The 115,343-nt window shown below is 43.6% G+C and carries 99 protein-coding genes and 3 pseudogenes (1 of these 102 cut by a window edge); 56 read left to right on the forward strand and 46 right to left on the reverse strand.

Annotated elements, in window-relative coordinates:
* Together pfkB and fruB are read right to left on the reverse strand one after the other, a co-directional pair.
* Window positions 1-520: the 5' portion of a 1-phosphofructokinase gene (gene pfkB, locus JCM16456_RS19145; protein WP_068717508.1), read on the reverse strand. It extends 434 nt beyond the left edge of the window; only the first 520 of its 954 coding nucleotides appear in the window; it begins with the start codon at window positions 518-520; its stop codon lies off the left edge, out of view.
* Between the two features lie 12 nt (window positions 521-532).
* Window positions 533-1,660: a fused PTS fructose transporter subunit IIA/HPr protein gene (gene fruB / locus JCM16456_RS19150; protein ID WP_068717511.1), complete on the reverse strand. Its 1,128-nt coding sequence runs from the start codon at window positions 1,658-1,660 to the stop codon at window positions 533-535.
* Window positions 1,661-1,978: 318 nt separating this feature from the next.
* Here fruB and cra point away from each other — a divergent pair, with 318 nt between their 5' ends.
* The 5 genes from cra to JCM16456_RS19175 all read left to right on the forward strand — a co-directional run bounded on the left by cra (window position 1,979) and on the right by JCM16456_RS19175 (window position 9,959).
* On the forward strand, window positions 1,979-2,959 hold the full coding sequence (cra, locus tag JCM16456_RS19155) for a catabolite repressor/activator (protein WP_068717512.1): 981 nt from the start codon (window positions 1,979-1,981) through the stop codon (window positions 2,957-2,959).
* 149 nt (window positions 2,960-3,108) lie between these two features.
* Window positions 3,109-4,251, forward strand: coding sequence for an exonuclease SbcCD subunit D (locus tag JCM16456_RS19160; RefSeq protein WP_068717515.1), 1,143 nt, complete (start codon window positions 3,109-3,111; stop codon window positions 4,249-4,251).
* Between the two features lie 3 nt (window positions 4,252-4,254).
* Window positions 4,255-7,293 (forward strand): AAA family ATPase, encoded by a 3,039-nt coding sequence (locus tag JCM16456_RS19165; protein ID WP_068717517.1) that lies wholly within the window; start codon window positions 4,255-4,257, stop codon window positions 7,291-7,293.
* A 119-nt stretch (window positions 7,294-7,412) separates the two neighbouring features.
* Complete coding sequence (locus tag JCM16456_RS19170; protein ID WP_068717519.1) at window positions 7,413-9,497, forward strand: ATP-binding response regulator; 2,085 nt, start codon at window positions 7,413-7,415, stop codon at window positions 9,495-9,497.
* A gap of 78 nt (window positions 9,498-9,575) precedes the next feature.
* Window positions 9,576-9,959 carry a lysozyme inhibitor LprI family protein gene (locus JCM16456_RS19175; protein WP_068717521.1) on the forward strand — a complete coding sequence of 128 codons (384 nt, stop codon included), beginning with the start codon at window positions 9,576-9,578 and terminating at the stop codon, window positions 9,957-9,959.
* 205 nt (window positions 9,960-10,164) lie between these two features.
* Here JCM16456_RS19175 and clcA read toward each other — a convergent pair whose 3' ends face one another.
* A complete protein-coding gene (clcA, locus tag JCM16456_RS19180) occupies window positions 10,165-11,601 on the reverse strand; it encodes a H(+)/Cl(-) exchange transporter ClcA (RefSeq protein WP_068717524.1) in 1,437 nt (478 codons plus the stop codon).
* A gap of 408 nt (window positions 11,602-12,009) precedes the next feature.
* On the opposite strand from clcA, the gene JCM16456_RS19185 reads away from it, so the two are divergent.
* The gene (locus tag JCM16456_RS19185; protein ID WP_068717526.1) at window positions 12,010-13,035 is read left to right on the forward strand and encodes a CobW family GTP-binding protein; all 1,026 of its coding nucleotides are present in this window, start codon (window positions 12,010-12,012) and stop codon (window positions 13,033-13,035) included.
* Window positions 13,036-13,122: 87 nt separating this feature from the next.
* Here JCM16456_RS19185 and ylqF read toward each other — a convergent pair whose 3' ends face one another.
* On the reverse strand, window positions 13,123-14,067 hold the full coding sequence (gene ylqF / locus JCM16456_RS19190; RefSeq protein ID WP_068717528.1) for a ribosome biogenesis GTPase YlqF: 945 nt from the start codon (window positions 14,065-14,067) through the stop codon (window positions 13,123-13,125).
* A 416-nt stretch (window positions 14,068-14,483) separates the two neighbouring features.
* Between ylqF and JCM16456_RS19195 the strand changes: the two genes are divergently transcribed.
* From JCM16456_RS19195 to JCM16456_RS19220, 5 genes are all read left to right on the forward strand, one after another.
* Window positions 14,484-16,058 carry a DUF3696 domain-containing protein gene (locus JCM16456_RS19195; RefSeq protein WP_068717530.1) on the forward strand — a complete coding sequence of 525 codons (1,575 nt, stop codon included), beginning with the start codon at window positions 14,484-14,486 and terminating at the stop codon, window positions 16,056-16,058.
* Window positions 16,058-16,960 (forward strand): hypothetical protein, encoded by a 903-nt coding sequence (locus tag JCM16456_RS19200; RefSeq protein ID WP_068717532.1) that lies wholly within the window; start codon window positions 16,058-16,060, stop codon window positions 16,958-16,960. The genes JCM16456_RS19195 and JCM16456_RS19200 overlap by 1 nt, the downstream gene beginning before the upstream one ends.
* Before the next feature lie 127 nt (window positions 16,961-17,087).
* Window positions 17,088-18,239: a CRISPR-associated ring nuclease Csm6 gene (gene csm6, locus JCM16456_RS19205; RefSeq protein WP_068717534.1), complete on the forward strand. Its 1,152-nt coding sequence runs from the start codon at window positions 17,088-17,090 to the stop codon at window positions 18,237-18,239.
* A 186-nt stretch (window positions 18,240-18,425) separates the two neighbouring features.
* Window positions 18,426-19,960 (forward strand): IS3 family transposase gene (locus tag JCM16456_RS19215; protein WP_456243178.1). Its coding sequence is split into 2 segments (ribosomal slippage): window positions 18,426-18,894 and window positions 18,894-19,960, totalling 1,536 coding nucleotides; the frame shifts between segments, so codons are not numbered across the junction.
* 728 nt (window positions 19,961-20,688) lie between these two features.
* The gene (locus JCM16456_RS19220) at window positions 20,689-22,995 is read left to right on the forward strand and encodes an FdhF/YdeP family oxidoreductase (RefSeq protein WP_068717536.1); all 2,307 of its coding nucleotides are present in this window, start codon (window positions 20,689-20,691) and stop codon (window positions 22,993-22,995) included.
* Between the two features lie 324 nt (window positions 22,996-23,319).
* Here JCM16456_RS19220 and JCM16456_RS19225 read toward each other — a convergent pair whose 3' ends face one another.
* From JCM16456_RS19225 to JCM16456_RS19235, 3 genes are all read right to left on the reverse strand, one after another.
* A complete protein-coding gene (locus JCM16456_RS19225) occupies window positions 23,320-24,123 on the reverse strand; it encodes an EAL domain-containing protein (protein WP_068717538.1) in 804 nt (267 codons plus the stop codon).
* A gap of 130 nt (window positions 24,124-24,253) precedes the next feature.
* Window positions 24,254-25,042 carry a lipase family protein gene (locus JCM16456_RS19230; RefSeq protein ID WP_068717540.1) on the reverse strand — a complete coding sequence of 263 codons (789 nt, stop codon included), beginning with the start codon at window positions 25,040-25,042 and terminating at the stop codon, window positions 24,254-24,256.
* A gap of 92 nt (window positions 25,043-25,134) precedes the next feature.
* A complete protein-coding gene (locus JCM16456_RS19235; protein WP_068717542.1) occupies window positions 25,135-25,770 on the reverse strand; it encodes a hypothetical protein in 636 nt (211 codons plus the stop codon).
* Window positions 25,771-26,231: 461 nt separating this feature from the next.
* Here JCM16456_RS19235 and JCM16456_RS19240 point away from each other — a divergent pair, with 461 nt between their 5' ends.
* The 4 genes from JCM16456_RS19240 (at window position 26,232) to JCM16456_RS19255 (ending at window position 28,897) form a co-directional block, all read left to right on the forward strand.
* A complete protein-coding gene (locus JCM16456_RS19240) occupies window positions 26,232-26,771 on the forward strand; it encodes a cytochrome b (RefSeq protein WP_068717544.1) in 540 nt (179 codons plus the stop codon).
* Entirely contained in the window at window positions 26,768-27,337 is a 570-nt protein-coding gene (locus tag JCM16456_RS19245) for a YceI family protein (RefSeq protein ID WP_068717546.1), read from the forward strand. The genes JCM16456_RS19240 and JCM16456_RS19245 overlap by 4 nt, the downstream gene beginning before the upstream one ends.
* Window positions 27,338-27,526: 189 nt before the next feature.
* On the forward strand, window positions 27,527-28,183 hold the full coding sequence (locus JCM16456_RS19250; RefSeq protein WP_068717548.1) for a flavodoxin: 657 nt from the start codon (window positions 27,527-27,529) through the stop codon (window positions 28,181-28,183).
* A gap of 18 nt (window positions 28,184-28,201) precedes the next feature.
* Window positions 28,202-28,897: a DUF4405 domain-containing protein gene (locus JCM16456_RS19255; RefSeq protein ID WP_068717550.1), complete on the forward strand. Its 696-nt coding sequence runs from the start codon at window positions 28,202-28,204 to the stop codon at window positions 28,895-28,897.
* Between the two features lie 84 nt (window positions 28,898-28,981).
* Here JCM16456_RS19255 and JCM16456_RS23870 read toward each other — a convergent pair whose 3' ends face one another.
* On the reverse strand, window positions 28,982-29,149 hold the full coding sequence (locus JCM16456_RS23870; protein WP_156430422.1) for a hypothetical protein: 168 nt from the start codon (window positions 29,147-29,149) through the stop codon (window positions 28,982-28,984).
* A gap of 195 nt (window positions 29,150-29,344) precedes the next feature.
* On the opposite strand from JCM16456_RS23870, the gene JCM16456_RS19260 reads away from it, so the two are divergent.
* Together JCM16456_RS19260 and JCM16456_RS19265 are read left to right on the forward strand one after the other, a co-directional pair.
* Window positions 29,345-30,493 (forward strand): iron-containing alcohol dehydrogenase, encoded by a 1,149-nt coding sequence (locus tag JCM16456_RS19260; RefSeq protein WP_068717552.1) that lies wholly within the window; start codon window positions 29,345-29,347, stop codon window positions 30,491-30,493.
* Window positions 30,494-30,575: 82 nt separating this feature from the next.
* Complete coding sequence (locus JCM16456_RS19265; protein ID WP_068717555.1) at window positions 30,576-30,965, forward strand: nuclear transport factor 2 family protein; 390 nt, start codon at window positions 30,576-30,578, stop codon at window positions 30,963-30,965.
* Window positions 30,966-30,970: 5 nt separating this feature from the next.
* Here the strand turns inward: JCM16456_RS19265 and JCM16456_RS23420 are convergent.
* The 3 genes and pseudogenes from JCM16456_RS23420 to JCM16456_RS19275 form a co-directional block, all read right to left on the reverse strand.
* Window positions 30,971-31,147 (reverse strand): annotated as a pseudogene (locus tag JCM16456_RS23420) (helix-turn-helix domain-containing protein); the annotation flags it as partial.
* 239 nt (window positions 31,148-31,386) lie between these two features.
* A complete protein-coding gene (locus JCM16456_RS19270) occupies window positions 31,387-32,598 on the reverse strand; it encodes a multidrug effflux MFS transporter (RefSeq protein ID WP_068717557.1) in 1,212 nt (403 codons plus the stop codon).
* A 148-nt stretch (window positions 32,599-32,746) separates the two neighbouring features.
* Window positions 32,747-34,378: an ATP-dependent endonuclease gene (locus JCM16456_RS19275; protein WP_068717559.1), complete on the reverse strand. Its 1,632-nt coding sequence runs from the start codon at window positions 34,376-34,378 to the stop codon at window positions 32,747-32,749.
* Between the two features lie 241 nt (window positions 34,379-34,619).
* Here JCM16456_RS19275 and JCM16456_RS19280 point away from each other — a divergent pair, with 241 nt between their 5' ends.
* Complete coding sequence (locus JCM16456_RS19280) at window positions 34,620-36,356, forward strand: bifunctional metallophosphatase/5'-nucleotidase (RefSeq protein ID WP_068717561.1); 1,737 nt, start codon at window positions 34,620-34,622, stop codon at window positions 36,354-36,356.
* 706 nt (window positions 36,357-37,062) lie between these two features.
* The gene (locus tag JCM16456_RS19285) at window positions 37,063-37,254 is read left to right on the forward strand and encodes a hypothetical protein (protein ID WP_068717563.1); all 192 of its coding nucleotides are present in this window, start codon (window positions 37,063-37,065) and stop codon (window positions 37,252-37,254) included.
* Between the two features lie 106 nt (window positions 37,255-37,360).
* Here the strand turns inward: JCM16456_RS19285 and JCM16456_RS19290 are convergent, their stop codons facing one another.
* The 3 genes from JCM16456_RS19290 to JCM16456_RS19300 form a co-directional block, all read right to left on the reverse strand.
* Window positions 37,361-39,340, reverse strand: coding sequence for a M6 family metalloprotease domain-containing protein (locus JCM16456_RS19290; protein ID WP_068717566.1), 1,980 nt, complete (start codon window positions 39,338-39,340; stop codon window positions 37,361-37,363).
* A gap of 626 nt (window positions 39,341-39,966) precedes the next feature.
* Window positions 39,967-41,871 carry a methyl-accepting chemotaxis protein gene (locus JCM16456_RS19295; RefSeq protein ID WP_068717568.1) on the reverse strand — a complete coding sequence of 635 codons (1,905 nt, stop codon included), beginning with the start codon at window positions 41,869-41,871 and terminating at the stop codon, window positions 39,967-39,969.
* Between the two features lie 363 nt (window positions 41,872-42,234).
* On the reverse strand, window positions 42,235-42,801 hold the full coding sequence (locus JCM16456_RS19300; RefSeq protein WP_068717570.1) for a PhnA domain-containing protein: 567 nt from the start codon (window positions 42,799-42,801) through the stop codon (window positions 42,235-42,237).
* A 256-nt stretch (window positions 42,802-43,057) separates the two neighbouring features.
* Between JCM16456_RS19300 and JCM16456_RS19305 the strand changes: the two genes are divergently transcribed.
* The 3 genes from JCM16456_RS19305 (at window position 43,058) to JCM16456_RS19315 (ending at window position 45,527) form a co-directional block, all read left to right on the forward strand.
* Complete coding sequence (locus JCM16456_RS19305; RefSeq protein WP_068717572.1) at window positions 43,058-43,489, forward strand: hotdog fold thioesterase; 432 nt, start codon at window positions 43,058-43,060, stop codon at window positions 43,487-43,489.
* Between the two features lie 6 nt (window positions 43,490-43,495).
* Window positions 43,496-43,729: a DUF3389 family protein gene (locus JCM16456_RS19310; RefSeq protein ID WP_068717574.1), complete on the forward strand. Its 234-nt coding sequence runs from the start codon at window positions 43,496-43,498 to the stop codon at window positions 43,727-43,729.
* A 103-nt stretch (window positions 43,730-43,832) separates the two neighbouring features.
* Window positions 43,833-45,527: an SgrR family transcriptional regulator gene (locus tag JCM16456_RS19315; protein WP_068717576.1), complete on the forward strand. Its 1,695-nt coding sequence runs from the start codon at window positions 43,833-43,835 to the stop codon at window positions 45,525-45,527.
* Window positions 45,528-45,734: 207 nt separating this feature from the next.
* Here JCM16456_RS19315 and JCM16456_RS19320 read toward each other — a convergent pair whose 3' ends face one another.
* Window positions 45,735-47,852 carry a TonB-dependent hemoglobin/transferrin/lactoferrin family receptor gene (locus JCM16456_RS19320; protein WP_068717578.1) on the reverse strand — a complete coding sequence of 706 codons (2,118 nt, stop codon included), beginning with the start codon at window positions 47,850-47,852 and terminating at the stop codon, window positions 45,735-45,737.
* A 378-nt stretch (window positions 47,853-48,230) separates the two neighbouring features.
* On the opposite strand from JCM16456_RS19320, the gene JCM16456_RS19325 reads away from it, so the two are divergent.
* A complete protein-coding gene (locus JCM16456_RS19325; RefSeq protein WP_068717580.1) occupies window positions 48,231-49,118 on the forward strand; it encodes a LysR family transcriptional regulator in 888 nt (295 codons plus the stop codon).
* A 71-nt stretch (window positions 49,119-49,189) separates the two neighbouring features.
* Here the strand turns inward: JCM16456_RS19325 and JCM16456_RS19330 are convergent, their stop codons facing one another.
* Window positions 49,190-51,877: a bifunctional acetate--CoA ligase family protein/GNAT family N-acetyltransferase gene (locus JCM16456_RS19330; RefSeq protein ID WP_068717582.1), complete on the reverse strand. Its 2,688-nt coding sequence runs from the start codon at window positions 51,875-51,877 to the stop codon at window positions 49,190-49,192.
* 230 nt (window positions 51,878-52,107) lie between these two features.
* Between JCM16456_RS19330 and JCM16456_RS19335 the strand changes: the two genes are divergently transcribed.
* Both JCM16456_RS19335 and JCM16456_RS19340 read left to right on the forward strand, forming a co-directional pair.
* Window positions 52,108-52,656, forward strand: a complete 549-nt coding sequence (locus tag JCM16456_RS19335) for an SPOR domain-containing protein (protein ID WP_068717584.1) — start codon at window positions 52,108-52,110, stop codon at window positions 52,654-52,656.
* Window positions 52,657-52,815: 159 nt separating this feature from the next.
* The gene (locus JCM16456_RS19340; protein ID WP_068717586.1) at window positions 52,816-53,820 is read left to right on the forward strand and encodes a D-alanine--D-alanine ligase; all 1,005 of its coding nucleotides are present in this window, start codon (window positions 52,816-52,818) and stop codon (window positions 53,818-53,820) included.
* Here the strand turns inward: JCM16456_RS19340 and JCM16456_RS19345 are convergent.
* The gene (locus JCM16456_RS19345; protein ID WP_068717588.1) at window positions 53,804-54,763 is read right to left on the reverse strand and encodes a tyrosine-type recombinase/integrase; all 960 of its coding nucleotides are present in this window, start codon (window positions 54,761-54,763) and stop codon (window positions 53,804-53,806) included. The genes JCM16456_RS19340 and JCM16456_RS19345 overlap by 17 nt on opposite strands.
* 103 nt (window positions 54,764-54,866) lie before the next feature.
* Between JCM16456_RS19345 and JCM16456_RS19350 the strand changes: the two genes are divergently transcribed.
* From JCM16456_RS19350 to JCM16456_RS19370, 5 genes are all read left to right on the forward strand, one after another.
* Window positions 54,867-55,253 (forward strand): DUF3319 domain-containing protein, encoded by a 387-nt coding sequence (locus tag JCM16456_RS19350; protein WP_068717590.1) that lies wholly within the window; start codon window positions 54,867-54,869, stop codon window positions 55,251-55,253.
* Window positions 55,254-55,262: 9 nt separating this feature from the next.
* Complete coding sequence (gene yciH / locus JCM16456_RS19355) at window positions 55,263-55,574, forward strand: stress response translation initiation inhibitor YciH (protein ID WP_068717592.1); 312 nt, start codon at window positions 55,263-55,265, stop codon at window positions 55,572-55,574.
* 65 nt (window positions 55,575-55,639) lie between these two features.
* Complete coding sequence (locus JCM16456_RS19360) at window positions 55,640-55,909, forward strand: DUF134 domain-containing protein (protein ID WP_068717594.1); 270 nt, start codon at window positions 55,640-55,642, stop codon at window positions 55,907-55,909.
* Window positions 55,910-56,058: 149 nt separating this feature from the next.
* Window positions 56,059-56,577: a NifB/NifX family molybdenum-iron cluster-binding protein gene (locus JCM16456_RS19365; RefSeq protein ID WP_068717596.1), complete on the forward strand. Its 519-nt coding sequence runs from the start codon at window positions 56,059-56,061 to the stop codon at window positions 56,575-56,577.
* Window positions 56,570-56,995: a PaaI family thioesterase gene (locus tag JCM16456_RS19370; RefSeq protein WP_068717598.1), complete on the forward strand. Its 426-nt coding sequence runs from the start codon at window positions 56,570-56,572 to the stop codon at window positions 56,993-56,995. The genes JCM16456_RS19365 and JCM16456_RS19370 overlap by 8 nt, the downstream gene beginning before the upstream one ends.
* Before the next feature lie 173 nt (window positions 56,996-57,168).
* Here JCM16456_RS19370 and JCM16456_RS19375 read toward each other — a convergent pair whose 3' ends face one another.
* Window positions 57,169-57,537: a DUF3693 domain-containing protein gene (locus tag JCM16456_RS19375; RefSeq protein ID WP_068717600.1), complete on the reverse strand. Its 369-nt coding sequence runs from the start codon at window positions 57,535-57,537 to the stop codon at window positions 57,169-57,171.
* Between the two features lie 188 nt (window positions 57,538-57,725).
* Between JCM16456_RS19375 and JCM16456_RS19380 the strand changes: the two genes are divergently transcribed.
* The 9 genes from JCM16456_RS19380 (at window position 57,726) to JCM16456_RS19420 (ending at window position 66,625) form a co-directional block, all read left to right on the forward strand.
* Complete coding sequence (locus tag JCM16456_RS19380; protein WP_156430604.1) at window positions 57,726-58,043, forward strand: hypothetical protein; 318 nt, start codon at window positions 57,726-57,728, stop codon at window positions 58,041-58,043.
* A gap of 2 nt (window positions 58,044-58,045) precedes the next feature.
* Window positions 58,046-59,995 carry a replication endonuclease gene (locus JCM16456_RS19385; protein WP_231894453.1) on the forward strand — a complete coding sequence of 650 codons (1,950 nt, stop codon included), beginning with the start codon at window positions 58,046-58,048 and terminating at the stop codon, window positions 59,993-59,995.
* Between the two features lie 64 nt (window positions 59,996-60,059).
* Complete coding sequence (locus JCM16456_RS19390) at window positions 60,060-60,374, forward strand: chemotaxis protein (RefSeq protein WP_068717604.1); 315 nt, start codon at window positions 60,060-60,062, stop codon at window positions 60,372-60,374.
* A 272-nt stretch (window positions 60,375-60,646) separates the two neighbouring features.
* The gene (locus tag JCM16456_RS19395; protein WP_068717606.1) at window positions 60,647-60,868 is read left to right on the forward strand and encodes a major coat protein; all 222 of its coding nucleotides are present in this window, start codon (window positions 60,647-60,649) and stop codon (window positions 60,866-60,868) included.
* A 70-nt stretch (window positions 60,869-60,938) separates the two neighbouring features.
* Window positions 60,939-62,417 carry a hypothetical protein gene (locus JCM16456_RS19400; RefSeq protein ID WP_068717608.1) on the forward strand — a complete coding sequence of 493 codons (1,479 nt, stop codon included), beginning with the start codon at window positions 60,939-60,941 and terminating at the stop codon, window positions 62,415-62,417.
* On the forward strand, window positions 62,417-62,782 hold the full coding sequence (locus JCM16456_RS19405; RefSeq protein ID WP_068717610.1) for a DUF5455 family protein: 366 nt from the start codon (window positions 62,417-62,419) through the stop codon (window positions 62,780-62,782). The genes JCM16456_RS19400 and JCM16456_RS19405 overlap by 1 nt, the downstream gene beginning before the upstream one ends.
* A 1-nt stretch (window position 62,783) precedes the next feature.
* Entirely contained in the window at window positions 62,784-63,866 is a 1,083-nt protein-coding gene (locus JCM16456_RS19410; RefSeq protein WP_068717612.1) for a zonular occludens toxin domain-containing protein, read from the forward strand.
* Window positions 63,847-65,082, forward strand: coding sequence for a secretin N-terminal domain-containing protein (locus JCM16456_RS19415; protein WP_068717614.1), 1,236 nt, complete (start codon window positions 63,847-63,849; stop codon window positions 65,080-65,082). Before JCM16456_RS19410 ends, JCM16456_RS19415 begins: the two co-directional genes overlap by 20 nt.
* A gap of 589 nt (window positions 65,083-65,671) precedes the next feature.
* Window positions 65,672-66,625 (forward strand): hypothetical protein, encoded by a 954-nt coding sequence (locus JCM16456_RS19420; RefSeq protein ID WP_068717616.1) that lies wholly within the window; start codon window positions 65,672-65,674, stop codon window positions 66,623-66,625.
* Window positions 66,626-66,644: 19 nt separating this feature from the next.
* Here JCM16456_RS19420 and JCM16456_RS19425 read toward each other — a convergent pair whose 3' ends face one another.
* The gene (locus tag JCM16456_RS19425) at window positions 66,645-67,022 is read right to left on the reverse strand and encodes a phage protein (RefSeq protein ID WP_068717618.1); all 378 of its coding nucleotides are present in this window, start codon (window positions 67,020-67,022) and stop codon (window positions 66,645-66,647) included.
* A gap of 188 nt (window positions 67,023-67,210) precedes the next feature.
* On the reverse strand, window positions 67,211-68,893 hold the full coding sequence (locus tag JCM16456_RS19430; protein WP_068717620.1) for a response regulator: 1,683 nt from the start codon (window positions 68,891-68,893) through the stop codon (window positions 67,211-67,213).
* Window positions 68,894-69,800: 907 nt separating this feature from the next.
* Here JCM16456_RS19430 and JCM16456_RS19440 point away from each other — a divergent pair.
* The gene (locus JCM16456_RS19440) at window positions 69,801-70,211 is read left to right on the forward strand and encodes a cell envelope integrity protein TolA (RefSeq protein ID WP_082712385.1); all 411 of its coding nucleotides are present in this window, start codon (window positions 69,801-69,803) and stop codon (window positions 70,209-70,211) included.
* A gap of 1,304 nt (window positions 70,212-71,515) precedes the next feature.
* Here JCM16456_RS19440 and JCM16456_RS23425 read toward each other — a convergent pair.
* The 9 genes from JCM16456_RS23425 to JCM16456_RS19480 all read right to left on the reverse strand — a co-directional run bounded on the left by JCM16456_RS23425 (window position 71,516) and on the right by JCM16456_RS19480 (window position 80,186).
* Window positions 71,516-71,659, reverse strand: a complete 144-nt coding sequence (locus JCM16456_RS23425; RefSeq protein ID WP_082712386.1) for a YoaH family protein — start codon at window positions 71,657-71,659, stop codon at window positions 71,516-71,518.
* A gap of 44 nt (window positions 71,660-71,703) precedes the next feature.
* Window positions 71,704-72,882 carry a conjugal transfer protein TraF gene (locus JCM16456_RS19445; RefSeq protein ID WP_068717626.1) on the reverse strand — a complete coding sequence of 393 codons (1,179 nt, stop codon included), beginning with the start codon at window positions 72,880-72,882 and terminating at the stop codon, window positions 71,704-71,706.
* A gap of 59 nt (window positions 72,883-72,941) precedes the next feature.
* Entirely contained in the window at window positions 72,942-73,820 is an 879-nt protein-coding gene (locus JCM16456_RS19450; RefSeq protein ID WP_068717628.1) for a DUF2861 family protein, read from the reverse strand.
* Between the two features lie 3 nt (window positions 73,821-73,823).
* Complete coding sequence (gene vxrB, locus JCM16456_RS19455) at window positions 73,824-74,483, reverse strand: response regulator transcription factor VxrB (RefSeq protein ID WP_068717630.1); 660 nt, start codon at window positions 74,481-74,483, stop codon at window positions 73,824-73,826.
* Window positions 74,458-75,933 (reverse strand): sensor histidine kinase VxrA, encoded by a 1,476-nt coding sequence (gene vxrA / locus JCM16456_RS19460; protein WP_068717632.1) that lies wholly within the window; start codon window positions 75,931-75,933, stop codon window positions 74,458-74,460. Before vxrA ends, vxrB begins: the two co-directional genes overlap by 26 nt.
* Window positions 75,934-76,062: 129 nt before the next feature.
* Window positions 76,063-77,442: a Re/Si-specific NAD(P)(+) transhydrogenase subunit beta gene (pntB, locus tag JCM16456_RS19465; RefSeq protein WP_068717635.1), complete on the reverse strand. Its 1,380-nt coding sequence runs from the start codon at window positions 77,440-77,442 to the stop codon at window positions 76,063-76,065.
* 11 nt (window positions 77,443-77,453) lie between these two features.
* A complete protein-coding gene (locus JCM16456_RS19470) occupies window positions 77,454-79,007 on the reverse strand; it encodes a Re/Si-specific NAD(P)(+) transhydrogenase subunit alpha (RefSeq protein ID WP_068717636.1) in 1,554 nt (517 codons plus the stop codon).
* A gap of 518 nt (window positions 79,008-79,525) precedes the next feature.
* A complete protein-coding gene (locus JCM16456_RS19475) occupies window positions 79,526-79,804 on the reverse strand; it encodes an HlyU family transcriptional regulator (protein ID WP_068717638.1) in 279 nt (92 codons plus the stop codon).
* Window positions 79,805-79,817: 13 nt separating this feature from the next.
* Window positions 79,818-80,186, reverse strand: a complete 369-nt coding sequence (locus JCM16456_RS19480) for a late competence development ComFB family protein (RefSeq protein ID WP_068717640.1) — start codon at window positions 80,184-80,186, stop codon at window positions 79,818-79,820.
* A 272-nt stretch (window positions 80,187-80,458) separates the two neighbouring features.
* Here JCM16456_RS19480 and JCM16456_RS19485 point away from each other — a divergent pair, with 272 nt between their 5' ends.
* Window positions 80,459-81,655, forward strand: a complete 1,197-nt coding sequence (locus tag JCM16456_RS19485) for a GGDEF domain-containing protein (protein WP_162266557.1) — start codon at window positions 80,459-80,461, stop codon at window positions 81,653-81,655.
* A 1-nt stretch (window position 81,656) separates the two neighbouring features.
* Here the strand turns inward: JCM16456_RS19485 and JCM16456_RS19490 are convergent, their stop codons facing one another.
* Complete coding sequence (locus JCM16456_RS19490) at window positions 81,657-82,292, reverse strand: TetR/AcrR family transcriptional regulator (protein ID WP_068717643.1); 636 nt, start codon at window positions 82,290-82,292, stop codon at window positions 81,657-81,659.
* 479 nt (window positions 82,293-82,771) lie between these two features.
* On the opposite strand from JCM16456_RS19490, the gene xdhA reads away from it, so the two are divergent.
* The 7 genes from xdhA to JCM16456_RS19525 all read left to right on the forward strand — a co-directional run bounded on the left by xdhA (window position 82,772) and on the right by JCM16456_RS19525 (window position 90,159).
* Entirely contained in the window at window positions 82,772-84,184 is a 1,413-nt protein-coding gene (xdhA, locus tag JCM16456_RS19495) for a xanthine dehydrogenase small subunit (protein WP_068717645.1), read from the forward strand.
* The gene (gene xdhB, locus JCM16456_RS19500; protein ID WP_068717647.1) at window positions 84,177-86,549 is read left to right on the forward strand and encodes a xanthine dehydrogenase molybdopterin binding subunit; all 2,373 of its coding nucleotides are present in this window, start codon (window positions 84,177-84,179) and stop codon (window positions 86,547-86,549) included. The genes xdhA and xdhB overlap by 8 nt, the downstream gene beginning before the upstream one ends.
* Window positions 86,533-87,477 (forward strand): xanthine dehydrogenase accessory protein XdhC, encoded by a 945-nt coding sequence (gene xdhC / locus JCM16456_RS19505; protein ID WP_231894454.1) that lies wholly within the window; start codon window positions 86,533-86,535, stop codon window positions 87,475-87,477. Before xdhB ends, xdhC begins: the two co-directional genes overlap by 17 nt.
* Window positions 87,470-87,952 carry a 2-oxo-4-hydroxy-4-carboxy-5-ureidoimidazoline decarboxylase gene (locus JCM16456_RS19510; protein WP_068717649.1) on the forward strand — a complete coding sequence of 161 codons (483 nt, stop codon included), beginning with the start codon at window positions 87,470-87,472 and terminating at the stop codon, window positions 87,950-87,952. The genes xdhC and JCM16456_RS19510 overlap by 8 nt, the downstream gene beginning before the upstream one ends.
* Window positions 87,949-88,272, forward strand: coding sequence for a hydroxyisourate hydrolase (gene uraH / locus JCM16456_RS19515; RefSeq protein WP_068717651.1), 324 nt, complete (start codon window positions 87,949-87,951; stop codon window positions 88,270-88,272). Before JCM16456_RS19510 ends, uraH begins: the two co-directional genes overlap by 4 nt.
* 2 nt (window positions 88,273-88,274) lie before the next feature.
* On the forward strand, window positions 88,275-89,615 hold the full coding sequence (gene guaD, locus JCM16456_RS19520) for a guanine deaminase (protein ID WP_068717653.1): 1,341 nt from the start codon (window positions 88,275-88,277) through the stop codon (window positions 89,613-89,615).
* Window positions 89,616-89,841: 226 nt separating this feature from the next.
* Entirely contained in the window at window positions 89,842-90,159 is a 318-nt protein-coding gene (locus tag JCM16456_RS19525) for an EF-hand domain-containing protein (protein ID WP_231894455.1), read from the forward strand.
* A gap of 206 nt (window positions 90,160-90,365) precedes the next feature.
* Here the strand turns inward: JCM16456_RS19525 and JCM16456_RS19530 are convergent, their stop codons facing one another.
* The 11 genes from JCM16456_RS19530 to JCM16456_RS19580 form a co-directional block, all read right to left on the reverse strand.
* Window positions 90,366-91,601 carry an allantoate amidohydrolase gene (locus tag JCM16456_RS19530; RefSeq protein ID WP_068717655.1) on the reverse strand — a complete coding sequence of 412 codons (1,236 nt, stop codon included), beginning with the start codon at window positions 91,599-91,601 and terminating at the stop codon, window positions 90,366-90,368.
* 49 nt (window positions 91,602-91,650) lie between these two features.
* Window positions 91,651-92,883 (reverse strand): pyridoxal-phosphate-dependent aminotransferase family protein, encoded by a 1,233-nt coding sequence (locus JCM16456_RS19535; RefSeq protein WP_068717657.1) that lies wholly within the window; start codon window positions 92,881-92,883, stop codon window positions 91,651-91,653.
* Between the two features lie 2 nt (window positions 92,884-92,885).
* Window positions 92,886-94,454, reverse strand: a complete 1,569-nt coding sequence (locus tag JCM16456_RS19540) for a gamma-glutamyltransferase family protein (RefSeq protein ID WP_068717658.1) — start codon at window positions 94,452-94,454, stop codon at window positions 92,886-92,888.
* A complete protein-coding gene (locus JCM16456_RS19545) occupies window positions 94,444-95,661 on the reverse strand; it encodes an amidase family protein (protein ID WP_068717661.1) in 1,218 nt (405 codons plus the stop codon). The genes JCM16456_RS19540 and JCM16456_RS19545 overlap by 11 nt, the downstream gene beginning before the upstream one ends.
* A 121-nt stretch (window positions 95,662-95,782) precedes the next feature.
* Complete coding sequence (locus JCM16456_RS19550) at window positions 95,783-96,787, reverse strand: bile acid:sodium symporter family protein (protein WP_068717662.1); 1,005 nt, start codon at window positions 96,785-96,787, stop codon at window positions 95,783-95,785.
* Window positions 96,788-96,839: 52 nt separating this feature from the next.
* Window positions 96,840-97,655, reverse strand: a complete 816-nt coding sequence (locus tag JCM16456_RS19555; RefSeq protein ID WP_068717664.1) for a MurR/RpiR family transcriptional regulator — start codon at window positions 97,653-97,655, stop codon at window positions 96,840-96,842.
* A gap of 18 nt (window positions 97,656-97,673) precedes the next feature.
* Window positions 97,674-98,402, reverse strand: coding sequence for an amino acid ABC transporter ATP-binding protein (locus JCM16456_RS19560; RefSeq protein WP_068717666.1), 729 nt, complete (start codon window positions 98,400-98,402; stop codon window positions 97,674-97,676).
* Entirely contained in the window at window positions 98,389-99,039 is a 651-nt protein-coding gene (locus JCM16456_RS19565; RefSeq protein WP_068717668.1) for an amino acid ABC transporter permease, read from the reverse strand. Before JCM16456_RS19565 ends, JCM16456_RS19560 begins: the two co-directional genes overlap by 14 nt.
* 12 nt (window positions 99,040-99,051) lie before the next feature.
* The gene (locus JCM16456_RS19570; protein ID WP_068717670.1) at window positions 99,052-99,720 is read right to left on the reverse strand and encodes an amino acid ABC transporter permease; all 669 of its coding nucleotides are present in this window, start codon (window positions 99,718-99,720) and stop codon (window positions 99,052-99,054) included.
* 17 nt (window positions 99,721-99,737) lie between these two features.
* Window positions 99,738-100,529 (reverse strand): transporter substrate-binding domain-containing protein, encoded by a 792-nt coding sequence (locus JCM16456_RS19575; protein WP_068717672.1) that lies wholly within the window; start codon window positions 100,527-100,529, stop codon window positions 99,738-99,740.
* A 325-nt stretch (window positions 100,530-100,854) separates the two neighbouring features.
* Window positions 100,855-102,312 (reverse strand): NCS1 family nucleobase:cation symporter-1, encoded by a 1,458-nt coding sequence (locus JCM16456_RS19580; RefSeq protein ID WP_082712387.1) that lies wholly within the window; start codon window positions 102,310-102,312, stop codon window positions 100,855-100,857.
* Window positions 102,313-102,624: 312 nt separating this feature from the next.
* Here JCM16456_RS19580 and JCM16456_RS19585 point away from each other — a divergent pair, with 312 nt between their 5' ends.
* The 4 genes from JCM16456_RS19585 (at window position 102,625) to JCM16456_RS19600 (ending at window position 106,805) form a co-directional block, all read left to right on the forward strand.
* Window positions 102,625-103,296, forward strand: a complete 672-nt coding sequence (locus JCM16456_RS19585) for a GntR family transcriptional regulator (RefSeq protein WP_068717674.1) — start codon at window positions 102,625-102,627, stop codon at window positions 103,294-103,296.
* Window positions 103,297-103,335: 39 nt separating this feature from the next.
* Window positions 103,336-104,070 (forward strand): aspartate/glutamate racemase family protein, encoded by a 735-nt coding sequence (locus JCM16456_RS19590; RefSeq protein WP_068717676.1) that lies wholly within the window; start codon window positions 103,336-103,338, stop codon window positions 104,068-104,070.
* Between the two features lie 89 nt (window positions 104,071-104,159).
* Entirely contained in the window at window positions 104,160-105,089 is a 930-nt protein-coding gene (gene puuE / locus JCM16456_RS19595; RefSeq protein ID WP_068717678.1) for an allantoinase PuuE, read from the forward strand.
* Window positions 105,090-105,380: 291 nt separating this feature from the next.
* On the forward strand, window positions 105,381-106,805 hold the full coding sequence (locus JCM16456_RS19600; protein ID WP_068717680.1) for a nucleobase:cation symporter-2 family protein: 1,425 nt from the start codon (window positions 105,381-105,383) through the stop codon (window positions 106,803-106,805).
* A gap of 210 nt (window positions 106,806-107,015) precedes the next feature.
* Here JCM16456_RS19600 and JCM16456_RS19605 read toward each other — a convergent pair whose 3' ends face one another.
* A complete protein-coding gene (locus JCM16456_RS19605) occupies window positions 107,016-108,044 on the reverse strand; it encodes a S1 family peptidase (RefSeq protein ID WP_082712388.1) in 1,029 nt (342 codons plus the stop codon).
* Between the two features lie 103 nt (window positions 108,045-108,147).
* Entirely contained in the window at window positions 108,148-109,107 is a 960-nt protein-coding gene (gene choX / locus JCM16456_RS19610; protein WP_068717684.1) for a choline ABC transporter substrate-binding protein, read from the reverse strand.
* A gap of 585 nt (window positions 109,108-109,692) precedes the next feature.
* Between choX and tnpA the strand changes: the two genes are divergently transcribed.
* The 3 genes and pseudogenes from tnpA to tnpC form a co-directional block, all read left to right on the forward strand.
* On the forward strand, window positions 109,693-110,013 hold the full coding sequence (tnpA, locus tag JCM16456_RS19615) for an IS66 family insertion sequence element accessory protein TnpA (protein ID WP_068713891.1): 321 nt from the start codon (window positions 109,693-109,695) through the stop codon (window positions 110,011-110,013).
* The gene (tnpB, locus tag JCM16456_RS19620) at window positions 110,010-110,363 is read left to right on the forward strand and encodes an IS66 family insertion sequence element accessory protein TnpB (RefSeq protein WP_068713892.1); all 354 of its coding nucleotides are present in this window, start codon (window positions 110,010-110,012) and stop codon (window positions 110,361-110,363) included. Before tnpA ends, tnpB begins: the two co-directional genes overlap by 4 nt.
* 59 nt (window positions 110,364-110,422) lie before the next feature.
* Window positions 110,423-111,799: pseudogene (gene tnpC, locus JCM16456_RS19625) on the forward strand (IS66 family transposase); the annotation flags it as partial.
* Between the two features lie 257 nt (window positions 111,800-112,056).
* On the opposite strand, the gene JCM16456_RS19630 reads toward tnpC, so the two are convergent.
* Window positions 112,057-113,175, reverse strand: coding sequence for an IS110 family RNA-guided transposase (locus tag JCM16456_RS19630; RefSeq protein ID WP_068712904.1), 1,119 nt, complete (start codon window positions 113,173-113,175; stop codon window positions 112,057-112,059).
* A gap of 46 nt (window positions 113,176-113,221) precedes the next feature.
* On the opposite strand from JCM16456_RS19630, the pseudogene JCM16456_RS23430 reads away from it, so the two are divergent.
* Window positions 113,222-113,410: pseudogene (locus JCM16456_RS23430) on the forward strand (transposase domain-containing protein); the annotation flags it as partial.
* 301 nt (window positions 113,411-113,711) lie between these two features.
* Here JCM16456_RS23430 and JCM16456_RS19635 read toward each other — a convergent pair.
* Window positions 113,712-114,587: a PhzF family phenazine biosynthesis protein gene (locus JCM16456_RS19635; RefSeq protein ID WP_068717686.1), complete on the reverse strand. Its 876-nt coding sequence runs from the start codon at window positions 114,585-114,587 to the stop codon at window positions 113,712-113,714.
* A gap of 41 nt (window positions 114,588-114,628) precedes the next feature.
* Complete coding sequence (locus tag JCM16456_RS19640) at window positions 114,629-115,129, reverse strand: GNAT family N-acetyltransferase (protein ID WP_068717688.1); 501 nt, start codon at window positions 115,127-115,129, stop codon at window positions 114,629-114,631.
* Window positions 115,130-115,343: the final 214 nt, after the last annotated feature.

The following is a 115,343-nucleotide window of genomic DNA, read 5'->3' on the forward strand; positions in this document are numbered from 1 at the left end:
CAAGAGCCGCTCGGCTGCTATCAAACAATACTTTTTTTCCAAGAGAGTGTAGTTTCTCAATCCAAGCAGCACATAAGCTTGGAGAAACACCCACAGGAAGACTACCAGCTAGAACGAAGAACTCATGGTCTTGAGCAAGACGCAATAGGGTTTCTTCAAATGCTGCGATATCTTCTGGTGTCACTTGGATACCTGGGAAGTTAATGTCGCTAACTTCACCATTTTTTTCGACCAATTTAACGTTGATACGAGTAGAGCCCTGAATACGAACAAATTCGTCCTTAGCGCCCATCTCTTCAAACAGTTGGCAGAACATTTCTTGGTTATCGCGACCAAGGAAACCCGTTACCGTTACTTCGGCGCCAAGATCACTTAGCACCTTAGCTACGTTTACGCCTTTACCTGCGGCATGAAGGTTGCCTTCTTTAACTAGGCTAACTGAGCCTACGTTTAGCGTTTCAAGACTACCAGTTAGGTCAAGTGCCGGGTTTAATGTAATTGTGACGACTTTTTTCGTCATGGGTGGCACTCCTTAGTTTTCGCCTAGACCAGCGTCAATTGCTGCGCCAATCGCTGCCAACGCTTCGGCTGCGTCAGCACCTTCCGCGGTAAATTGCAGTTGGTGACCTTGTTTAACGCCTAGGGCAATAACTTTCATTAGGCTCTTCGCGTTTGCTGATTTGCCATCGCCATCAAGGTTAACCACTTTGATGCTAGACTCGAATTTCTTCGCTTCAGCCACCAAACAAGCACCAGGTCGAGCGTGTAGACCGTGTGGGTTTTTGATCTTAAAGATAGCGGTGTTACCAGAAGCAGCTTCACCCGCTGGCGCAACTTCTTCGCCGTTAAGTAGAGCAACGACGGTTGCGGCTGTATCTGCAGAAATTAGAGCATCTTGTTCTTGTTTAAACACGATGTTAGACAGATTAGCCAGTATGGTTTTGTGTGCTGCGTTACATGCTGCAACAGCAATCAGAGCTTTATAGTCTTGAGAGGCGTCTGCTGCTGATACAAAAGAGATACCAGTACGTGTTACGCCCTTATCGCTGCTGACTAACCACAAACCTTTACCAAGGTTGGTTGGTTCTTTAGAAACGACATCTGCAACGAACTCGTTCGATACACTGCCTTTATTCTTTAATAAGCCACCAGCAACAGCGCCAAGTTGAATCAGATCAGTGGCTGGGAATTTAACTTGAACCAAAGAGGCATCAAAGTCTGCTTCGAATTGTACGTCGCCATTTAAAATAGCAATGATGTCATTTTCCGCTTTTGCTTCTTTTAGGCTTGCTTCAACGCCATCAGCAGAAAGAACTTTAGTTAGCTGTTTTAAGATGCCCAAGTGTTCATCTGATTTCGCTGCAATACCGATTGCAACGTAAACAGTGTTACCGTCACCCCAATCAACCCCGTTAGGGAAGTGGTGTACTGCCACACCCGTTTCTTTTACTAAGTCGCGAGTGTCAGTGGTGCCGTGTGGGATCGCAATGCCGTTACCTAAGAAAGTTGAATTTTGACCTTCGCGGTTCAGCATTCCTTCTACGTAGCCTTGCTCAACCAGACCTTTAGCAGTTAGGTCCGCAGCGATAGCTCGGATTGCATCTAACTTGTTCGGCTGAGCCTGGCCAAGTTTGATGTCTTGAGTAGATAGTTGCAGCATGTTTGCCCCTTTTTCGGCCTAATGGCCAATTGTTGTTACCGTATTTCTATTGTTACGGTATTCGTTTTACACACTAATGAAAGTAGCTGAATCGTTTCAGCACAATCTCAAAAAAATTCAGCAAAACCGCTTTAAACAAAATTTAAAGCTCAATTCGCCATATAAGATTTAGCTTATAAAATTCGATTATGCGAACTGTGTGTGACTTTGCTGAACATTTTGAGCTGTCATACTGAATCGATTCAGCATATAATTCAACATCAACAAGGAATGTGTGTTTATTTCTATGATCAGTCGCACATAAAACGAGAACATGAGATGACGTTAGATGAAATCGCCAAGTTGGCAGGAGTATCCAAAACAACCGCAAGCTATGTGATCAATGGTAAAGCCCATAAGTATCGCATCAGTGAAAAGACGCAAAAGAAGGTCATGGAAGTGGTGGAAGAATTTAACTATCGTCCCGATCACGCCGCGTCAGCATTGCGTGCAGGGAATAGTCGCTCATTTGGTCTCATCATTCCTGATCTAGAAAACACCAGTTATGCACGTTTAGCGAAATTATTAGAACAAAACTCGCGTCAAGCGGGTTATCAAATATTGATCGCATGTTCAGACGATAATCCAGAGACAGAAAAATCAGTGGCAGATACCTTAATTGGGCGCCGTATTGATGCTCTATTTGTCGCGAGCACCATGCCCAATGCCAGTGAGTTTTATCTCCAGTTACAAAAATCCGGCACACCCGTTATCGCGATTGACCGTCCATTAGATGATGAATTTTTTGCCTGTGTGATCAGTGAAGATTTTAATGCCGCTTTTGAATTGACCGATTCAGTGCTCTTTCAAGAGATACGCAGTGTTGGCTTAATTGGCGCATTGCCAGATCTGAGTATTTCACAAGAACGCCAAATGGGCTTTGAGTCAGCAGTTAAGCAGAAGGGCATAACGCCTTTGCTGGGTTATGGCGAGCATTTTCATCGTGACGATGGACGACACGTTTTTCAGTCTTGGATTGATAAAGGTTGTGTACCTGATGCTGTAGTATCGACTTCTTATACTTTATTAGAAGGTATTCTCGATGTTCTACTCGAAAACCCGGATATTATGAAAAATATTCGGTTGGCGACTTTTGGTGATAATCGCCTATTGAATTTTTTACCACTCAAAATTAATTCATTACCGCAGCAATTTGAGCTCATTGCCGATAGTGCTTTAGAATTGGCACTTAATGCCTCGGCAAAGCGTTATCAAACCGGAATAGAATTGATCCCAAGAAAGCTAAAAGTCCGTATATAAATTAGGGTCTTATCAGTATTTACCCATTTTTTGTCCGTTGTTGAGACATTTTTTGTCACACATCATAGTTTTGAGTTTGTTTCGTCGCAACCTTGCAACAAAATGAGTAGTATTCGACGTGGCTAGAAAAAACAAATAACAGGACAATAATGAAGTTTCTCCATACTTCGGATTGGCACTTAGGGCGTCAGTTTCATAATGTGTCATTAATTGATGATCAAGACGTTGTCTTACAGCAAGTCGTGGATTATGTTCGTCAGCACTCAGTCGATGCCGTTGTGGTCGCTGGCGATATTTATGATCGCTCCGTTCCGCCAACTCAGGCTATTTTACTTCTCAATCGTGTGATTACTCAGTTATGTCAAGAACTGAGTACGCCTGTTATTATGATTCCCGGCAACCATGATGGTGCAGCTCGGTTAGGTTTTGGCGCTGAGCAGATGCGTGGCGCAGGTCTGCATATTATTAGCGATTTCTCTCAAATGCTTGAGCCTGTAGTGATTCATACGGACGATGCTGGAGAAGTGGCATTTTATGGCATGCCATATAGCGATCCTGAGCAGGTTCGCCATGAATTACATGCGTCAGTGAGCACCCATGACGAGGCTCACCAGCACTTGTGTGAATTAATTTCTCGCCAGTTTGATTCGTCACAACGTCACGTTTTGATTAGCCACTGTTTTGTCGATGGAGCGATGGAGTCTGAGTCTGAGCGTCCTTTGTCTATCGGTGGTTCTGATCGTGTTAATCATCAGCATTTTCTAGGATTTGATTACGTGGCGTTAGGCCACTTGCATCAACCACAGTTTAAAGGTGCTGAGTACATTCGATATTCAGGCTCACTGATGAAATACAGCTTCTCCGAACAGCATCAGAAGAAAGGGATGAATCTTGTGGAGATAGACCGAGATGGGTTTGTCGGCACGACGTTTATTCCATTAAAAGCCCCGCATGAAATGCGTATTATCGAAGGTGAGTTGCAAGCGATTATCGATAGCGCTAAAGATGATCCGCGTCCTGAAGACTATCTATTGGTCCGTTTGACCGATACGCATGCTATTTTGGACCCAATGGATAAATTGCGCAGTGTTTATCCAAATGTACTGCATTTAGAGAAGCCAGGCATGCTGATTGGTATCGATCAAGAGATGCGTAGCCAGCGCCTTAAGCGCAGTGAATTAGATATGTTCAAAGACTTTTTCCATGAAGCCCACCAAGTTCCTTTAACCGATGAGCAAGAGCAAGCCGTTATGGATGTCATACAGGCCCTCAAGCACGGGGAGGAACAGTAATTTATGCGACCAATTAAACTCACCATTCAAGCCTTTGGCCCCTTTGCTGGTCAAGAAGAAGTCTGTTTTGATGAATTTGGCGTGGCCCCGCTGTTTTTGATTAATGGTCCAACTGGGGCCGGAAAAAGCTCGATTCTGGACGCTATTTGTTATGCTCTTTATGGTGAAACGACAGGTAACGAGCGTTCTGGTGACCAGATGCGCTGTGATTATGCGGATTCACAATTAATCACCGAAGCGACATTTGAATTTGCGTTAGGGCAAAAACGTTACATTGTCACTCGTAGCCCTGACCAAGAAGTGCCTAAAAAACGGGGTGAGGGTTTTACCCGAAAAGCTCATGCCGTTACATTAGTTGAATTGAAATCTGATGATAGCGAAGTCTTGCTTGCCAATAAGCCATCTCCGGTTAAAAAGGCGATAGAAGAGTTGCTTGGCTTAGAGGCTAGCCAATTTCGCCAAGTTATGGTGTTACCGCAAGGGCGTTTTCGTGAGTTGCTATTAGCCAATTCCAAAGACCGAGAAGCGATTTTTGGGCAACTGTTTCAAACGCATATTTATACTCAAATTGAAAAATCGCTATTTGATAAAGCAGCGGGTATTCGCCGAGAAAAAGACCAGTTTGATCAACAGATTAAAGGTGCACTCAATGTTGCTTCATTAGAAAATGAAGCGCAGCTAAAGCAAGAATTGGAATTGACTGCGCCATTGGTTGCTGACCATGAAAAAGCTTATCAAACGCAACAGAAAGTTCGTGATGAACTCAAGCAGCAGTTGGTGCAAGGTCAACAACTGGTCGGAAAATTTAATCAACGTGAGTCACTCAACCAAGAATTTGCGGTTCTCAATGCTCAATCTGAGCAGGTTGCAGCACAAAAAGCGCATGTGAAAAGAGCGCTGCAAGCCAGAGAGCTGATGTCGTCTTATCAACAGTTTCAATCTGCTGCAGAGCAGTTAAAGTCCACTCAAGACAAGCTCGAAAAAGCCAGTCAAACTTTAAAATTGAGTGAATCGAGCCTTCAACAAGCTGATCAGGTAGCCAAGCTCGCCAGAAAAAATGCTGAGCAAATACCAGAAAAAAATAAAGCCTTGTTTGAAGTGCAGAGCCTAGAGAGAAACCTGCGTACCATTGCCGAGCATGAAGCTCAGCGCTTGGCTGCTGATCAGTCGGTCAATGCAGCGAAAGAGCAACGGGCAGTGCTAGAGTCGCGTATTGCTAAGGGTGAAATTCACGTTAAAGAAAAACGTGCTGAACTGGAATCCATGACGGCTCAAGTGGCACAAATTGACAGTAAACAGTGGCAAGTTAACTCCCTGCAGCAACAGATTGAATTACGAACCAAAGAACAAACATTGCATTCGCAACTACAAACTTTGTTACTAGAACAGAGTAAAGTACAAGCGAATGTGACTCAAGCCAAAACAGAAACTGAGCAAAGCCGTCGTCAGGCCAATCAATTGGAACTGCAATGGCATCGTAACCAAGCTGCGATACTTGCTGCGACGCTTGAGGACGATTCACCATGCCCGGTATGTGGTAGCCAGTCTCATCCATGTCCAGCAGAGCCCCAAGGTGACGTTGTCACTAAAGAGCAGGTTGATGAAGCAAGGCATGTACAGCAACAGCGTTATGATCGAGAGGTTGCTGCTACCGCAGCGCTACAAAAAATTGAACAGCAACTAACGCATGTAAATGACGAACTACAGCAAGTGATTAAGCAGCTTGAAGGTGTCGTCTCTCTCGACGAGTTGCGACAATCCAAACAAGCTTTAGAAGCTGAGTTAGAGAAGTTACGTACGCTAAATGTCGCGCACCACAATGATATGCTAATCAAAGCCGAGCAAAAGCTGTTAGCATTGCGCGAAGAGTACAATAAGCAGTTAAACGTAATTGAGCAGGCGCAACAGCAGCAAACACGTTTGCAGGCTGAATTGGACGCTTTAACGCAAAGTTTATCTCCAGACCTGAACACATTGGATAAGGTGCTTGCTTATAAAGTATCACTTGAGCAGGAGATTGCGCAGTTAACCTTGGCAGAACAACAAGCTCAGCAAGCATGGGTTAATGCACAAAGCCAATTAAGCGCGGCACGTTCTACGTTTGAATCGTTCACAGAACAACAGCAACAGTGGATGAATGAAGTTGCCAAAAAACAAGCGGTTTGGGACAAGGAACTAACAGAAAGTGTGTTTACAAGTGTTGAAGAATATCAACAGTCATTACTTGATAACCAAGAGCGTGAAAAGCTTGAAGCCTCTATCAACGAACATGAATCTCGTTTATCTAGATTGCAAGGTCAACTAGAAGCTTTAAATAAAGAACTGGCAGAACAAATTAAGCCTGAACTCGATGACATTGAGCATCAAGTTGCTCAATGTCAAAATGCGGTTAATCATGCTTTTGAGCAGTTTACACAGGCTAAGTCTAAGTTAGACAATCTGAATCAAGTAACACAAAAATTACAAAATCTGTACAGTAAAAATGCGCAATTAGAGGCACAGTATCAAGTGATTGGTACTTTGAGTGATATAGCTAATGGTCGAACAGGCGCTAAAGTGAGCTTACACCGATTTGTATTGGGTGTATTACTTGATGATGTGTTGATACAAGCATCGCAGCGTTTACAACGTATGAGTAAGGGCCGCTATGTCTTGCGCCGTAAACAAGAACGAGCCAAAGGTAATGCTGGTTCTGGTTTAGATCTCATGGTAGAAGATGGCTATACCGGCAAATGGCGTGATGTAGCAACTTTATCGGGCGGTGAGTCCTTTATGGCAGCACTTTCATTGGCGTTGGGAGTGTCGGATGTAGTGCAATCATACAGTGGTGGAGTACGGCTCGATACTCTGTTTATTGATGAAGGATTTGGTAGCCTAGACCCAGAATCTTTAGACTTGGCGATTCAAACACTGGTTGATTTGCAGCAAGGGGGTAGAACGATCGGTATCATCTCCCATGTAACAGAATTAAAAGAACAAATTTCATTACGGTTGGATATTACACCAACACGTAAAGGCAGTTCAGTAGCACTGCACAAATAGTGCAAAATAAAAAAATAACGGCTTTTAAAAATCAAAAACGACCTCCGAATACGGCGGCAATTATTTAGATATAGCTTAAGTAGATAACCATGAAAATTATGTCAGGTTGGTGAGATTACATGGACGTAATCAAAAAAGTGTATCAATACGCGGAGCCCAATTTAACGATTGTTGGGTGGCTAGGAGCCATCGGATATCCGCTCTATTTTGTGTTGTGGGAATACGCATTTCCGCAACCCCATGAATCGTTGCTATTACGCATAATAGCGTGCCTATTATTTGTGGGGATGGCGCTGCGCGAAAGGATGCCAAAGCATTGGCAGCCTCGGTTACCTTATGTCTATTTTGGTACTTGCCTAGTTTGTTTACCTTTCTTTTTTGGCTATTTATTGCTGATGAATGAATGGTCAACAGTATGGGCCATGTCTTTTATGGCGCAAATCTTCTTACATATCCTGCTGGTTTATGAACCAAAGGTAATGATATTTCAATCGATTACCGGTGTGGGCTTAGCCTATTTAGCGGTGTATGTCTTTGATGGTCAACCGGAACACTTGCAGGTGCAGTGGGTTTATTTACCGATCTTCGCTTTTACCTACGTTTTTGGCAATTTATTCAATTTTCGCAATCGTGTTACCCATGAAGCGAAGGTCTCCATCGCTCGCTCGTTTGGCGCGGGTATTGCCCATGAAATGCGCAATCCTTTCAGCGCGCTTAAATCTTCAATCGATGTACTGAAAACCATGGTGCCAGAAGCGCGTGGGGAAAACACAAAACCTTCCACAATATCGGGAAGCGAAGTGGTTTTGGTCAATGAGATTTTGGATAACGCCAGTGAGGTCATTCGTGCGGGTAATGAAACGATCGATCTGCTGTTAACATCGATTGATCAAAATCGCATTGCGGCGAAAACGTTTAAAAAATACGATGCGACAACAGTCGTTCAACGCAGTTTAGATTCGTTTGCGTATAAACGACCAGAGGATCGCGAAGCAGTCAGTTATCACGTCAGTCATGATTTTGAGTTCTTTGGTAGTGATACGCTGTTGCAATTCACCCTCTATAACCTGTTAAAAAACGCGTTTTACTATCAGAATAACGAACATTTCAACATTCACATTGAGTTAAAATGCCAAGGCGATTTGAATATCATTACCGTACGTGATAATGGCGTAGGGATCGAGTCGCATCTACTTGAAGAGGTATTTAAAGACTTTTATACCTTTGGTAAGAAACACGGTTATGGATTGGGTTTACCATTCTGCCGTAAAGTTATGAAATCGTTTGGCGGCAATATTTACTGCAGCTCAGTGTTCGGTGAATGGACTGAATTCACACTCTGTTTCCCTGCCTACGATTCAGAAAAAGTCGAGTTGATGAAAGAGGAGTTGTTGCGTTCAAAAAATGTACTTTACGTGGGACGACCAGGGTTGTTTACTCGAGTACTTGAGCAACAAGCGTTTTATAAGCATTTCCAGTTGCAGGTTGCCTCGCTGCAAGAACTCTTGCTGGATGTTAAAAATGAATTTGAAAGTGACCTCGTTATCATCGATTTGGAACAAGTCGGTATTGATTGGGATAAGTTAGAGCTGCTCAATTCTCGGTTAAACTTCGGCCAAAGTAAAATTGCGTATCTTTATGACAGTAATCACTACTATCCAATTGATATTTCGTCCAAAAATAATGTATTCCCATTAGAGTATCGTGTGCTGCAACTTGATACGGATAATATTATTGATCTCCTGCTGTTTGATTCTAAAGAAACTATCACGGCGCAAACTCTCGCTATTGCCAATGAGATGTACGACGAACATGAGGCTGAAGCGGAAGTTGATGTGGGTTCTAAACGCGTCTTAATTGTCGATGATAACCATTCTTTGCGCGCAATTACGGTGTTGTTATTGCGTAAAATGGGATTTGATGTGTTAGAAGCACGCGATGGTAAACACGCTTTAGAAGTGCTAGATAGAAACGATGTTGACCTTGTATTAATGGACATTGAAATGCCTGTTATGGATGGTTTAGAGGCAACGCAAGCGATTCGTCTGTCTAACAAACGCTATCGTCAAGTGCCGATAGTGGGGTACACCGGCGACAATAGTTTAAAAACCATTCATGATGTGCATGCCGCTGGCATGGATGATCATATGACGAAGCCCGCCGAGAAAGAGGTACTACTCAATACCATTTTACGTTGGGCTTAATTATCACTCATTGATGAAACTCTGGATTCTGTATTTGGAGAGGCCTTATATTCAATCTAAGTAGACAGGTTACTTAAGATGAAAAAAATTTATGCAGGGTTATTAGTTACATTCGCAAGTCATGCAATGGCTTTTGATATTGACCCTCGTTGTAATCTTCCTGAGCAATTATGTGAGCTGCAATTAAAATTTGAAGCCTCGGATCAAGAACTTAATGATGTGTATCAACATATCATGAGCCATATCGAGTCGGATTATTTCGCTGCGTCCATGGTTGATAAAAAAGAGATAAAAGATAGTCTCATAAAAAGCGAACGTGCATGGTTAGCGTTTTTAAAGCAGAATTGTAATGCGGTGAGAGTATTAAATAGTGGCGGTTCAGGGAAAAATGAGGCTGAAACGGAATGCTTAATCGATATGACAAATCAAAGAATCCATTTTTTAAAAGAGACTTACCGTTAATACCCAAGCAACCCAAAGATGCCGTTTTAGCCAGAATATACCCAAGTAACCTCAAGATGCGGTTTCAGCGAGAATGTATTCGCTCATAGGCAAGGCACCGATTTGAATACATAGTTATATTTAAACACATAGTATTCTACATAGAAAATAAATATCCATAAAAAAACGCTGCTCTTAAGCAGCGTTTTTTATTATTGGGAATCAATTACTGCGCAGCTTGTGTCGCTGATGCCTGATTGGCTGCCGGATCTTGTGCTGGCAAGTCCTGTTGCTGCAATTTTTCTTTCTTCAAAGTGCGGTGTAGCAACTGGCTGTAAATCGGTTGACCGCCAAGCATTTGGGCGAAGATAACCGCTCCTAAACATGTAATGATCAACGGTAGAATCAAGTAGTAGTTATTGGTCATTTCGATAACTAGTAAAATCCCAGTAACGGGGGCACGTACAGTTGCAGCAAATAGGGCACCCATACCTGCAATGGCAAACATTCCGGGTTCAATATCTAACCCAGGGAATAAGCTGTGTGCGATTAAACCAAAGGCATATCCAAATAGAGTGCCAAGGGCCAGCATCGGAGCGAAGATACCGCCTGGTGCTCCAGAACCAAAACAGCACAAGGTAGTGAAAATACGGCCTAAGAACAGCAATAACAAAAATCCTGCTGCGTAGCCACCATTGGTAATATTTGGAATAAGTGCGATACCGCCGCCTGTTAAATCAGGCACATAGAGGAGAGTTAAGCCAAAACATCCACCAATGAACCCTCCGACTAACAAGTAGCGCTTGCGGTCGTTGCGATGTAGTTTGGCAAAGAAGTCCTGAGCACGAGTGACCAGATTATTGAAAACCACACCAAAAATACCAAACAAGACGCCGAGTAATAAGAAGAGTCCCAAAGATACTAAATCAGGGGCATGGTATTGAGGCATTTTGATAACAGCAGCTTGGCCATTGATAATACGAAATATAATATTAGACGTTACCGAAGAGATGATAACGGCTTTAATTGAAATCAATGAGTAGCGAAATTGTGGACGCATCTCTTCAACCACAAACATAATCCCAGCGAGGGGAGCATTAAATGCAGCAGATAGACCACCAGCCGCACCAGCCGCTAATAATGAGTGACGAGTATCTTCGTTTTTTACCCGGAAGATATCTGACACCATGCGACCAATCGCACCGCCCATCTGCACGGTAGGCCCTTCACGCCCTAACACCATACCTGAACCAAGAGCGCCCATACCACCAAAGAACTTAACAGGTAATACTCTCCACCAACGAACAGGGCGCATGCCGTCCATCGCCCCTTCAATTTCTGGAATACCAGAACCGGCTGCTTCTGGGCAAAAACGGTGTACCAAGTAATAACCTACGACAGCCAAAAGTGCGCTAATAATAAATGCAGCCAAACCCAAAGGTAGAATGTTAACTAAATGGTTAGATAGCCATTGAGTACGACTTTCTGATACGAGACGTACCGCATGTTCAAAGTAGGTGCCAACAAAACCGGATAACACACCCACCATCACTGACATGAGCAGGACAGACATAGGGGCTTTATCGATGGAGAGAAATTGGTTGATGGTATCTTTGGGTACTTTTGCAAGTAAACTATGTGTTAATTTCTCTCTCGCGGTCATTTGAGATGGGCCCTTTGGGATTAAGATAGGTGAAAAAAAAGTGAAACAGCGCAGATTATACGCTGGTTTAAAATGAACCAAACCTATATAACTGAAATGTTGAATTTCAAATATGGTGAAAAATCAACGACCGCTAATAAGTTATGAGATTATGGAATCACTTTAAGCCCTATTATCAAGGTTCTTGTTCAAGCTGCATTGCTTTTGATCAAAATTAGTTGAGGACTTAAAACTTTTTTTAAATAACGAAAAGCTATGAGGTCATTTCCGTGTTAGAACATCGATTAATGGCTGATTAAGCGGTTGCTAAACTATCTCGATAAACCAGTGACGACCGCTGATAAAGCTGCTGACCTTATTGGTAAAGAGAGGGAATTTCTATATACTCGCGCCATTAAGGAGCACGCCATGACAAGAAAAATCCCAACGAACATTATTACTGGTTTTCTCGGAGTCGGAAAAACAACCACCATCCTCAACCTACTGAAAAACAAACCGGCCGATGAAAAGTGGGCGGTATTGGTCAACGAGTTTGGCGAGATCGGTATTGATGGCGCTATGATGTCTGATCAAGGTGCAGTGATTAAGGAAGTGCAGGGTGGTTGTATGTGCTGCGCTGCTGGCGTACCAATGTCGGTCGCTATCACGGCTTTATTACGTCAAAAGCCTGATCGCTTATTGATTGAACCTACAGGCTTGGGTCACCCTAAAGAAGTGGTGGCAACCTTGGTATCAGAGCAATATTCTCCTTACGTCGATTTAAAAGCCACGATTACACTCGTCGATCCGCGTAATCTGCGCAACACCAAGTACACCGAAAACGCTAATTTTAACGATCAATTAAACTGTGGGGATGTGATTGCCGCAACGAAAATCGATCTCTCTACTGCTGAAGATTTGGACGCGTTTAGTGCTTGGATTGCCGCCCAACAACCCGCCAAATTGGCGGCACTACAGTTGGTTAACGGTAATCTTGATTACACGGTTTTAGACATGGTTCGTGAGTCAAATAGCGCATCAGCACATATTGAAGCTCACCACCACGAGCATGCCAGTCAAGAACCTCAATTTGAACTGGCGCCGGGGGAGGCTTTTGTACGTCGTGAAAATCGTGGGCAAGGTTATTACAGTTGTGGTTGGCTATTTGGTGCAGAATACCATTTCCAGTTCGATGATATTTTTTCGCTTTTTACCGACCTAACAGCAGAACGTGTTAAGGCCGTGGTCAATACGGAACGCGGCTGTTATGCGTTTAATGCGACAGACGGTGTGGTATCGGTATTTGAAATGAGTTTAGAAGGGTTTGAATCTCGTATTGAGGTGATTGATTCCCAATTAATGCCATGGGATGAACTAGAACAAATTTTACTGAAATTATCCGGTATTCTCGTGCCCTTTGATTGGACGTTGAAAACGCCATCGAGTGACAAATAGAACGAGCTGAGCGGAATACGAAAAACAAAGTTTCGAAAATAAACATCCCCACTGCGTGGGGATGTTTTGATTTGGAGAGATACCAAATTAACGTTTATTACGTAGATAACGTTTGCGGCGTTCCTCTTTGCGTTTGGCTTTTTCTTCAGCTTTGATTGCTTCATCACGTTCAACTTGAATCAATTCATCCGTGATCATCTCGGGGCGCTCTAGGGTAATTTGCCCTAATATGCCTTGGCGAAGCTCATGCAGTAAGATTTCTGATGCTTTGTGCAGATCAACACGCGCACCTGCGCGTAGTGCACCGCGTTTACGGCCAATTTCTTCCATCCATTCTAAATCAGAATCTGGCGCTTCTTCGATTTGATAGCGAGACATCAGTTTTTCACGATAATGTTCAGCAAGATACTCAACGGTGTAAAACGCAACTTCGTCATACTCCATCGCCGTATCTTTAATTGCGCCAGTTGCCGCCAAGCGAAAGCCGCTGTGCGGGTTTTCCACTTTCGGCCACAAGATTCCAGGTGTATCCGATAGCACAATACCGTTTTGCAAATTAATGCGTTGCTGACGACGGGTTACTGCAGGTTGGTTACCCGTTTGTGCGATAGTGCGCCCGGCGAGGGTATTGATAATGGTGGATTTTCCAACGTTTGGAATGCCCATAATCATGGTACGAATGTTCTTACCAATCTCTTCACGGTGAGGAGCAAGCTTACGGCATAGCTCAAGAATTTTATGCACTTCTTGAGGTTCAGAGGTGGTGATTGCCATCGCTTTAACACCTTGCTCTTGCTCAAGATGGTCAATCCACAATTGGGTTGTTTCAGGATCGGCAAGGTCACGTTTGTTAAGTACTTTAACGACCGGTTTATCACCGCGTAAGTGTGAAATCAGAGGATTCTCACTACTAAACGGAATACGCGCATCCAAGACTTCAATAATGACATCGATTTGAGGAATGACTTCTTCGATCTCTTTGCGGGCCTTGTGCATGTGGCCCGGAAACCATTGGATTTTATTGCTAATCATTAAAATGGAAACCTTTTTGTAATGCTAATAGGACTGTAGTCAAAGAGCGATGAATTCACTTTAATAAGGCTCGCGTCTCTAGCAGCGGCACATAATGTGCGGATGCAACTTTGCTACAGAAAATAAACGCCTGATTCTAGCATTGTTTCATCTAGAACGGAAAATTTGATCTTAAACAGGACCATATGGACGCTTACAAGTCGTACCAAAACTCTGTCATCTGCTTGTTTTTCAAGAGAAGAATGTTAGCTAACAAGCAATGTCTGAATGTCTAAAACCGCAACAATTATGCTATTAGGTGATCTGAATCACATTCGATACGATTGTTCCAATATTCATGTCGTAACTATGATAAAAACCTTGCTTTAATATGACATTCGTCGCAAAAAACTCAACATCACTAGAGCTTATTGTCAATGATGAGAATCAAAACCCTGTCACTTACCAATTTCAGAGCCTTTCAAGATACGCAAGTAATAGAATTTGCGCCGGTCACTCTGTTGTTTGGTTCCAATAGTGTTGGTAAAAGTACTGTTGTCACCTCGCTTTGCTACCTGCACCAATTATTGACACTGGGTGATTGTGAACCACGCCGCCTTCAACTGTCAGGCAACAAATTTATTGGTGGGTTTGTTCATTTAATCAATGGCAAAGATCTCAATAAAACCATGAGTTTGAAAGTGGAGTTTGATGTAACGTCAGCCAACAAGGAAAATGGGTACACAGAAAGCCTATTTTTCTTAAACCAGCATCAAGACGTGCAAAATGATCGCTTATGGCAGGAGTGTAAGCCACTGCTTAATAGTGTAGCTAAGCAAGCGACATCCATGGCGGTTGAACTTGAGGTGTCTTGGTGTACCGATCGTCAAATGGCCTATGTTTCTCGTTGCATTACCTCGATAAACGGACAAGAAATCGCAACGCTTAAAGCAAATCAAGCGGCGTCCGAAGCCACAGTAGCTTCACTGCAATTAAATCACCCTCTACTAGCTGTGACCCCAGAACAGGGTAGTTGGCTTAATGAACGCCTCGGTCTTTCCCAAGCAGAACAGATTCGGATTCAAACTCGTCAAGGTGCTCTGCCCGAACTTGGACAGCGGATTCACGCATTCATCGAATCTCGAGATTCGCTGCTTAAACGCCGTGTCGAAGAAGTATTTAGTGATTGTATTGTGGCTCCTTTGGATAACTTGACTCAGCTATTATCGAGGCTAATCAATATCGGACCTTTACGACAAATTCCCGATTCCACTTACACGGCTGGTAAATTTATCCAACAGAGTGACTGGTATTCAGGTAAAGCTGGATGGGATAGATTGTATCAGTCGAATAAGCATGAAATTGATCAAGTTAATCAATGGCTTGGTGGTAAAGATAAACTGGATCTTGGCTATGCGTTTGTGTTTAAGAAAGTGTTTAAACAGACTCAGTATGCCAACGATCCTGACCGTTTTAGTCGTTATACCTATCAACAAATTGAAGGCGAAAAAGCCGATGTTGCCCTTGATAAGGTGGTGTCGTTTGAGCACAGCGAAAGAGACGCTATCACCTTATGGGATTTGGTCAATGATTTAGAAGTGGCTCCATCGGACATCGGAGCAGGTATTTCGCAAGTATTGCCTTTGGTTATGGCGTCGGTATCGGCACAAGCTAGCTTGATTTGCTGTGAACAACCTGAACTGCACATTCACCCAAGAGCGCAAGTGGCGTTAGGGGATTTGCTGACCCAAAATGACGAAAAAAATCACTACTTGATTGAAACTCACAGCGAACACTTGGTACTGCGCTTACTGCGTCGAGTTCGTGAAACAAGCGATGACCGTTTGCCGGAATATCTACAAAATGTGTCGCCCAATGATATTTCAATCATGTATTTGCAAGGAACAGAGCAAGGAGTTGTGGCTAAACGAACTAAGATTACTGCAGATGGTGATTTAGATTGCGATTGGCCAGAGGGCTTCTTTGACGAAAGGGATGAGGAGCTATTCTGATGTACAAAGAAGTGGCTTTAGATCCTGAATGTTTAGCGGAGTTCCACTATTACGGCCTACTTAAAACCGATTTTGGTTTTGAACAAGGGCGATATCTGATTGCACCAGTAAAGTTATGGGTTAAAGAAGCGGTAAATGCGGTAAAACGCTCCAATATGCCGCCAATACGGCAAAAGTCCGTCAAAGCCTATCTCAACAAGTTACAGCGTCACAATAAAGAGTCACATATTGTGTTACCTCAAGACCGAGCCTGTATCGATCTCGACCACAATTATAGTGATTGGCGGGAATGGGTGGTATTGCAACATCAATACCGTTCGTTTAATGCAGTCATTGCTGAAAAGGGGATACTTGAAAGTATGAATTACGACGATATTTTAGATGGCGATGAACGTTGGGATGTGGCTCCTACACTGTGGATCGACAAAACCCCAGATCACATCATCAGTGCTATCACTCCACTCTTGTTTTTGAGTGAAGAGTTGATCATCGTTGATCAGTTCTTCCATTTCGCCAACAACTTGGTATTACAAAAGATTCTCTATTCATTGCAGGTTAAACCGACTATCAAAAAAATTCTGATTGTTACTTCTATTGATACGGCCAATCCTCAATCCGTTTACGAACAAGAATTTATCAGTCGTTTTGCTTACTTACCGGCGATTGAAATTCTGAACGTGCCGATACGCCATTTCCATGATCGATACATGATCACGGATCGGGCAACCATTAAAGCTGGGCACGGTTTTGGTTTTAGCCCAATGCGTGGTACGCAAGCAGACAGGGTCAGTATCAGCTTGTGCAGTGAGCAAGAGAGTAACGAAACACGCCAATTTGTCGAACAATTTCTAGTACAGCATCCACAGCAACATATTCGCTTCGAGCTTACCGAGTTGGAATAAATCGATTTAAGAGCGCGACATAGCGCTTATTACGTTAAGGAGTGGTGTTGCTGCTTAGCAGTAACACCACGATATCACCTTACGACATTGCCTTTTACATACCGTTAGCTAGGAAAACCATCTAGTCATGAAACCCGTGCTTCTTGCCATTACTGGGGCTAGTCCTCAAGTCTTAACCGAAACCGTCTATGCATTACAAGTTCAAGGAAAAACGATCCCTAAAGTCATCCATGTGATTACCACAGCAGATGCAAAAGCGCTGTTAGTTAAGGGGCTGTTCGTTGATGGTGAGTGGGCGAATTTGATTCGCGATTACCAACTGCCTGATATTGAGTTTGATGAATCGCATATCCATGTGATCAGTGATACGCAAGGGAATCAGTTGGTTGATGCTAAAGGGGAAGAAGATCAGAGCATTATGGCCGATTATATTACCCGTAAAGTGGCCGAATTAACCGCTGACCCAGAGCTTGCCATTCATGCTTCTATTGCTGGTGGCAGAAAAACCATGGCTTTTTATTTGGGTTATGCGATGTCACTGTTTGGTCGTGAGCAAGATACACTTAGCCATGTGTTTGTAAATGAACAATTTGAATTTGTGCCTGCTTTCTATTATCCAACCCCCAATGATCATTGGATTGAAGGGCGTGTTGGGCAAGGAAAAATAAACGCCAAAGAGGCGCAAGTCACTTTAGCTGAAATTCCATTTGTGAGAATGCGTAATCACTTTGATAGCAAGTTGTTATCGCACTTGGATGATGCTTCCTTTTCAAAAACCGTCGCATTGATGAATAAAGCCCAAGATACCTTAAATATCACGATCAACATAAAAGAGCGTTCTTTTTCTGTTGCGGGTATCTCGATCAAGTTATCACCTAAGTTGCTGGCTCTGTATCTCTTTATCCTATTTCAGTCCAATCGACGTATTAAGCTCAGTACTCAATTTGTAAAAGATGTGTCTCATACTAAACACTACCTTGATTATTTCTGGCAGATGCGGGGTGATGTGCGCGTTTACTCAACCTTTGGTATTTTGGATGAAGGGGATTTTGTTCGCCGTGAATTTGCCACCCTAAAACCGTTATCAGCCAAATTCATGCAAGAAGTGCGTACCCAATTGCACACTAAATTCTCTGAAAAATTACCTAATGAGCTAGTAGAGAAGATTAAAATTCATTCGGATGGTGTTAAAGGTGGGAGCACTTATCATATTGAATCAAATCTAAATGTTCACTATGAGTCTTTAAATGCATCAGAGTTTGCTCCTGATGCTTTATAGTCTAATGCTCTGAACAGTTTTAGCGCGCTATATTGGTTATAGCGTGCTAAATTATGACAGGTCACCATTCCTTTTTATTGACCATTCTATTTTGCCCGTCCTTTTCTTTACACTGTAATAAGCCCCCTCTGGCAGGATAGTTGTCACTGTTAAAATTTAACCAGTTTGGGCGTTAAAGAGTGTATTTTGTCTCGTATTTCTGTTGAAAGAAAAGAAGCCATATTAAAAAAGTTACTGCCACCTTATTCCATGTCTGTCAGCCAATTGGCAAAAGAGGAAGGCATTAGCACGGCAACCCTGTATTATTGGCGTCAACAACTCAGAGAATCAGGAGCCGCCGTGCCTAATAGCCATACATCATCAGAGCAGTGGTCTGCTCAAACCAAGCTTGCTATCGTTGCTGAAACGTACTCGATGACAGAAAATGAACTTAGCAACTATTGTCGAGAAAAAGGGCTTTACCCCGAACAAGTCGAAGCTTGGCGCTGCGAGTGCATGCACGGTTTTATGTCGAATAAAGAGCGTGAAGCGGACATTAAAAAACAAGCTAAAGCCGACAAAAATGAAATCAAAGCACTAAAGAAAGAACTACGAATCAAAGAGAAAGCCTTAGCCGAAACCGCTGCCTTGTTGGTTCTTCGAAAAAAGCTGAGAGCCTTTTACGGGGAAGAGCCAGAGGACGATTGACCTCGACCGAAGAAAGGCAATGCTTAATCGAGCTCATTCATGAAGCGCAGCAAAATGGTAGTCGTTTAGTCCCGGCCTGCCATGAAGCTCTTATTGATTTACGGACGTATCGTCGTTGGTATCAACAAGGCGAGGTTCAATCCGACAAAAGGAAAACCTGCGCTCGACCACGGCCCGCTAATCAATTATCGCAGCAAGAACATGAAGCGATTATTGATGTTTGTAATCGCCCTGAGTATGCGAGCTTACCGCCGACTCAAATTGTTCCGAGCTTGCTGGATAAGGGCGAATATATTGCTTCAGAGTCGAGTTTTTATCGAGTTCTCAACGCCCATGACCAACTGCATCACCGAGGCCGTCAGCGAAGAAGACAGCCGCATGCTAAGCCTAGAAGCTATAAAGCAACAGGTCCAAATCAAGTGTATACATGGGACATTACCTATTTACCGTCAAAGGTAAAAGGACAGCATTATTACTTGTATGTTATCGAAGACATCTACAGTCGAAAAATCGTTGGTTACGACGTGTACGAGCGAGAGTGTGGTGAATTAGCGTCACAGCTATTACAAAGAACTCTGATACGAGAGCAGTGCTTTAATCAGCCTATCGTTCTTCACTCAGACAATGGGGCACCGATGAAGTCACTGACCTTCAAAGCCAAAATGGAGGAGCTAGGGATTATATCATCGTATAGTCGCCCAAGGGTCAGTGACGATAATCCCTACATTGAGTCCCTGTTTAGAACGGTGAAATACGTACCGACATGGCCAACAAAGGGCTTTGAGCATCTGAAGTCGAGCCGTAGTTGGGTTGAAACGTTCGTGAGTTGGTACAACACCGAGCACAAACACAGTCAATTAAATTACGTGACACCTTCGCAGAGACACAACGGGAAGGATAAAGCTATCTTAGCGCACAGGGCTGAAGTGTTACTTGCTGCAAAACAGCGGCATCCAGAGCGCTGGTCGCGAGATATTAGGAACTGTAAACCCGTTGGAGAGGTTTACTTAAATCCAGAAAAAGAAGCAGCTTAATAAATAAGCAAATGATGACAACTATCTTGAAAAACACCGATTGGTTATAGCGTGCTAAATTATGACAGGTCACCATTCCTTTTTATTGACCATTCTATTTTGCCCGTCCTTTTCTTTACACTGTAATAAGTTTGTTATTTCTATAACCCTACTTTTCATAAGTGAAATGTAAGTTTTACAAAATGTTCTTATGCGAATTTTAGGTGGTATTAGTTATCTAACCGTATGAAAAATATGGTTAATAATCTAATTGTGATTTGTGCTGCATTTTCGGGGCATGTCTCGAATTCCTTGACGCAGCTCAAATCAAGGAGTAATTTCCACCTCACAATTTGTTGCGCTTATGTATCTAATGTAAGCGTATCTTGTTGCTTTGGTTGTTATCGTTTTAGAAAATAGATCATTCAAAGCACACCGCTAGAGAGTCTCGAATGGTTTGGCTCTTAAATCTTGCTGAGTATCTTCTAGATGGTTTCCATCTTCACTAATTTGTTCGCAGGTTAGTGCATCAACTATTAACCACATCAGCACTATTGGAACGCTCAAATTCCCATAGATAACCGCGGCGTCGCTTTCGTTTGATTAGCAAATGTGCGCATTAAGGTCAGTTAAGGTTTTCTTCCTCCGATTACCCCATTAGTCGTTTTTGGCTATTGGTGACTAACGGGTTTAAACCACCTCAACTACTCTAGAATTAAAAGCGCTGAGTAATATAGTGAGAAAGTCATATGAGTATTAAAGAGTATAATGGTCCAGCTGGTGGTTGGGGTGCGTTAAAAAGCACCACGCGTCATCTTCTTAAAAGCGATAATGTCGCGAAAAACATCATGAACCTGATGAAAACTAACCAAGACTATGGCTTTGATTGTCCCGGTTGTGCATGGGGTGAAAAAGGGGTTCCGGGACGCTTTCGTTTCTGTGAAAATGGCGCTAAAGCTGTTAACTGGGAAGCAACATCTCGTCGCGTAGATCGAACGTTCTTTGCCGAATACTCAGTCGAATGGCTCAATAAACAAACCGATTATTTCCTTGAATACCAAGGCCGTTTAGCGGAACCAATGCGTTATAATGCAAAAACTGACCACTATGAACCGATCAGTTGGGATGATGCGTTAGATTTGGTAGCAAAACACCTCAATGCACTCGATAATCCAAACCAAGCCGAATTTTATACCTCAGGCCGTGCAAGTAATGAAGCGGCGTTTGTGTATCAACTGCTAGCTCGCCGTTTGGGTACCAATAACTTTCCAGATTGTTCAAACATGTGTCATGAAGCAACCAGTGTTGCTTTAGGTAAGAATATCGGTATCGGTAAAGGTACTGTGACCATGGAAGATTTTGAAATTGCCGATGCAATTTTCCTATTTGGTCAAAATCCGGGAACGAACCACCCGCGTATGCTCGAAACGCTTTCTAGCGCGTATCGTCGAGGTGCAAAAGTCTTGGCGTTTAACAACTTACGCGAACGTGGATTAGAGCGTTTTGCTAACCCGCAAAATCCAATTGAAATGATCAGCTATGGTTCCACACCAACAACCAGTCATTACTTTATGCCCAAACTAGGTGGCGACATGGCGGTCGTGCGTGGCATCGTGAAGATCTTATTAGCTCGTCATGAAGACGCACTGCAACGTGGCGAGTCTGTATTTGATCTTGAGTTTATAGAAACTCATACCCAAGGTATGGATGCTTATCTTGAGCAAGTGAAGGCAACAAGCTGGGAACAGATCCTTGAACAAGCCGGTTTAACAATGGATGAGATCACTGCTGCGGCGGATGTTTATCAAAACGCCAAACGCGTTATCGTGACTTGGGCAATGGGCGTCACGCAACACAAACATTCAGTAGCCACCATTGAAGAGCTTATCAACTTGCAGCTTCTCTTTGGTCAAGTAGGTAAAGAGGGAGCGGGTTTGTGCCCTGTTCGTGGTCATTCAAATGTGCAGGGCGATCGTACTGTTGGTATCAACGAAAAGCCAAATGCAGCATTTTTAGAAAATTTTGAAAACGCATTCGGTTTTGCACCACCAAAAGAACATGGTCATAACGTGGTCAATGCAATTGAAGCTATGCTGCGTGGTGAAAGCAAAGTCTTTATTGGGCTTGGTGGTAACCTAGTTTCTGCTGCACCAGACACTGATCGTGTTGCTCAAGCAATGAAACAGTGCAACCTTACGGTTAACATCTCAACAAAGTTAAACCGAAGCCATGTGAATCCAGGTCATGACGCATTAATTTTGCCATGTTTGGGTCGTACTGATATCGACATGCAAGCCACTGGCCCACAAAAAGTAACAGTAGAAGATTCATTTTCTATGGTACATGCGTCGTCTGGTCGCTTAGACTCAGCAACAGAACACATGCGCTCTGAAGTATCGATATTGGCTGGTATTGCTCAACGAACCTTTGGTGCGACAAACCCGGTAGATTGGCAGTCTTTGGTCGATAACTACGACAATATTCGTCTGTTGATTGAAAAAGTTATTCCTGGTTTTAAAGAGTTTAATCAACGTCTCGATGTACCAGGTGGTTTCTACTTAGGCAACTCAGCGCGTGACCTTAACTGGCAGACACCTCAAGGCAAAGCCCAAATTGCAACTAATGCATTGCCTGAATCTGTGGTTCCCCATGTAAAAGCAGACCAGCAAACCGATAACATGTTTGTACTGCAAACCATGCGTTCACACGACCAGTACAACACGACCGTGTACGGTTATGACGATCGTTATCGCGGTGTATTTGGTGAACGTAATGTGGTGTTCTTAAACCCAGAAGATATTGCAGCTCAAGGCTTACAAGCCGGCGATTTAGTGGATATTGAATCGGTTTGGAACGATGGTATTGAACGTAAAATTTACGGGTTCAAAGTGGTGGCGTTTAAAATCGCTCAAGGTAATATTGCGGCCTATTTCCCAGAAGCGAATGCACTTATTCCGCTCAGCAGTAAAGGAGATAAGAGCGATACGCCGACGTCTAAATCCATTGCTGTCATAGTGACTCGTTCACAAGAAGCTCCGTTACTCGCTCGAGCTTAACGTAACAATGAAAAAACTCGCCTTAAAAAGGCGAGTTTTTTGTTTTATACCCAAATGACCTCAAGATGCAGACTTCAGAGCTTCATCAACGAGCACAGGTCAAGCTCAATTACGGAAGGAATGGTTATTCCCTTTCAACGTAATTGGGCGCGGAAATGGGCTTGTTGATGAGCTCCCAAGGGGCGAGTTGTATTCGCTCCTATGCTGCGTTACTGATTTTCTACGTAGAATAACTATGTATTCAAATCAGTGCCTTGCCTAAGAGCGAATACATTCTCGCTGAAACCGCATCTTGAGGTTACTTGGGTATATGTTCACGAAAAACTAGTTAGTAATGAGTTGCATAATGCGATTATTTAATGTGCAAGGTTGTGGCTTGGCTAGGTAAAACCCCTGAAAATAATCTATCGGTAACGCCTTCATGCATACCCATTGCTCGGCTGTCTCTATTCCTTCGATGACAGTTTGGGCCTGCGCATTTCTTGCCACCTCGATGGCGTAAAGGAGTGGCTCACGGAAACCTGCCATATATCGTTCAAGCAGTCCGCGATCAAATTTAATAATGCTCGGTTTTACGAGGTCTACTCGGTGTTTGGTTGAGGCACCAGTACCAAAATCGTCGATGGCCACTCGCATGCCATTACGTAGATATTTTTGCGTAATAGCGCATAAACGCGGTTCGTCATCAACATGGGTTTCTAAAAGCTCCATCACGATTTGAGAATGGCCAATGGAGAGAGCATCAAGCTTAGAGAAAAAATGGGCATATTGGTCATCGTTGTCAATAAACTCTTCACCGACAAGCGGCAACATGTTGAGAAAAAGAGATAAGTTTGAAAAGGTGGAATTGGCAAAATTACGAATATGAATAGCGCGGCACAATCGCTCGACATGAATTTTATCTGAGTCGGCATACAGAGGTGAAGTAAAGAAAACATCAGGTAAAATGTTGCCTTTATCACGGGTAGTGATACGAACTAAGGCCTCTACGGCTGCAATGTCATAACTGCGTGTGAAGATAGGTTGATAGACACTTTGTAGTGATAACCCGTTGTACTCTGCTATGTATTGACCTTGTTCATCTACGCTCAGATACTGCAAAAAAGCTGGCTGCTCTCTGAGTTCCATATTCTGTCCTTTTAACGTCACGTGCTAGATTCGATATTGTTCGTGTACCATTTTGTTTATGCAATGAATTTAGTATAGAGCATATCTATTATGATGAATCTATTTTTGCCAGCGTTTACAAAAAACTGACTTAGTGCTGATCGAAAAAGTCCTTGTTACGAATGTAGCGGCTCATGAGATGGTAGGAAAAAGGGCGGATAGCCCAAGATAGTAGGGTACGCCCTAAGCGAATCACCGGCGGTATGTTTTCATAAACTCTTTGATTATGCAGCCATAACAATTTGCCCACGTGCCAGTAGTAAAAAGGCATGGGTGGCAGAAAAGTGACTATATCGAGATCACAGCAAATACGATAGGTTTTTTGTTGTAGCTGATAATGACGATGAAAACTCCAGCCACCAATAGCCGGCTGGCCGAAGGTGACCACACGTTTAATGATATGGGGATGTTGCCGTTCCATCATATCCGCAATGACACAGCCCATAGCGCCTCCAGAAGAGTGACCGGTAATGGTGATGCGTTTTCCCTCGGCGATCAGTGGTGCCAAATAGACTTGAAGCCGTTCTATCACGCTCAAACCCAACGTATCGCTGTTATAACTAGGCCGACTTTCCTGAAGCATTAAGTGTAAAAATCCAGCGTGAATTTTATAAGGCAAGCCAAGTGCGCGGGCAGAGCGTTGATGCATGGCTAGTGTAGCGAGCCAATCACGTATGGAGTGGGAGCCTTTGATCACGACAATGACTTCGTTGTCTGCTTGGCTCCAAAGTACTCGCATCACTATCTTTCCATATTGGTTGTAAATGATGCGTTGGCCCTTAGGGTCAAATCCATATTGGGTATGGCGGAAAATGCGCGGATACGCGAGCTGACAAAGCACCGCATAACGTTCGTATTGGTATCGTTTAAGTGGCTTCACATGCTATCAACGTAGGTAATGATACGTTCAACATGCCACGGTTTGATGTTAATTCAATGACAATCAGCGTACTAAGATCATTTAGGAGCGTACTAACTCCACTGCAATACTGCATAAAGCTGAATGTACTTTTTTACTTGTTGTTGGTTTTGTGAGCGTTTAAGTGGATGACCATATTTCAAATAACACGGGCTAATCTGAAATAGAGTTTCAAGGCTTTTTGTCATTTGAGATTCACTTTCATAAAGATGAATACCTTGTAGACGGTATTCATCAATCTCATCAGGTAGTTGTCCTGTCCACCAATGCAGTAACTCTCGGCTTTTTTGGCTGCGGCTAATCCAGTGGTCGGTTAACAGTAACAGTAAATCGTTGGGTTGCATCGCATAACCATACTCCTCTTTCCACTGTGCGATCTCTTTCATCAGTTTTTCTCGGCATGTTTTGCCAGCGCTAAACATATGATGAGTTAAGATCCAAACCGTACCGACATCGCAACTCACTCGGTAGTGATGGGGCTGTTCTTGATGTTGAACAGATTCTATCGCATTGAACTCACAAGCGTGACCAAACTCAGTTAATGTACGTGCTAATCGCCTAGCAAACGCCAACCCCAGGTGGTGCTCACTCATTCCTTGATTATGGATAGTAGGGTAATGTTTTTCACACAGTTTAAGGCAATCGTTTTGGAACTCGTTAACGCTTTGAGTGAGGACATCCAGTAACAACGCATTGTTCTCCTGTCAAAATAAGGTCATCAACTCAGCCTTTGTATATAACAAAGCAGGGGAGAGGTACTTATCTGAAGTAATTAATATTGCATATGAGTGTTTTGGCTAGGTATCGGGTCTTTGATTCGGTTAGTAAATGGTTGTTGATTAGACAACCGATAGATTTTGTTACAAAGAAAACGCTCAGAAACTACTATAAACGGGCTTAACAAAACCCGCAAATTGAACACCACAATAACTGGCGATAAATCACGTTAACGCCTTTATTTTAGAGCCTTGATGCTAAATTCAATGCCGTGCGTTGTAAGTCGATTATGGCCCATGTTCAAAAAATTAGAACATCTTGTTCAGTGTAGCTGACTGTAGCCGTTGCATAGCTTGGTAAATACTTTGTTATATCTGCTTTATCAATAAGCAAATAGTTTGATAATTATTTAGTCTAACAATGAGGTAAATGAATGACTTCTTCGGTGACTCATTACAATTTGGTTGCACGTACCGTCCATTGGGTTTCGGCTTTGGTCATTATCGGTATGTTTAGTGTTGGCCTATGGATGGTGGACTTATCCTATTACAGCCAGTGGTACCAAACGGCACCGCATTGGCATAAATCGGTTGGACTACTCTTGGCTGGGCTAACGTTATTTCGCTTTGTGTGGAAAATAGTGACGGCGTCACCTGATGTTGAGGGTAATACGTTAGTGCGTATCGCCGCGAAGATCGTTCATTTGGCTATGTACTTATTACTTGCTGGATTGTTTATCAGTGGTTATCTCATTTCGACTGAAGATGGACGCGGTATTGAAGTGTTTAATTGGTTTACTCTTCCTGGTGGAGGAGAGCTCTTTACACACCAAGCCGATATTGCCGGTGATGTTCACTTTTATGCAGCATGGACTCTGATTATCCTCGCTGTTGCTCACGTTTTAGCTGCGCTTAAACACCATTTCATCGATAAAGACAACACGCTTCGTAAAATGACAGGAGTCATAAAATGAAACACAAAGCACTGACTATGGGGCTAGCACTGGCCTTATCATTACCCTTTACAGCCAATGCTGCCGATTATGTTATTGATACCAAAGGAGCTCACGCTTCAATCAATTTCAAAGTGAGTCACTTAGGTTACAGCTATACTTTGGGCCGTTTTAATACCTTTGATGGTGAGTTTTCTTACGATCCTAAGAACGTTTCGGCCTCTAAGGTAACCGTTAATGTCGATACGACCAGTGTTGACTCAAATCACGCTGAGCGTGATAAACATATTCGTAGCAAAGACTTTATCAATGCTTCGAAATTTTCAACAGCCACCTTCACTAGTACTAAAGTTTCTGACTTGGGAGAAGGTAAATTGGCTATCGACGGTAATTTGAATCTACACGGACAAACCAAACCTATCACGATCAACGCGCAATTCGTTGGTGGTGGTAAGGACCCTTGGGGTGGTGAGCGTGTTGGTTTTACTGGTACTACTCGTCTCGAGCTGGCGGATTTTGATATTCCAGTCATGGGACCGACGAGCTACGCTGAAATGAGCCTCTACGTTGAAGGTATTAAGAAATAACCTTCGCGATAAAACACTGCATTACACTTTCACCGCCCATTATTTGTGGGCGGTGTTGTTTTTTAGATTAGTTGACAAGTGGATTTATTATCCCCACTAATAACCTTATTCAATTTATGACTATTATTTGCCTGCCATGCTTCTTATATATTGAATTCAGTTTGTTCAATTTTAAGAGGCTTACGTCGTATGAATGACAAGCAGAACATCACTAACTCAGACGAGGTTTCAAGTGGCGATATGGATTTAAATCGCCGTTCAACAATGAAGAAAATCGCGTCGCTAATTGTCGCAGGTTTAGTCACTCCAACGATATTCAACTCAAAAACGAGTCATGCAGCTCCCATTATCAATGGCCAACTAAAGGTCGCTGTCGTTTACTTTTCTAAAACGGGAAACACTCAGTTTTTGGCTCAGGAAATTAGTCGTCTTTCCGGTGGTACTCTAATCGAAGTAAAAACTGTTGAGCCATATCCAGAAAACTATCGGGCAACCACACGCAAAGCCAAAATTGAGCAGGAAGAAAACGCCAGACCTGAGATTACAATGTCCGGTTCGATTGAAGATGCGGATTACGTATTTATAGGTTACCCAAACTGGTGGGGGACGTTACCGATGGCTTTGTTTACTTACCTTGAACAGGTAAGTACTGCCAATAAAACCATTATTCCGTTCTGCACTCATGAGGGGAGTCAACTTGGTAGAGGTCCACGCGATATCCGACGACTTTGTCCTTCAAGTACCACTTTAGCCGGTTACGCTCAGCGTGGTGGAGATTTGGAATTGGTAAAAAGCAGTCGCTCAGTTAACGCGTTGCATCAATGGTTAGCAAGTGTTTCTGTTTAACTTGGGTAGGAACGTCACTTGAAGAGAAATACAGAGCTGATAGTACGGCTATTGTTAGAGTTAGGTATTGTTATACTTATTCTCTTTGGGTTTGCCTATGATTTGACTGGAAGCACGTACCATGAGTTGCTGGGGATGGGTATGGTGGTTTTGATTATATTCCATCATGTCTTCAATTATCGATGGTATCTTTCACTTAAGTCTGGCAAATACAATCAAAGCCGCTATTTTCGAACGGTAGTCAATTTAGGCTTAGCGGCATCATCGTTAATAATGCTCTTTGGTGGCCTGCTAAATTCTTATGTCCTTGAGGATCTTTTGGGCATCGAATGGCATTGGGATACGCGGACTATTCATACGGTCAGTGCTTATTGGTACCTTGTTTTTGCTTCTATCCATTTAGGGATGCATTGGGCAATGATTAAGACCATGACCCGTAACAGTTTAGGTATTCAAGTAAAACGAAACCAAGGTTCTGTTTTTTATCAAAGGCTGAATCAGTTGTTATGTGTGGTTCTTACTCTGTTGGGCTTCTTCGCTATCTATCAACGTCAGATTATGCAGAAATTGTTTGCCTTAGTTACTTACGATTTCTGGGATTTTGAAACCTCAGTATGGCCGTTTTTTCTCCAGTTTTGCGCCGTTATGTTTCTCTTTTCTTTTTTAGTTGGGATTGTGTTGCCTAAATTTCTACTCAATAGAAAACGCAAGTAAGACGACTATACCCAAGTAACCTCAAGATACGGTTTCAGCGAGAATGTATTCGCTTATAGGCAAGGCACCGATTTGAATACCTAGTTATTCTACGTAGAAAATCGGTAACGCAGCATAGGAGCGAATACAACTCGCCCCTTGGGAGCTCATCAACAAGCCCATTTCTGCGCCCAATGACGTTGAAAGGGAATGACCATTCCTGCCGTCATTGAGCTTGACCTGTGCTCGTTGATGAAGCTCTGAAGTCTGCATCTTGAGGTCATTTGGGTATATTTTACATAAAGAGCGGATATATAGTTAGAACACTGATTGTTGATTGTGCCGCTTTGCTAATAGGTTCTATCAGATAATAGGGACTAATAACTTTTTAAGGGATGGTTATACTGCATCGCAAAAGAGTCAAATTCAGATTTGCTCTAATCATGGTTCGTTTCTTAGGAGTTCCAAATGGAAAATTTTATCTTTCATAACCCCACAACGGTTGATTTTGGATCTGAGCGTCAACACGCTATCGGTGAACACTTAGCAAAAAATGGTGCTAAACACGTATTGGTTGTTTATGGTAGTGACCGTGTTAAACGTGATGGATTATTTGGCGACGTTCAAGCTAGCCTTGAAAAACAAGGTATCACATTTTGTGAATTAGGCGGTGTTGTAAGTAATCCTCTTCTCACTAAAGTTAGAGAAGGTGTTGCGCTAGCAAAATTAGAGAAAGTTGATGCTGTTCTGGCTGTTGGCGGTGGTTCTGTTCTGGACAGTGTAAAAGCTATTGCTGCAGGTGCTAAATTTGAAGGAGATGTTTGGGACCTATTCATCGGCAAAGCACCGGTTGAGTCTGCATTACCTATCTTTTCTATCCTGACCCTAGCTGCTACAGGTAGTGAAATGAACTGTGGTTCTGTTGTGACAAATGAAGAAACCAAGGAAAAATTGGGTTTAAACACGCCTGCATTATTTCCTACAGTGTCTGTTGTTAACCCTGATTTGATGAAAACGGTAAGCCGTGATTATCTGGTTTATTCAGCATCTGATATTATTGCTCACTCAATTGAAGGTTACTTTACAGCAACTGTTCAACCTAACTTCCAAAATCGTTTGATTGAATCAATCATCAAAACAGTTATCGAAACAACGGAACAATTGTTGGAAGATAATGACAACTACACTGCTCGCGCTCAATTTGCATGGGCTTCAACTCAGGCGCTAAATGGTTTGATTTACTCAGGTACAGCGGGGTTCAACTATCCTAATCATACCATTGAGCACGCAATTTCTGCTGAGTACAACGTGCCACACGGTGCTGGTCTTTCTGTAGTCATGCCAGCTTGGATGAAGTGGTATCATGGCCGCAACGAAGCTCAATTCACTCGTTTTGCTAAAGAAGTGTTTGGCTTAGAAACAGCGCTGGAAGGTATTGAAGCGTTAGAAGCATGGTTTGATAAGATTGGTACACCAACACGTCTGTCTCAGTTTGATATTCAGGAATCTGAATTTGATGCACTAGCAGACAGTATTGTGAAACACGCAAATTGGTTTGGTAACGCTGATACGTACACCAAAGAAGCTGCACTTGAAATCCTGACTATCGCTAAATAATACGGCTTATTAAGCCATTAATGAAAATGAATCTATAGGTTTTGTCCAATAATATGCCCCTTCAATATAAGGAGAGGATAGCGTGACCTCAAAAGAGGTTCGAAAACCAGAGTTTCTGGCACTACTCGATGAGCTACATAATGCAATGGTTGCTGTGGATATTAATCGTTTGGATGATATGCTGGAAGATGACTATTCACTGCATCACATCACAGGTTATGAGCAGCCTAAGAGGGAGTGGTTTGATGTGATGATAGACCATTCTTTTGATTACCATAATATTCGAGTTAATACTGATAGCCTGGTATTAGCCATCAGTGGAAGTGGTAACAGCGCGATTGTGAGTGGTAAAGGTATCTTTGATGCCACTATTAATGGCATGCATAGCCCATGGCGTTTAGAGTTTACTCATGAATGGTATTATCACATAACAGGGTGGCGATTAGTCTGTAGTCGCTACCGTAGTTACTAATGTAATCAAGCTTGGCGCCGGTAATTAGTCGGCGTCATTCCTGTCTCTTTGCGAAATAAACGAGCAAAATGGCTTGAGTTCGCGTACCCCACAGCCATTGCTACATCAATCACACTCATTTTCGTTTCTCTCAGCAACCGTTTGGCCTCTTCTATTCGCAGTTTTATATGGTATTGAGATGGAGGAACACCCGTCGCTCAAGGTTCAACTACCGGGTTAACCGAGAGTAAGAAGAGAGTAAATGCTTATATCGTGAGGGCCTTCGGGCCCTTTTTAGATCATGGTTAATGATATATACCCAAATGACCTCAAGATGCAGACTTCAGAGCTTCATCAACGAGCTTTTCCCTTAGTCGGGGGAGTGGGCTCAGCCACTAATTCGAAATGTATCGATAATATAGTGGCTGAATCGGGAGTGTTGTTAAGCAGCTTTATTTGTTGAATTTTTTGTCCAAAGGATCAATGCACTTAATGCCGTAAATAGACCTATTATCCAGGTCATTGTCCACGGCGTACCATCTTTGAACGTCGCTAACAGAAGAGTGGAAATTATTCCGCTGCCATACTGCAGCGAACCAATGACTGCAGAGGCAGAACCTGCATTTCTTTCTATCTCATCTAGTGCTGCCGCTGTAGAAGATGCAGCGATAATGCCGTTCATCGAGAAGGCGATGAATATAGGTAATATGATCATCCAGATGCCACCAAATTCCTCTTTCACAGATAGCATCATGATGGCAATGCTTAGTGCTGCGATTAGTGTCGTTGCTTTGAGCAAGGTATCTAGACTGAAATGACGTACCAATTGTTGGTTTACAAAACTCATCGCCATCACACCCACAATATTAATTGCAAATAACCAACCGTAGTGTTGAGGGTCAATGCCAAAATAATCTATATAAACGAATGGTGAGCCGGTGATAAACGCATAGATTGCCACGTAATAGAAGGTAAGGCTCAGCGTATAACGCATGAATGGGAGATTTTTAAATAACTCGAAGTAGTTAATAAATGCTGTAGAGAGCGATGCTTTAGTTCGATTTTCTACATTTAATGTCTCAGGTAAATAGAAAATTGAAAAGAACATTAATGTACCAATCATTGCCAGTAACCAAAAAATCGAATGCCATGAGCTGAATTTGATCATTTGACCGCCCAGCAATGGACCAGCAATTGGTGCAATAGCCATAATAATAAACAGTGTCGATAACATATGTGCTGCTCTACTGCGTGTATATAAATCGCGGATCATTGCTCGAGAGAGCATAGGTCCGGTACACGCCCCCAACGCTTGAAATACCCGCCAGAAAACAATCTGTTCGATACTCTGCGACATTGCACAACCGATAGAACCAGCAACAAACAACACCATACCAATAAACAAAGGAACACGGCGGCCAATATGGTCACTTATGGGGCCCCAAATCAATTGAGCAATAGCAAAACCAATCAAAAAACCAGTTACTGTGAGTTCTGCATTGCCTTGTAATTCAGTCGCCATTGTCGGCATCGCCGGTAGATAGATGTCGGTCGAAAGTGATGTAAATGCCATCAAAGCACCGAGTATTGACATAAAAAATATGCCTGTTGTTGGTGAGGTAGTACGTTTGATTATTGAAACTTCGTTATTCATAGTTGATTAATCACTTCCCGATAAAAGATATAGGTAACACACGTGTGTTACTGGCCAAATTTTATCAAACTGGAATTGATTCAATAATCAACCAAACCGTAATGGTGCTATGAGTATTATTAATCAATAATGTTTTTTGAGCGGGCGGCTAGGTATTGGCATTTGCCATATGGACCACTCGCGACAATGTATTGCGTATCAATTTGGGGATCTGCTGTTCACCACATGCTTCGGCATAATTGACAATGGCGAGGGCCAAATCGGGCTTGGCTATTTTCTTTAATACTTTAGTGACTACTTTTTTGGGTGGGATGGGATGGTCATTGGGAATCTTTACTAATTGACGGAAAAAAGACTCAAAGCCATTGATGTAAAGAAAATGCTCGATGTCTTGTTCTGGCAGTTCTGTTAAGCGGTGGGATTCGGTATCGTGGTCTAACATACTTCGTACGGTTGTCGCGTACTTCTTGCCTGCAGCATCACCATCAGTGACTACATGCCAATCAATGCCAAATGCTTTCGCTACCTTGATCATCGACCGCAACCCCGACTGGGCAAATTCAATGATATTGACCCCCTCGGCCGCAAGGTTATAACCGCACTGACGAGCCATTTCGCTAAATAGCCACACTTCGGTTTCACCTTCTACAAGTAACCAGCAGCGAGAAAACAGAGCACCTGAACGGTGAAAGCGTAAATGAAAGCCAATACGGCGCATTTCATCCTTAGATAGCTGTTTGGTTGGCATGCTTAACGCGACCGTTTTCTCTTGGCGACGAATCAAACGACGAATAGACGAAAGAGGCACTGATGAGAGCATATCTGAGCTGTTGGTGGTCAAAATCTTCTGCATCGGTAACATGGACATTAATCCCCATGCTCGAGCAAGATGAGTAGGATGTAAACGGCCTTCGGGATCTTCGATGATCAATATTGGTCGCGCGCAGCGGCGTAATTCATTCGGACCTTTGGCTTGAAGGTAGGTGTTTAACAGGCGTAAAAATAGCAAACGGGTTTGGCGATTCTTAGTTTCACTCACCATTTCACTCAAGGTTTTTCCATGATGTGGGACGTTGTAAAGGAGATTGTTTTCTTGGTGATTTGTGCGTTTACGGGGTTGGCTTTTATAAGAAAAATAATGCTCAATTAAGGTATTCATTGCATTCAAACTTGATCGCATTTCACCTTTGTTCACATGGCCAGGTATCGCCATCAAACGCCGACAGGTATTATCAATCCGCTTTTCCATGCGCGCGTTTTTGTGACTGCCATTTTCTTCTGTTCGAGGGAAGCGCCGGGAATCTCGTAGCCGAATGACAGGATGTAAACTCATCAACTCTTGAGCTAACTTTTCACTATGGTGCAGCTTGATAGGTCTGCCTTCTAAATCGAGAAAATCATATTGAGTGACAACTGCGTTATCCTTTAATGAGCCGAATACACGATAAATGATTTTAAATTGACCTTGGCTATCTTTGCGCCATAGAGGTTTGATTCGGCGATGACGTCCTGCGTGAGGTTCTTTTTTGTCGGTACTTACGAAGGAGAGAATAATCTGCAAATCTTGACTAAGCGGTTGTGCTAAGGAGTAGTCGATATGAAAATCTTTACGCTCAAATCGATACAACTTACCGTCGGGTGGGAGCATTACAGATAAGGCATCCAACAGTGATGATTTCCCCCAAGTGTTTTCACCGATTAAGGTTGTTAATTCATCGAAACTGAGAGAAAGGCGTCGAATTCCTCTAAAACCGGAGATTTCTATTCTCTCTAAATGCATAGGAAGCTCCTCACTTTCTCTACTGGAACGTATTTTTATGTATTCAGCATAGAAGAAAAATCGAATAAAAGCAGAATCTTATCTCACAAAATCACATTAGCCATGGCTAGGTACAAAAAGCAATGAAAATCTTAAGTGTGATCAACCTCATGTATGGTAAAGTGTGAGCTTCAACGTTTCATCACGCCATCGTTTTGGATGAGATGGCGGTCGATGGACTTGAGCAGCAGTAAGAGGGAATATGAAGAATACCGATAAAACAACGTCAATCACTCTGGCCCACATTAATGATACCCACTCCTATTTCGAGCCAACATCTTTACAGTTACATCTGAACATTGATGGTGAAAGCCTGTCACCGTTCGTGAGTGCTGGTGGTTTTGCACGGATAGCCACACGCGTTGCTCAGTTGCGTAGCGATGCAGAGCGCATGCAAAAGCAATTTGTTTTTGTACATGCTGGTGATTGCTTTCAGGGCACGTTGTACTTCTCTTTGTTCAAGGGCAAAGTGAATGTCGATATGCTTAACGCCTTGAATATCGATGCCATGGCATTAGGTAATCACGAATTAGATATGGGTAATGAGCCTGTTGCTCGTTTTGCAAAACGTATCCAATTCCCTCTGCTCGCCGGAAACTGGGACCTTGCTAATGAAGGTGTAGATAAAGCACATACATTAAAAGATAACCCACAAGTAAAAGCCTATAATACTGCAGCTCAATGCGCTCGCTGGATTGTCAAAGGTAAAGGGCAAGATAGTGTTGCTCTATTTGGCGTGTCGATTGATAAAATGGAAGACATCGCCAACCCTGATTCCGATACGCCATTTCTTAATGCCCTAGAGGTTGTTCAACAAACAGTTAAAGCCATTCAGGCTAGCGGTATTAACAAAATTATTCTGATCAGTCATCTAGGTTATGATCAAGATTTAGAATTGGCCGCTCAAGTTGATGGTATTGGTGTGGTCGTCGGTGGCCATAGCCATGTACTACAAGGCGATTTCAGCGATCTTGGGTTGGGTGTTCAAGATGCGTATGGGCAAGAGGTTAACGGCACCTATGTGGTCCAAGCAGGATATTATGCATTGGCTTTAGGTCATTGTGATATCGAATTTAATCAAACGGGTCGGGTGGTTCGTTTTCAAGGGCAAAATGAGTTACTACTTGGACGTCGTCTGTTTCTAGATGCGAGTATGAACCAAGCAGGACTTGATGAGCGCTACCTAAAGGCGTGTGATTATGTTAACCAACATCCGTTAGTCTCAGTTTGTAAAAAAGATCCGGATGTTCACGCGGTATTGAGTCAAAAGTACATGCCGCAAGTGCGTGAAATGCAGCAACAAGAGGTGGTGCAAATTCCTAAACCACTGCGTCATGTCCGTATTCCAGATGAGCATGGCCCAAGCCAAGTCGCACCACTTGTCGCTCGTGGGTTTTATGAGTCGATGCGTAAACGAGGTTATCCGGTTCAGTTTGCGATTCATAATGCTGGCGGTGTTCGCACGTCAATTCAAGCAGGGCCTTTAACAACTGCTGATATTGTCGGACAATTATTGCCGTTTGCCATTCCTGTGGGTGTTTATCAAATAAAAGGGCAAACCATTGCCAGTTTGCTTGAAGGTGCAATCAACAATGCCACCAATAATGGCATGGTTGGTACAGGCTCGGGAAGTTACCCATATACACACAATTTAAAGTTCGAATATCATGCTCATTTACCGAAAGGACACCGTATCCGCCAACTACGTATTTTTGAAAATGGTCAATGGCAACCTGTTGATATATTGAGGAATTACTATGGCGTATCCTCTGCTTATACCATAAAAGGGAAAGAAGGGTATGATGCGTTTTCTGAACTGGAAGAGCCAGCCAAAATGAGTAATTTAACGATGGCTGATACCTTTGTTGAGCTGTTAACCGATAAACCAAAAGTTATCGATAAAACAGAAAGTTATAATTTTTTTAATGAAAAAGAGTAAAAAAAACTACAGAGTGGCACACCATTTGCCGATAACAGATTAGGTTAAGGTCAATGAGGAGAACACTATGTGGAGTAAAGACTGGCTTGATACCATCATGGTGGTGGCATGGGTAAGTGTTTGGGTTGCCATTGCTTATGTTGTTCCTTTTACTAGCACATAACGCTAGTTTATCCTCCCTAGAGAATGCTGTACTCGGGGTTTGATCATCAGTAGAGAAAAAAGGAGCCTATGCTCCTTTTTCTGTATGTAGAATTTCGCATTACTAAGTTTAATACGAATATCTGCAATTTTAATCTCCTTCGTTCACTTCTGTAGATCTCTCATCGACTCTCCCTAATGTTAAGTGAATTCTGACCAAATTTACCGCTCTAAAAATCGTAGTGTTGTATTTAACGTGATCTACAGCCGCTCTTTCACTAATGAATGATTTTTCAGTGATTGTGACAAGCTAATGGCAGTTTTACTAAGGTAGTTTTACGCAGTTTTTTTACACTCGCTAGTAAGTCGTTGTTATGCAATAAAAGGGCTGTGAACGACATCAGTAGTTGAAGTTACTGCATAATTATTCCTATGGAAATTTACGCGCTAAATACATAAGAAAAACTAATGCGAAATTTTAAAATATGTCATTTTTATCTTTGGCGGAGATCGCCTACATTTAGCACGTAAATTGATTAACCGTAAAAAGAACAGAGAGGCGCGTATGTCACAAGTCATGCAAATCAACACTGTTTTAGCGCATACTACAATGGAAAAAAAGACCTATGCGGTTAACTTCAAAGGATTGATTTCGCACCTGATGGATATTTTGTTTGTCGATCATGGTCATGCACAGCGCTATGATAGTGCCCAATTGTCTGAACATCTGCAACGCGATATTGGTATATCACGTTAAGTGAAAATAAGACCCATAAAAAACCGCTGGTGGAAAAGCCAGCGGTTTTTTTATAGGTCATTTGGAAATCCCTTCAGATGAAAACATCTGAAGGGATGGCGACCTGTTATTGGCCAAGTTTAAGTGTGTAATCACCTGAGCCAGAGTAAGAAAGAATCGCTACATAGTAGTAACCAGCATCACCGTTATAGTTAATCAGTTCGCTAGATGTTCCTTCATTTTGTGAAACAGCCACGACTTGCCATTGATTATCCACCAGTTTGTACAAAGCGATACCAAAATCGGTATTTGCTGTTGCTTCAAGCGATACGCGTAAAATACCGCCGCCTGCAAATTCAAAATAGCTGCCATTAGGCTCAACTACCGAAGTGTAAGCTTCAAGGTGGCCTGTAAATGTGTTGCTCGTATCTGAACCTGTATCGCCCGAATTGTCGTTATCGTTATTCGAGTTGTCATCACCATTATTGTTGTCATGGTTTGGTTCAACATTCGGCGTAGATAGGAAAGTAATGGTTTCCCCCGGTTGAGAAACATCACTAATGTTTAAGCCTGATTCACTGCCATCCCACCATAGAGAGTTAGTGCCTTTCTCTGTTAACGCATTAGGTAGTGTTGCGGTAAATTCACCATATTGATGGTAAACATCAGTTGCATCGCCTTGGTTCGTACCATTTTCTGGGTCGCGATTACCATCAGCGTGTTCCATTTGAATGTATGGGTGCCATTCGTTATCACGATCGCCATTTTTATCTACGTGGAAAATCGCTAGACCTGAACCCGGTTGCTCGCTGTTTTGGCCAGTTTGGTTGATGGCTTCAATATAGAACGCTTCGTTATCGTTATTTGGATTACTCCATTTAAACGATGTGTTCGATACGTTATGTGCGGCAAGTTGACCCGTTGGGGCATTAGCATCAACCGCTGGGTTGATTTCCGTTACAGTATCCCAACCAACCAAATCGCGCAGTGGCGATACCGGTGGAGTAGGTTGGTACATTGAACGATAACCCACAGCACCAAAGCCCATGATACCATAGCTTGCTACCGAACCTTGTGAACTGCCATCGTAATCGTATAGGTCAGGCCAATCAAATAACAAGTGGCCAGATTCATGAGCAAATGTACCAATAGCTAGGCTATCGCTCATATCTGAAATTTGGTAATTGTTGGTACAAACACCATCGGCACAGAAACGTGGATACAATCCACCCATGTGAGGCCATAAACCTTGTGACCAAGCGCCATCGGATTCACCAGCATACATAAAGTTAAGGCCACGAATCTGCTTATTACTGTTGGTGCTTAGGGTAGAGAAATCGAACCCTTGTTCGTTTTCCAACCAATCCAATGCTTCACGGATTAGTTCACGAGCACGTTGAGAAAACTCAATGCTAGGATCGGTATAGTATGATTTATTGTGTTTTGCGGTGTAATAACCCACTACTGTATTGGAATAGTCGAGTTTGCCGCCAGATACGGAGTAGTAATAACCACGAATAGACTGTTTATTACCAAATTCAGTGTATTCAGATGCATTTAGGAAATTGTTGATTTGCTCTGTGGTCATTGTCCCTTTTTCATCAGGGAATTGAATCATTACAGTTAAACCACGAACATTACCTAAAACATGCTTGCTTGAATCACTGGCTAGGGATTTAGAAGAGAATAGAAAATCGTTTTTATCGTGAATATCAAGCAGTTTTCTTTTGGCTTCTTCTGCCAGCTTGAGTTTCATTGCACGATTTAAGCCTGGTTCACGATGGAACTTTTTCACCATTTTTGATGCAAACAGTGGGTTAGAGTCCGCCACTTTTTCCGTAACAAGTTCACCCGTTGAAACTAATTCGTCACCAGCTGCAGACACTTTAGCATAGGCCATGCCTTTTAAATTGGCATCGTAAATAACCAAACGCCCAGTTCTAGTGCGTTGTTCTGCGTAATAGTCGTTACCTTCTAAGTTTAACGTAATAACTTCGCCATTAGGTTGCTTATATTCGTAGCTTTGCCCGTTGTAAGGCATTGCTGCATGTACTGCACCTGAAAGCAAAGATAAACAAAGAACACCACTGCTTATATGTTTATTCATAAAGGACTACCTTTGAATAATAAAAATTAACAAACACTGTTTTGTAAACAGGCGTAATAAAACGAACTGCTAATTTTTATCGTTAATAAAAATAACTAAAAATATTTTCAATCAATATTTCGTTTGCAAAAACAGGTGTGAAGTTTAATTAAATTTACAAAGAGATCTATTGTCCAAACTATAAATTGTTTATTTATGAGACATTGTGTGAATCAAAAGTGATACATAAATTACAACAATATCAATAGCAAATAATACATGAATTATTTGTAACAAAATGTGTAATACATGGCTGTTTATTACTGAGTAATTATTCTAATGCCTGGCTTTAAGTATCTAAACTGGATCGAGTTGTGAATAGGATTTATTCGATTTAATTAAACCTTTCGGTCAAAAAAAGAAATTGCGCCACTGAGGCGCAATAAATAGAAAAATAACAATTGAGAAAAGACACATGTGAAAGAGAGTGGTTCTCTTTTCTTGGCTAATATTAATTCTGCCACATGACAAACAAATGGATCTTCTATGGACATACTGTGTCAACTATGAAAACTATATGACAACAGGCCATTAAACGGTGTTTAATGGCCTGTTTTTTACCTGATGCTGGATTAAATAGCAAAGCACTACCGAAGTTTGAATTTGCCTACAATAGTGGCTAAGCGCTCGTTGATACCAGAAATATCGTTCACTTGAGCGGAAGAATCAACATCGTTTTGGTTTAGCTGCTTAACGATGTCAGTTATTTCCGACATGTTTTTACTGATCTCAGCAGTCACGCGGTCTTGTTCTTCTGCAGAGGTTGCGATCTTAATACTGAGGTCCGTAATATTGCCGACTTGCGAGGTAAGGCTGTTAAGCGATGTTTCAACCTCTGTCGTGCCGTTGAACGTTTCGTGGCAAGTGGACTTTGTCCCTTCCATTAAGCTCAACACTTCTTGGCTACCATCGAGTAGTTTGGTGAGTGCTCGTTCAATTTCTTCCGTGCTTTCTTGGGTTCGACTGGCGAGTGCTCGAACTTCATCAGCTACAACCGCAAAACCGCGTCCTTGCTCACCAGCGCGAGCTGCTTCAATGGCGGCGTTTAGTGCAAGTAGGTTTGTTTGAGCTGCAATGTCTCCTATAACACTTAATATTTGGTTAATGCCTTTGGTTTCATCACTCATGTTGCTCATACTGCTTGCCGTGTTTTCAACATCAGAGACGAGTCGATCAACATAAGATTTGGCGTTGTTTAGCGTACGCAGTGATGAACTCCCCATCTGCGATACTTCTTTCGTGTATTCGACCGATTCCTGTGCATTTTGCGCCATCATATTAGCCGTTGCACTCATCTCCTCAATAGCGGTAGAAATTTGTTCCGTTTCGCGTACATGCTGATTGAGAATGGTTGAATTTTGGGTTGATGTGCGCTCTAAAGAGGAAATGTTATTGACTAATTGACCAGAGAAATCTTCAATCTGCAACATCATTTTTTGTAAGTGACTAATAAACGTATTGACGTCCTCAGCGATAATGCCAAGGTCATCATTTGAAGTAACATCTAGGCGGCGTGTTAAATCACCCTCACCGCTAGAGAGAGTATGGATTGTCTCTTTAAGGGCAAGAATTGGTCGATATAGAATGTTCAATAGCAGCATGGTCAACAGTACTGCGATAACAACACAAATAATGGTTAAAATGATGGTCTGTTTGGCCATGCTGTCCAAAGACGCAAACACCACGCTCTTATCGAGCCCAACCAACAAATACCAATTTTTATCACCGTACTGGATTTTTTCAGAAAACATGACTTTATCGACATCGCCAAGTTTGTAGTCGATACTGCGGTCACCACGCTTAATTTTATCAACTAAATGCGATAGTGAACCAAAGTCCATTAACTTTTGTCCGACTTTTACTGCTGTTGATGTGCTGGCGAGAATTGAAGAATCATCTTGCATGATGAGCGTTACCGCTCCTTTCATTTCAACGGAATTCACTACATCTTTCAATACGGTTAGCGGAATATCAGCTAATACAACAGAGCGTGTCCCTGCACGTTTACCGATACTCACCATGAGCTCTTGCGTCGTGGCATCGGCGTAAGGATCGGTATATATCAGCCCCGATGCTGACATCGCATCTTTGAACCAAGGCCGTTGTGATGCGTTGTAAGTTGGCGGGTTTTTGAAGTCTGTCCATCCCGGTAATGGGTAAGAACAGTAAGCATCACCATTATCAAAACCAATAGTGATGTTAAAAATATCGGAAGCTGAGGCAGCGATCCTCATATTTTGTGCATGATTACTGGTGTAATTATTCTTTTGATAATCTTGAGCCAAATTGTCGATTGCTCTGGATTTTTGAGTAATGAATGACGTTAATTTCCCCGCGATTTGATGAACATAGTTAGTGGTATTTTGATAAATCGTTGTTGTTAAAATCTCACTAGCGCTGCGATAGTTAAAATAGTTTGACGTTCCTACAGAAAGTCCGGTGATCAAAGCGGAAGATAGAATTAATGTCCGTTTAAAGCCAAGCTTGCTCATAGTTTCCTCATGATTGTTATCATTGAGCTGCTCATGTTGCTCAATGTGCCACCAGCCATAAGTAGTACTGGTTCCAACGAGTTAGTATGGTTTTGGTATATAACCTTAATAGTCAGGCAGTAGAGCAACATACCTTTGCATAACAAGGTTACAAAAATGAGTTTAGGACAAGGATTTCAATTAGGGACAAATAATTTGCACTAAATATGTGAGCAATAACAAAATTTATTGTGATTGATTATGCTAGACAGCTGGTTTTTTGGGGAGAGGGCAAATTAGGTTATGCGGACGAACTGTGTTTGGGGTTGCTTAGATAAAAATACAGGCACATACGTGCCTGTATAAAAAGTAGTTAACGTTGAATTACTTTTTACGGCAATATTCCGCAATCACATACATGGATTGTCCGTTTGCTTTACCAGAGATCAGTTTTGGATCGTCTGATAAGCTAATACCACGAATCACTGTACCTTGCTTGATTACTTGGCTTGAGCCTTTTACTGGTAGGTCTTTGATGATAGTGACGTCATCACCTTTTTTCAGTTCAACGCCGTTTACATCACGAGGTTTCTCAGCATCGTCGTCCATACCAATTGCAGCCCAGTTAGCAACGTCTTCTTCCATGTACATCATATCGAGAAGATCTTGCGCCCAACCTTGTTCAGCGGCTAAACCTTTTAATTGACGCCAAGCCATAACTTGGACCGGAGCCTCTTGGCTCCACATGCTGTCATTAAGACAACGCCAGTGGTTTACATCTACTGTTTCTGGATTTTCGATTTGACCTTTACAGGTATCGCATAGCATCACAGCGTGATCGACAGTAATTTGCGTGTGAGGAGCAACAACAAAAGGCGCTAGAGGTGCGTCAGCGGAGCATAGCTCACATTTTGAGTTGCAGCGTGCAAGTAAAGTTGCTTCAGTAGACATTTGTTTCCACCATTGTAAATTTCGTGAGCGGGGTATTATCCATTTTATACACAAGAAGAAAAGGGATATTCACCGAAATTGGCAAAAATCATGATCTTGTGTGACTTAAATCATTGCTATTACGTCATCAAAATGAATCAGTACGGGCTTTGTTCAGTCATAAGTGTGGTGCACACCCAAAACAAAAACAAACCTTTTTTTCTGACTTTTACACCGCTAAACTAGTATTTAACTATTCATTATCAGGAGCTTGACCATGAATATTTGGAAAAAGCCAATAAGTCTTGAGATTCTAAACGCCACATCAAAAAATACGCTAATCGACCATCTCAATATTGTGTACACCGAGATTGCAGATGAGAGCATTACTGCCACCATGCCGGTTTGTTCTTTTACTCATCAGCCTTTAGGTATGTTGCATGGTGGTGCATCGGTGGTACTTGCCGAAACGTTAGGCTCTGTGGCGGCCAATTTCTGTGTTGGTGATGATGAATTTTGTGTGGGGTTAGACATCAATGCAAACCATGTTCGCTCTATGCGTGATGGTATGGTGATTGGTACAGCTACGCCAATTCACCGTGGAGTTTCGACTCAAGTGTGGCAAATTAACATAACCGACGAGCGCGATCGCTTGGTATGTACTAGCCGTCTAACCATCGCGGTTCGTAAAGTTCGTAAGCCAGAGTAGAGCAAGATGTTAATTGAATTTAGCCAAGGAAAAATTATCGTGACTCCTCACGAGATCGTGGTGAAACTTTCTTCCTTACCGCAGTGTGTTTTACAAGCGGAGCAAAGCGCGGTTTCCCTATTTGGTGCTGGTGCAAACGTGATGATGGCCAACGTTGGGGGAGTGAAATGGTCATTAAAACTAGACAGTGAAGAACAAATTCAGACGATTTCTCAAGAGCTTGGCTGCGAAATAGCTTAAGTTATCACAAATGATGTGATCCACAACAAAGGCGTGCTTGCTTTCTCAGTCTAAAATGAGGAAACTGAATTTTATTATACTGATATAAGAGAATTTCCCCTATATGAGCAGTCCACGCCTTCGTGTCCAGTTTGAAACTCTGTTTGAATACTACGCTGGCCAAGATACCGAGACACAACTGGAAGATGTGACTGACATTCTCTGCTGTACTCGGCGCAATGCCCGTATTGTATTAAATAAAATGGAAGAAGAGGGGTGGATTGAATGGCATCCCGCGGCTGGACGGGGCAAGTTATCACGGCTTAATTTTAAGCGTAGCCGTTCAGACGTAAGTGAAAACTTGGCACGACGTTACCTCGATGAAGGGAAAATCGGTCAAGCATTAGGGGTGTTGGAAAATGACGCCGCTAAACTCACCCAGGTGATTCAAAGCTATTTGGGGGTTCAACATTCAGAAGGTATGCCCGTGGTGCGGCTACCTTATTATCGTCCACTTTCCATGCTTAACCCCGCCAAGTCCATGCGACGTTCAGAGCAACATATTGCTCGACAAGTCTTTAGTGGGCTGACTCGATTTGATGAAAATGAAGACATTCGGCCAGACTTAGCCCACAGTTGGGAGGCGCTGAGCTCGCACCATTGGCGTTTTTACTTACGCCCTGGTGTTCGTTTTCATAATGGTGAATTGCTCACAACAGATATCGTGGTAGATAGCCTGTGGCGTTTACGAACGCTAAAACTGTTTTCTCACTTAGAATCTGTCTCTTCGCCAGGGGATTGGGTAGTCGATATTTATTTGCAAAAGGCCGATCAACATCTACCGCTTTGGCTCGCAGAGACCAGCGCCAAAATTACCTTACCTGAGAGTTCACGTAACGACGACTTTGATTTGCTTCCTGTGGGGACCGGGCCATACCGAGTGGTACTTAATGACGATAAGCGGCTCGTGCTTCAAGCCTATGATGGCTACTTTGGTTTTCGGCCACTATTAGACCGCGTTGAGGTGTGGGTCATTGACGAAGTGCATTCTTCGTTGGTCTTTCCTTCATTAACTAATCCCATAAAATCTGGACGTAAAACCTCATTTACCGAAGATGTAGAGCTCGATCCTGGTTGTACTTATCTGCTTCTTAACCGCAAACAAGGCGTTGCCGCACAAGATGAATGGGCCGATTATCTGTGTAATAAGCTCTCAACGCTGAATTTAATGCGCATGTTGCCTGAGGAATCAATTGTGGAAATGGGGCTGTTGCCAGCCCATGGATTAAAACCTGGTTGGTACCATCGACCACTTACCAATTCTATTGCAGTGCCACTGCGTGGCCAGACTATTCGCATCGCTTACCATGCTCGCCATCCTATGTTTCCATTATTGGCCAATGCGATAGAAAAACTGCTTCATGACGACGGTCTAAAAGTTGAATTTGTTCGTTACGAACAAAGTGTGGTCGAGCCTGACTCGATCAACATTTGGATTAAGGCGATGGGCATCGCCAATCACCGAGACGATGCATTAGCGGGCTGGTTACTGAACGATTCTGATATCGAGATCATGAGTCAACACGACGATTTCAGTTATTGGCACGAGCTGATTGATGAATGGCGTGAAGAGTCAGATCAACCTTTCCCTGGCCGGGAAATTGGCAAATCATTGATCGAAAAAAGACAGCTGGTTCCCTTGTTCCACTGCTGGTTAGGGGTTTCTAAAGACCAATGTGGCGCGCTACAAAATGCCAAATGCAATGCACTAGGTTGGTTCGATTTTAGTCAAGTATGGATAAAACCCGATCATATCTGAGGTTTTTTGGTATTGAGTGGAGCCGCTCACATAAATGTCTACCATGCCGACTATGCTTGAGATACGAACAGATTATCACGAGGTGTATATGGAGCTTGGTTTGGTTTTCGCTTTCATCATCGTTGGTATTCTTATGGTATGCAAAGAGATGAAATCGCAGTAATGAAAAAGCCCGCTGTTATAGCGGGCTTTTATTAGATTGTAGAATCAGAACTGATATTTAGCTGAAACAGCAAAGTTGCGTTTTGCTTCTGTATCCGATGAGTATAGCTGGTTACGACCACGCACATTATTCCAAGAGTAGTACTCTTTATCCGTCAAGTTAAACACCCCAGCAGAAAGAGTTAAGTCTTTGATTGGCTTATAATATGCAGTAATATTAACCACAGTTGCGCTTCGCATTTCTGTTTGGCTGCTTGAGCTAATATCGCCCGAGTGTTTGGCTGCGGTGTAGTTCACTTTCACACTGCTACCCCATGTTTGGTTAGGGGAGTCGTAGTTAAGCGATACGATGGCATTCCATGGGTTTACGCTGTCTAACGGTTCACCATCACCATCTTCACCTTCCGTATAAGCTGCAACGGTTTTTGTGTTTAAACCTTCAGGAGCCCCGACCAATTCATCCCAACGCAAGGTGTTAGCCAGTTCAATCCCTTTGATTTTTGCTTTGTCGATGTTGGTGTAGTAGTACTGAGTTAAACCGTTATCACCAGCTTGGTTGGTTTGGTCTATAAAGTCGTCGTAATCGCTGTAGAATACTGAAATTTCCGATGCACTAAAGCGGTTACTGTTACGGTATCCAAGCTCATACGAAATACTTTTTTCAGCTTTTAGGTCAGCATTAGGAATGCTTTCGTAACCGTATTCAGGATGGCTGTAAATATAATACAGTTCATCAAATGACGGTGCACGGAAGCCTTGACTCACTTGTGCAAATAGCGAGTTTTGTTGGTTTAAGTGGTAAACAGATCCGAGGCGTGCGGTCAGTGCTGAGTCACTATAACTATCATAACTTTCACCATCAACATCACTAGGATCGGTATTAAACCAATCGTAACGTAGCCCCGGTGTCACCAATAGGTCGCCATTGAGGAAACTTATCTGGTCTTGTACGAACACCCCAAACTTCTGTTCTTTTACATCAGGGGTATACACGGTTTCAGCCGATGTTGTGGTGCCGCTGCTGGTCGTGGTATCTGTCACAAAGGAATTGGTGATATCGGCATAGCTATAGTTGGCACCATAGGTAAATTGATGTTCGTTACCCAATAGCGTCACTTTTTTGTTTAGCTGAGTTTCACCTTCCCATTTTTTCGATTCGTATACATAATCTTTCTTCTCATAACTTGAAGAGGAACTATAAGTACGGTGGGTGAGGTTACTTTCTTTTTTATCTTGCCAGTTCACTTGCGAAACGATGGAATCGGCCATGCCTAAATGGCTGTACCAAATGTGTTTAAGGCCAAGGCGCACTTTGTCCGTCGTGTCGTCACCGGTATAGCCGGTGTAGTTTGCATTGTAGATGTCAGAATCCGTTTGATTATGAATATCTTCACCAATGAATTCAATGCGATGATCATCATTTAACTGATATTGCAGTTTGAGCATGATGTCATTTTTGGCTGTGTCTTGTGAATCGGCCGAGTAGCTTGCTTCATCATCAGAGTGACGGAAGTTTTGCACTTCTTTGCCATCACGACGAGTCACCGAAACTAACGAGTCAAGATCGCCAGAACGATGTGCAACAATGACGTTCTCCGCAAAAGATTTATCTTTAGAAGAGTAGGAGAGCTTTACTTGGCCGCCAGTGTTGTTGCCTTCTTTAATAAAATCAACAGGGTCTTTGGTTTCAAAAGCAACCACGCCACCAACCGCATCACTACCATAAAGACTGGATGCCGCGCCTTTCACAATTTGCACATTTTTAATCATGTCTGGGTCGATGTAGATAGCACTTGAGTTGATAAACCCAGTTGTTCCGCCATCATACGATTGACCTTGAGTCATACCATCGACCAAGATTTTAACGCGATTGCCTTCAATACCTCGGATATTGATGTTTTGAATTCCTTGACGATCAGCGCTATTAACGGAAACGCCAGGAACATCATCAAAAATGTCTTTCAGGTCTTTGTTGAGATTACGTTCGATTTCGTCAGCACTAACGATTGTGACTGAAGCAGCGGTATTACCAAGCGTTTGGTTACTCCGTGTTGCCGTAACGACAACTTTTTCAAATTGGTTCTGCTCTTGAGTGTCTTCCGCATAGGCGTTATGCGACAGAGCAAGTAAAATTGCCGTAGAAATGATAGATTTATTAAACATCTACTTTACCTTCTTATCATTATTTTATGTCTTTACGAGAACGGCACAGAGTGTAGTGAATCTAAATAATAATTACTATCATTTGCATTTACATATTAAATTTGAGGTTTATCGATATTCTTTTAAATTCATATTGTTTAGTCTATATTTATCATCAAGTTAGTGATTGATTTAAACGGCACAACTGGTTAGTCTGTAAATATTTGTAAGTTAATAAATGTGACATAAATCACGGAGTGCGAACTTGTTCAACTCGTAGAAAAATGTGTAAGTCCATCTTTTCTAACGAAGAATATTGTCAATTGTGCAGAGAGCCGTTGACAGATACGCAAGTCACCAGTGTATTCTGTGGTGAGAACACAATAAGGGAAGCATACAGTGCAAAGTCCAATAACGTTAGAAGCATTACATATTCTCGATGCCATCGATCGGCGAGGGAGTTTTGCTGCAGCTGCAAATGAACTCAATCGTGCACCAAGCTCATTGAGTTATCAAATTCAAAAATTAGAACAAGATTTGGACATTATGATCTTTGACCGTTCAGGTCATAAGGCAAACTTCACCGATGCTGGCAAACTGATTTTAGAGCGAGGCCGTGCTATCTTGTCGGCAACAGAGAAGTTGGTTCATGATGCGACTGTCTTAGCAAACGGTTGGGAACTTGATATCACATTGGCTGTTGATGGTCTGATTCCAATTAGCAGCTTTTTCCCATTGGTCGATGCATTAGGCAACGTGAGTAAAACACGAGTTCGCTTGCAGGAAGAAATTTTGGCCGGTTGTTGGGAATCATTAGCCAATGATAGAGCCGATTTGTTGGTATGCCCACGTATCGATACATTACCGCAAGATGTTAAAGCTGAAAAACTGGGTACGTTGACCACAGTATGGGTTGCCGCAACCGATCATTATGTACATAAACGAGCTGGCGAATTCGACGAACAGGCTCGTCAGAAATATCGGGTTATCGCCATTGCCGATACTGCACGAGACCAACCAGCAATGAGTGTGAATATTCTAGAGAAGCAACCCCGTTTAACCGTAACCAATTTAAATGTTAAATGTCAGGCACTTGTTGATGGTTTAGGTATCGGGACGCTTCCAAGCGTCGTGGCACAGCCCTTAATTGATGCTGGCAAACTTAAAATTATCGATGGCTCAGAGCCTCGTGAGTTAGACATTATTATGGCGTGGCGACGCAATAAAATTGGGGAAGCCAAGTCTTGGTGTATTCAATACTTGAAAAAACATTGGCAGCTACGTTAAGCGTATATACCCAAGTAACCTCAAGATGCGGTTTCAGCGAGCATGTATCTTGAGGTCATTTGGGTATAACTCTATAGTTCGTGTCGCTCTATAAGTGGCAGATGCATTTCTGCCACTCCATCGTCAAAATAGATTTCCACTTTAAAGCCAAAACCACGCGCAAGAGCGAGCATGCCTTGGTTAGTCGGCATGGTGATTCCCGACATGCGTAACGTTTGTTTTTCGCGGCAATAATCAATGATTTTTCCCATCAGCTTTTTGCCCAAGCCAATGCCTTTTAAATCCGAACGTACCAAAATAGCAAACTCCGCGTCCGTGTTTTCTGGATTAATCAAAGCCCTAGAAACACCAATAATATGTGAACCTTGCAAAGCAACAAACGCCATCTCTCGGTCATAATCAATTTGAGTCATGTTGGCAAGTGCCTCATGGTTGAATTCGCCCACTTCGGAGAAAAACCGCTTATACAGGTCCTCCTTGGTGACCCGTTGGATAAATGCGGCATGCTGAGGTTCATCCTCGGGAAGAATAGGGCGTACGAGAATATCAACCCCTCGTTTATCCTGCCAACGTTCTATTAGCTCACTTGGGTAAGGGCGAATAGCAAGTCGATTTTGCGCATCTCCATGGAAAGCTCGCAGAGTGAGGTCGACATCCAAAAGTGTCATGTCTTGTTGATGAACCAATAGTGGATGGATATCCAGTTCTTCAATTTGAGGACATTCAATGATCATTTGTGACAAACGAACGAGAAATTCAGATAACGCTTGGGTATCGATGCTATTCGCTTGTTTTTGTGGGCGTAATTTTCCCGATTGAAACGCTCTATTAATCACATAGCGGGCTAACGTCATATTTAATGGTGGAATTGCAGCCACAGCATCTAAACTTTCATCCCATTCAGACCCACCTTGCCCGAGTAAAATGACCGGCCCAAATGTATCATCGAGCTTCACTTTTACGCGTAGTTCCTCGGCACCGGTGATTTTTGCCATGGCTTGAACTTGTAAACCTTGGATGTTCGCCGCAGGGTAGTGAAGCTCAGTGCGATCCAAAATGGCTTGAGCGGCATTGGCGACTTCGTTGTGATTACGTAAGTTAAGCATAACGCCTTGCACATCAGATTTGTGCATGATGTCAGGAGAGTGTAACTTTACCGCCACGGGATAACCAATTTTTTCGGCGATCACAACCGACTCGGCGGCATCAGCAGCGATGTAAGTTGGTAACAAGCGAAATTGAAAATAGTGAAAAAACGTCGTTAGCTCATGAGTATCAAAATGAACGGCATCATCGCTGTTGGCTAACGACTCTGCTATCCATTGCTTTGCGGCGGTCATACTCACCAAATCAACAGCCTCAGAAGTACTTGGTGTTTCCATTAATTGCTTTTGATTACGTCGGTATTCCACCAAATGCATGAATGCACCGACAGCACTTTCTGGGGTTCGGTAAGTTGGGATGCCTGCCTGACTTAGTTTGATCCGAGCTTGGTTGACTGTCATTTCACCAGACCAGTTGGTCAAGATATTAAACCGCTTTGCTCTAGGATCTTGCTTAATTAAATCCATCAATGCTTGCGCGGTTTCATCGGCACTGGCTACCGCAGAAGGACTCATCATCACCAAAATGGCATCAATATTCTTACTATCAAACAGTGTTTTTAATGTGACAATGTAACGTTGAGAGTCGGCATCGCCAACAATATCAATGGGATTTGAACGCGACCAACTTGCTGGTAGCGCTTTGTCTAATTCATCCATCAGTTCAGGTTCGATATTGGCCAACTTACCACCGCGTTCAAACAAGGTGTCTACTGCCATCACAGCAGGGCCACCGCCATTGGTAACAATCGCAAGTCTTTCCCCCCTTAATGGGATGGAATGCGTTAATGTCTCAACGGCAGCAAACAATTCATGCATATTGTTTACTCGTAGCATACCAGTACGCCGAATTGCCGAATCATAAATAATATCAAGCGATTGAGCACCGCCGGTATGTTGTATTGCGGCATTGTTTCCTTGTTGGGTTCGACCACTTTTTACCACCAGAATTCGACGATTGCGAGAGGCAGCGCGCGCCGCAGACATAAAGCGTCTTGCATCATGAATGCTATCGACATATAGCAAAATAGCATCGGTATGGCGATCGGTACTGAGGTAATCCAAAAGGTCGGCAAAACCAATGTCACTGGCGTTACCTAATGAAATAAAAGCAGAAAATCCAATTTTTTTCTCATTGGCCCAATCAAGAATAGTGGTGCAAACCGCGGCAGATTGAGAAAGGAATGCGATGTTACCACGTAACGCGGTAGCAGGTGAAAACGACGCATTGAAATTGAGCCAAGGCAAAATAATACCCAGACTATTGGGGCCGAGAATACGCATCTGGGATTGTTTAGCGATATCAAGGCAGATATCCAAAATGGTATGGACTGAATCGGCCATTTCGTACATATCCGCCGACACTATGATGGCATATTGGACGCCTTGGTTGGCTAATTGCCTTATAAGCTCGATATTGCGAGAAGCGTGAGTGCAAAGAATAGCGATATCCGGTTTTAAAGGCAGCGATTCAATATTGGGATAAGCCAACACTCCACATACCGATGGGTGCTTAGGGGTGACAGGCATAATTGTGCCATTAAATCCGCCCAATAGCAGATTCTTCATCACCACATTCCCAGCTCGTAATGGTTGACTCGATGCGCCAATAACGGCGACCGATTTGGGGTTGAGCAACTGGGAAAGTAGATTCATGCAACCAGGCCTCGCTAAGACAAACTTTTAGTGTAAGTTTTATGAGTATAATGAATTCTTTGGCCCTTCGAGGGTCTTATTAATGCCAGAGCGATCACAACTGCGACCTATTTGGCATAGTTTGTGTCAAAATTTCAAGGATATAGTTATATATTAGAAACATGAACTTGATTCTCAGCGCCGCTATCGGCATGATTTAATGACTATCTACAAAGAGCGTTAAAGATTCCATGAAAAAGATTGCTATTGTAGGCTTGTCAGCATTATTAGCTGCATGTGCCTCAGAAAATTACGTTACGGATGTCACTTCTGAAAGCCACCAAGAAGATTATAAGGTCGCTCAAGTTTCGCAACCTATTGTGACTCAAGATGGTTCTATGCAGGGCATTTCAGAACAGAACGTCTCTCCACGCATGCCGACAACATCTCAACAACCAGCGGCAACTAAAACGGTAAAAATTGTGCCACCTACCGCTAAACAAAATGCTGCTCATACGCGTTTTGGTTATACCATTCAGGTGGTTGCGGTGGGTTCGCAAACCAAAGTGGATCACTTCTCTAACGTGTTACCTAAAAATGGCCAACCTATTTGGGAAAACTACAAAGTCGTGAATGGCACAAAATGGTACACCGTATTGTTTGGTGATTTTGCAAGCCGCACTGAAGCCTCTAAAGCGATTGCAACGTTACCAGCAGAGCTGAAAAAATTAAAACCTTTCGTTAAGAGCATTGACGCGATTAAAAACTCTGAATTCCCGACAATGAACAAACTTAACTGATGCAGTAGTTCGAAAAGAGGCGATTTTCGCCTCTTTTCGTTTGTTAAATAACCGGTCAAGCCATTATTTGGTAAGAAAGATTGGATAGCACTGTAAGTTGTCGGCGAATTGACTATCATAGTCAACAAACCTGATTAAGGTCAGTCACGGAATACATTAATGACAAAGACAACTATTTTACTTTTGTGTGGTGGCGGGTCGTCTGAACACGAAGTTTCTCTTATTTCAGCGAATTTTATTCAAAAGCAACTCGCTTTGACTCCTGAGTTCAACGTCATTCCCGTTGAAATGAAAACAGAGGGGTGGTTTTTAGAATCCGGTTCATTGGTTTATCTTGATACCAATACAGCAACACTCAATAGCGATGGCGAAACCTACCATATTGATTTTGTAGTACCTTGCATTCATGGTTATCCAGGGGAAACCGGTGATATTCAATCCATGCTCAACCTTGCAGGCATTCCATATTTAGGCTGCGGTCCTGAGGCAAGCTCAAACAGTTTTAATAAAATCACATCCAAGCTTTGGTACGATGCATTAGGTATCCCAAATACGCCGTACGTTTTCCTCTCTGAAAACAATGCAGAAGCGATTGAGAAGACCAAAGCTGCACTACAGCAGTGGGGTAGTTTGTTCGTTAAAGCCGCACGACAAGGCTCATCGGTTGGGTGCTATAAAGTGACGGCTGAAGAGCAAGTGGCTGAAACAGTAGCGAATGCGTTCACTTTCTCTGAACAAGTATTGGTAGAAAAAGCGGTTAAACCACGCGAACTAGAAGTTGCAGCGTATCAGTTTAATGGGAAGCTCTATATTACTAAACCGGGTGAAGTAATTGCGCCGGAAGATGCTTTCTATACTTATGAAGAAAAATACAGTGCAACGAGTCATTCTCATACTGTTGTTGAAGCTGAAAACCTAACTGATCAGCAATTAGCCGTTATCCGCGAAGCAGCAGAAAAAGCATTTGTACATATGAATCTTCGTCATTTATCACGTATTGACTTCTTCTTAACGCCAGAAGGCGATGTTTATCTAAACGAAATCAATACCTTCCCTGGAATGACCCCGATTTCCATGTTCCCAAAAATGTTGGAACATAATGGACATAGCTTTAGCGAATTCCTCGCGGATTGTATTAAAAGCTCACTTATTCCCAAGGCTTAATCGTTAAAAAGCGAATTTTTTCGCGCTCTGCTGTGTTCTTATCTCCTAAGTATTGATAAGGCATAGCAGGGCTAAGCCATCGTCCAAAACTCTGAATTTCTTTCGGTTTTAATCCCTGTTTAGCCAGCTCCTTTACGGCACCTATCCGAGTCGATTGGCCGGAAAACTTCAGTTGTGCTAGCCCTATACGTCCTCCTGCCGCGCGAAGTATCCGATAAATGGATGAGTCATCTAACGGTTTATCACTGATTGCGCCATGCCGGTTGATGGCACGAAACACAGTTCCATCAATGGCGTTCAATAGACTTAACCAACGAGTTAACGCTTTGCTTCCCATATCTGACAAGGCGTAGTTTGTTTCGTTTAAGGTGATGATGGCGGCTTTGTTATGCCAGTGAACGTGATCTAACGATAATTTCTTTAGCTCGCCTCGTTTTAATGCACATTCGAACATCACATGATAGATAGCGAGATCGCGAATCTCTTTAGGCTGCTTACTTTTCCCCAACGCCTTATCCATTTGCTCCAGGTGTGCTGCGGTAAACGTATCGGCTTGTTTGTTGTCGCCATGTTTATCTAAACGAAGTTGCATCAACACCTTACGCACATGATTATGATTGGTCGGGTCGGTAAGAGCACATAGCTGATGAATAACACTCACTGTGATCGAGTAACGACGAATGGTGGCGAATTTACGTTGTCGAGCTTCATGTTCAAGAAACAATCTTACAGCAGTGGTTGATGCCGGTAATGGGTTCACTTTACGAGTAAGACAAAATTGTATGAACAGATTCCAGTCCTTTACCATTGCAAGGCAAGAACTGTGCGCGTATTGATTTTGGGTCGCTTGTTTAAACTGATGAACTGTAATCTCTTTTTGAAAAATTGAGACGAATTCGGGGTGATTTGGCGAATTTATCAGCGTCGAAGTCATTTTTTTCATATCAATGCACTATAACTATCGCAATTTACATACAAATATACTTGCCAAGACAAGATATACAATTATTATTTAATGTAATGGTATAAAAAGAGAAAGAACGCTTATGGCTGTCTCAGTTTACAGAGGATTTCATCTACAGTCTGCGCCTAATTCGACTGAAGTGTGGCAGGTGAAAATCAAAAATCACGTGTTAACCGGAAATCTCGCAGCGATTAAAAAAAGTATCGATTGGTGGTGTGAGACCGCTTCGCTTATTGATCCACGTGAGTTTGAATCTCTGAATGCAAAACGTGAGGAATCGACGGGAGCATTACATGAAAATTTTAACGGTTATACATTAAAGAACGATACAGGGGCACCGAATGCTTGGTATTGTTTTTTTAATGGTCGCCTAATCAAAGGCTCCAAACTCGCAATTCAAAAACACATTGAAGCTTATTTAGTCGCAAAGCAACGAGCTGAAGCGAAACAAGCACAGCAAAAAAAGTAGTTAGATAGCATGACCCTAGTATATTCAACAGAAACTGGCCGTATTAAGCCTGAAGTAGAAAAAATAGAGAGACCTAAAAGCGACGGTATTGTTCGTATCCACCGTGAAACCAAAGGCCGTAAGGGCAAAGGCGTGAGTATCGTTAAAGGTTTGGATTTGGATGATGCGCCATTAAAGCTTCTCGCTTCTGAGCTTAAAAAAGTTTGTGGCTGTGGTGGTTCAATTAAAGATGGTAGCATCGAAATTCAAGGCGATGTTCGTGATAAAATCAAAGCGCATTTAGAGAAAAAAGGCCACAAAGTGAAACTGGCTGGGGCTTAAATACGCATCTTTTCAAAAGGAAGCTCTCTTGAGCTTCCTTTTCCATTTTTACTGATTGAGACGTTATGGCTAGACCTAAGTTGCCACGTAATATTTGTGGCTCACCACCTAATTCGTGTTTTAAACCTAATGGTATTCCTATGTCTGAACTTGATCAGGTTGAATTAGCACTTGATGAATTTGAAGCATTGCGATTAGTTGATCTTGAAGGATTACAACAACAGGAAGCAGCCGCCGTTATGGGTGTTTCAAGACAAACTCTGGCAAACTTGGTGAAATCAGCCCGTAAGAAGATGGTAGATTGTCTTGTTAATAGCAAAGCTTTAAAAATGTGACATTGTCACTTATTGCTCGTTCCAAGTAATGGTTAGAATGGGATAGGAGAGTAGGTAATGACCTGCTCTTTTTTTGCCTTGTGGTTATTATTTGCATATGCCATAAATATCAATTATAAATAGCGTATGCTAATAACAAGGAGCGACCAATGAAAATTGCAATACCAATGAAAGACGAAGAACGAATTTCTAATCATTTCGCCAAAGCAACACATTATCTAGTGTTGGACAGCAAAACCCAGCAACAAATCAGTATAAAAACCAATACAGACCAAAGCTGTGCAAGCAAAGAGCAAACCCTTGCTTGGCTACAAACCGAGAATGTGGAAAGCATCTACGTAAAAGATATCGGCAGGCATTACTGGGAAAAACTTACCAACGCTCATTTCAATACATTTCGCATTGCCAGAACGATACGGACGATTACAGAATTTTGGTCAGGCTATAAGAATAGCGTGGCTCTTACCGATACTAAACAACTCAAAGCAGACCAAAAAGAGAAACAATCCAAGGCGTGCTGTCATCAGCAAACCACGTCACATCCAATAAGTGATACTAAGCGTCCAATGTTTGCACGTTTGAGGAAGATCTCAGCAATCTACCAACAGAAGAGTACCGTAGCATCCTGTAATACCGAAAAGCATTGCTGTGGGCGTCATCATGGATAATGGATTTAATGCATCACACAAATCGTGTATTGCATGTGGTGATACACAAGCCAATCCAATATCACTTGGCTTGAAATTTCAAAGCTCTGAGACCAATACAGTTCAGTGTCTTTACAAAGTCCAGACAGAACATCAAGGATATCAGGGGATTTTACATGGTGGCGTGGCGGCCATGTTAGTCGATGCCGCAATGGTAAACTGGTTACAAATTCACGGAATAACTCGAGCGATGACAGCTGAGCTCAACTTGAGATATCACCAAACCGTAGCTGTCGGTGAACAAGTTGATGTTGAAGCGAAATTGGTTGAACAGCGCCACAAGATATACCGACTTAAAGCCAAATTATCCGTAAACCAACAGATAAGAGTGTCCGCAGAAGCAAAGTTCATTCAGGCTCCGAACACCAAATCGGCGTAAACAATTAATATCACAGACGGTGTCGGACATAAGAACCTAATAATCGTATTTTTAATCGAAGATGATAAATATGATTATTAGGTATTTTATGGTAAATACGATTATGTTTAATAGTGACAACATCGTGAGGGAGAGCATCGATAAACGACAACTTATCAAGAATTTAAACTAATTTAACATAACACATATAATACGCACTGAGATAGTGGTTCTATATGGGCAACGGTTCCGATGATTAATGCACCGCAAGCCATTGAAAATCCTTGAATTCCGTGCCCGCTAAACTTTTTTGCAATGTTCTTCCAAGCCTGTTGAGCCTCGAAACTCTTTGCTTTGTCAGCGGCTAAGTAAATCAATACAGTTTCTTTATCAGCGCCAATTTCATTAGCAAGGAAAAGCGCTTCATTTTCAGTTAGATAGCGAGTTCCTTGTCTAATATTCGATAACTTTTGGGTGCTAATGCCCAAGTCATGCGCAATTTGTTTGTCTTGGACATATCTTTTAGCGTCTTTATACGCATCTAGCAGCTCATTAATATACATTTTCGACAGTCCTTAAAAGATAACTTGGCTTGATCATAGCTCATTAGCATGCATTTTTGGGTATTTACAGTATGCAAAAATGGGTTTTTACTGTACCCAAATTTGCATACTGTCGCTCTGGGCGTTTGCCCTTGAAGCTCTCGCTTGGGGCGGCTCCCTTTATCGGTCAACTGTTCAAGGTGGTTGTTATGTCTATCAGCGTTCTTGGTGATACAAAGATTCTGGCTTTCGAAAGTCTTCCTGATTTCAAGTTCAAACTTTTCTCTGACGGCTTTGCTGCAGTCGCTTTAGAAACTGCCAATGCTAGAACGGAACTCCCATTTAACCCGCTTACCATTGCTCACCGTTGTGACGCTTCCAGCTCAACTTATACCGTTGCTGGCGTGCTTAATGTGGCTCGCTTTGTTGTGACATTCCAAAGTTATGCTGAGTATCGCGAGTTTTGCGAGTTCTATGATATTTGCCTGCAATACGCTGACGTAGCCGCAACCAGTGAGGCTTGCTGATTATGTACGCTTACGCATGGAACGAACCAAAACAGCCAATCAAACGCCCGTTTTCCTTTGTTGACCATACTCAAGGCGACCGTTCACACATGTCGTATCACGGGCGCAATCCATCACTTAAGATTGACGTTCGTAACTTACATGACGCACCGCTTAGTCTGCCGTTATGTGGTTTTGTGGCGCGTGACTTTCGTCGTCACTTTGATTTTGGTTTTTCCATGAAACGCGCTTTCACCGACTGTTTGAAAGCGAAAAATGCTGTGGTTGCGGCTCGTGAAATCGAAGCCGCTAACGCTCGACTCACTGAGCACGGTTACAGCTATGCGATGCCTGACGCGGACATTTGTCGCATGGCATCCGAAAAATCCCATGATTTTCTGTGTGATTTGGCTCGCCTGCACGATACCGATGTTGAGGTGCGCTTTGCTCGTATCGAGAAGCTATTAAGCAATCTCGGTATTTCCTTTCCTGAGACTGTCGTCAAAGCAAAACGCAAAGCTGGCGAACTGCATTCACTGGTTGCGCGTGGCTGTGATGAGGTTTGGCTTCGTCGTCAATTACGCCGCAAATGTGCCTTTCAAGTGGAACAAGTCGCCCGTGATTTAGCGCTAGTTCAACGCTCTAAACAGCCATATTGCTCTGATTTCTCGGTCAAACGTCAACGCCAAGCCAAGAAACGCAATCGTGATTTATTAGAAAACATGGTGGTGTTCAACAAAGAAAATCCCGACCAATTCTTTGATTTGTCTGATTTGCATGATCATTCCATTGCAAACCCTGAGCTACGCCGCGGTGAAATGTTCGTCCGTCTGCGTGGCTTTGAAGAAATCGCCAGAGAGCAAGGTCACTGTGCCCTATTTCTTACAGTGACCGCCCCTAGCCGCTTTCATGCCATTTCTAAAGGCAAGGTCAATAAACAATGGATTGATGCAGGTAGGCCAACCGCCAAGAACACACACAACTATCTAATGGGCGTATGGAAAGCCTTTCGCAAAGACATTGATAAAGCGGGTGTTAAGGTTTACGGGATGCGCATTGTTGAACCGCATCAAGACGGAACACCTCACAATCATTTCCTTTTGTTCTGCGAAACGTCACACCGTAACGTAGTCGTTAACGCCCTAGCGCATCATGCGCTAAAAGACTCGCCCGACGAAAAAGGAGCGAAAAAACATCGCTTTACCTGCGAAACCATCGATTTTGAACGCGGCTCGGCTGTGGGCTACGTTGCGAAATACCTTTCAAAGAGTATCGACGGTCAACACCTCGACAAGGACAAAGGCACGGATTTAAACGGCATTGAAACCGCCGAACGTGTTGTGACCTTTGCCCGTGTTAATGGCATCCGTCAATTTCAATTCATCGGCGGCGCTCCGGTTTCGGTGTGGCGTCAAATGCGCAGATTGCGCGAAGAGTTCAAAGAGGATGACGCTTTGTTCACCGACCTCGACCAAACCGAGCATTTCTTGCTTGAGTCCATACGCCGCGCTGCTGACGACGGTGATTGGAAAGCCTTTACCTATGCCATGGGCGGCGTGTTCGTTCGTCGTGGTGATGAGTCGGTAAAACTGGCTTATGACGCCCCTAGCGCCCTCATGAAACTGCATGAAAGCGGCGAGCTATCAACCACTAAATACGGTGACATGGCAAACGCTCGCATCATGGGGTTGATGTTCAAACAGGTGTTTTTAGCCACGCGCTTTGCTGAGTTTGAAATCGAGAACAAAGAGAAATACTTGCGCGGTCGTAAACGTGTCATGACGGGGGTTGTAGACATTTTCGACGCGCTAGAACGTGAAAAAGAATACGAGCGCATGAACGAGGAAGCCTATCAAAAATACCTCGCTCGTGTGGAATTTAACGACCAATTGAACGCCATGGTGTTGATGGGTTGCTCTGACGAGGAGCTAGCCTCCTATGTTAGCCGCGCAGCGGCTGATATAGGGGGTTAGCTCCTCGCCTTGGACTTGGACTTGTGTCAATAACTGTCGTTTATTTTAGAAAAGGTAAATCACTATGAAAATGGAAGGCTTAATTTTGGATGATGCGGACATTATCCAAGAAACCAAAACCAAATACGGCACCGGTGAACAAATCACCGTGGGCAAATTAAACCTTATCACCACTAATCCGACTCAATCGGTTGTTGTCAATATCAGCGCTGATATGTGGGCAAACGGCGCGGCTGGCGAGCATCTAAAGCAGCTCGTCGGCAAACGTACGATGTTCGACATTCAATACAAAGAAACCAAATTCGGTAATGACGAGGGGCGTCACGTTGAAATCAACGGCTTCCACCTCTTTGCATTGCCACCTGTACAAGGCAAGTAAGGTTAATCAGCCATGACGGACGCTCAATTCTCGGAACTCATTTCAAAGCTAGATAGCCTCTGGATGTTGATATTTGTCGGCTTTCTGGTGCTGCTGTTGGGTATTGGCTGGTTTGTAGGAGGACAGCGCTAATGGCTGAGGTCACTTTTCTTGTTTCGTCATTCGTGGGGGCTTTTGCGGTGGGCTTATCCATTGGCATGAAGCTGCTCGCGTTTAAAAAAGGTGTTGAGGCAATCGCCTCAAGTTAAACGTTGTTAATAGGAGAACATACCATGTTCAAATCAAAAAAATCTCAAACTTTGGCTGCTATCGCTCTTATGGCTGTGGCTGGCTCCACTTTTGCGGCGATTCCTGAAGCGGCTACCAATGCGATGGAATCAGTAACGGAAACCGCAACTACGGTTGTTTCATGGGCTTGGGGCGTTGGCTCTACCTTAATCGCTGGTTTCGTTGGTCTGAAACTAGTGAAAAAAGGTGCCAACCGCGCCAGCTAATCCGCGCCCTTTTATCACCAATCTCAATCAACAAGGGGGGCTTGCTCCCCTTTTTTAATCTGGTGACATTATGAAACGACTTCTCTTTTTTCTTCTATTTTCTGTTTCGTCTAGCTCTTTTGCTGCTTACAAAGTGATTAATTTACGAAGCGACCCCGATTATGCGGTGCAATTTGCTTCAATGTGCGGAATTTCTAATGGGGCTGTCATTAGTGGTATTCCCTCCTGCTCTGGTCAATGGATATCGTCGCGGGGTATTGTTTATAACTTAGACCGTCTTGATGGTGTTTCGTCTCTTTATGTTCGCGGTACTTATCAAAATGGCTCGCGCAAAGGAACTTTTGCTACGCTGATTGCTAACCTTGTTTATGTAAAAGATCCCGTTGATGATGGTGGTTCTAGTGGGGGCGACTCTGGGGATTCTGGCGGTTCCAGTTCCGGCGGCTCTGGCTCCGGTGATGATTCAGGGAGCGATAGTGGCTCTGATACTGGCGGTGACTCAGGGAGCGGTAGTGGCTCTGGTACTGGCGGCGACTCAGGGAGCGGTAGTGGCTCTGGTACTGGCGGCGACTCAGGGAGCGGTTCTGGTAGTGGTGGTGAATTTCCGACTAATGGCGAGTGTCGTGTGGGTTATCACTTGGAGGGGCTACTTTGTTACCCTAACCCAGAGAACCCCAACGACCCTTACCCCGATGATGGGGGTAGCTCTGGTGGTAGCGATGATTCTAGCGACACTGGCGGCGGTTCTTCCAGTGGTGGCACTGATACGCCTGACCCTGACGATTCAGGCGACACAACCGACCCCACAACACCAACCAACCCAAACAATCCACCGGATAACTCAGGCGTGATTAATGCGGTTAATTCGCTGCGAAACAGTAATCAGTCGAATTTTAACGCCCTTAATCAACGGTTAAGTGCGCTTAATGAGTCGTCAAACAAGGTGAATCAATCAATTGTCGCTCAGATGAACCAAGACAAAGACATAGCGCAAGCACAGCTTAAAGCGACACAAAAGCAAATTGATGCCAGCGATGCGAAAACCGATGAACAAACCGGAGCCTTAACCGAAGCCATAGGTGAAACGGGCGATGAAATAGGCGATGGATTGGCATCGATTCAGGACAAACTTTGTGACCCACGAACCGACCCACGCGCCTGTGAGGGGGAAAACGGTTTAACCGCTGACGGTGTGCTTGGTATGTATGAGCAGATGATAGAGGGCGGCGATAAAGCCGTTTCTGCTGGCGATGCTGCATATACAGAAGCCCTTGAGGATGTCGTAAGCTCAGACAAAACCGCTGAATCACAAGGTAACATTCAAGGCGTGGCTAATCTGCTATCGCTTCCAACGGGCTCACGGTGTTCGCTTGAAACACTCAAGACCCCTGTTGGCTCGTTTCAACTGGGTTGTGAGTTCGCAACGTTCCTAAAAACGCTGCTTGAGTTCGTTTTTTACATCGGCACGATTTATTACATCTTGGACATTCTTTTTGATGGGGTAACGCCGATGCCAGGGAACACGTCATCATCAAGAGGGGGTCGCTAATGCCTGCTTTTCTATTGCCTATTTTGTCCTCAGTCGGTGCAGCGTTGCGCCTGCCTGCCCTAGCGGCGTTCTTTGCGGGGTTGGTGTCTAACATCCTCGCGTGGTTTGCCAAGTTCTTTGCACGTAACACGGCAATGAATCTCACGGTAATTACTATGTTGATTACCCTTACAACGGCAACAACGGGAGCCATTTATGCGGTGGCGGCGGGATTGTCTCAAGTGTTGCCGTCCTACGTTAGTGATGCGCTTGGGCTTTTGATTCCGAGTAATGCGATTCCCTGCATTAGTGCGGTGCTCTCTGCGCGCTTGCTCCGCTGGGTTTGGTCGTGGCAGTTCTTCATGATAAACAAGATGGGGAGCTAGCATGGCATCGGTTTACTTTGTCACGGGCAAATTGGGTGCGGGTAAAACGCTAACGGCGGTCGGTCGCATCCGTGAAGCGCTGCAACGTGCGGTGCCTGTCGCGACAAACCTTGATATTAACCTTAAGGAAATGCTTGGGGCAGACAAGCGTAATACCCGCCTCTATCGCCTGCCAGATAAGCCCGTAGTTGAGGACTTGCAAGCGCTTGGCTATGGGAACAAAAGCTACGACACAAGCAAGGACGGCTTAATTGTCCTCGATGAGTGCGGGACGTGGTTTAACTCGCGCTCATGGAACGATAAGAGCCGCCAACCGCTGATTGATTACTTGCTGCATATCCGCAAATACGGATGGGATGTGATCTTTATTGTGCAGGACATTTCGATTGTGGATAAGCAAGTGCGCCTTGCACTGGCTGAACACACCGTGTTTTGTCGCCGCCTCGATAGAATGCAAATCCCGATTATATCGACGATTGTGATGCTTCTAACGCTCGGACAAATCAAGTTAAAGCTGCCTAAGCTGCACGTTGGCATTGTCAAATATGGTGACAATACCAACTCGCTCACGGTCGATAAGTGGCTTTTGTGGGGAACCGACCTTTATTCCTCGTACGATACCAAGCAAATGTTTCTGAACAACTACCCGCACGGGGTTTACTCGGTGCTCCCTCCTTACTATACGCACGGTCGTTATGCTGTGCCTAAGACGGTCAAAAACATCATGCGAATCACCAAAATCTATCTGAGAAAATACTCGCGTATCTTGGTACTCATGGCGGGTATCGTGTCCGGTGCGGGAATCGGTTACCTTGTCACGCCACAAATCACTACAACCCAAATTGACGACACCGACACCACGCAACAGGCAACGCCTGACGTGTCATTGAGTGACGTTTTACAGGGGTACAAAATTCAATCCTACAGCGCCCTGCCAAACCAACCGGTTCAATTTGAGCTAGACAATGACGGCAAGCGTTTAAGTTCTTACGAACTGCGCTCGATGGGCTTAACCATTGAAGCCAAAGGACGCTGCGAAATCATCATCAAATCAGGGGGTCAACGTGAAGTCGTTAATTGCTAAAACCTTACTCGCGGCTTTGCTTGTGCCTTGCTGCATTACACCCGCCCTCGCTATTGAAGCGAAAAGCCCATTTGAGCAACAGCAAGTATTTGAAGCCAACGACACGCCTATTGGTGATTTTGTCGCGTGGTATGCCAAGCAAACCGGACTCAAGGTTCTCTTGGCGCAAGGTGTAACCGGAACGGTGAGTTTTACCGCTCCGCACTTACTTCCGGCAGAGTATCCCGCGTTCTTTGAGTCGGTGCTCCGCTCTCACGGTTATCTTATCGAAAAGGATGGTGATTCTTATGTGGTACGTGTTAATGCCGACGCCTATAACACAATTAAGCCTAGTGACGTGCGTTTGTATCATCTTAACTATGTACGCAACACGAAAGTAGTGGATTTGATTTCATCAGCGCTGAAAGCCACTAACACCCAAATGGTGAAAGATAAGAAGCTCGACAACTACATGGTGCAGGTACTGCCCTCGACCAATGCGATCATTGTTAGCGGAACACCGGAACAACTGGAAAAAATCGAGTTGATATTAAGCGGTATCGATAAACCACAGCGCCAAGTTTATATTGAGGCAGCAATTACTGAAACCGAAATGCGCGGCTCTGACGAACTAGGCATTAATTTAACGGGCGCATTGGGTGACGCTGGTTTTTCTACTGCAACAACCAGTTCAAACCGTGTTACGGATAATTTATTCATCTTTCAAGGGGGTAATTTCAGCTCATTAATTAAAGCGGTCACCACAAATAAAAATACCAAGCTCTTATCAACGCCGAATATATTAATTATGGATAGAGAGCGCGGTTATATTACCGTGGGGCAAAATGTGCCGTTCTTGGTGTCCAAGGAAATTACGGACGGCGGGAACACTGTGCAGAGTATCGAACGTAAGGATGTAGGTGTCTCCTTGAGCGTCACGCCGCACGTTTTGGGGGATATGGTAGTGCTTCAAATCACGCAAGAACCTAGCTCGGTCAGTGATTCCACGCTTGCGGCAGACATTATCACCAATACTCGAACCCTATCGACGGTGGTTGTAGTCAAGGACGGTGAAACCATCGTTCTAGGCGGCTTAATCTCACACGAAACCAAGACCACAGAAAGCGGCGTCCCACTGCTCAAAGATATTCCCGTGCTAGGAAATGTGTTCAAGTCCACGTCAAAAGAGGATGCACAAAAGGATTTAAAAGTAATAATAAAAACGACACTTCTGTGAAATAAAATAAAGAGTTACAGTGTCACAAGGGTGATAACTAATATATTTATCACCCGCTTTAGAAATAAATATAAATATTTAGTGATATTTATATTTATGCACCAAAATAGACCATTATCGAGGTGGGAATAATAAGGGAATATCAACGTTAAAGAAGTCGCGAATAATATCAGAAACCCAAGAAACAAAGCCACCCCTAGCGCAAATATTCAGTATTTCCCCCAAATGCCCGCCCCTTCATCTTGCTAGACCAATGCAGCCGTTCAACACCTGCCCTAGCCTACGTTTAACGCCCTCTGAACGCACCACAGCGACAAATTTAAAGAAAGATAGAGAATCATCAAAGGGATAAGCCCCCACATTGACAACGCTCGCCGCAAGTTTGAATAGGGAGTTTTGTACATATTCCGGTCTTTTTGGGAATATGTACAAAGCGAGTCTTTCGAACTGAGGAAGCGGAATTTACACCCAAGCCGAGGCGGAGAAAGGTCCCTCAGTGGCTGGGGTTGCGGTCCATCTATATAGATTGATGCTATACAAAATCAAGTGCATAATATTAATATCGAAAATAACTCTAGATTAAGGTTTTATGCAAGACTTGTTAAACTCAGTAAAAGCTAATTTATATGATCGCGTTTCTAGCCCTCTATCTGGAACATTTATAGTTGCATTTATATTACACAACTATAAGTTGTTTATGGCTATTTTCAGCGATCTAACTTACTATGAAAAAATTAAAGTTATAGATAAAACTATCGTTTTATTTGATTCTTTTTTTTGGGGTTATGTAATCCATTTTTTTATAATTCCAGGCGCGATAACATTAATTTACTTATTTACATACCCAATCCCATCAAAATTCTTCTTTAATAGATACGTTAACGAAAAATCTGAATTGGTTAAATATAAGAATCAGGTTGAAAATGGGGTTCAATTAACATACCCTCAATCTGTTAAGATAAGAAATGATATAGCTAATATGAATGAACTTATGGAAAAAAGTATTTCTCAAAAAGAAAGAATAATAGCTTCTCGAGAAGAATCCATAAATAATAAAGATGTCCTGCTTTCTGAAAAAGATGATCAGATTCAGAAGCTTCAAAATAAATTGTCTGATTGTCAGTCAAAATTGTCATCAGAAAATGAGAGATCTGCTAAATTTCAAGCCGATATTATTGATAAAAACGGCCTGATTTATGATAGAAACATTATAATTGATGAGTTAAAGCAAGATTATGAACAAATTAGACATATTGGAGCAAATTTAGATTTTTACCTAAATACATACAGCGCTCAACTAATGACACTTTTAAAAGGCATCAAGTCAGATAGTGAACATATAAAAAAGGAATTTTCATATAGTTTCATTGAGGATTATGTGTGTAGCCTTAATGAAAAAAGCTTACCTCACGAATTAAGAAAAATAAGTAGGAAAAATATTTCTTTCCTACTGTATAATTTAATTAGTAAACGTAATGTTCAAGACTTTATAGATAATAGTAAAATGAATCTCACAAAGAATAAAGTCGTTTTTGATAACTAGCTAATACCCTGTCTAGTTATCATCGTCTTTTGTTTAGTATTTTACTTAAAGCCCTAGCGTATTTTAAAAGTTTTTTAAGTGTTTTAATATCGTTAGGGCTTTGTATTTCTAATAATGCAATACCCGTGACAATTTGTTGAGGTGAGACTAGTTGCCCAGTAGGTAGCTTCATTTTCCCTCCTCTCAATTCAAATAGCTCCCAACATTCATCATGGTGCAACTCTCGCTTGGCTGTTATCCTCATAAGCCGCTTACACTCCGGTGGAATGACCTTTCCACTATCCCACTCTTTGACCGTTCTCACAGTTTTGAAACAAAGTTTCGCAGTTTCTTCTATACTTAACTGACACTCTAATTCACGAAAAATGTAATTTTTAGTCATTTCGTGATACTTCATGCATATCTACCTCTAAAGAGGCAGATTGTAATTTACAGTAAAGTAACTTGCATTTAACCGTAACCTGACATAATACGCACTAGCGCATCTTTTTTTAACATACCCAAATTTGTCATCTCTGCACCCAAATCCAGCTTTGAACTGTCTGATTAAGTGACATTGTCACTCATGGTAAATTCACGGCCAGACTAAACATTCGCCTTCATTCGGTCACGTTTGTAGCTCTTAATGATCACATCGAGTTTCTGCAGGTCTTTCTTTTCTCGGAGATTGTTTTTAGCAAAATGAATAGCGTCATTGTACGAAGCGACTGAACGACGATTGAATTGTTTGTTGATGCAACTGATGGCCCGCAGTTTTACGTAAAACAAAATGAGGTTTGGCAGATACTTACCATAATCAAGCAGCTCTTTAAGCTTTACCGCTGCCATATCATAATCGTTGTTTTTAATATTGGTGTTGATATCTTCTTTAAGTGTCGAGTAATCCTTACCATTAAAGCCAGTGTTACGTCTGCGCGTGCTGTAACGCTGTAGAATTAGCTTGCGAACTTTTTGTGAGTTACTCGCATCACCTGGATAGATTTCGATATCGGATAAATCGAGTTCTGTTAAGAAAAGATCCTGCTGTTCTTTTTCACACATCACATCGAACATGTATGCAATATTGACGCAAGTACTCACCGAACCCAGAATGACGTCTTTTGAGTGCTCTACAAGATCATTCAGTATTTGAGCAGCGTTATTTGTGCGACATTCGATGATGTCTTTTGCAACATCGAGCAACTTGATGCAAACATCAATACTTTCATTGTTACTGTAATAATTTTTTCCGCGCTTTAAGACATCCGCAGCCTGCATTAATTGTGTTAACTGTTCTCCAACGGGAGAAACATCTGATGTCTCTTTAAGTGCGTTCGCGTAATCCACATAATAGTCAGCACTGTCATAAATGGTGCCCTCAACTTGGCTCACCAAATTATCATAACGCTTGACTAAGACTTCTACATTGTCGTGTTTGGAACAAGTTTCCACTAAACCTACAGTGGCATCAACGCAATCAGGATTGATTGCAATCGCTTTGTGAAACTGCTTTTCCGCCTCTTTAACCGCCCCTTTCATTAATAACGCTTGGCCCATAACCACGCAAAAGTTGGTCGACATTGGATACTTACGGCGCCCTATTTTCGCTTGTTCAATCGCTTTATCGTAAAACTTTACATGAAACAAAGAACGACAGAGATAATTGCGTGCCCACTCAGACTCACTGTAACTGAGGTAGTGTTCTGCGGCATTAATTACCTTCTCATAGGCTTGATCTTCAAAAGATGCCTTAATCTTAAGTTTGTTCAACCAAGTTGTGGAAATGCCATATTCATTATGACGTTCGATTTCATGAATGGCTTCAAGGATATTTTTGCTATCACGCGCTTCTAGCGCTTTGCGCAGATCACTGGTAACAATAACGTTGCGCGCATTGTTTCGTAACCGGTTTTTAAGAGTATCAATACGGTAAGGTTTGAGTAGAATATCATCCGGTTCATTCTCTAACATCTTAACGATGTTTTCTTTACTGTGATCGGAGCTAGTTAAGATCAAACAACTACGGGGACTGATATTCTGTAAAAACGATTCGATTCGTTTGTAGGTAATGAATTTAGATATATCGAAATCAACAATAATTAAGTCATATATATTATTATTTTTAATGCTTTTTTCAATTTGAGTGATGGCAGTATCGAGTTTTTTTTCGATTTTAACATCAGTAATACTGATCTTATGCAAGATACTCCGAATGTTGGTAAGAGAAAAATCAGAGCGATCGATAATCAACGTTTTTAAATGGCTTATCTTAAGCTCTTTATATACCATACGTCATATCTTTTAAAAAAGAATACACCTCATTTAATTGTGCATCGGATAGTATATTAAATTGAATCTTTGTCAACTTTTATCAAAAATAAGACATTATTGCAGCGTTACTCATAAATCAGCCATTGTTAATATATTTCATTATCTAATCGTTGAATAATATTCGTACTAGTTATCGCCCAAAAATTACAGATGTAACATTATTTATGCGTTTTTATAACACTGTAATGAATTGTAAAGTTGATGATTAATGAAAGATAGATTCACAGCGTGAATGTCATGAAGGGGGTTTTGCGATACATATTCAGATTGTCGCTATGCTAATCTGCAAATTTGTTATCAGTAATTCAGATAAGCAATAAAGATAATGAAGTGGAAATAAGAACAATCGCAAATGAAGTGAGTGAGTTTCCTAAGTCAGTAATATTTTGCATAGTAATGTTGATAAATAAAAATAGCAGCTAATAAATAGCTGCTATTCGAATTAAATCTAGATTCTATTAATGAGATACAGCAAGGTATAAAACAATAAATGGGGCAATTAACCCTAATGCTGCTGCAAAAGAAAAATAGTATAAGTAAGCTGACTTGTCATTCATGGGGTTATCCTCATTGTTCGTGTGGGAACAATCTTATACCTTTATATTAGCTTTGTATAGTTTAAACAGCTCAAATATTGAAAAATCGACGACTAGTTACAGTACCCAATTCGAAAGGTGGAGCGGATATACAGCCCTCTTTGCTAGGCATGATAAAGAGGAGTCCATGAATGGGGTTATGCGAGCCTTGTCTAAGCAATTCACAGCGAAAAAGTGATGTAGGACGCTAGACATAAGGGATTAATTACATATTATATTCATGTAATGTAAATTCAATTTTTAACTTTTCGTTTGTTTTTCAGGTTCACATGAATATCAGATCGTATGTTTGCCCCCTACTTTTGATGTTAGCTCTACCAAGTTTTGCCAGTAATGATCAATCGTTATCGACACAAACTTATGAGCAGCAAACTATTAAAGACATTTTTGGGTATCAGGATGAGTTTAATCAAACGCCTGAACAACAATGGGCCAAAAAAATAGTCGATATAATAAACCGCGAGCTTGGTTCAACCTCTGCCTACCACGGACAACGTTGTAAGGTACAAATACAATTCACAGAAACGGCCTCAATACGTAAAATTCGCACCAGCAATCAAAACCCGCTATGCGATACGCTCTTCCTCACTATACGTCAACACTACCAGTTTCCATTACCACGTAATGCAAAGCTACTGCACCCAGTTTATCAATCGTTGACATTGACCTTCGTTCCTTAACGCCCGTTAAACAATAAACTCAAGTGATATCCCCAAATGCCCTCAAGATGCAGACTTTACAGCTTCATCAACGAGCCCAGGCCAAGTTATTACAATTATCCACGTTTTGTGGTTAATCTAAACCGTTAGTCGCTGTCTACATACGCTAGTTTTATTGTTTCCTAAATGGAAACTATTGGAACGCCTAGATGATCCTTACACTCTCAGCATTAAGACAACGCATACACTCAAAAAGCATTAGGCTGTAATGGACAGACAAAAAGGATATGTGATGTGGATAACTTTGAGTTGTGTCACTTTTTTGCTACTGTCTATTTATTAATCAGATTGATTGTGTGATCTCTCCCATAAGTAATCGAGTAATAAGTTGCCTAGACGTGACATCAGGGAGTGAGCGAGTAATATCAATCTAACCCTTTAGGGATAGATAATAATAAAAACATCACAATCAATGGCTAGGATATACAACATATGATGGAAAGAAATCAGTACGTAGTGACAGTGTCACTAGAGCGGTATCGAACGGATATGAATCGCAAGACAACTATCAGTATGGAGACAAACGATGACTCAGTGGCTTAAAGATAGATTCTATATTTTGGCAACATCCCTTGCTGTCGTAGTTAGTGCAATCTTGTATTTCTACTTACTTCAAGACTGGGCTTTAAATCTATTGGTACTCGTGGGTTCTGCAGTGATTATTCATCGGTTTTGTAATACCCATCTTCAGAAAATCATTTAGCGTCTGTTGTCCTAAAATTCTTCTAAAAGAGAGCTCTGCTCTCTTTTTTCTTGCATGCAAAAAAATGCGCCCACTTGAAGCGGGCGCTAACAACGTCAGTTGGCTAAATAACGAATGGTTCTTTATTAGCAAATTAACTGTAGGTAACTTATCGCCATCTTGCCATTGAGATAGCGTAATTTATGCGTCTCGTCATGCTTTGTGCATTGCGATCGAAATACTTGCTTTATGTATGATTCGGAAATGAATTAGTTATAGTGCATCGTTAACCCTAAGTTCATTCTCTTATCCCTATATCAAACCACCAGTTATCCACAGCTTGAAAAAATGCTTATAAAAAGATCTAAATTGACCATTTATTGATCCTTTTCTTGAGAGTTAATAAGCGCTAGAAAGAAAGTAAGTGTTCACATCACTTCTTGCATTCTTCATGCCTCTAATGGGTGTTTATCACTCGTAATTTAGTTACATATAGCCATGACATTTTCTCATGACTATTAAATCTTTATCTTAACTTATTGAAAATATTAGAAAATAAAAAGGCACCTGAGGTGCCTTCTATTTATGAGTCTTTGTGCTGTTCCCGTATCTCTTTGGCAACCACTTTGATCGCCTCAGCAGTACTCATTCCCTCTGCCATGAGCTTTTGAATTTTCTCCACCGCTTCTTGTTGTTGCTGGTGTGTCAGGGTTAAATCATCAAACATAAAAAAAGCTCCTTAATTCAAGGAGCCTGAATATAATGGGAAAGTTAGTACGTGGCAAGGAAGTTAACGTACGCCCCCATTGAATTTTCATTCGTGTAGCTACCAGCGATATCCATTTCGAATAGCCCCAATGGCGACAACCCAATACCGGCAGTATACGTTGGTTCAGTATTACTATAGGCAACGTTCTTTTTGTAACCCACTCTTAGCTTGAGTTGACGTAAGAGATCAAGTTCGGCCCCTACCCTCAGCATTTGGGTGTTATCAGCAAATTCTTTATAGCGTCGTTGTTCGTTTAAGTCATAATCGACACTTAGTGTAAAGTAATCGGCAACAATACCCGCTCCCACGGTATAGAGCGGGCGCATTTCATAGTTGTACTGAACATTAGAATTACCAGAAATTGCAGGTGATACAGATTTGGTTTGAATATCATGACTAATCAGATTCATCGCTGAAAAACCAATTCTAAATGGTCCATAGAACCAAAGTGCACCAGCATCTAAATTCAGAACATTTTCTGCGTCGCTATTTTTTGTTGCATCGGTTAAGTCAAAATCATCGACCGTCGTTTGATAAACAAACGTATAAATTCGTTGCAGTTTCGGTGATATACCAAAAGAGGTGTGTTGACCAAATACAGTGCTGTATCTTGCCATAGATAAACCAACTTCCGTAACTCCTACTGATACCGCGGTTACCGTAGAGTTTTGTGCCCTTTCAACGGTACAAGCATTAGCATTACTTGGGTCGCTGCATGATCCGATTTCTGTCGTGACAAATGTTTCGGCATAAGCTTTACCGAACAAATTCATAGAAAGATATTGGTTAGGAATTCCTAATGCAAAACCTGCGCCCAACTCAACATTGACTTGAGCACCATCTAATTTGTCCAACTCCCCCGACAGCTCATCGGCAGTAGCTTGCGTTACGCTACCATCAATACCGTTAAGAATGTCGGTAATGTTATCGACAGTATCTAACATACTATCTTGATCATCATAACTAATACCGACGCTTGGCAAAATCATACCTGCATCATCATTTCGACGATAAATAGCAGTCAGAGCAGGATTATAAAAAGGAGCGGTAAGATAAGTTCCAGAAACAACACCGACACCACCCATGGCATCACCACGGGCTTCAACGGTATATGGTCCCGCAACAGCATTAGCTGCCGCGAAAGAAATAGACAACGTTATCAGCTTTAAATTCGTTTTCATTAGTACTAGGCCGTTTAGTCATTTAATTTGCTTATCGGCCTAGTATTTGCGAACTTTAGCTATTCTTCTGTGGCGACATCATAAGTTTTACTAATAACTTGTGATTGTTCGATAATAATCGGACCTTGCCAACGTTGTTGTGTCATAGATATCGCTAATACGTAGCGATCGGGAGGTAAGCTATCAACTGGTAATGAGGTAGGATAATCAGAATCATAACTGTGATTCCAAATTTCCTGATATTTACCTTTAACGTAGTCGTACACCGATACCCCTAACTTGGGTAAAGGACAGAATTTATTTAAAAGTGCATTTTTTTCGATTTGCCAGTGATCTTTTGAAGCCCAACGTACCGTTTGTTTGGCGTTCTGTTCACTGAAAATAACCCAAGCACTCCAAGATTCCTGGTCATCGGCTGTTACATCAATACGATATAGGCCTTTTGATATGTCATTGTTTAGGTTATAACGCTTAACATAGCTATAAATTCCATTTGTGACATTGTCACTATTTACAGAGTTGAAGCTTGTATCCGATGAGATGTCTTTATCAACCCACTTAGATAAGCGTATATCAGAAATTTCTTTTTTGGCCGCAACATTGACCATCATTTGATAAGCATCACGCCCTGGACTTTGGATATTTAACCGACGAATCGTGATACTGTTTATCCAATCTGGAAATTGTTTGCTATCAAGCCCTTTACCGCAATCAACACTAAGTGATTGTACTAAAAGAGAATTTAGGTGGTCTTTTATGTTTTTCTCTTGGTCAAGTTGCCACACTTCAACCAATGAAGTAAACATGCTTTGCAGGTCACCATCAAGTAAATGTTGATGGGCCTGAGTTAATGGCGTGCTTTGTTCAAACCAATCCGCAGCGTGAGAGGTTAAAGGCACGCACAATGACGTGCCTAATAACAACAAGGATTTTTTCATGAATTACGCTTTCATTTTATATCCGACACCACGTAAGGTTTCAATTTCCAAACCTGGTAATTTTTGGCGTAACTGCAATACGTGCGTATCCACAGTACGAGTAGTAGGGAAATGGTTGTAACCCCATACATGATCCAATAACTCATCACGCGTAAATACTCGGCCCAAGTTGCTCGCTAAAAATAGCAACAAATCGAACTCAGTACGAGTTAAGGTAACCATTTCATCACGGAAAAACACTTCTCGAGTCGCTTTATCAATGACCAAATCGTTGGTTATTACTTTGCTGTCGTCTTGTCCTTCCCCTTCAGGGCTACGCATTTGCGCACGAATCCGAGCAAATAACTCAGCTTCTGCAAAAGGTTTCGTCAGATAGTCTGTTGCACCAGCATCTAGGCCAGTCACTTTGTCTTTTACTGTAACAAGTGCAGTCAAAAGAATAACCGGTACTTCTTTGATTTTTTTCCAATCGGCTAAGTGTTCGACAGAATCACCATCGGGTAATTGGCGATCCAGAATGACTAAATCTGCTTTTTCCCAATATTGTTTTACATCAGCAATAGTTTCTGAGTGTAAACAATCATATCCTGCTTGTTCCAAACTAACTAGAAGGCCATCTGCTAGGTTTTTATCATCTTCAACGAGAAGCAATGTCTGTTTCACAGGGTATCTCCAATATAAATGTTGTCGGTGGTCCAACGAGGGTCATGGTGCCGCCCATTCTTCCGACCATCGATTCTACAATAGTTAAGCCAAGTCCTAAGCCACTCTTACTAACGAACGGCTTACGTAAGTGACGCCAATCTTTTTGCGTTAATGTTCCTTGGTCTGTCACTTTGATTGTTACTGAATTATCAGTGGTAATGACATCAAGTGTTACAGGCGCGATGCCGTATTTGACAGCATTACGGATCAAGTTATCGATACATGTCCCGAGCCAATAGACGTTTAATTTCGCGGCGACATCCTGATTTATATTAAGTGTTATGGGGTCTGAAAACTCCTCTTCAACTTTATACTGCAACCATTCTTCAACTGAAGGAACCCAGTCGGTTGCTAAAGGTTTATTGTCCGACTGTAGGTAATCTTTACTCGCTTCTGCTAGCTGGCGTAAACGCCGAGAGTCTTCACACAAGCGTCTAAATTCATCATATACCGTTTCCGGTAACCGTTCGAATTCACGACGGAATCCTTCTACCGTTAACGAGAGACTTGCGATAGGCGTACGTAATTCATGAGTCAAAATTTGCAAAATCAACATACGGCTTTTCATCTCTTGGCGTTTTGTATTCCACCGATACACCGACCAGCCCAATACCAAGAGAATATTAGCAATGACCAACACTACCATGCTGACACGAAGTAAATTGGAATGGTCTTCAATATCCCAACAAATATTACCTCGTTGCACAAAACATGCGCTGTTAGAGCCCACTACACTATATGCAAGCCCCGCTCGGCTGGCATTATGGTTCCAAATATCTTCGTTAAAAACATAGTATTTGTCCCCTTTTCTTAGCCAAAGTTCATTTTGTTCGCTAAACATTAATGAACCGGATAATAGCGCTTCTATCGATTCACTATTCATCGCCTGTAGGCGACCTAGTAAAGTTCCCTTAGGCGCTTGTGGTCGTTCTTCGATATGCATGTACTGTTTAATCTCTTCATACATATTCGGATACAGTTTCACGTATCGTGCAGCGTAAGTACCACCGCCGGGGTGAATCAAACCACTTCGAGCAAACCACCCTGGACGCAACTTGGTTCCATTACATATGGCACGCGTAAAGGACAAAGGCTCCGTAACAAGCGGGTTGTAAGGGAGCGTACCAGAACAATTCATCGCCAACTGATACAACTGTTGGATTGCTCTTAACGGGTATGAAGAGGTCTGAGGCAACATGCTCTCAGGCGTAATCAAACGAGAAGGAAAATCCGTTTGGATATTTCGAATATCGTAAGACACAACCGCTGAATCGTAATCGAAAAGCGATACGAAAAGATCGATGCGCTCAGGGAGAGAATCCGCCCTTGTGGCGGCTGTAAAAAATGTCCCTATTGCGGCTATTGTTATGATTATCGCTTTTCTCAAGTGAGTTCTTATATAAATCATTAAGTTGAAAAATACTATAACGCATTATTCTTAAAATATATACGCGGCTTGTTATATTGCTGTCAATAATGGTTAATACCATGAAAAAGAAGCCAGCTATGCTGGCTTCTTGGACAATAAAACGTCAAATTACTGCAATGCTTTGGATATCGCTTCTACACTTGCTTTCGCGTCACCAAATAGCATTTGTGTATTGTCTTTAAAGAACAGCGGATTCTGTACTCCAGCATAACCGGTATTCATCGAACGTTTGAATACAATAACCTGTTTTGCATTCCATACCTCTAACACAGGCATACCTGCAATTGGACTCGTTGGATCTTCGAGCGCTGCTGGGTTTACCGTATCATTTGCGCCAATCACTAGAACCGTATCGGTTTGTGGAAAATCATCATTAATTTCATCCATTTCCAACACAATATCGTACGGAACTTTCGCTTCGGCTAACAACACATTCATGTGACCCGGTAACCTTCCCGCAACAGGGTGAATTCCAAAACGTACGTTAATACCGCGGCTACGCAATTTCTCAGTGATATCAAACACTGGATACTGAGCTTGTGCCACTGCCATGCCGTAACCCGGAGTGATAATGACAGATTGAGAGTTTTTCAAAAGCTCTGCCACCTCTTCTGCGGTTGTTTCGTGATATTCTCCCATTTCTTGGTCACTTGAGATGGCCACTTCCTGGCCAAACCCTCCGGCAATGACACTAACAAATGACCGATTCATTGCTTTACACATGATATACGAGAGGATCGCACCAGAAGAACCCACCAAGGCCCCAGTCACAATTAATAGGTCGTTGGCCAACATAAAACCGGCCGCCGCCGCCGCCCAACCTGAGTATGAGTTCAGCATCGACACCACCACTGGCATGTCGGCACCACCAATCGACGCCACTAAGTGATAACCAAATGCGAACGCAATAAAGGTCATCAGAATTAATGCCCAAACACTGCCATCCGCCTTCACAAAGTGGATCAATAACCAAATCGACACCAACACAGCGATTAGATTAAGTTTGTGTTTATGCGGCAGATTAAGTGGTGAGGATTTGATCATTCCACTCAGTTTCCCATAAGCCACGATCGAACCCGTAAAGGTCACTGCACCAATAAAGACCCCCACAAACACTTCAACTAAATGAATTGTGTGTTCCGCCGCCGACGCCAATAACGGCGCATCAATGAAACTGTTGTACCCAACCAAAACAGCCGCTAAGCCAACAAAGCTATGCAGTACCGCAACCAATTCAGGCATCTGGGTCATTTCAACTTTTTTGGCTAAACGAATACCAATACCGGCACCAATGACCATCGCCAGAATTACCCAAGATACACCTTGGCTGTCAGGTCCGAGAATGGTTGAGATTAGCGCGATAGCCATCCCGACGATACCGTAATAGTTACCCGCTTTTGCTGACGTTTGTTTTGATAACCCCGCCAAACTCATAATGAAAAATAAGGCAGCAACGATGTACGCTGCTTGTACCATTTGTGCAGACATCTCCTACTCCCTTAGTCTTTACGGAACATTTGCAGCATACGTTTAGTGACAGTAAAGCCACCAAAGATGTTGATACTGGCGATCAAAATCGCGAAAAAGGAAAGAAACGACACCAAACCGTGTCCCTGACCAATTTGTAATAATGCCCCAACGACGATGATTCCCGATATGGCGTTAGTCACCGACATCAATGGCGTGTGCAACGAATGCGATACATTCCACACCACATAGTAACCAACGACACAAGCCAAGACGAACACAGTGAAATGGCTCAAGAATGCACTTGGCGCAACCGATGCAATCCAAGCAAAAGCGCCTACCGCAACGACCAAGCCAAGCCCTTTCTTCCAAGGTGATATCGGCTTTTCTGGTGCTTTGACTACTGGCTGAGCGGCTTTCGGGGCCGCTTGCGGCTGTGCAGACACTTGAATAGGAGGGGCTGGCCAGGTCACTTCGCCAGCTTTAATCACGGTAACCCCACGTACCACAACATCGTCAAAATCAATGGTGATGGTTCCATCACTTTCTTTACACAGCAATTTGAGTAAATTCACTAAGTTGGTCGCATAAAGTTGTGAGGACTGGGTTGGTAAACGACTGACCATGTCGGTATAACCAATAATTTTCACCCCATTGTTGGTGGTGATCACTTGATCTTTAACGGTGTATTCACAGTTACCACCGTTGGCGGCAGCTAAATCAACAATCACACTGCCCGCTTTCATGCTATCAACCATCTCTTTGGTGATAAGCGTTGGCGCAGGTTTCCCAGGAATCAATGCCGTGGTAATGATGATATCGACATCTTTCGCTTGAGCTGCGTACAACTCAGCCGCTTTGCGATTAAATTCGTCCGACATCTCTTTCGCATAGCCATCACCAGCGCCAGAGTTTTCTTGATAGTCGACCGTTAAAAACTCTGCGCCCATTGATTGAACTTGCTCTTTCACCTCAGGTCGAACATCAAACGCACGCACCATCGCCCCTAGGCTTCCCGCAGCACCAATCGCAGCTAAACCAGCAACACCAGCGCCAGCAATAAACACTTTCGCCGGCGGAATTTTCCCTGCTGCAGTAATCTGTCCAGTGAAGAATCGACCAAACTCGTGGGCTGCTTCCACTACAGCACGATAGCCAGCAATATTTGCCATTGATGATAGCGCATCAAGGGATTGGGCTCGTGAAATACGTGGTACCGCATCCATTGCTAACACGTTGACATTTTTTTCTGCTAGCTTTTCCATTAACTCAGGATGTTGGGCAGGATAAATAAAGCACACTAAGGTAGTGTTTTCTTTTAGAAGGGACAGTTCGTCAACCGATGCTGACTCGCCGTACAAGGGAGCATTAACTTTTAGGATCAAGTCAGAGCCCCACACCTCCTCCTGACTGACTATGGTAGCGCCCGCTTCTTTATATGTCGCATCATCGAAGCTGGCAAAAACACCTGCTTCACTCTCGACACAAACATCAAAACCGAGCTTAATCAATTGCTTAACAGAGTTTGGAGAGGCAGCTACACGGGTCTCTCCGTCACTCCTTTCTTTTGGTACACCAATTTGCATATCATTTCCTTGAAATACTGACTCGATGATATTCGTTTCTATCGAAGGCTGAGATGCACTGCAAGCGTTTGTATGTAAATTTCTAACTAATGCCCAATTTATCTACAAAAATTCATTTACTTACAGATATCCCCAAATGATCTCAAGATGCAGAACTCATAGTTTCATCAACGCGTTCTGGCAAAGGGCACAGAAATGGGCTTCTTGATGAGCCTCTAAGAACGAGAACTTTCTTGCTAAAACCACATCTTTAAGTGATTTGGGTATAGTAAGATTCAATAACACCAAGAACTGTCTCGACATTATCTCCGGTAGTACGAACTTCCACTGTTATCCTATGACGGTGATTGACTAAGATGACTAGCGAGTATTGTTAACGCGTCCACATCAGCCACTTTAATCTATGGAGCCAATACGATAACAATTTCAGTTTAAAGGAAAAGGAGAGAAAGGTTCTGTGAATCAACAAGAAAAAGCGCCACAAAAAGTGACGCTAATAAACGAGAACAAAGAGGGAATCAGGAGAAAATACTGTCACCCATTTGATCGATAAACATTTGAGATTTGCGTAGCATCAATTCATTTGCATCCGCTTGACTTGGTAATACATCGGAGCGAATAAAACGGTGGGTTTTCACCTCATCACCAAGTTGTTTAGTGATTCGGCCGGCAATACGATATTGACCGCCTTCAGAGAGCGCCTCTTGGTATATCAAATAGCCTTTGTATTCGATTGGCGTTACTTCTTTCACTTCTGGTGTCGATTTTCCACCAAATAAACGAGAAAACAGCCCCACAATAACTCCTTAATTAGTGGTTTTTGGGTGTTACAACCGGCGTTTCGTACCATTCAAGCTCTGAGTCTTCATCAAACCTTGGGGTATGCCAAGTTGTTGGAATATCAGTATCGCGATTTTTGCGTCGGTCTTCAACAATCATTGCCATTGAAACACTAATTGCGGTTTCCGCATGCTGTTTAAGGACAACAAGACGCTCTTCAGGCAAAGCCGATAAAAAATCGATATCATGCCGAATGTAAACCGGTCTTAGCTGATTAAGTGCCAGACAAGCGAGATCCGCCAATTGTTCATGGTCAAAGCGTTCAGTAAAGTGCTCTTGCACCAATATCTGCCCTACTAACGTTTCCATATAATTATGTACATCGACACTAATTTGCATACGATACTCCCCTTATCGTTCTTAACTTTAACACTAATCAACAGTTAGACTTCTATCAACAAATCAATCTTAAGCGATGTAACTGTTGCTTAAGTTGCCTCATTTATTGGATTCAGTTTAAAAATGTCGCTCTCGACTTAAAATAGTCTTTTCATTTACTTTGGAGGCCGTTTAGCATGTCGCTCTTTTAACCTTAACCAGAGTTGCTGGCGTCATCTATATACATGTATACACGCTTATTCACATCACATTGGTTTAGAATTGTTTTACCTGTGCTCTTGATCAGTTTGCTTTGGTCTGGGATGAACAGCGTTATTCAAGTCATGCAGGCCAATCTTGGATTTGCTATCTACATGCCATACGTACTGCTTTGTTGCGCCTTCCTAATTGCCTACTTCTTTCGTCAAGGGCGAATCGCGATGATTTCTGTCGCATTATTGGCATCTTATTGGTTGATTCAACACACCTTGTCGGAACCAGCAGACCAACACTTATCTCTAATTAAGCTCTCTCTGTTCGCGCTTCTGTTGCCAGTTGCTTGTTGGCAGATCTACTTATTCAAGAACGAAACTATTTGGCATCCTGGCTTCTTAGCTTTTCTATTGAGCTTAGGCCTAATCATAGGATGGGCTAGCTTACTTATCTCTGATTTCGATAATGTCATCATGACATACTTCATTGAGTTTCTCTCGAGCACGCAGGTCACTAGCTCGCCATTACCCATAATACTAGCTGCTTATATTGCGATACTCACCCTGTATGCTGGAATTCTTGTCTATTCACACAATCGACTTTCTGACGTGGTGATCTACTCAACACTTCTGGTGGTTGGCAGCGCATTTACTCGCTTTGATGTGCCTTTTATTTCTAGCACCATGTTCTCTCTTATTGCAGTATTGATGATGATCTACTTGATCTCCACCAGCTACAAGATGGCATTTACAGACACGCTCACTCAACTTCCCGCCAGACAGGCTTTGGAAATTGATTTGCGCCAGCTAGGCAAGAAATACACCTTAGCTATGGTCGACATTGATCATTTTAAAAGTTTCAATGATACCTATGGCCATGATGCAGGCGATGACGTGCTGCGTCTTATTGCCAGTCGATTAGCCTTAATCAAAGGAAATGGTCGTGTTTACCGCTATGGTGGTGAAGAGTTTCTGATTTTGTTTAAGGGGAAAGAGACCGAGCAATGTTCGCCATTGCTCGAACAGGTTCGTAATGACATTGCAGGCTATCCACTGGTGCTACGCAATTATACCAAACGTCCGAGCGACAATACGCAGGGACGGCAATATCGGCACAGTCGATACAAGCAAGATTGTCTTTCTTTGACGGTGAGTATTGGCATCAGTGACAGCCTCCAAGGTGACAGTGTCACTGAGATTTTAGACAATGCCGACAAAGCGCTTTATTCAGCCAAAAGCTCCGGACGTAACTGCATTAAACGCTACTCCCCGCAATGAGTTATAGGGCGATACCACGAAGCACCATATCAATAACAAACTCCGTAGCTTGATCAAATTCATCGTCATTTAATTGGTCGCCGTTAATCAGTAGAATTTCCGTGTCGAAATCCGCATAAAACTGCGTTGCACCCCAAATTAAAAACAGCAAGTGCAGCGGATTCATCGGTCTAATTAGCTCCTGTTCGATCCAGTGCTGAATCACATTCGCTTTACCCGTTGTCCACTCAATCACCGGTAACTCAATGGAATCATGAATGATTGGTGCGCCTTGAATAATCTCTTGGGCAAAGATTTTCGACTCTTGTGGATGAGTACGACTGTAACGCATCTTTGCTTGGATATAGCGACGCAGTACGTCTGTTGGAGGTTGCGTAGCCGCATCTTCATCAAACCCTTCATTCCACAGATTAAGAATGTCTTGAAGCAGTGCTTTATAAAGACCCACTTTCGATTTGAAGTAATACAAAATATTGGCTTTAGGAAGGTTAACCCGATCGGCTATCGATTGAATCGATGTTCCTTTATAGCCATGTTTCACGAATTCATCCGCAGCCGCCGCTAAAATGATCTGTTCATTACGACGACGAATATCTCCGGCAGAAGCTGAGCGATTAGGTGAGACTTGTTTTGGCACTACATATTCCCTGTTTAAATAACCTTAATGAAGTGTGACTCATTTGCACCATTTCGATACAACTGCACAATTATGTGACGCATAGACTAACGAATTATCTGATAACTATACAGAATTTCTCATCAACTCCGGTAAATTTATCTTTTTACTCTATCCATTTTTTCGTTTTCTCTGCCAAGATATTGCCTAATCAATCCCACTATCGTTTATCGCTTCCTCTACCATACTTGCTCATTTCACAGCAACTTTTCCCTCTTAACCACTGCCATCATTGGCTTTTTCTGTGTGCAAAATTGATCCCGACCCCTTTAACGTTTGTGAAATTCCTTATTCGTTACGTGTAAACCTGAACACATGGTCAGGTTTTTGCATATTTGTAACATATGCCGTGCATGGAATGCGCGTAATCGACAATAACAACGAATCCAACGTGTGGCGAAATGAGCGTGTTGAGTTTCGGTCAGTAGGACAAAGGAAGTATGCTAGAAATAATGATCAACAGTGAAATCGTCCAAATTGAAAGGGCGAGCGCCGATACCATGTTACTCACCTATTTACGTGAGCAACAGCAAATGACCGGGAGCAAAGAAGGTTGCGGCAGTGGCGATTGCGGGGCTTGTACCGTGGTGCTGGTGTCTCTTGATAACCAAGAAGAATTGACCTTTCATCAAATCAACTCCTGTATTACACCACTGCATTCATTGCATGGTAAACAAGTTATTACGGTCGAATTTCTCAACCAACAAGGCAGTTTGCACCCAATTCAACAACGTTTGATCGACGCACATGGCTCACAATGCGGTTTTTGCACACCCGGCTTTATGATGTCGCTCTACGCGTTATCCAAACAGGCTCAATTGACCAGCGAACCCGTTGATTATCTGGCTGGTAACTTGTGTCGTTGTACAGGTTACGGCCCCATTATTGATGTTGCTAATTCCCTAATGGAAAAACCCATCAATGATCCACTGTCGGCGTCCTTCGAGGACACGTTACTATGGATGAAGACAGTAAAACCACTAGTGAGTAACGGTTATTACCTACCGCAAACACGTGCCGATTTACGTTCCCTGCGCAACGCGCATCCTAATGCCCAACTGATTGCTGGTGGAACTGATCTCTCTTTAGCGGTAACTCAGCAATGGCAACCTTTAGAAAGCTTAATCGATGTGTCCCAAGTTGACGATCTCACCTCCATTAGTGAGTCTTCGCAAGGCTGGCGTATCGGCGCTTCAGTGTCATTGCATGACGTACATCAGTGGCTAAAAATCCACTTACCCAGCGCTCAAGAACTATTTCATCGCATTGGCAGTATGAGCATTCGCCACCGCGCTACCATTGGCGGCAGTTTAGGTCACGCTTCGCCAATTGGTGATATTGCTCCTCTGCTGCTCAGTTTGGATGCTAGCATCGAGCTAGATGATGGAGACATCAAGCAAACCATTGCTGCGCAAGACTTCTTTATCGGTTATCGCCAGACGGTGCTCAAACCGACGCAGTGGATCAGCGCCGTTCACCTACCAAAGTTACAACGTAATGAAAAACATGCGATTTATAAGGTCAGTAAACGCTTTGAAGATGATATTTCAACCGTTTGTATCGCCATTAAAGTTCGCTTTGATAAGTATGGCACCATCAGCCAATGCGCTATCGGCGCAGGAGGCATTGCGGATAGACCAATTCGTTTATCTGCCGTTGAACAGGTGTTAATTAATCAACCTTTTACTGCGCATTCGCTATCCCTAGCACAACAGGCTGTCGAAAAAACCGTGCACCCACTGACTGACGTTCGCGGCTCAGCAAAATATCGTGTTTTGCTGGTACAAAATCTACTGCAACGCTTTTATTTAAACCTTCAACAGATACCCACAAGGTTGGTGCATCATGCGTAAACTCACCCCATTAAAATCATCAACCACCTATCAAGCGTCATCTCAAATTGGTCATTCCCGGCCACATGAAAGCGCTCATAAACAGGCTTGTGGAAACGCCCCTTTTATCGATGATGTATTAACGCCCCAAGGTTGTCTCCATGCCGCTTTAGTCGTGAGTAGCATCAGCAAAGGAAAAATCTCCTCCCTTGACTTATCGGCAGTCAAATCCGCCACCGGCGTCGTTGCCGTATTAACCGCAGATGCCATTCCTGGCGAAAAAGACATTGGTACAGTGCATAAAGGCGATCCTCTGCTGACCATCGATGATGAGATTCGTTACTTTGGCCAACCCATCGCCTTAGTGATTGCCAAAACACATCAACAAGCTTGGCAAGCCACATTGCACGCTAACGTTGAATATCAAACTGAAGCGCAACCAACCATTACCTTTAGCCAAACGCAAGGTCAAGCGCCACTACTGCCCAATCACACCATTGGCACCTCAATATTGTACGAAGCACTGGATCGCCAACCGATTCAACTAACCGGTGATATTCATATCGGCGGGCAAGAACACTTCTATCTAGAAGGTCAATGTGCCCTCGCCCAGTTAACCGAAGATCGTGGCATTTTTGTCCAAAGTTCCACGCAAAATCCAACCGAAGTACAAAAGCTTATTGGTGAAGTACTCGGCATCGATTTTAATCAAGTGGTCGTGGATATGCGCCGTATGGGCGGTGGTTTTGGTGGTAAAGAGAGCCAAGCAGCGCAGTGGGCTTGCTTGGCGGCACTCGGGGCGACCATCACTAACAAACCGGTGAAATTGCGTTTACCAAGACGCATCGACATGCAAGCTACGGGTAAACGTCACCCGTTTTACAATCAATACCAAATTAGCGCCAACGCCAAGGGCCAAATATCTACTGCCAACATCGATATCAATGGGTTGTGTGGGCACTCAGCCGACCTATCCGATGCGATTGTTGACCGCGCAATGTTCCATGCCGATAACGCCTATTCGCTAGGTCAGGCTTGTATTTCTGGCAATCGCCTGCAAACAGACACCTGTTCCCATACCGCTTTTCGTGGCTTTGGCGGTCCGCAAGGAATGATTGTGATTGAAAAAGTGATGCAGCAACTTGCATTACTAACAGGTCGCGATGCCTTGGATGTTCGTTACGACAATCTCTATCGTCCAAACCGCGATGTGACCCCTTACGGGATGAAAGCCGACGAAACCCAAACCATGCTTACGATGATGAAGCAACTGGAACAATCGTGTGACTATCGCCAGCGGCGCAAAATCATTGATAAGTGGAACCAAACTAGCCCTGTGCTTAAAAAAGGTCTTGCACTGACTCCGGTGAAATTTGGCATTTCCTTTACCGCCCAGCATCTCAACCAAGCCGGCGCATTAATCCATATTTATACCGATGGCTCGGTTCAAGTCTCCCATGGCGGGACCGAAATGGGGCAAGGCTTACACACCAAGGTTCAACAAATTGTCGCCCAAGCTTTTGGTATTCACCCAGATAAAATTCTAGTGACCTCAACTCGTACCGATAAAGTGCCCAATACTTCTCCGACAGCGGCTTCTTCCGGTGCTGATTTAAATGGCATGGCAGCTTACAACGCAGCGGTCATTATTAAACAACGTTTGCTGGAAGTGGCTCAGCGTCACTTCGCCACAACTGAAACACTGACCATTGAACAAGAAGAAGTCGCGTATGGGGATAAAGCCCTTTCTTGGCGTGAACTGGTGCAAATGGCTTATCTCAATCGTGTCTCGCTTTCTTCTACTGGCTATTATCAGACCCCTAAGATTGGTTACGATCGCAGTATGGGTTGTGGGCGCCCTTTCTACTATTTTTCCCATGGCGTTTCATGCAGCGAAGTGACCATTGATACCTTAACGGGGGAAAGTACCATCGATCGGGTCGATATCTTGCATGATGTCGGTCAGAGTATTAATCCGGCCATCGATATAGGCCAAATAGAGGGTGGTTTTATTCAAGGAATGGGTTGGTTAACCACAGAAGAGTTGGTGTGGGACACACAGGGTAAATTACTCAGCAACAGCCCAATGAACTACAAAATTCCAAGCATTGGCGATTACCCCAAATCACTGCAAATTGATCTTTACACCAACCCCAATCCCGAGCAAACCATCTATCGCTCAAAAGCCGTTGGCGAGCCACCATTTATGCATGGCATTAGTGTCTGGTGTGCCATTTACGACGCGATTGCCTCAATTGGTAACCATAAGTTTGACCCTAACTTGCATGCGCCGGCAACGGGAGAACAGATATTAATGGCCTGCATGGCCATGCGCAAAGCAATGCAGCACTCAGTAATGGAGGAAGCTCATGTCGAATATGAATGATTCACATACCCAAATAAGCGGGACACACACCTTTACTGACGGGAAAATAACGGGGACACACACCTTAGATTGGTTAAGTGCGTGTCAGCAGCTCAACCAATTAGGACACCCCTACTGTGTTGCAACCGTGCTTGCCCACACAGGTTCCGTACCGCGTGCCAGCGGCGCAAAAATGGTCATTAGCTTTACTGAGCAGTTTGATACTCTGGGTGGCGGTCATTTGGAATACCAAGTGATTGAGCATGCACGCAACGCACTGACTCAAGGTAATGCTGAAATGGGCATTGAACGCTTTGCATTAGCCGCCGACCTTGGTCAATGCTGCGGCGGCGCAGTGCAAGTGCTGTTTGAATATTTTCAAACTGATATACCGCGTGTGGTCATCTTTGGGGCGGGTCATATCAGTGCTAATCTATGTTCTATCCTTGATCATTTACCCTGCCACGTGACGGTGATTGATAGCCGCCAAGAGTGGTTAGATAAACTCGCTTCGATAAGCGTCAATCGGCAATATCATACTGTCCCACAGTCAGAAATATCCCTATTGCCAAGTGGTAGTTACCTTGTCATCATGACTCATGACCACCAGCTTGATTACGAACTGTGTAAAGTGGCCCTTTCCGAGCAACGCTTTGCTTTTGTCGGGTTAATTGGGTCGCAAGGTAAAAAGCAGCGTTTCTTGTATCGGTTAAAAGAAGATCTAACGGATCCACAATGGACCGAGCAGTTAACCTGTCCGATTGGCCTTGATACTGTGCCGGGAAAACTGCCGATGCAAGTGGCCGTCTCGATAGCAGGACAACTGATACAACGCTTTGCCATGGATAAGGCAAGTGAACAGACTGAGCCCAAAGAGTCACAATTGGCACTCCGTTGGCAACATGCCAATGAGGCGCGTAAACAGCTAAGAGAACCCCATCATGGATGAAAAAAACACGCTAGGTAGTGAGCAACTCAAACAAATCTGCGCCAGTCGACACTGGCAAACGCTAATGGCCGACGCCGTAGCACAGCATGACTCAACGCACTGGTTGCAATTAGCTGATCGCGCTTTTGATCAATTAACTGAAGCCGATTGGCTTGAAGCGTTTCATGGCCACCCGATGATTGGCAATATCGATACACTGAAAAAGAAGTACGCCCACGGTCGAAATTTAAGTGAGCAAGAACAAGGACTAGTGAAACTTGCTGCACATGATATAGTAGCAGAGCTACATGAGTTAAATTATGTGTATCTTGAAAAGTTTGGGTTCATTTTTATCGTGTGTGCCAGTGGCAAAACCGCCGCAGAGATGCTCGCGTTGCTTAAGGCTCGCCTACCCAATTCGCGAGATCAAGAGATACTGATTGCAGCTCAAGAGCAAAGGAAAATCAGTCATATCAGGATGGAAGCCTATTTATGAGTCAATTAAGCTGTCATGTACTAGACAATACCAACGGTATTCCTGCATCAGACATTACCGTCAAAGTATTTCGTTTAGGAAGTTTTGAATGCCTTGCGGAAGGCATTACTGGAGCCGATGGTCGCGTGGATTTTGGTGACACTCACTTTGCTGCAGGCAATTACACCCTGCGTTTCCTCGTTGCGCCCTACTGTGAAGCACAATTTGGACAGGTATTTTTCCCGATGATCGATATTCACTTCACTATCACCGACAAGCGGCACTATCACATTCCTCTGTTACTTTCCCCGTTTGCCTTTAGCAGCTACCGAGGAAGTTAGTCATGTCATTAGAAATACATCGCGGACGTCTATTTCATTTTCCTCACGACACGCATTCACCGAGTGAACAGTATCAGTATTTTGACGATGGTATATTGGTGATTAAAGAAGGAAAAATCATCGACTTGGGGGATGCGAAAGACTATTTACAAGCACATCCACAATCCGCAGATCAAATCACTCACCACCAAGGACTATTGGTGCCGGGGTTTATAGACGCGCATGCACATTATCCCCAAATTGAGATGATCGCCAGCTTTGGTCAACAACTGCTCGACTGGCTCCATGATTATACCTTTCCAACCGAAATGAAATTTATCCAGCGGGAATACGCAAAAGAACAAGCTGGCCTTTTTCTAGAACAGCTGTTTGCCCACGGCACAACAACTGCAGGCGTATTTGCGACGGTATTTCCCCAATCAGTCGACATGTTTTTTGAAGCCGCTCAAGCCTATGATGCAAGAATGATTTGCGGCAAAGTGCTGATGGATCGCTTTTGCCCAGATGGCCTAAGAGATAACCCCGAGCAAGGCTATCTCGATAGTATCGACCTAATAGAACGCTGGCATAATAAGGGACGTGCGCTCTATGCAATTACCCCGCGTTTTGCACCGACTAGTACCCCGCAACAACTGAAAAAAGCGGCCCATTTGGCCCACAAATACCCCGATGTCTTTATTCAAACGCATTTGAGTGAAAACATAAAAGAAGTGGCACTAGTGCAGCAACTGTTTCCACATAACAAAGACTATTTGGACGTCTACGAATCTGCAGGATTATTACGCGAACGTGCCATATTCGCCCATGGCGTCCATTTAACCGATTCAGAAATGCAGCGATTATCTACCTCAGGTGCAACTCTCGCCTGTTGTGCATCGTCAAATCTCTTTTTAGGTAGCGGTTTATTCCCGTTTGATAAAATCAAACAAAGTGGCACTCACATTGCCTTTGGCAGTGATGTCGGGGCAGGAACGTCAATGAGTTTGCTTGCCAACCTAGCCGATGCGTATAAAGTCTGCCAATTACAACACTGCAGTTTAGATCCATTTGAAGCGATTTATCATTGCACTCAAGGTTCGGCGATTGCTTTAAAGTTGCAAGACAAAATTGGCAACTTGAATGTAGGAACAGAAGCAGACTTTATCGAATTAAACCCACGGGCATTTCCAATGCTTGAACAACGTGTAAAAGGTGCTAAATCACTGCAAGATGAACTGTTTGCTCTGATTATCTTAGGTGATGAAAGAGTGATCGAACAAACCTATGTGTCTGGTGTAAAAGTATTTGATCGCAACAAACATCAACTGTTCCATCCAGCTTTTTCAGCGACCAATCCGTCCTAATCATTTCTAGTTAGACAGATGTGAAAGACTGGTACACTGCCAGTCTTTCTCTTTACTATCCCCTAAAAATCACTCACGAGACTTTCTTCCAACGCTCTGATTTCAATGACTGTAAACAATAGTAAAGAAAGAAACTATTGAACCGTTGGATGTCTTATTCTGGTACCTAGTGTTCTAGGTCAAACCTTAAAATACCCATCTAATCAATAACATCAAGGATAATTGTGTGAACCGCTTACTTATTTGTCTATTTAGCTGCTCGCTGAGTGTCTCGCTTCCCTCTTTCGCCAGTGATTCTTTCTCCAACAGTCAACCACCGCAAATGCCAAGCAATGGACATCCACCCAGTTTCAGCGATTTTGATAGCAACGGCGATGGCGTATTAACCGAAGACGAAGTGCAAGGGCCAATGCGTAACGACTTTAGTCAAATCGATGCCAATGGTGACGGACAAGTTACCGAACAAGAAATGGATACCTTTATGCGCAACCACAAACCGCCACAAGGTCGCGGTGGACACGACCAAAATTCGGATGAGGATTAATCGTCATATCAATTTAGCCATTAAGAGTGTGTGTCCCGTTTAATTGCAGCCGCTAATCGGCTGTAATTGGCCTCATCTTATGGTGTGTGTCCCGCTTATACTGATTAAGAGTGTGTGTCCCACTTATACTGGGCAAAAAATGAGATAGCAAACCGTTCATCCCTCTCTATTTTTGGGGTGAACGGTCTGGGTAGCAATGAACTGGGTTAGTACGTAGTTGCGTTGAACGTTTTGATCATCTCAATAAAACAATCGAGTGCCACTTTCACGTCATCCACCATCACGTTCTCTAAAGGATGATGGCTAATCCCTTTATCGCAACGCACAAACAGCATGGCAATAGGAGCAAGATGCGCCATGGCCATCGCATCGTGACCTGCACCACTTGGTAGCAAACACGGTGTGTGTCCTGTTAATTTCTCCACCACATTCGACCAACGCTGCGTGAGGGTTTCATTGCACTCAACCGCGGTGGCTTGGTAAATGGTTTGACTGGTCAGAGCAAGATGACGCTGCTTCGCAATATCCGCCAATTTATGCATTAACTCTCGGGCGGCATCCTCTAAAAGCGCCTGCTTGGCACTGCGAATATCAATGGTGAAATGCACTTCACCAGGAATCACATTGATTGCCCCTTTAACGGTGTCGCAAATCCCAACCGTGGCGACTATGCCGCGCTGCTCTGCATACGACTCAATACAGAGCACCATTTCAGCAACACCACACATGGCGTCTTTACGCAGATGAATCGGTACCGTACCAGCGTGCCCAGCCATACCTTTCACTTGGCATTGAAAACGTTTTGCCCCCGCAATACCGGTTACGACGCCTACCGGCAAATTCTGCGCTTCCAGTACTGGACCTTGTTCAATATGGACTTCAAGATAGGCTTGTACATCCGAAGGTTGGCGAGCATCCATCCCCGCTTGCTCTGGTGATAAACCAAACTGTTCCATCGCCTGACCAATAGTGACACCGTCACTATCAGCCACCGATAACCAGTTGCGATCATAGCGTCCCGCCACCGCCGAAGAGCCAATCAAAGTGGTATTAAAGCGAGTGCCTTCTTCATCAGCAAACGCGACTACATCGACATGAAAAGGCAGTGTGACATCGCGCAGTAAGCTCAACGCTTCTATCGCCAACAGAACACCTAAGTTACCATCATATTTACCGGCATTGGTGACAGTGTCACTATGAGAACCAATTATCAACGTTGGTTGCGTAGGATTGGGGGACACTTTGCGCCCCCAGTGATTCCCCACGCTATCGCCCCAACTTTCAAGCCCTGCGTCCTTCATCCAGACAGCCAGTTGCTGATGAGCTGCGCGATGCTCTGGCGTGAGATATGCGCGAGTAAGTTGCCCTTCATCAGCACTAAACTCAGCTAACCTATCGGCACGCGTCATGATCGACTCGGCTGAGAGTTTCAAATCTGTCATTCGCATTCCTTGCTCTTGCTCATGAATAAAACGTAACGAGTTATCGCACTTAACAATACAGCGCCATCGCTGCTGCGACTGCTTGTCCTGCATCAACTCGCGCGCCGTGTTTAAGCAAAATCGCTTCCAGCGCCGCCAACGTGGTCAACACGCATTCTTGGCGTGCGTTGTAACCCATGGTGCCAATGCGCCAAATCTTGCCGTGCAGTGGACCAAATGAGGTGCCAATTTCAATCCCAAATCGGTTTAACAATTCACCACGTACGGCATCGCCATTGACTTCATTAGGAATATAAACACCAACCACGTTGTTCATACGCACCGATTGGTCACCAAAAACCGCCAATCCCATTGCCTGCAATCCTGCCACCATCGCATCACCAGCCTCTTTGTGACGTGCAATAACATTGGTTGCCCCTTCTTCAAGGAAAATACGCGCGCATTCGCGAGCGGCATACAGCATAGATGTGGCTTCGGTGTGGTGATTAAGACGCTCTGGTCCCCAATAATCCATGATCATCGCCAGATCAAAGTAGTTAGATTGAATCATCACATCATCGCCTTGCTCGTGATGAGCGGCGCGAATACCCGCTTCAACGTGTTTACGACGATTGATCACCTCTGCGCAGCGATCGCTTAACGTTACTGGTGACGAACCTGAAGGGCCGCCCAAACATTTTTGTAACCCAGCAGATACGGCATCAAGATGCCATTCATCAACCAGAAGATCATTACCCGCAATAGACGCAGTGGCGTCACAGTAAAACAGCACGCCATGACGGTGACACACTTCGCCAATTTCTTTGAGCGGTTGGTTCATCGTGGTCGAGGTATCCCCTTGTACGGTGGCAACCAATTTGGGTTGAAACCGTTTGATCTCTTCTTCTACGCGCTCAGCTGGGCACACTTGTCCCCACTCAATATCAATGGTTTTGATCTCCGCACCAACACGTTGGGCGATTTCACACAGCAAATGACCAAAGCGGCCAATCACAGGAATCAACACTTTATCGCCCGGTTTTAAAATCGAAACCAAACACGCTTCAATCCCAGAGCGCGCAGTCCCATCAACCAACAATGTTTGCTTATTTTGTGAGGCAAACACGCCACGATAGAGACTTTGGACTTGGTTCATGTAGCCCGTCATCACAGGATCATACTGTCCAATTAACGATTGGGAGATGGCTTGATGCACTCGTGGATACGCATTAATTGGGCCTGGGCCCATTAGTAGACGTTGTGGGGGATTGAGTGTTTCAAAAAGAGAGTCCTGATTTTCCATTGTTATTCTCCAAGAGTAAAAGTGCCATCACTGCGCGGGTCGCTCGACGCATCAATCGCGCCATTCAAATCGAGTACCACAGCCCCAGCGTGTCCCATAAGTTCGTTGTTGTCCGGTACAAAAGTCACTTGATGCCCTAAATGGCTAAGCAGCTCTGCATGTTGTTGATAAAGACTTTGTTCTAAACGTAAGCTGTGAGTGCTATCACCCCAAGTACGCCCAAGTAACCAGCGCGGTGCGGCGATGGCTTTTTGTAAATCAAAGTCTTGATAGAGATAGCGGCTAAATAAGCACGCTTGAGTTTGAGGTTGCCCTTCACCGCCCATCGTGCCGTAAACCATGCGGCGGCCATCGGCTAATTCCGCATACGCAGGGTTTAAGGTGTGAAACGGCTTTTTTCCACCAACTAACGCATTGTGGTGATGAGGGTTTAAAGAGAAACTTTTGCCGCGGCAGTTCCATACAATACCACTGGTGGGTAGCACCACACCGCTACCAAATTCCCAATACACACTTTGGATAAAGCTGACCATGGTGCCCTCTTTATCACAAGCGCCCATCCAGATGGTGTCGCCCACTTTTGCTACATGCGGCCATGGCAACGCCTTTTGCCGTTGGATTTGGCGACAAGCGTTGTCTATGACCTCATCAGTCAGGTATTCATTGAGCGGCTTGGTGAGAAACTGGCGATCGCACACCACTTGGTCACGAATAATAAAGGCCTGTTTAGTCGCTTCCACCAACAGATGCAAGTGATCCTGTTCTGTATCATTAGGCTTCACCAAGCGATCGTAAATCGCCAATATCAGCAGTGATGCCACACCTTGCGTTGGTGCGTCAAAGTTATAAAGCTGACCACGGCTGGTCTTCACTGTGAGCGGGTCGACCCACTCGGCTTGATAACCATAAAAATCTTCAATAGTGAGTGGGCTACCCGCCTGTTGCAGTTCTCTCGCCATTTCTTGGGCTAATTCGCCGCGATAAAAGTCATCGAGTCCCGATTGCGCGAGTCGGTTTAGCGTCATCGCCAAGGCGGGGTTAACGATGGTTTCGCCTGCTGACAGCGGCAGTCCATTGATCAAATAGAGATCATTAAATGGACCATAGGCTTGCAGCCGCGCATAGGTTTTGTGGCTAGCAAACGCCATACTTTCTGTCACGGTAATGCCATTTGTCGCACTGTTTATTGCGGGTTGAAACAGCGTGCTCAGCGGCAAATCTGAATGATTGTACTCGAGCGCTTTTTGCCAGCCGTCGACGGTACCGGCCATTGTCACCGCAGCTTTTCCGCCAGAATCGGGCATTTCATCGCCTAAACGGCGGTAATCGTCGATGTTGGCGCCTAACGCGGCGGCGCCACAAGCATCAATCGCAACCGGTTTTTCGCCCTTTTTACTGATGATCCAAAAGCCATCGCCCCCTAAACCATTCATGTGCGGATACTGCACTGCAATCATGGCAGCTGCAGCCACCATCGCTTCACAGGCGGTGCCGCCTGCGTCCAAAATAGCTTGGCCTGCTAATGCGGCTTCACGGTGAGGTGCGGTAAACGCGCTTTTGTTATGCGACATCATCTACCTCCCCAACCAGTTTCATTCCAGTGGCGATGACAGCGCCTTCTTGGTGAGCTTGTCCAATTAGCGAAATACCTGCGGGTCCAAAGCTTAACCCGCCCATCGGCAGGTGCAGTTGTGGCAATCCAGCCAAGCCCGCCAATGCGGTTAATCCCATTAATTCACTGCGATACTCTGCCAGTGCCTGAGCAGGCATATCCAATTTAGGCGGCGCTCCCGGCGTGGTCGGTAACACCCACAGAGCCGCTGATGTTTTCAACACTTGCGTTTGCGACGCTTGCGCCATTAATTGACTCAAGGTTTCACGTAAACGCAACTGTTCTCGCTGCGCGTTTTGGTAATCGTCTTTTGTAATCGTGCGCGCCCATGAAACTCGCTCGCCAATGGCGGGATCGAGAGAATCACCATGCTGCTCTAACCATTGACCATGTTCGCAGATGATTTCAAAACCTTGTAAGGTGCGAAACAGCAAACTCATTTGGCTAAAGTCATAGCCTAACTCAGCCAAGCGCGAGCCTCGTAGCAGCGTGGTTGAAGAGAGATCGCACCACTGCTCTAAACGTGCTAAGCGCTCTTCCCCCAGAAAAGGAACAAAGGCCTCATCCAGATAGAGCGCAGAGCAAGGTGTGCTGGCTAACGTTTGCTGACTCAGCACTTCATAAACACGTTTCAGGAGCGGCAAGCTGATTGCCAATATCCCTGCGGTATCAAAACTTTTTGCCAGTTCAAACGCCGCGCACAAATCAAGTGAGCCAAGAGTTGGACGCAATCCATAGATATTGTTGTAACTGGCGGGAACGCGTATCGAGCCGCCAGTGTCTGTCCCGATAGAAAAATCACAGATGCCCCCAGATACACACACAGCACTGCCGCTGGATGACCCACCCGGAATCGAATCAGGCGCAATGGGGTTAATTGGCGTTCCATAATGATGATTTTGCCCGTTTAGGCTATAGGCGAGTTCATCGGTTTGTACTCGACCAACGCATTCAGCACCTTGGAAAAGTAAGCGTTCAATTAAAGGAGAGGTGCGGCTTGCGGGAAGATGGGTTGTTAGCCAGGTCGGGTTACCAGCACCCGTGACGTAACCTTCAACATCAAACAGATCTTTAAATACAAAGTTGAAGCCAGAGAGCACTCCTTCACCTGTGGGAGCGAGGCGCTCTGGGCCTTGGGGGCAGAAAATGCGAGTATCCATACTCATTTAAATATCCTTATTAGAAATTTTGTATTCTCTTCATAACGCGCTTGGTTTGCTTATTCGCGAGCCAAGCGAGTTATACAGGGCGACTGTCAATCCTTGTAGTCGCCCTCTTTAATTGGTGTTACTCAGTCACCGCTTGAGCCGGCTTTTGTTCCGCTTGTTTGGCATAGCGGTTAGCCAATATGGCGCAGTAAAAAATCTGCATTGGGTGATACAGCATGATAGGCAGCAGTAACATCCCCAAATTAGGATCGGCGCCGAAGATCACTTTAGCCATTGGAATACCTGCAGCAAGGGTTTTCTTCGTACCGCAGAACACCGCTGCAACTTCATCAGGCAGAACAAAACCCACTTTGCGTGCGCCCCATTGAATGCCATGCACCATGATCATCAACACGATGAAACAGATAACAATTGAGCTGGCGAGGAGTTCTAGTGAGAACTGCGACCAAATGCCGTTGTTCACTGAATCACAAAACGCGTTATAAACAATCAAGATGATGACGTATTTATCCACTTTACCGACGATGGCTTTGTGGCGCGTTGCCCAATCAGAGAGATAAGGACGCAGTAACTGACCCACGATCATCGGGATCAATAGCATTTTCGCAATCGAAATTACTGAACCCATCAAATCTAATTGCACACCTTGCAAACCCATAAAGGCTTGAATCAAGGCTGGGGTAATAAACACACCTAAAATGGTCGATAACGAGGCATTAAAAATCGCGCCCGGAACGTTGCCTTTACCCACGCTGGTCATCGTAACCGAAGAAGAGATCGTACTTGGCAAAGAGAACAGATAACAAAAACCGAATGCCAGTGCAGCGGGCATGAATTTTAAGAAGCTGCTACCAAAGATAACCCATAGCAATGGGTAAACGACGAAAGTCGCTAGTTGCACATAAACGTGCAGCTTCCAGTTGGCCAACCCCGCTTTAATGGCTTTAGGCGACATGCCCAAACCATGTAAGAAGAAGACAATGGCGATACCAAATTCAGTCACAATATTAAGGTGTAGCACACCGTCACTTTTACCTAAGTTTGGGGTGATAACAGCAAGTCCTATCGCCACTACCATACTGGCCAAAAACCACTCTTTTTTTATTTTTGCTAATACGCTCATACGTTATTTTTCTACTGTCTTTACTTTAAGATAAGTACTTTGGGATAAGCCACTATTCCACTTCGCGAAGCGCAGCGTAACTGTGACTGATATTGCGGCTCTGTTTCACCGCATTGCTGCCCAGTTGGCGATACACCTTATTGACCAAATAGGAGATCAAACTCATCGGAACCGCATAGCTGTCGAGCGGCGCTTGATTGTTCATATGACAAATCAATACGTGCTCAAATTTGTTGGCGTATTGCTGGCCCGATTGATCAGTGATGAGCAAACTCGGCTTTCCTTGCAGAAATTCCACCAAACGACCGAAGTGCTCTACCCGGCGACGAATGCCCATTAGAATCACAAAGTCATCATCATTGAGCATACTGATGTCTTCGCCTAGGGTCTGCCCAGGCAGTGGTAATAACGAGACATTATCGCGGCATTGCATCAATTGCTGGCGAAAATGCATAGCCAAAGGGTAACTGTTTCGATAACCAATCACAACGACTCGTTTAGCATTAATCATGCTATCAATCAGAGGTTTAGTATCCATTACGGCTAACTGATTCCACAACTGCTCAAGGGCGGTCATTTCATGGCGGATAGAAGGATCTTCAATCGTGGTGGTGAGGATCGGAGTCCCTTTCTCCCGCTCAGTCATCAACTCTTGACGCAGTGCTACGTGGTCGTCATACCCAAGTTGGCGGATAAACCGACTGACACTGGTTTTAGATACTTGGCAAGCATCGGCAATTTCACCAGTAGAGAGCATCAAAATTTTCTCTGGATTGCCTTGAAGATACTCGGCAACACGGCGACTACTTTGAGTTAAGCGATCATAGTGCTCGGTAATCCGGTCATTGAGTGAGTGTTGATTGGTCATGAGTCATCCTTTTCTTGTTTATCGCACCGCAGCCAGAAAACTCTGCAATTCTGGCGTTTGTGGATTAGCAAACAAAGTGTCGCTCTTTCCTTGCTCCCAAACTTTGCCTTGATTCATAAACACCACCCGATCGCCTACTTCCCGAGCAAAATTCATCTCATGGGTCACCAAAATCAAGGTCATCCCCTCTTGTTTTAACTGCTCAAGTACTTTAAGCACCTCGCCGACCAATTCCGGATCGAGCGCTGACGTAATTTCATCACATAATAAAACCTTCGGTGACATAGCAAGTGAACGGGCTATCGCCACACGCTGCTGCTGACCACCAGAAAGGTTGGCTGGGAAAGCATCGAATTTATCCGCTAACCCGACTTTTGCCAGTAATTCACGCGCCATCACTTCGCATTCGCTTGCGGATTTTTTCAATACCAGCTTCGGCGCGAGCATCACGTTCTCGCCCACTGTCATGTGCGGAAACAAATTGAAACTTTGAAACACCATCCCAACGCTGCGACTCAGTAGACGCAGTTTATAATCGTCATTTTCCACTGCTTGGCTATCGACAATGATCGCGCCTTGCTGATAGTCCTCCAGACCATTCATACAGCGTAATAACGTACTCTTGCCTGAGCCACTGCGGCCAATGATCGACACCACTTCACCTTGGCCGATCTTGAGATCAATGCCTTTTAACACATGGTTTTCGCCATAGTATTTATGGACTTTTTCTACACTAACGACGGACATGATGACGTTTCTCCAGATGACGAGCCAACGCAGACAGCGGAAAGCAGATAACGAAATAGAGTAAAGCGACCAGCGCAAACACTTTAAATGGCTGGAAGGTGGCATTGTTGAGCATGGTGCCCGCTTTGGTTAATTCCACAAAACCGATAATGGATGCCAGCGCAGTCCCTTTAACGATTTGTACTGAAAATCCAACCGTTGGGGCAATCGCCAGTTGAGCCGCTTGCGGACCAATCACATACCGCATGGTGTCAAAATAGGTTAAACCCAATGTGCGGCACGCTTCCCACTGACCTTTTGGCAAAGCGCTAATACATCCGCGCCAAATATCGTGAAAATAGGCGCTACTATAGAGAGTTAACGCCAATATTGCCGCAGTCCAAGCCCCAACATCGATGCCAATCAGTGACAAACCAAAAAAGCATAAGAACAATTGCATCAAAAGCGGTGTACCTTGGAACAATTCCACATAAAGTTGAATCGCTTTATCCAAAGAGAGATTGCGACTGCTGCGCAGCAGGGTCAAGATCAAACCAATGATCCCGCCACCAACAAAAGCAATCAGCGACAAAGCAATAGTCCAACGCGCCGCCATCAATAAGGCGCGCAAGATATCCCAATCCGTAAATTGCATCATGGTATTGCACTCCTATAGGGATGGGTTCTTAAACAGTCGGCGCTTCAAGAGCGCAAACAGCTGGCGCATTAAAATCGCCAAAACGAGATAGATAATCGCGGTGACAATGTACGATTCAAAACTCAAAAAGCTGCGGGACTGAATAAAGTTGGCGGCAAAGGTCAAATCCTCCACCGATATTTGTGATACCACTGCTGAGCCGAGCATCACGATAATGCATTGGCTGACCAAGGAGGGGTAAACCCTTTGCAGCGCTGGTGGTAACACGATGCGAGTAAAAATCTGCAAGCGTGTTAAGCCGAGAGTTTGCCCTGCCTCCCATTGACCTTTCGGCGTCGCATCAATGCCAGAGCGAATGATTTCTGCGCTGTACGCACCAAGGTTTACTACCATGGCAATCAACCCAGCCTCCCACGCACTTAACTTAACGCCCAAAGCTGGCAAGCCAAAGAAAATAAAAAACAGCTGAACAATAAATGGCGTGTTACGAATCACTTCGATATAGACAGAACACAACCATCTAAGTGGTGTAAGTTGACTGGTTTTAACCCACGCACACAGCGTCCCGAGCAGCAATCCCCCCACAGTTGAAATAGCGGTGAGTTCAACCGTCGTGGATAAACCTGCCACAAATTGTGGCAGGTATGGAGTGAGCCCCGAGAAATTTAGGTGGTAATTCATCTCGTCACCCTATCGATTTATGCGCCTAGGTCTGCTGGGAATGGCGCTTTGAGCCATTTTTCAGAGAAGCCTTCTAACACACCTTGCTGTTTAGCTTGTTTAATCAAGGTATTGACCTTGGTTCGCAGCTCCGGTTCGTTTTTCATCAAACCGACAAAACATGGTGAGTTTTTCAACATGAATTTGGTTTTGGGTGCCTTGCCTGGGTAACGATTCGCAATTTCTGTCACCACTAAGTTACCCGTTGCGACCAAACTCACTTGACCTGATAAATAGGAAGCCAAGGTTGAGTTGTTATCTTCAAAGCGTTTTATCGTAGTATCTTTGGGCGCGATTTTGCTCAGTTCCAAATCTTCTACCGAACCGCGAGTAACGGCGATGGTTTTTCCACTCAGCTCTGCAGCGTCTTTTACTTGCTCACTATCACTGCCAAACACACCTAAATAGAATGGTGCATACGCATCACTAAAATCGATCACTTTTGAACGCTCTGGGTTTTTGCCCATACTGGAGATCACCAAATCCACTTTGCCTGTTTGCAGGTAAGGAATTCGGTTGGCACTGGTTACTGGCACCAATTGCAATTTGACGTGCATTGATTTCGCCAAATAAGCGGCCATATCAATATCGTAACCATGTGGCTGCATGTCTGTGCCGATCGAACCAAACGGTGGAAAATCTTGCGGTACGGCAACTTTCAGTACCCCTGCTTTCTCCACTTGCTCAAGCTGGTTGGCTTGTGCTGTTGCTCCACCGAGCATAAGCCCAAGTAACATCGCTGCTGCTGTAAAATGCTTCCCTAATCGCATGTATCCATTTCCTTATAGTATTGAAACGATTGAACCAGTTTACTTATGTACAGCAACGACTGTGCCATTTTTACAGTTAACACATAACCTATTGTTTACTATGGATTCAGTGGGTTCTATGACTGGTTCGTTTGTAACAAATGAACCATTTTAGGAAACTATTGGTGCACAATTTGATCGTTTTGGTGCAATCGTTTCATTATCAAACTCGCGCTAAACTACGCGTTTAAAACCCATTGGATCAAAAATGGCTCGCAACACACGAGCCATAATAACGGGGACACACACCGAAAAACGGCCTATCAGCGTTCAGAGTTTCCCATTTTTACACCTGTTCAAATTCAGGTTTAGCTACTTCAGAGTTGACTTCACTGCTGATAGAAAGTGACGCTTCCATCAGATAACGATACAGGACAGACGCCGTACCTCCACCGATAAAGAGTGCGTAGTTCGCTAATACGGGCACAAAAAATGTCGCTACAATCGCCACCAGCCCAGCACCAATTAGCGCATAAACACTTTTCATGTTGATGCCATTTTGATACCAGTACAAACCCTCTTTGGCTTCGGTATAGAGTGAAGCAACATCGATTTTGCCTTTTTTAATCAGGTAGTAATCGACAATGATAATGCCGTACAAAGGACCAATCAGCGCTCCCAACACATCGACGGTGTAGTGAATCACTTCTGGATTGTTGAATAGATTCCATGGTGTGAGTAGCACCGAGCCAACGGCGGCAATCATACCACCCAGTTTGAAACTGATTTTTTGTGGGGAGACATGGGAAAAGTCAAAAGCAGGTGCAACAAAGTTAGCCACGATATTGATACCGACGGTCGCAAAAATAAAGGTTAGCGCGCCAAGAACCGTGATCAAACCACTGTCTAAACGACGCACAGTTTCCACTGGATCGGTAATCATCTCGCCAAACACAGGAATCGACGCTGACACAATAATCACGCTAAATGCCGAGAACACCACAAAGTTCAGTGGCAGCCCAAGCCAGTTACCAATTTTGAGTTTGCGATAGCTGCCGCAGTAACGAGAGAAATCACTGAAGTTCAATGTAGGTCCGGCAAAGTAACCCGCAACTAAGGCCGCAGCGACAAACATTTGCACTAAGGTATCGCCTAACGAAAGCGCCTTGCTGCTTAGGTTAAAATGAATGGCATCCCAACCTGCGCGTTCAATCATATAGAGGCACAGCAAGAACATCGCAATATAAATCGCAGGGCCAGACCAATCAATCACTTTTTTGATCATGTCCATGCCAAACATAAAGACCACCGCTTGCAGCAGCCACATCGATAAAAATCCTACCCACCCTAGATAAGAGAGTCCGATAAACGTTTGATGTGCAAGGCTCCCCATGCTTGGGAAAAAGTAGAGCAACAAAATGATAAACGAGCTAGATGCCAAATACGTTTGGATGCCATACCACACCACCGCTATCAACCCGCGAATAATTGCAGGAATGTTAGCGCCGAAGACACCAAATGACATTCGCGCAATCACAGGAAAAGGCGCACCAGCCTGTTGACCAGGTTTACCCATTAAATTGGCAAACACCATCACCACCGAAATCCCGACCAACAAACTGATAAAGACTTCAATACCGTTAAGCCCCAAGGCAAAAAGGCTCGCCGCGAACACATAACCACCCACACTATGAATATCTGACATCCAAAATGCGAAGATGCTATACCAACCCCATTTCTGTTCCTTATCAGGCAACAAGTCATCATTACTTAATCGGGCACTGACTGGAAAATCCTTTTTCATCGTCTTATTCCTTACATGATTGTATACAATACTAAATACAAACTATTCAAGGAGCATGCCAAGCGATGAAATAGTAACCAGGCTGGGACTTGGCGAAATATTTGCCCTATAGAACTGATACCAAACGCACCAATCACGAACGTCACTGAATTAAAATTGTGCAGCAATAGCCTAGTTAAATTGAGGTTATTGTGTCGCACGGCACATTCATCAAGGCTTATCAGAGCGCATAATGGTGGTATACATATTGCTTGTACAAAAATACCGAGGTAATTGTATACAACACTAAAAAACAGAATAACGAGTGCTGCCATGTCAAGTGACGAGAAAATCTATCAGAAAATACTAAAAGCGATTGTGGAACATCAGCTTCCACCTGGTGAACGCCTACCGGAAGATAAACTGTCAGAAGCGTTCGGCGTCAGTCGCACCGGGATTCGTAAAGTATTGCAACGCCTAGCGCTTGAGCGCTTTGTGATCATTGAGCCCAATAAAGGCGCTCATGTGAATCGCCCGACCTGCCAAGAGGCAGAAGAGGTGTTAAATAGTCGGATTTTGCTTGAGCCGCTATTGCTTCCTGCTGTGATGGAGAACTGGAGTAAAAAACACTCTACCCTATTTCGTAAAATGGTTGAGCAGGAAAAAATCGCCGATCAAGAACACGATATGGCGAAATCGATTCGTCTCACCGCTCAGTTCCACTACGAATTGGCCTATTTGGGTAATAACCAGATTCTCGCCGAATTTATTGAGCAGCTTTGTTATCGCTCATCCTTAGTGATTGCTGCCTATGGCAGTAAAGCCAGTGTCAGTTGTGACTGTGGCGATCACAAGCAGTTAATCGATTTGATTGATAACAAACAGTTACCGCAAGCTCAGCACTGGATGCAACATCATCTCGAACACATTAAGGCCTCTATCCAACTCAACGGACAGCAAGATGGACAGGTCGATTTTCATCAACTTTTCGCTAACATCGACTGACTTTCAGCCAACCCCATATCGGATAGAAAAGGAGTCTCTATGCGTATACAAGTGATCAATCCCAATACCTGCCAAGGAATGACAGACAAAATCGCCAGCGCTGCGCAGCAAGTGGCGTTGGCGGACACACACATTATCGCCTCGTCGCCAAAACATGGCCCTGCAAGCATTGAATCGGCCTTTGACGATGTGATTGCCTCAGCCGCCTTGATGGATGAGATTGCAGCGGGTGTCGAGCAGCAGGTTGATGCGCACATTATTGCTTGCTTTGGCGATCCAGCGTTAGACGCGGCGCGCGAATTGGCAACCGCTCCGGTGATCGGTATTGCAGAAGCCGCATTTCATATGGCAACACTGGTCAGCCACCGCTTTAGTGTGGTGACCACCATGTCGAGCACCATCAATACCGCGCATTCATTGCTGCATAAATACGGTTTCGAGGATCATTGTGTTAACGTGCGCGCGACCGATATTCCCGTGCTCATTCTAGAGCAGATCAGCGATGCGATTTACCACACTCTCCTTGCAGAGTGTCGCCAAGCGCTTTTGGTCGATAAAGCCGAAGCGATTGTCTTGGGCTGCGCTGGTATGGCGGATATCGCAGCGCGTTTACAACAGGATTTGCAGATACCCGTGATTGATGGTGTTACCGCTGCCGTAAAACTCGCGGAATCACTAGTCCAGCTTGGTTTGAAAACCTCAAAAATTGGCTCTTATCGTCCTCGTCAAGTTAAACCATTTATCGGACGTTATCAGCACTGGGGAGCCGAATAAGCTTTCGTTTACCGCTTATCTCATAAGCATTTATCGCTTATTGCTAATAATCTGCTCCCATTGCCACGCATATAGAATAAGGAAGTCCTATGCAAACAACTAACCCACGCGACTATATCGGTTATGGCCGCAATAATGTGCCCGATGCACAATGGCCTAATAACGCGCGCATCGCCGTGCAATTTGTCTTGAACTATGAAGAAGGTGGCGAGAACTGCGTGTTGCACGGTGATGAACACGCTGAAACGTTCCTGTCAGAAATGTACGGTGCGGAAGCGTTTAAAGATCGCCATATGAGCATGGAATCGCTGTACGAATACGGCTCCCGTGCCGGTGTATGGCGCATTCTTAATGAGTTTCGTCGACGTGATTTACCCTTAACTGTTTTTGGCATTGCCACAGCGTTACAGCGTAACCCAGAGGTAGTGCAAGCGATTAAAGAAGCCAACTACGACGTGGTTTGTCATGGCCTGAAATGGATTCATTACCAAAATATGCCACTCGAACAAGAGCGAGAACATATGGTGCAGGCGCTCACATTAATGGAACAGTTACTCGGTAAAAAACCGATTGGTTGGTATACCGGACGCGATTCCCCACGTACCCGTCAATTGGTTGCAGAGCAAGATTGCCTGCTGTATGACTCTGATTATTATGGTGATGACTTACCGTTCTGGATGCCTGTTTCACCGGCAAATCATCCAGAGCAAACCCGCCAACATTTGGTGATTCCATACACCTTAGATACTAACGATATGCGCTTTGCCTCCCCTTACGGCTTTAGCCACGGCGAGGAGTTCTATCAATATCTAAAAGACAGTTTTGACTGTCTGTACGAAGAAGGCGCGACCAAACCCAAAATGATGTCGATTGGGATGCACTGTCGTATGTTGGGTAAACCAAGCCGCTTTATGGCACTGAAGAAGTTTCTTGATTATGTCGAGTCTCATCAAGATGTGTGGATTACTACTCGAGAGCAGATAGCAAGGCATTGGATTGAGACCCACCCAGCACCTTAGTTCTCAACGCTAATCACATTGCTAAACAAAGATGCTGTTTTTAAGCCGCTATGACCCCCTTCCGCATGGCGGCTCTTTTTTGTTTATTGAGGCACATTGAGCCGAAGTAGCCAATCCTGCCCATAAATGCACCTAATTGCACCAAAAGAGCCATTTTAGGCTAGTCGCTCGACCTCTACTTGCGACCAAGCCCCTGATTCTACTTGACCAATTGGTTAAGCCAAAGTGGCATAGCCCTTGCAATCTTAAATAAAACAATGTCAACAATATTGTATACAAGGAAGTATCATTATGTCCGCTCAACAAAAAGTTACTCAACCTAAAGGGAGTTCTGAAACATCAGAGCTTATCTATGCGTTAGACGATAAACCCGCTGTAGGTCCCGCACTCTACGCCGGTTTTCAACATGTGCTGGCAAGCTTTGTCGGCATTATCACCCCAACATTAATCATCGGCAGTGTATTAGGCCTTGGCGACAATGTCCCTTATCTCATCAGTATGTCGCTGATCGTCTCCGGTGTCGGTACGTATATTCAAGCCAAACGATTTGGACCTATCGGTGCTGGCATGATTTGCGTGCAAGGCACCAGCTTTGCTTTTCTTGGTTCAGTATTAGCCGCAGGGTTTATTGCCAAATCACGGGGCGCCGGACCCGATGGGATTTTAGCCATGATATTCGGTGTCTGCTTTGTGGGGGCTTTTATCGAAATGGTGCTCTCGCAGTTTATTGGTAAATTGCACCGTATTGTCACCCCTGTAGTGACCGGCATAGTGGTAACAACCATTGGTATTTCTCTCATAAAAGTGGGGATGACCGACCTTGCTGGCGGAATGGGATCGGCCGATTTTGGTCAATGGCATAATCTCATTCTAGGGGCCATTGTACTGGCGGTGATCATTGCTCTATATCGCGCAGAAAGTTTGATGGTGCGGCTGTCAGCCATTTTAATTGGTATGGTGGTGGGTTACATCATCGCAGCCATGATGGGGATGGTGAATTTTGCCAATGCATTCAACCAACCGCTGTTCTCTATCCCAATTCCGTTTAAATACGGGTTCGATTTTGATTGGGTCGCTTTCCTACCAATAGCTGTTATCTACACCATCACCGCCATTGAATCGACCGGCGATTTAACCGCTAACTGTTTGATTACCAAGCAGCCGGTATCTGGCCCTGCCTACTTTAAACGTATTCAGGCAGGGATCTTGGGGGATGGATTTAACTCCATGTTAGCCGCGGTATTTAACACCTTTCCTAACACCACATTTAGCCAAAACAACAGCGTAATTCACTTAACCGGTATCGCGAGTCGTTATGTCGGTTACTTTGTCGGTTTGATTTTGGTGGTACTTGGCCTATTCCCCATCATTGGCGGCGTTTTAACCACCATTCCCAAACCTGTCATTGGTGGCGCTACCTTGGTTATGTTCGGGACAGTCGCCGCAGCAGGAATCAAAATAATCGCACAAGAGCACCTTGATCGTCGTAATCTGATGATATTAGCCGTCTCATTTGGCCTCGGTCTCGGCGTTATGCTCGTGCCGGACATCATGAAAAACATGCCATCCATCATCCAAAGCGTGTTTGGTTCTCCTGTCACCACCAGTGGCCTTGCTGCTATCGTCATGAGCATCATCATGAAACGCCCTAATGAGACAGCATCAACCACAGAAGAATCTCAAGAAGCCAATACTTCATTGGTGCAAAACAGCTAATTCTTTAACGGGACACACACCGTTATATCACCAATCTCAAGGGGCTAGCCAAAGCCCCTTTTGTTTGACTAGACAGTCACTTTTTAATCTTCTTACGAGGACACTCACCAAAAATTTAAAGTTTAGCCACGCGCCATCTCCACCCCCCTCTTCAAACGTAAAACGGTCTACAGAAGTAGACCGTTTTTATCCATAATGACCATGAGTATGTTATGCAGCAATTCGCCGCGCTAACCCCAACATTCCCAGCAAAAACAATAAATTCAACCCCACACCGCCACCGCCTGAAGAGGATGTGGTGGCAACATTACTATCATCTTCCGAATAATAGCCCGTGGTTCCAGTGTATGCTATGCGCTTAGCATTGGTTGCTGTGTATTTAGCGGTAACCAAACCATTGACGACATTATCGATCCAATCGGCATAATCTGACACCTCAGTAAATACCCCTGTCACACCACTATTGGTTAATCCAACGCCACATGTCGACGGACCAAAACTCGTAATTCCGATTTGCAGGTTGCTTTCAGTAGAATCGTAGATTGGGCCACCAGAATCTCCAGAGCACACACCGGTGGTAAGACTGCTAGAACTGCCAGATGATACGCCCGCAAAACAAAGCTGCGTATCTTGGATATTCGCTAAATCTGAAGCACACGTACTATTTGGCACATAATCCATTTCTGCAGAGAGAAGATAATTACTAGAGCTGCTGTTTGTTGACGTTTTCCCATGGCCAACCGCAGTAAAAACATCGGATGTACCGCGATACCCTTCATATGCTTGAGTAGGTAAATTCGCGTAATTACTCACATTTAATTCCGATTCAAGAGTAATTATCGCGATATCATTTGGCCACAAGCTAGTTGAAGAGTATTCATAGTTATCTGGATAGTACACGGACTTAGCGCGCACATAGGTGGCGTTATTGGGAAAATCCGACAATTCATCGACCTGTGCCACCACCGTATAGAGTATATATCCTTCATTAGGCTCACTGTTTTCATCGGTAACACAGTGAGCAGCGGTGAGCACATGAGTGGCATCGATCATCGTACCGCCACAATACATCCCCGTAACATACCCCGTTGAGTACTCTCGATAGTAAAACAGAGAAACGAAATCAGGATACGCCGATATGGTTGTTTGAGAGCCATTCGTTAAGTAAGTAGACAGGTCTACAGCGGACGCCCCCACACTTGACATTAAAAGCGCTAAGGACAGAAAAACTCTTCTCATCAATATGTTCCATTGGTTAACCAAATACCCTCATTACTGCGAAGTCGTCGTCAGTTATCCAATCCGCTGTAATCGTGTTTGTTCTGTAAATATTAGCTAGTAATCACCTAACTATCTCGCCATCTTCAAACTTTTTCTTTATCGCTAATAATGCACTGTTCCCATCGACAGTGTTCACTCCAGACAACCATTTATCTAACACATTAAGATTCGATTTGATAATCTTATATGCGGCTTCGCTCGCGGTATTTTTATCTTCCAATATATATTTCATCCCTTCGTTTTCCATTTCCACATTGAAAGACAAATTCTTAAGCAGCCTGCCCGCATTAGAACATTCCGAAGTAAACCCTTGACGCGTTATCGTATGGACCGTAGCACTACCAAAGTTTGGTCCAAAAATATCATCAGCCCCGGTTAAATATCGAATGTCGAATTTGGTATTCATAGGATGCGGCTCCCATGCAAGAAAAGCGATCCATTCATGTTTTCTCACTGCTCGAGAAACCTGAGCCAACATTCCTTGTTCACTCGATTCCACTACTTTCCAGCCGCCTAATTGATACTTATCTTGGTCGACTGCTTTTATGATTGCACCGTTACTGCCAGGTTCAATACCATATAAACGCTTATGAAATTTTTTCGGGAATTTGTGAATATCGCGAATATCTTTTACGCCTGCATCATATACGTAATTTGGCACCGCATAGGTATATTTTGCTTCTGTTAAATTTGTTTTAACTACATCGATTGTGCCTTTATCTAAATACTTTACGATGTATTTATTCATAGCAGGCTCCCAATAACCGAGCATAGTATCGACTTTATTGTTATTCATGGCGACTAAAGCAACATTAATGCTAAGAATGTCGGAAGAGGTATGATAGCCAATGTTATCAAGAAGTAATCTTGCTACCGAAGTCGTGAAAGCCAAATCAGCCCAACCAATTTCGGCAAAATTTATATCTTTACATTGTTGCGGAACTCTCTCTAATGCATAAGAACTAAAAATAGGCATAAAGCAAAGTAACAGTAGTAAACTTTTGTTTAGCAATTTTCTCATAATTAAATCCATTTATTTTGGTAATGTGTTTTTATCCCTCTCACCTAAAGATCATATTTATATTATTAACATTCTTCTATAACCTATCACGCTAAAGAGCCCCCTTGCTGCGATGGGCCGCACACATGCATTAATACCGCTTATTTCATCGTATTTCCGCTGATTTCCGTTCCCTGTCGATACACTCGAACGTTAACAGGAGCACTATCTCAATACGTGATCTGTATTCCATCTAACGTAAGAATCAATTTGCTATCAGGCCACTTTGTCCTTTCTTGATCCTAGTAGAATTTCTTATTATTCCGAGGAGTACAATTGATTGCAGATATCAATCTGTGCAAAGGGCATGACAGTTATGTCAAACGATTTTTCTTTAACTTATATACCAAAAGCTGCATCTTGCCGGCTTCGCGCATGGCAAACGCTAGAAACTAAGATACACCATTGGCAGCTAAAGCATACAGAGGATGAATTGGGTAGAAATGGAGTGATTAACAACATGAAAGTAAGCGCACCACAAACCCCACATTCTAAACAGGCTTTGCCCACTCTATGATCACATCTCCAATCCAAAGGAGATGTGACATGAATAAACGACGCACCGACCAAGAATGGCTTTCGCTGATTGAGCAATGCCAAGCCAGTTCGCTCACACAACAAGCTTTTTGCCAAAAACACGACATTAGCGTATCGACGTTTTACGCTAAGCGGCAGCAGTTGAGTGTTAACCCATCCCCAACTCAGAGTGGCTTCGTTAAGGCCGAAATTATTGAAAAAACCACCTGTCGCAAGGTGACCCAGACGTGGGTAGCCAACATGACTTTGATGGTAAATAACGTCGAATTGAGTATTCCTCAAGGCACGCCACCACACTATCTTGCAGAGTTGATTGGAGCCTTGTCATGAAACGCATGATGACCGCGCCAGTGGTGTATTTATACCGTGAGTTTGTCGATTTCAGAAAATCTATCAATGGTCTGGCGCTGTTGATTGAATCTGAAACCGACCTCGAATTGGGCTCAGGGGCTTTGTTCCTCTTCACCAATAAACAACGCGATAAAATCAAAGTTCTGTATTGGGACCAAACGGGTTATGCGCTCTGGTATAAACGCCTCGAAAAAGCCAAGTTTAAGTGGCCAACACAAGAGAAAAACACGGTGTTTACCTTAACGCAATTTGACCTCGACAGGCTGCTTTCTGGCTTCACAATAATCGGCCATAAACCGGTAAAAATCGACAGTTTTACAATGGGTTAATGGCAAAAAAAGTCAGATAAACCAAGCCTTTTTTATCGGTATAAAGTACAATAACCACCATGAAAAAGACGACCCCCGACATCAATCCAGACAGCCAAAACATCGCGGAACTTCAAGCGATGGTGAAGGCGTTGATGTCTGAGCAAGCCGCTTGGCAGCAAAAAGAATCGCAGTGGCAACAAGAGCGCCAATCCTTAATTGAGCAGTTCAAACTGGCACTTGACCGTCAGTTCGCCAAACGCTCTGAAGCGTTAAAACCGTATAACGAAGCTCAGGGCGACTTCTTTAATGAAGTGGAATGCGAAGCGGAGAACGTCGAGGAAGAAGTGGTGACCACGACGACCACAACAAAGCGCCGTGGTAAACGCAAGTCATTACCGAAAGACTTACCTCGCGAAACCGTGGTGCTTGACCTGGATGAGCACGATAAAAATTGTCCTTGCTGCCAGCATTCTCTGCATCAAATCGGGGAAGACCGTAGCGAGAAACTGGAGTTCACGCCTGCAGTCCTCAAAGTTATCGAATACGTTCGTCCTAAATACGCGTGCCGTCATTGTGAGCAACACAGTGAGACTAACCCAGTTCACCAACAGCCAGCACCCGAGAGCATTATCCCGAAAAGCTTCGCCACAGAAAGCTTGCTGGCCAATATCATCTTGGGTAAATACCAGTACGCATTGCCGCTTTATCGACAAGAAACCTTGTTCACGCAATCGGGTATCGATTTATCAAGAACCACTATGGCTCGCTGGGTTATCCAAGTCAGTGAGAAGTTCCAACCCTTGTACCAAGCCTTAAAAACGCACTTACTTGAGCAAGTGGTGGTTCATGCCGATGAAACCCCGTTGAATGTTCTTCAAGAAGAGAAGCGCAGTTACATGTGGCTTTACTGCTCAGGAGCTGACTCTCCGCAAGCTGGTTTACCGGATATGAAAAACATCGTCTTGTACGACTATCAAAACAGTCGCGCGAGAGCGTGCCCAATGGACTTCTTGGGAGATTACTCGGGTTACCTGCAAACTGATGGTTATGCGGCGTACGATGGTCTCACTCAAGTGACGAATGTTGGTTGCTTCGCTCATGCTCGCCGTAAGTTCATGGAGGCAAAAAAGATTCAGGGAAAAGGCAAGACTGGGAAAGTGGATATCGCGCTAGCAAAAATCCAAAAACTCTATGCGCTTGAAGCTCGCTTAAAACAGTCGTCAGCTGAAGAGCGTTGGTCAGAAAGACAAACACACGCCAAACCAATATTGGACGACCTGTATCAATGGCTCACGACACAGAAAGTGTTCGAATCCAGCCCACTGGGTAAAGCGATTAAATACACCTTGGGTCAATGGCCAAAGTTGGTGCGTTATGTGGATGATGGGCACTTATCCATCGACAACAATCGAGCAGAACGTGCGATAAAATCAATGGTCATTGGCCGAAAAAATTCTTATGACCTTTTTCAAGTTTTTCGACAAAACCTCTCTCTCCTCTGTGAGACGAGGCATATTCTCAGAGTTGGAATTGCCTGAAAGTGAATCAACAAATACTTGGGTTATACATACTCTTATTCGGGGATCTTTAGCCCCAACATGGTTTTCGTAATGAGCTTGCCTCTTTCTGGCTGCTAGTATCTAACCTAATGGTCGACTTAAATTCTTGACGAGGATTACTCACCTTGAGCTTCTTCACTTCCAAGCAAATTTTAAACTCTCTGATTTTGAGTAGTTACCGCGATATCCCACATGAATCCAAGTAACTCTCTAGCAACAGCCGTAATAGCCACCTGCGATTTTTTGCCTTTTGCTACCAAGCTTCTATAACGGAAACATAAACGTTGTTGTGCTTTCCAAGAAATATCCTTAGCTTCTTGGCAGACGCTATCTGGGCGGTAGGTGACTAACCAGTTACCTACTTTTGCATTGGTTCTATAGCTCCATGCTGCTTCATATAACAAGCGCCTAAGTTCTACGTTGCCAGCCTTAGTTATTCCGGCTTTTCTGACGGTAGCTCCACTTGAATACTCACCAGGAATCAACCCCAGAAACGCCATGATTTGCTTGGGATTACTAAATCGAGAGAAATCTCCCAGTTCAGCAACAACTGAAATTGCAATAGTCCGACCGACGCCTTTCAAAGCTTGTAATTGGTTAACAAGATTATTAAGCGACCAATCTGGAAGTAATCGATCAATCTCTTGGTCAAGCTGTGTGATTCTATTTTCTATTTGTTCAAGGCTTTGTCGATAGTGCTCGTACGCAATTTGTTGGGATGGAAGCGGGAATGACTGATTTGCCAGCCATACTCGGTGGCGAACAGTCCACATCTTTTTCTCGTATATTTTTCCTGCTCTCAGAAGAATACTCTGAATTCGTTGCTTGGCTACTTTGGTATCCTTTTTTGCACAACTTCTCGCCCTAACAAGATCGCGCATTGCTTCATGCGTAATATCGGGAACCCAAATATCCACCAACTCTCCTGCTCTCAACAGCCTTGCTAATGCAACCGCATCTCGGTGATCATTTTTTATCTTGTTGGTTGATAGCTTGGGAATTCTAGAAGGAGCGACAACGATGCAATCGATATTCATACTTAACAATAATCGATATAGACCGTAGCCAGTTGGCCCTGCTTCATAGCAAACAAGAATCGGTTCGTGGAGTTTTATGAGCTTCTTCATCAAACGAATGACAGAATCTTTAGCTGACGATATATTGCCATAAAAACGTACTTCACCCTGTCTCTCGGGGCTTGCTATTGCAACAGCAATTGTATCTTTGTGAACATCCAGCCCAATATAAGCAGAATAGTTAACTGGTTTCATATTGACGACCTCCAAAAACGCACCATAGGTGAGTCTTAGTATATAAGGTCATACCATCTGGCTCTTCGCCAACACATCAAAAGGTGCTGATGCTAGCGCATTACTCTATAGCATCATCGAGACGGCTAAAGCCAATGGGCTCATTCTCTACGATTACATGGTCAAGTGCATGAAAGAGCTGGCGAAAGCAGAGCCCGACATTGACTCACTTCTTCCGTGGAACTTCTCACATTAAAACGCCCCGTGTGTTCATGGGGCGCTTACACATGAAAGCCTTCATACACAAGGAGTGATGTCGGCTTCGGCAATTGTAATAAACGAAAGGCTCATGGATTCAGGCAGCACTCCGCAAGTTGCCATGATGGAGTCTTGGTTGAGCGGATAGCAAATTGCCAAAATAAGAAAAATAACGTGGCAGTCACTGGGGAATTTACTGTTCAAGTTTCGGGGAGGCACTTGAACAGCTTTTTATACTTAGAGGATAGCTTATACCCAAATGACCTCAAGATGCAGACATCAGAGCTTATCTTTGAGTTTTACGTCAACGACAATTCAATCTCTTTTACCCCGATGAGCTTGGCAAAGCCCCCCACCCACACTTGAGTAATTGAATGGTCTTGTGACTCTACCATCGCGGCAATATGAGATGCACAATTCATCGCTCGACCTTGCTCAAAAAGAAAGCGGTTATGGGTAGAACGGTCGATATGTTTTGTTAAGTAACACGCTAAAGCACCGCTGGCGCTTCCCGTCGCCGATTCTTCAGCAATACCAAATAAAGGCGCAAAGTTTCGGCAACTTGCATTAAAATCATCACGCTCACTATCAAGCTCGAAAGCATGAATCCCTACAAGATCATGCTTTTTACAGAAATCTATCAACTCTGCCTCATCAATTTGGATTCGTTCCAGCGCGCCATGTGGCACAGGAACGATCACATCAGTCAAACCAGTAGAAACGATCTCTATCGGTAATTGAGTGGTAGCAAGTTGAACTTCCTCTATACCAATTAAGGGCGCTATCGTTGCATAATCGAAAGTCCCTAAATACTTTGGCAATGTTTGCTGCATAACTATTCGTCCATTTTGCTCGACAACAACCGTTAGCAAACCCGCTTTGGTTTTTTGTTTGTAACTTCCGTGGGTAATCAGGCCGTTATGATAGAGCGTTGCAAAAGTAGCCAGTGTAGCGTGACCACAAAAATCCACTTCTGCTGTCGTGGTAAAGAACGACACATGAAAATCCGCATCTTTATCTTGAATTACAAATGCAGTTTCTGAGTATCCAACTTTCTGCGCGATAGCTAATTTTTGCTGATCAGATAATGGGTCAGCATTTAGCACCACTCCTGCAGGATTACCGCCTTTACCCTCAGCGGTAAAAGCGTTAACTAAAACAACATCTATCTTCATTTATATGACTTAGTCCTTTAAATTCAATGCTTATAGTGACATTACAGAAATTTTTCGATCAAGATTTCATCAACGTACTTATCGCCTATCTTCGCGTGTTTTTTCGCCGTACCGATCACTTCAAATCCTTGTTTAAGATACACAGCCAACGCTCGCTCGTTGTCGGCACGAACATAAGCAAACAACTTTTTGTATCCTTTTTGCTTCGCCACATCAAACGTAGATTGGAAAAGTTGTGTCGAGATACCTTGACCACGAGAACTCTCATCAACAAAGGTGCCAATGATACCGACATGACTAAACGCCTTTGTGTATGATGCGAACGGTTCAACATTCTGAAAGCCCAGCACTTTTGTTTGCTCTTCATTCAGCGCAACGGTAAAAACACCTTGCTTAGGAAAATGAGCGATAAACTCTTTTTCTTGTTTGGCAGAAAATGGAGTATCCAACACTGTGTATAATCCCTCGTCAATGATGGGATTTAAAACATCGACAATACCTTGCGCATCATCGATATTAACTTGTCTTACGATCAACACCATACAACTGCGCTCCTAGATAATCTTTGCAACTTATTAAAAATACAGATGATTGATATCGTAAACAATGGCTTGCGCACAAGCATAAGGAAAACAGGCTCGTTGGTTAGGCTTTAGCCACAGCAGACAATACGAACGATATGAGATGGTTATGGTGTGTCTGGGTTGGCTCATATAATGCCCAACAAACATTGGGCGCTCATAACGACAAACCGAT

Origin of the sequence: Vibrio tritonius, from assembly GCF_001547935.1 — a bacterium.
Classification (GTDB): domain Bacteria; phylum Pseudomonadota; class Gammaproteobacteria; order Enterobacterales; family Vibrionaceae; genus Vibrio; species Vibrio tritonius.

Excerpts from the sequence above, each read along its gene's own strand:
- fruB (WP_068717511.1), bottom strand. The coding sequence starts at position 1,660 with ATGCTGCAACTATCTACTCAAGACATCAAACTTGGCCAGGCTCAGCCG.
- cra (WP_068717512.1), top strand. The coding sequence starts at position 1,979 with ATGACGTTAGATGAAATCGCCAAGTTGGCAGGAGTATCCAAAACAACC.
- JCM16456_RS19160 (WP_068717515.1), top strand. The coding sequence starts at position 3,109 with ATGAAGTTTCTCCATACTTCGGATTGGCACTTAGGGCGTCAGTTTCAT.
- JCM16456_RS19165 (WP_068717517.1), top strand. The coding sequence starts at position 4,255 with ATGCGACCAATTAAACTCACCATTCAAGCCTTTGGCCCCTTTGCTGGT.
- JCM16456_RS19170 (WP_068717519.1), top strand. The coding sequence starts at position 7,413 with ATGGACGTAATCAAAAAAGTGTATCAATACGCGGAGCCCAATTTAACG.
- JCM16456_RS19175 (WP_068717521.1), top strand. The coding sequence starts at position 9,576 with ATGAAAAAAATTTATGCAGGGTTATTAGTTACATTCGCAAGTCATGCA.
- clcA (WP_068717524.1), bottom strand. The coding sequence starts at position 11,601 with ATGACCGCGAGAGAGAAATTAACACATAGTTTACTTGCAAAAGTACCC.
- JCM16456_RS19185 (WP_068717526.1), top strand. The coding sequence starts at position 12,010 with ATGACAAGAAAAATCCCAACGAACATTATTACTGGTTTTCTCGGAGTC.
- ylqF (WP_068717528.1), bottom strand. The coding sequence starts at position 14,067 with ATGATTAGCAATAAAATCCAATGGTTTCCGGGCCACATGCACAAGGCC.
- JCM16456_RS19195 (WP_068717530.1), top strand. The coding sequence starts at position 14,484 with ATGATGAGAATCAAAACCCTGTCACTTACCAATTTCAGAGCCTTTCAA.
- JCM16456_RS19200 (WP_068717532.1), top strand. The coding sequence starts at position 16,058 with ATGTACAAAGAAGTGGCTTTAGATCCTGAATGTTTAGCGGAGTTCCAC.
- csm6 (WP_068717534.1), top strand. The coding sequence starts at position 17,088 with ATGAAACCCGTGCTTCTTGCCATTACTGGGGCTAGTCCTCAAGTCTTA.
- JCM16456_RS19220 (WP_068717536.1), top strand. The coding sequence starts at position 20,689 with ATGAGTATTAAAGAGTATAATGGTCCAGCTGGTGGTTGGGGTGCGTTA.
- JCM16456_RS19225 (WP_068717538.1), bottom strand. The coding sequence starts at position 24,123 with ATGGAACTCAGAGAGCAGCCAGCTTTTTTGCAGTATCTGAGCGTAGAT.
- JCM16456_RS19240 (WP_068717544.1), top strand. The coding sequence starts at position 26,232 with ATGACTTCTTCGGTGACTCATTACAATTTGGTTGCACGTACCGTCCAT.
- JCM16456_RS19245 (WP_068717546.1), top strand. The coding sequence starts at position 26,768 with ATGAAACACAAAGCACTGACTATGGGGCTAGCACTGGCCTTATCATTA.
- JCM16456_RS19250 (WP_068717548.1), top strand. The coding sequence starts at position 27,527 with ATGAATGACAAGCAGAACATCACTAACTCAGACGAGGTTTCAAGTGGC.
- JCM16456_RS23870 (WP_156430422.1), bottom strand. The coding sequence starts at position 29,149 with ATGCAGACTTCAGAGCTTCATCAACGAGCACAGGTCAAGCTCAATGAC.
- JCM16456_RS19260 (WP_068717552.1), top strand. The coding sequence starts at position 29,345 with ATGGAAAATTTTATCTTTCATAACCCCACAACGGTTGATTTTGGATCT.
- JCM16456_RS19270 (WP_068717557.1), bottom strand. The coding sequence starts at position 32,598 with ATGAATAACGAAGTTTCAATAATCAAACGTACTACCTCACCAACAACA.
- JCM16456_RS19275 (WP_068717559.1), bottom strand. The coding sequence starts at position 34,378 with ATGCATTTAGAGAGAATAGAAATCTCCGGTTTTAGAGGAATTCGACGC.
- JCM16456_RS19280 (WP_068717561.1), top strand. The coding sequence starts at position 34,620 with ATGAAGAATACCGATAAAACAACGTCAATCACTCTGGCCCACATTAAT.
- JCM16456_RS19285 (WP_068717563.1), top strand. The coding sequence starts at position 37,063 with ATGTCACAAGTCATGCAAATCAACACTGTTTTAGCGCATACTACAATG.
- JCM16456_RS19290 (WP_068717566.1), bottom strand. The coding sequence starts at position 39,340 with ATGAATAAACATATAAGCAGTGGTGTTCTTTGTTTATCTTTGCTTTCA.
- JCM16456_RS19295 (WP_068717568.1), bottom strand. The coding sequence starts at position 41,871 with ATGAGCAAGCTTGGCTTTAAACGGACATTAATTCTATCTTCCGCTTTG.
- JCM16456_RS19300 (WP_068717570.1), bottom strand. The coding sequence starts at position 42,801 with ATGTCTACTGAAGCAACTTTACTTGCACGCTGCAACTCAAAATGTGAG.
- JCM16456_RS19305 (WP_068717572.1), top strand. The coding sequence starts at position 43,058 with ATGAATATTTGGAAAAAGCCAATAAGTCTTGAGATTCTAAACGCCACA.
- JCM16456_RS19310 (WP_068717574.1), top strand. The coding sequence starts at position 43,496 with ATGTTAATTGAATTTAGCCAAGGAAAAATTATCGTGACTCCTCACGAG.
- JCM16456_RS19315 (WP_068717576.1), top strand. The coding sequence starts at position 43,833 with ATGAGCAGTCCACGCCTTCGTGTCCAGTTTGAAACTCTGTTTGAATAC.
- JCM16456_RS19320 (WP_068717578.1), bottom strand. The coding sequence starts at position 47,852 with ATGTTTAATAAATCTATCATTTCTACGGCAATTTTACTTGCTCTGTCG.
- JCM16456_RS19330 (WP_068717582.1), bottom strand. The coding sequence starts at position 51,877 with ATGAATCTACTTTCCCAGTTGCTCAACCCCAAATCGGTCGCCGTTATT.
- JCM16456_RS19335 (WP_068717584.1), top strand. The coding sequence starts at position 52,108 with ATGAAAAAGATTGCTATTGTAGGCTTGTCAGCATTATTAGCTGCATGT.
- JCM16456_RS19340 (WP_068717586.1), top strand. The coding sequence starts at position 52,816 with ATGACAAAGACAACTATTTTACTTTTGTGTGGTGGCGGGTCGTCTGAA.
- JCM16456_RS19345 (WP_068717588.1), bottom strand. The coding sequence starts at position 54,763 with ATGAAAAAAATGACTTCGACGCTGATAAATTCGCCAAATCACCCCGAA.
- JCM16456_RS19350 (WP_068717590.1), top strand. The coding sequence starts at position 54,867 with ATGGCTGTCTCAGTTTACAGAGGATTTCATCTACAGTCTGCGCCTAAT.
- yciH (WP_068717592.1), top strand. The coding sequence starts at position 55,263 with ATGACCCTAGTATATTCAACAGAAACTGGCCGTATTAAGCCTGAAGTA.
- JCM16456_RS19360 (WP_068717594.1), top strand. The coding sequence starts at position 55,640 with ATGGCTAGACCTAAGTTGCCACGTAATATTTGTGGCTCACCACCTAAT.
- JCM16456_RS19365 (WP_068717596.1), top strand. The coding sequence starts at position 56,059 with ATGAAAATTGCAATACCAATGAAAGACGAAGAACGAATTTCTAATCAT.
- JCM16456_RS19370 (WP_068717598.1), top strand. The coding sequence starts at position 56,570 with ATGGATAATGGATTTAATGCATCACACAAATCGTGTATTGCATGTGGT.
- JCM16456_RS19375 (WP_068717600.1), bottom strand. The coding sequence starts at position 57,537 with ATGTATATTAATGAGCTGCTAGATGCGTATAAAGACGCTAAAAGATAT.
- JCM16456_RS19380 (WP_156430604.1), top strand. The coding sequence starts at position 57,726 with ATGTCTATCAGCGTTCTTGGTGATACAAAGATTCTGGCTTTCGAAAGT.
- JCM16456_RS19385 (WP_231894453.1), top strand. The coding sequence starts at position 58,046 with ATGTACGCTTACGCATGGAACGAACCAAAACAGCCAATCAAACGCCCG.
- JCM16456_RS19390 (WP_068717604.1), top strand. The coding sequence starts at position 60,060 with ATGAAAATGGAAGGCTTAATTTTGGATGATGCGGACATTATCCAAGAA.
- JCM16456_RS19395 (WP_068717606.1), top strand. The coding sequence starts at position 60,647 with ATGTTCAAATCAAAAAAATCTCAAACTTTGGCTGCTATCGCTCTTATG.
- JCM16456_RS19400 (WP_068717608.1), top strand. The coding sequence starts at position 60,939 with ATGAAACGACTTCTCTTTTTTCTTCTATTTTCTGTTTCGTCTAGCTCT.
- JCM16456_RS19405 (WP_068717610.1), top strand. The coding sequence starts at position 62,417 with ATGCCTGCTTTTCTATTGCCTATTTTGTCCTCAGTCGGTGCAGCGTTG.
- JCM16456_RS19410 (WP_068717612.1), top strand. The coding sequence starts at position 62,784 with ATGGCATCGGTTTACTTTGTCACGGGCAAATTGGGTGCGGGTAAAACG.
- JCM16456_RS19420 (WP_068717616.1), top strand. The coding sequence starts at position 65,672 with ATGCAAGACTTGTTAAACTCAGTAAAAGCTAATTTATATGATCGCGTT.
- JCM16456_RS19425 (WP_068717618.1), bottom strand. The coding sequence starts at position 67,022 with ATGAAGTATCACGAAATGACTAAAAATTACATTTTTCGTGAATTAGAG.
- JCM16456_RS19430 (WP_068717620.1), bottom strand. The coding sequence starts at position 68,893 with ATGGTATATAAAGAGCTTAAGATAAGCCATTTAAAAACGTTGATTATC.
- JCM16456_RS19440 (WP_082712385.1), top strand. The coding sequence starts at position 69,801 with ATGAATATCAGATCGTATGTTTGCCCCCTACTTTTGATGTTAGCTCTA.
- JCM16456_RS23425 (WP_082712386.1), bottom strand. The coding sequence starts at position 71,659 with ATGTTTGATGATTTAACCCTGACACACCAGCAACAACAAGAAGCGGTG.
- JCM16456_RS19445 (WP_068717626.1), bottom strand. The coding sequence starts at position 72,882 with ATGAAAACGAATTTAAAGCTGATAACGTTGTCTATTTCTTTCGCGGCA.
- JCM16456_RS19450 (WP_068717628.1), bottom strand. The coding sequence starts at position 73,820 with ATGAAAAAATCCTTGTTGTTATTAGGCACGTCATTGTGCGTGCCTTTA.
- vxrA (WP_068717632.1), bottom strand. The coding sequence starts at position 75,933 with ATGATTTATATAAGAACTCACTTGAGAAAAGCGATAATCATAACAATA.
- pntB (WP_068717635.1), bottom strand. The coding sequence starts at position 77,442 with ATGTCTGCACAAATGGTACAAGCAGCGTACATCGTTGCTGCCTTATTT.
- JCM16456_RS19470 (WP_068717636.1), bottom strand. The coding sequence starts at position 79,007 with ATGCAAATTGGTGTACCAAAAGAAAGGAGTGACGGAGAGACCCGTGTA.
- JCM16456_RS19480 (WP_068717640.1), bottom strand. The coding sequence starts at position 80,186 with ATGCAAATTAGTGTCGATGTACATAATTATATGGAAACGTTAGTAGGG.
- xdhA (WP_068717645.1), top strand. The coding sequence starts at position 82,772 with ATGCTAGAAATAATGATCAACAGTGAAATCGTCCAAATTGAAAGGGCG.
- xdhB (WP_068717647.1), top strand. The coding sequence starts at position 84,177 with ATGCGTAAACTCACCCCATTAAAATCATCAACCACCTATCAAGCGTCA.
- xdhC (WP_231894454.1), top strand. The coding sequence starts at position 86,533 with ATGTCGAATATGAATGATTCACATACCCAAATAAGCGGGACACACACC.
- JCM16456_RS19510 (WP_068717649.1), top strand. The coding sequence starts at position 87,470 with ATGGATGAAAAAAACACGCTAGGTAGTGAGCAACTCAAACAAATCTGC.
- uraH (WP_068717651.1), top strand. The coding sequence starts at position 87,949 with ATGAGTCAATTAAGCTGTCATGTACTAGACAATACCAACGGTATTCCT.
- guaD (WP_068717653.1), top strand. The coding sequence starts at position 88,275 with ATGTCATTAGAAATACATCGCGGACGTCTATTTCATTTTCCTCACGAC.
- JCM16456_RS19530 (WP_068717655.1), bottom strand. The coding sequence starts at position 91,601 with ATGACAGATTTGAAACTCTCAGCCGAGTCGATCATGACGCGTGCCGAT.
- JCM16456_RS19535 (WP_068717657.1), bottom strand. The coding sequence starts at position 92,883 with ATGGAAAATCAGGACTCTCTTTTTGAAACACTCAATCCCCCACAACGT.
- JCM16456_RS19540 (WP_068717658.1), bottom strand. The coding sequence starts at position 94,454 with ATGTCGCATAACAAAAGCGCGTTTACCGCACCTCACCGTGAAGCCGCA.
- JCM16456_RS19545 (WP_068717661.1), bottom strand. The coding sequence starts at position 95,661 with ATGAGTATGGATACTCGCATTTTCTGCCCCCAAGGCCCAGAGCGCCTC.
- JCM16456_RS19550 (WP_068717662.1), bottom strand. The coding sequence starts at position 96,787 with ATGAGCGTATTAGCAAAAATAAAAAAAGAGTGGTTTTTGGCCAGTATG.
- JCM16456_RS19555 (WP_068717664.1), bottom strand. The coding sequence starts at position 97,655 with ATGACCAATCAACACTCACTCAATGACCGGATTACCGAGCACTATGAT.
- JCM16456_RS19560 (WP_068717666.1), bottom strand. The coding sequence starts at position 98,402 with ATGTCCGTCGTTAGTGTAGAAAAAGTCCATAAATACTATGGCGAAAAC.
- JCM16456_RS19565 (WP_068717668.1), bottom strand. The coding sequence starts at position 99,039 with ATGATGCAATTTACGGATTGGGATATCTTGCGCGCCTTATTGATGGCG.
- JCM16456_RS19570 (WP_068717670.1), bottom strand. The coding sequence starts at position 99,720 with ATGAATTACCACCTAAATTTCTCGGGGCTCACTCCATACCTGCCACAA.
- JCM16456_RS19575 (WP_068717672.1), bottom strand. The coding sequence starts at position 100,529 with ATGCGATTAGGGAAGCATTTTACAGCAGCAGCGATGTTACTTGGGCTT.
- JCM16456_RS19580 (WP_082712387.1), bottom strand. The coding sequence starts at position 102,312 with ATGAAAAAGGATTTTCCAGTCAGTGCCCGATTAAGTAATGATGACTTG.
- JCM16456_RS19585 (WP_068717674.1), top strand. The coding sequence starts at position 102,625 with ATGTCAAGTGACGAGAAAATCTATCAGAAAATACTAAAAGCGATTGTG.
- JCM16456_RS19590 (WP_068717676.1), top strand. The coding sequence starts at position 103,336 with ATGCGTATACAAGTGATCAATCCCAATACCTGCCAAGGAATGACAGAC.
- puuE (WP_068717678.1), top strand. The coding sequence starts at position 104,160 with ATGCAAACAACTAACCCACGCGACTATATCGGTTATGGCCGCAATAAT.
- JCM16456_RS19600 (WP_068717680.1), top strand. The coding sequence starts at position 105,381 with ATGTCCGCTCAACAAAAAGTTACTCAACCTAAAGGGAGTTCTGAAACA.
- JCM16456_RS19605 (WP_082712388.1), bottom strand. The coding sequence starts at position 108,044 with ATGAGAAGAGTTTTTCTGTCCTTAGCGCTTTTAATGTCAAGTGTGGGG.
- choX (WP_068717684.1), bottom strand. The coding sequence starts at position 109,107 with ATGAGAAAATTGCTAAACAAAAGTTTACTACTGTTACTTTGCTTTATG.
- tnpA (WP_068713891.1), top strand. The coding sequence starts at position 109,693 with ATGAATAAACGACGCACCGACCAAGAATGGCTTTCGCTGATTGAGCAA.
- tnpB (WP_068713892.1), top strand. The coding sequence starts at position 110,010 with ATGAAACGCATGATGACCGCGCCAGTGGTGTATTTATACCGTGAGTTT.
- JCM16456_RS19630 (WP_068712904.1), bottom strand. The coding sequence starts at position 113,175 with ATGAAACCAGTTAACTATTCTGCTTATATTGGGCTGGATGTTCACAAA.
- JCM16456_RS19635 (WP_068717686.1), bottom strand. The coding sequence starts at position 114,587 with ATGAAGATAGATGTTGTTTTAGTTAACGCTTTTACCGCTGAGGGTAAA.
- JCM16456_RS19640 (WP_068717688.1), bottom strand. The coding sequence starts at position 115,129 with ATGGTGTTGATCGTAAGACAAGTTAATATCGATGATGCGCAAGGTATT.